The following is a 115343-nucleotide window of genomic DNA, read 5'->3' on the forward strand; positions in this document are numbered from 1 at the left end:
CGAGTCCCGAGTCCCGAGTCCCGAGTCCCGAGTCCCGAGTCCCGAGTCCCGAGTCCCGAGTCCCGAGTCCCGAGTCCCGAGTCCCGAGTCCCGAGTCCCGAGTCCCGAAAGGACGATACAACGCACCATCCTCTGGTCTGAGGGGTAGATGTTGCTCACCTTCTTGAGCTACAGACCCTAATACGGACACAAGTACTACAAGAGGCACCTGGAATTATCTTGCCGCCATGTTTCACGTGAAACAAAAGATCGACTGAACGACATGGACTCAACGTGACGGCAATCGCCGGCCTAAGACACTCGGATCTGTCTACTTCTACATGACTCTCGGTACAGCCGTCTGGGTCCGCCAACAATCCCAAAGCAATTTCTCTCACCGCAAACCATCGACCATCAGCTCAACATCTCTCTTATGTGGCCGCTGGAGATGCCGGAAACCCCAGCCGGCCAGACATAAGAGTGAAGGTGGCCGAGCATGTGTTTCACGTGAAACCTATGTGAAGACACACGCTACTCGCGGAGCAAAGGAGGGAAAATACCTTAATCCCACTTCAAGTACGCGTAAGAGCCCAAGACACCATCACCCGCCCGCGGCCGGCAGTGCTGAATCATAAAATAGGGGCCGGCGTTCCAGATGGAACACCAGCCCCTATTAGCCCCTGATATGAGTACCCGGGCCGGGTCTTACTACATCAGGACGCAGGAGGCGCAAGCACTCCCATGATCCGATTCAAGTCATCCACGCTTGCAAACTCGATGCTGACTTTTCCCTTACGGGCACCCAAGGTGATCTTGACGTTCGTATCCAGACGATCGGACAAAGACGTAGCCAAGTAATCCAGGCGCTCATGCCTGGCCCCAACCTTGGGCTTTGCCTCCTTAGCCGGACGCCTCAGCCCGTCGCTCAGTGAAACAATTTCCTCCGTTGCTCGGACAGAAAGACCTTCAGCAACGATCCGCTGAGCAAGCTTTTCCATTTCGGCCGCGTCAGCGAGGCCGAGCAGTGCACGTGAGTGGCCAGCCGAAAGGATGCCTGCAGCAAGCCGCCGCTGGACCAGGGGAGGAAGCTTCATCAATCGCAGGGTATTGGATATCTGCGGACGTGACCGGCCAATGCGTGCGGCGAGCTCATCATGGGAGCACTCGAAATCATCCAGAAGCTGCTGATATGCCGCAGCTTCTTCCAACGGGTTCAACTGGCTGCGGTGGAGGTTCTCCAGCAGCGCGTCACGCAGGAGGTCGACATCCTGGGTGGAGCGGATGATGGCAGGAACGGCAGCAAGACCTGCTTCGCGGCTTGCGCGCCAACGCCGTTCACCCATGACAAGTTCATACGGATGGTCAGGATCGTTCTCGAGCGACGGACGCACAACAATCGGCTGAAGCACGCCGATCTCCCGAATAGAATGAACCAATTCCGCCATGTCGTCTTCATCGAAGACTGAACGGGGCTGCTTCCTGTTCGGATGGATCGAGTCAACGGGAATCTCAGCAAAGGTAGCACCGGGCACCTCGACTAACGTTTCACGTGAAACAGAGGACTCCCGCGGTGCCGCAGAAGCGCTCGAAGAAGCATCGGCTCCCTCAGGGGTCTTTCCTGTCTCCAAAGGCCCCACAGGCCCATCTACAGGCTTAGCAGAGGTACTGGCGACGGAACTCTCGGCCGATGCTTCAGTAGGCGTCAAACCTGCCACTGCCCCCGACCCCTTCGGGCCCTGCGCATCGCTTGCCGCAGTGGACTCGTCCAAAGCCGGTGACAGTTGTTCGCGGCCCTGGCGCTTGCGGGATCCCGCCACGGACTCAGCAGGACGCCTTAGAGCGTCCTTATTAATTCCCGCCCCCCGTCGAGTGCCCGATGACGGGCGGGACGCAGCATCGCTCTCGCCGGCGGAGGGAAAGAAGAGGTCTACAGGCCGGCCACCCCGGCCGGGTGCAGGAGATGCCTGCGGAGCTGACTCACTCTCTGCACTGCTGGGGATGAGTGCCCCAAGGCCTCTTCCCAAACCACGACGCTTTTCGGTCATGGGTATGTCCTTCCCTTATGCACACAGCAAGCGGCATGGATTGTTTGTGACTGTAGTCTACGATTTGTTGCTTCAAGAACGAGGCAGTGCCTTGAGGGTGTCTAGCCTCGCTGGGCAATTTCCGATGCAGCTTCGAGGTAGGAGAGCGCGCCGCTGGAGGACGGATCGTACGTCATAACGGTTTGCTGGTAGCTCGGTGCCTCGGAGATACGAACGGAACGGGGAACCACTGCCCCCAGTACCTGCTCAGGGAAGTGCTCCCGAACTTCGGCTGCCACCTGAGCTGCAAGGTTGGTTCGCCCGTCGTACATCGTCAGCAGGATCGTTGAAACAACCAAGTCCGCGTTCAAATGCTTTTGGATCATCTCAATGTTCTTGAGCAATTGGCTGAGGCCCTCAAGGGCGTAGTACTCACACTGGATGGGAATGAGTACTTCGCGGGCAGCCACAAATGCGTTCACGGTCAGGAGGCCCAAACTCGGCGGGCAGTCGATGAAGATGTAGTCGAGACGTTCCTGGCCGCTGCGTTCACGCTCGGCCGCGTAGGCAACTATGGCCTTGTTCAGCCGCTGCTCACGCGCGACCAGGGAAACGAGTTCGATCTCGGCGCCGGCCAGGTGAATGGTTGCCGGAGCACAGATCAAATTGCTGATGTCGGGACACTGAGCCACAACGTTTGCAAGCGGGACGTCGTCGATCAGGACGTCGTAGATGCTCTCCACTTCGGCATGATGGTCAATGCCAAGAGCTGTGGATGCGTTGCCCTGCGGATCAATGTCGATAACCAGGACGTTGAGGCCGGCGGTGGCCAGCGCAGCAGCCAGATTTACGGTGGTGGTGGTCTTACCCACGCCACCTTTCTGATTGCTTACCGTCATGATTCGCGTCTGTGACGGTCGAGGCAGGACGCGGCCGCGGAGCTTGTCCCGGCGACGGGTTTCCTGTGCCAGTTCCCGGGCGAGGGGCGTACTTTCGTCCATTAGATCCATAACGTCCACCGACGACGGCCGAACGGCCGCATCGGTTACACCACCTTCGATAGCCTCAGGGGCCACGGCTGATTCGGCCGGGGTTTGCAGGGGTACGACATCGGCCGTCGTTTCACGTGAAACCGTCTCCGCCACGTCGGCGGGCACGGCAACCGCAGTGTTTTTGAAAACCGACTCTTGATCAGGAACCTCGACGGCACGTTCTACGGGGGCAGATGCTGCAGTTTCGGATGAAACGGCATCCCTGGCAGGAACTGACACCGGCTCTCCCTCTTCTGCAAACAACTGTGGTTGCGTTCGAGAGAACTGGGCGGAGAGGGCAGAACCCAATGCTGCAAAGGGTGGAATCCGTTTTGCTCCGGAATCGCGGCGCGCACTCACCTGGACATGCTCACTTTCCAAACATAGGCATTAGTCCATCCAGCCTATCCGGTGCCCGGCCAATATCCCGGATCGGACCCGGTGTGTGCACAAGAAAGTGCAGTGTCCTTTAGCCTACGAGAATGCGGACCACGGTGGTGTGTTCCTCGAGAAGACCATCACCGGCGGTCACAATGGAGGTTTCCCGGCCGCCAAGCTTCCGGATCACCTTTGCAGCCTTTTGGATTTCCTCCTCGGCGCTGCGGCCCTTGATGGCCAACACCTCTCCCTTTCCCTTCAGGAGGGGAATGGTGAGGCCTGCCAGCGTGGACAGAGCGGATACGGCGCGGGCCGTCACGACGTCTGCGTCCACTTCCTTGACAACCTGCTCCGCCCTGCCGCGGAGCACTGTCACATTCTCCAGACCGAGGTCCTCAACCACCTCGTTGAGCCAGATGACCCGGCGTTCCAGCGGTTCAATCAGAGTCAGCGAAAGGTCCGGGCGGGCAATCGCCAGGCAGAGGCCGGGGAGGCCGGCTCCGCTTCCCACGTCGGCCACCCGGGTATTGGCAGCAATCAGGTCGGCGACGACGGCGCAGTTCAAAACGTGCCGGCTCCACAACCGGGGCACTTCACGCGGCCCCAGCAGGCCCCGTTCCATGCCCGAGGTGGCCAGGTGTTCGACGTAGCGTTCAGCCAGGTCCAGCCGGGAGCCGAAGATTTTATCCGCCGCTGTGCGTTCTGCGGGCGTTGTTTCAACCACGTGGTAATTCCTTGTCTGCGGTGCAGTGTTCCAGCGTTAGATGGGCCTAGGAGGCGGGCAGGGACACCACGATGTGGCGTGCGGCCCCCTCGCCCTCGGACTCACTGGCAAGTCCGAGGTCAGCCACGGCGTCGTGCACTATTTTTCGTTCGTAGGCGCTCATCGGGTCCAGGGCGATCTCCTGGCCGCTTTCCCGCGCCTCGGCAACGGCCTTCTCTGCAATTGCCTGGAGTTCAGCGTTGCGCCCCCGGCGGTATCCGGTAATGTCCAGCACCAGGCGGGAGCGGCTGTCAGTGGCCGTCAGTACGGAGAGCCGGGTCAGTTCCTGCAGGGCCTCAAGGACCTCGCCGTCCCTGCCCACGAGATTCTGCAGGCCCGTGGCGTCACCCTCTTCGGCCACCACCGAAATATAGGTGCGGCCGCTGCGGACCTCTATGTCGATATCGCCGTCGATATCGGCAATGTCCAGCAGCTCCTCGAGGTAGTCCGCAGCGACGTCGCCCTCTTCTTCCAGGCGCCCGGGGCGTGGGGATCCAGCGTTTTCAACAGCCGAAGAATCCCCTTCCGCGGAATCGGGAACGGTCTCCGGGAACTCCGCCACGGGCTCTGTGGTCATCGCTTCTTCCTGTTCTTCCTTTGGGGCTGCTGACGCTGGACCTTGGTTGCCACCGGAGCGGGCTCAACGGCGTCTGACTTCTTTTCACCGAGCAGGGGCACCATCGGCAGACCCTTCTTGGCGCGGCGTTCGGCCATGGCCTTGGCGGCGGGGGAGCCCGGGGTGGGCATCCGGCGGATCACGAAGAACTGCTGGCCCATGGTCCACAGGTTAGTGGTGGTCCAGTAGATAAGCACACCGATCGGGAAGTTGATGCCACCGATGCCGAAGACAAGCGGCAGAACGTAAAGCATCATCTTCTGCTGCTTCATGAAGGGGCTCGCGAGGGCCTCTTCAGACATGTTCTTGGACATGATCTGCTTCTGTGTAATGAACTGAGAAGCAGTCATGGCAACGATCATGATGATCGACAGGATAACGACGGCGGTCTGGCCGCCGCCGCTGCCGCCGTGCAGCAGCGAGGAGGACAGCGGGGCGCCAAGGATGGTGGCGGCGTCGAACTGCTGGATGGCATCGGCAGAAAGGGCACCAATTTCCTTGCCGTCGTCGCTGGCCTTGGAAACGCCGCTGAGGACCTGGAACAGGGCGAAGAAGAACGGCATCTGAATCAGCATCGGCAGGCAGGCCGCAAACGGGTTGGTGCCGTGCTTCTTGTACAGGGCCATCTGCTCCTGCGTCATTGCCTGACGGGAGAGCTGGTCAGTCTTGCCCTTGTACTTCTGCTGGAGCTTCTTCAGGTCCGGCTGCAGTGACTGCATGCCGCGCTGGGCCTTGATCTGCTTGACGAAAACAGGAATCAGTGCGGCACGGATAACAATCACGAGGCCGATGATGGACAGCGTCCAAGTCCAGCCCGATGCGGCATCCATCCCGAGGAACACAAAGCCCTCGTGGAAGATCCACATGATCCAGGACACTACCCACTTGAACGGGAACAGTATCGTTCCGAAGAAACCCATTTACTCTCCTAAGCCGCTTCGCGGCTGTCTTCGTCGGCTGGAATCACGGGGTGATTCAGCACAATAATCCTCGGAACCTGATTGTGGTCCCAAATCCTGTCTCCATGGGGGACGTGGTCCACCCCGCCGTCGTTCCACGGGTGGCAGCGAATCAGCCGACGGGCAGCGAGCCAGGTGCCGCGCACGGCACCGTGCACGGTGACGGCTTCAAGCGCATAGGCGGAACAGGAAGGGAAGAACCTGCACACCGGCCCGTACAAAGGCGAAATGGTTTTTCGATAGGCGATCAGCAGCCCGATCAGCACGTAGCGGGGAAGATTCCACACCCATTTGGCAATCGTCTGAACAGCGCGTGCCGGTTTGTTCCCGGAGCGGCTCATCAGCAGATCACCCCTTCTGGCTAAGCGTTCAATTACGGTCGAGCTTGCCCGCACAAGTACGGAGAGCGCTCATGTAGTCGGTACGGAGATCCTCCCACGACGCCGTTGCCGCCGGCGGCAGTGCGCGGACAACAATATCGAAGCCGGTGGGATACTCACGCAGGCTTTGAGCAGCTGCTTCCCTCAGTCTTCTCTTAACGAGGTTGCGTGTCACTGCGTTCCCGACGCTTTTCGCGACGATGAAGCCTACGCGGGTAGGTTGCTGTCCCGATTTCACCGCATATAGAACTACGTTCCGGCGCCCACTTCGGGCACCGGAACGTACAGTATGAGAAAAATCCGTCGACGTCCGCACCCGGTTCCCTACGGCCAACATTCAGACCACCTGGAATCGGAAGCGGAGCTGCGGGTAGGCAGCATCGACAAACTTGAGGCTATTTATGCCGACAGTTCGGTACGGCCCTTGGCGCGGCGTGCGGAAAGGATTCCACGGCCTGCACGGGTACGCATGCGAAGGCGGAAGCCGTGCTTCTTGGCACGACGGCGGTTATTCGGCTGAAAAGTCCGCTTGCTCACGGTAGTTACTCCAAGACAATCTGAGTTGCGCTGGCTTGCTACGACAAGGGGGAAGAACAAGCGGCGCTTTTTTCATGTGACTGACTGCTCTCAACCCGGACCTGGACCCTGATTCCCAGAACCCTGATGGGCATGAATGAGTGCAGATAGCAGACACAAAGGACTACTCCACGTTAGGGGCAGGATCGGCCTCAGTCAAACCGGAACACCGGCTTGTGGGCCCAGCCCTGTTCATACAGTTCTATCCACACCTGTGGACAACTCGTCCCAGCATACCCTCCCAAAAGGTGGTGTGAGCCCTGTCCCAGAGGCTGTCCACAGCCGGAATCCAGCTACCACGGGCGTAAATCATCCCTTAGGCTAGGCCTCGGGTGTTTTATCCACCAACTGTGTATAAGTCTGTGGATGAACCGCCGGAAACCCGCTCGGGCTTCCAAGTTATCTGAGACCGCTGAGGGCGATCACGAGAGGTTTTTGTGGGCACGGACGAAATCAACGACGTTGGAAGTTCCTGGCGCAAGGTCATTCGGACCCTCGAGACGGACGACCGCGTCTCTCCCAGGCAGCGCGGATTCGTGGTTTTGGCCCAGGCTCAGGGCCTGATCGGAACCACGCTGCTGGTGGCTGTTCCCAACGAGCTCACCCGTGAAGTCCTGCAGACCCAGCTCAAGCACATCTTGGACGAGGTCCTGCGCGGAGTTTTCCAGGCCGACATCCAGTGCGCCTTCGTTATTGACGCCGACATGTTGCCGGCGGTGAAGGCCGATCCTGAGCCCGAGCCCGAGCAGCCCGCCCCCAGCCCCGTCCCCAGTGGCGAGAGCGGCGCGCCTTCTCCGACTCCGCCAAGCACCTCGCAGGAGTTCGGCCGGCTGAACCCCAAGTATGTCTTCGAGACCTTCGTTATCGGCTCCTCCAACCGCTTTGCCCACGCGGCTGCCGTGGCCGTTGCCGAAGCGCCGGCCAAGGCCTACAACCCCCTCTTCATCTACGGCGACTCCGGACTGGGCAAGACCCACCTCCTGCACGCCATCGGGCACTATGCGCGCCACCTGTACACCGGTATCCGGGTCCGGTACGTAAATTCCGAAGAATTCACCAACGACTTCATCAACTCCATCCGGTACGACGAAGGCGCCAGCTTCAAGCAGCTCTACCGCAACGTGGACATCCTGCTCATTGATGACATCCAGTTCCTGGCCAACAAGGACGCCACCCAGGAAGAGTTCTTCCATACCTTCAACGCACTCCATAACCACAACAAACAGGTGGTGATCACCTCCGACCTGCCGCCCAAGCAGCTGTCCGGATTTGAGGAGCGCATGCGTTCGCGGTTCGAGTGGGGCCTGCTGACGGACGTCCAGCCGCCGGAACTGGAAACACGCATCGCGATTCTGCGCAAGAAAGCCATCGGTGACAGCCTGAGCGCTCCCGATGACGTGCTGGAGTACATTGCCTCCAAAATCTCCACGAACATCCGCGAACTCGAAGGCGCCCTGATCAGGGTTACCGCTTTCGCGAGCCTGAACCGCCAGCAGGTGGATGTGGGACTGGCCGAAATTGTCCTTAAGGACCTCATCACCGACGACGGCGCCCAGGAAATCACCGCGGCATCCATCCTGGGACAGACGGCTGCCTACTTCCAGATCAGCCTCGAGGAGCTGTGTTCCAAGTCCCGCACCAGGACCCTGGTAACCGCACGGCAGATCGCCATGTACCTGTGCCGTGAGCTCACGGACATGTCCCTGCCCAAGATCGGTCAGGAGCTGGGCGGACGCGATCACACCACGGTGATCCACGCGGACCGCAAGATCCGGGAACTGATGGCTGAACGGCGGGCCATCTACAACCAGGTGACCGAGCTGACCAACCGAATCAAGCAGCAGCAGCGGGAAGCATAATCCCCGCCGTTGCGGGGATTCAGAGCCCCGCAGGGGCTCGAAATTAACATTTGTGGACAAGGGTGTGGATAACCCGGTGGATAACTTCCAATTAGCGGTGCTTCCCTGTGGATACGCGGAACTCCAAAAAAGTTCCCCACAACCCATACCGGACGCTGCAGCGCGAACCCACAGGTTATCCACAGGCAAAACAAGCCATGACGCCGCGATCGGCTAGGTTATCCACAGTATCCACAGGAGTTATTAACACTACGAACCTTAAGAAATTCGGTTCCACCAAATAACATCTGACCTTTCCGGACCAACCACGCCAAGACCTTGGGAAGAACATCCGACGTCTTTTGGGGGGTGGGCAGGGACCTTCCGGGGGATACCTGCTGCGCCGTGCATCCACGGCGGGTCGGGCGCTAAGCTGGCACAGAGTATTGTTGTCCTTCGCGACCTGTCCCTGGACGGTGTCCGAATGCGGCGCAGCTGCGGCGCCGCAGCGCCGGCGATGCTCCCTCACTTGTCATGAAGATTCAGTTGTACTGAAAAGTACGTTGTGAAAGGCGGCACCCTGCTGTGAAGTTCAGAGTTGAGCGGGATGTCCTGGCCGAAGCGGTTACATGGACAGCGCGTTCCCTCTCGCCCCGTCCTCCGGTTCCGGTTCTGTCGGGCCTGCTAATCAAGGCGGAGAGCGGATCACTGAGCATCGCCAGCTTCGATTACGAGATCTCGGCGCGGCTCCAGATCGCAGCCGACATTGCCGAAGAAGGCACTATTTTGGTTTCGGGCCGTCTGCTGGCCGAAATCTGCCGCAGCCTGCCTTCCGCACCGGTTGAAGTTGAAACCGACGGTTCCAAGGTCACCCTGACCTGCCGCAACAGCCGCTTCAACCTGGCCACCATGCCCGTGGCCGAATATCCGGAACTTCCGGCACTGCCCGAGGTGAGCGGCGTCGTCGACGGTGATGCCTTTGCCCAGGCGGTCTCCCAGGTCATCATTGCCGCCAGCCGGGATGACACCCTGCCCATCCTTACCGGGGTCCGGATGGAGATCGAAGACGATCTCATCACTTTCCTGGCCACCGACCGCTACCGCCTGGCCCTGCGCGAGCTCTCCTGGAAGCCGTCTACGCCGGGAATCTCCACCAGCGCGCTGGTGAAGGCCAAAACCCTCAACGAAGTGGCCAAGACCCTCGGCGGTGCCGGGGACCTGAACATTGCCTTCTCGGATGACAGCGAGCTGATTGGCTTTGAGAGCGGCGGCCGCCGCACCACCTCGCTGCTGGTGGACGGGGACTACCCCAAGATCCGCTCCCTCTTCCCGGACAGCACTCCCATTCACGCAACGGTGGAAACCAGTGCGCTGGTGGAAGCCGTGCGCCGCGTTTCCCTGGTGGCGGAGCGAAACACTCCGGTCCGCCTTGCCTTCACTGACGGGCAGGTCACCCTGGACGCCGGTACCGGTGAGGACGCACAGGCGTCCGAGGCGCTGGAAGCATCCCTGATCGGTGATGACATCACCGTGGCCTTCAACCCGCACTACCTCAGCGAAGGCCTGAGTGCTTTCCCGAGCAAATACGTGCGTTTTTCGTTCACGACGCCGCCCAAGCCCGCTGTACTTTCCGCCCAGGAAGAGCTCACCGGCGATGACCGTGAAGACTACCGCTACCTGCTGATGCCGGTCCGGTTGCCCAACCAGTAGGGCGCGGCGCGGAAGCCCGGCCGCGGAGAACAGAAAGAGGAACCTGCCATGCACATAGGCCTCATTGGACTCGGCAAAATGGGTTTTCACATGCGCGAACGCCTGCGCCGCAACGGCATTGACGTCACCGGCTTCGACCGGAATCCGGTCACCAGCGACGTCGGGTCGCTGACGGAGCTGGTGGCGGACCTGCCCTCGCCTCGGGTGGTGTGGGTCATGGTTCCTGCCGGCGACGTCACCGACGCGGTGATCAGCGAACTGACCGAAGTGCTGTCGCGGGGCGATCTGGTGATCGACGGCGGCAACTCCCGGTACGACGCCGATATCCGCAACGCGGAAAAACTCGCCCTGAAAGGGATCCGCTTCATGGACTGCGGGGTTTCCGGCGGAGTCTGGGGCCAGGAGAACGGCTACGGACTGATGGCAGGCGGCGCCGACGAGGACATTGCCCTGGCGATGCCGGTCCTGGACGCGCTGCGTCCGGAAGGGGACCGGGAGCGCAGCTTTGTCCACGCCGGCGGGGTGGGCGCCGGCCACTACGCCAAGATGATCCACAATGGAATTGAATACGGCCTCATGCAGGCCTACGCCGAGGGGTACGAGCTGCTCAGCGGCAAGGACATCATCACCAATGTGCCCGGAATCATGCGGGCCTGGCAGGACGGCACCGTCATTCGGTCCTGGCTGTTGGACCTGATGGTCAATGCCCTCAACGAGGATCCGGAACTGAGCCGCATTGCCGGATACGCGGAGGATTCAGGCGAGGGCCGGTGGACGGTGCAGGAAGCTGTGGCGAGCGGAATCCCCGCCCCGGTCATTACCGCGGCGCTCTACGCCAGGTTCGTTTCCCGGCAGGACGATTCCCCGGCCATGAAGATGGTGGCCGCGCTGCGGAACCAGTTTGGCGGGCATGATGTTCGGCCCGCGGGCAGCGGGGTTCCGCCGGTGCAGGACACCCCCGCTCCGCCGGCGGCCGTGGACGGAACCGGCAGCCCGGAGTAGTTCGCAGCAGTAGGGTGGAAGCACAGGAAAGCGCACAGCGCACGAGGCACTCGAAGGGCAGGACAAAGGTGGACAGGCTTGTACATTGATTACCTTTCCCTGACCGGATTTCGCAGCTATCCCCAGCTGGACCTGGAGCTGAAGCCGGGGGTGACCGTGTTTGTAGGCCCCAACGGAACCGGCAAAACCAACATTGTCGAGGCGATCGGCTATCTGGCGTCCCTGTCCTCCCACCGGGTCAGCACCGACGCACCCCTGGTCTCCTTTGACGCAGAACAGGCCCTGGTCCGGGCCCGGCTGGTCCGCGGAACCCAGCGCACCAGCATCGAACTGGAGCTTAACCCCGGCCGGTCCAACCGCGCCCGGATCAACCGGGCAAACCCCGTGCGCGCCCGCGACATTCTGGGCATGTGCCGCACCGTTCTGTTTGCTCCGGAGGACCTTGCCCTGGTCAAAGGGGATCCCTCAAGCCGGCGCCGGTTCATTGACGACCTGATTGTTTCTCTGGTTCCCCGGCATGCCGCTACCCGCAGCGACTACGAGCGTGTCCTGAAACAGCGCAATGCGCTCCTGAAATCAGCCCGGGCTGCCGGACGGTTCACCTCCTCCCATGAAGCCACGCTTGAAGTCTGGGACCAGCACATGGCTGCGGCCGGCGCCCGCCTCCTTGCAGCCCGGCTTGAGGCCCTGCAGCGGCTGCAGCCCCACATGCAAAGCGCCTATCAGGACCTGACGGACGGCAGCAAGGCAGCCCGGGCCGTCTACCGCTCAACGCTCCAAGGCGCAGTGAACGACGACGGCGCCGTCGTCGGCGATGCGGACCCCGAGGAGCTGTACGGGCTCTCCGAACCGGAACTGGCGGAGCGGTTTATGGCTGCCTTTGCCGCCAACCGCCGCCGTGAAATTGAACGCGGCGTCTCCTTGGTGGGGCCGCACAGGGATGATCTGGAGCTGGTTTTGGGCCAGGCTCCGGCCAAGGGATACGCCTCCCACGGCGAAACCTGGTCCTTTGCCCTGGCGCTGCGCCTGGGTACGTACTATTTGCTCCTCAGCGATGACGACAGCCCGGGCGCCGGGCCCATCCTGATCCTGGACGACGTGTTTGCCGAGCTCGACGTCCAGCGCCGCAAGCGCCTCGCCGGAATTGTTTCCGGGGCAGAGCAGGTGCTGGTCACCGCGGCGGTGGCCGGAGATATTCCGGAAGCCCTGGCCGGGGAACTGATCACCGTGGTTCCCGGAGGCATCAGTGTTCCCGCCCTCTGACAAACGCGAATTCGACGGACTGCCGGCCGATGATGTCCCGGCCAGTGCCCGGGAAACCGGCGAACCCGAAGAAATCCGCCAGGATGCCGCCCAGGCGCAGTTGAACCGGATGCGCCAGGCCGCTCAGGCGCGGGGAAACTCACGGATTTCCCCGAGCCGGCGCAAGGCCGGGCAGCGAAAAGCGGCTTTGCCGTTCGTCCCCGGGGAATACACCGGCCGTGACCCGCAGGGCGTGGGCAAGGTCTTCAACAGGTTCGTCAGTGAACGCGGCTGGAATTCGCCCGTGGCGGTCGGCTCTGTCATTTCCCGCTGGGAAGAACTGGTGGGTCCCGAAGTCAGCGCGCACTGCAAACCCGAGTCCTTCTCGGACACCACTGTCCAGGTGCGCTGCGATTCCACGGCGTGGGCCACGCAGCTGCGGCTGCTGCGCAGTTCCCTCATCAGCCGGTTTGACGCTGAACTTGGCTCCGGCGTCGTCACGAAGATCGAGGTTATCGGGCCGGCTGCGCCCAACTGGCGCAAAGGTCTGCGCAGTGTCAAGGGGCGCGGCCCGCGCGACACCTACGGGTAGGAAACCACTGATCCGCGGCGGAATCCGGTGCATGGGGCCGCACTGGCCCAGCGCCGTTCAGCGGCTCTGGGACCCCTCCGGTCATATCCGGACTTAGACACGGGGCTGGCGCAGGCTCAAAACCTGCTTTAGTGGCCGCTTAGGGGGTGTTTTGGGCCGGATTGACCCCGCAACACGGTAGAATTGGAAGTTGAGACGCCTGTTCTGGGGAGCGGCGCCAAAACTGACCAACACACTGAGGAGTCGACAGCACCTGTGGCTAACGACAATGAGATGGACAACGCTGAGGTAACGCCGATGAACCAGGGCGACACTGAAAAGCCCACTCCGCACGAGTACGGCGCCAACGAAATTACCGTGCTGGAAGGTTTGGAAGCGGTTCGGAAGCGTCCGGGCATGTACATCGGGTCCACCGGGCCCCGCGGGCTGCACCACCTGGTGTACGAAGTTGTGGACAACTCCGTGGATGAAGCGCTGGCGGGCTACTGCGACCGCATCGACATTACGCTTCAGGCCGACGGCGGCGTCAGGGTCAGCGACAACGGCCGGGGCATTCCGGTTGACATGCACCCCACCGAAAACATGCCAACGGTCCAGGTGGTCATGACCATCCTGCACGCCGGCGGAAAGTTCGGCGGCGGCGGGTACGCGGTGTCCGGCGGTTTGCACGGTGTGGGTATCTCCGTCGTGAACGCCCTTTCCGCCCGGGTGGAAACCGAGATTCGGCGGCAGGGTTTCGTCTGGAACCAGAGCTTCGCCGACGGCGGACATCCGGTGGGAGGACTGCGCAAGGGCGAGCCCACAGACGAGACCGGCACCACGCAGACGTTCTATCCCGACCCCTCGATCTTCGAGACCACGGAATTCGATTTTGAAACGCTGCGGGCGCGCTTCCAGCAGATGGCCTTCCTGAACAAGGGCCTGCGCATCATCCTGACCGATGAGCGGACCGTTGAAGAAGAAGCCGAGGAAATCGCGGAGTCCCCGTCCGAAGAGGGAACCGAAACCGGCCCCAAGCACCGCGTCGTGGACTACATGTACAAGGACGGGCTGCTGGACTACGTCAAGTACCTGAACTCCTCCAAGAAGTACGAAGCCATCCACGACGACGTCATTGCCTTTGAAACCGAAGACAATGACAAGAAAATGGCCGTGGAAATGGCACTGCAGTGGACCACTGCGTACTCGGAAAGCGTGCACACCTACGCGAACACCATCAACACCCATGAGGGCGGTACCCACGAAGAGGGTTTCCGTGCCGCCATGACGTCGCTGATCAACCGGTATGCCCGCGAGAAGAACATCATCAAGGAAAAGGATGACAACCTCACCGGCGATGACATCCGCGAAGGCCTGACCGCCGTCATTTCCGTGAAGCTGGCCGAACCCCAGTTTGAGGGCCAGACCAAGACCAAGCTCGGCAACTCCGAGGTCAAGGGTTTTGTCCAGCGCGTGGTCACCGACCAGCTGGGCGATTGGCTGGAGCGCAACCCCGGCCCCGCACGCGACGTAATCCGCAAGTCCATTCAGGCTTCCCAGGCCCGCCTCGCGGCCCGCAAGGCCCGCGAATCCACCCGCCGCAAGGGCCTGCTGGAATCCGGCGGAATGCCCGGCAAGCTCAAGGACTGCTCCTCCAAGGACCCGTCCAAGTCCGAAATCTACATTGTGGAGGGTGACTCCGCAGGCGGCTCCGCCGTCCGCGGCCGCAACCCGGAGACCCAGGCCATTCTGCCGCTGCGCGGCAAGATCCTGAACGTGGAACGTGCCCGCCTTGACCGTGCGCTCGGCAACGCCGAAGTCCAGTCCATGATCACCGCCTTCGGAGCCGGCATCGGCGAAGACTTCGATGTGGAGAAGGCCCGCTATCACAAGATCGTGCTGATGGCCGATGCAGACGTGGACGGCCAGCACATCACCACGCTGCTGCTGACGCTGCTCTTCCGCTACATGCGCCCGCTCATCGAAAGCGGCTATGTCTACTTGGCCATGCCGCCGCTGTACCGGATCAAGTGGTCCAACCACGCCCACGACTACGTCTACAGCGACCGCGAACGCGACGAGGTTGTGGCCCGCGGCCTGGCCAACAACCAGCGCCTGCCCAAGGACAACGGAATCCAGCGCTACAAGGGTCTGGGCGAGATGGACTACACCGAGCTCTGGGACACCACCATGGACCCCGCCCACCGCACACTGCAGCAGGTCACCATGGATGACGCCGCCTCCGTGGACCAGATTTTCTCCGTCTTGATGGGCGAGGACGTTGAATCCCGCCGCAACTTCATCCAGCAGAACGCCAAGGATGTGCGCTTCCTGGACATCTAGGACCACGCCACCCCTGCGCCCGCGGATTCACAAAGCTTTTGAAGAACGGAACAACCAATGAGTGAAGAAACCCTCTCAGACCGGGTTGAACAGATCGATCTGCAGACAGAAATGCAGCGGTCCTACTTGGACTACGCCATGGCGGTCATCGTCGGGCGTGCCCTCCCGGACGTGCGCGACGGCCTGAAACCCGTCCACCGCCGCGTCCTGTACGCCATGTTCGACGGCGGCTACCGCCCGGAGCGCTCCTTCAACAAGTGCGCCCGCGTGGTCGGCGAAGTCATGGGCCAGTACCACCCGCACGGTGACTCGGCCATCTACGACGCCCTCGTCCGCCTGATCCAGGACTGGACCATGCGCTACCCGCTGGCCCTGGGCCAGGGCAACTTCGGCTCCCCCGGCAACGACGGCGCAGCCGCACCGCGGTACACCGAAACCAAGATGGCCCCGCTGGCCATGGAAATGGTCCGCGACATCGACGAGGAAACCGTCGATTTCATGGACAACTACGACGGCCGCAACCAGGAACCCACCATCCTGCCCGCGCGCTTCCCGAACCTCCTGGTCAACGGTTCCTCCGGCATCGCCGTGGGTATGGCCACCAACATTCCCCCGCACAACCTGCGCGAGGTGGCCGACGGTGTCCAGTGGTACCTGGAGAACCCCGAGGCACCCAACGACGTCCTGCTTGAGGAACTGATCCGCCGCATCAAGGGCCCGGACTTCCCCACGGGCGCCACCATCCTGGGGCACAAGGGCATCGAAGACGCCTACCGCACCGGCCGCGGTTCCATCACCATGCGCGCCGTTGTCAACGTGGAGGAACTTCAGGGCCGCACCTGCCTGGTGGTCACCGAGCTGCCCTACCAGGCCAACCCGGACAACCTCGCGATCAAGATCGCCGAGCTGGTCAAGGACGGCAAGGTCTCCGGCATCGCCGACATGCGCGACGAGACCTCCGGCCGCACCGGCCAGCGCCTGGTGATCGTGCTCAAGCGCGACGCCGTGGCCAAGGTGGTGCTGAACAACCTTTACAAGCACACCCAGCTGCAGGAAAACTTCGGCGCCAACATGCTGGCGATCGTTGACGGCGTGCCCCGCACCCTGAGCCTGGACGCGTTCATCCGCCACTGGGTCACCCACCAGTTGGAAGTTATCGTCCGCCGCACCCGGTACCGGCTGCGCAAGGCCGAAGAAGTGGCGCACATCCTCATCGGCCTGCTCAAGGCCCTGGATGCCCTGGATGACGTCATTGCGCTGATCCGCCGCTCCACCACGGTCGAGGAGGCCCGCAACGGCCTCATGGGCCTGCTGGACATCGATGAACTGCAGGCCCAGGCCATCCTGGACATGCAGCTGCGCCGCCTGGCCGCCCTGGAACGCCAGAAAATCCAGGACCAGCACGCCAAGCTGCAGCTCGAAATCGCCGAATACAACTCCATCCTGGCTTCGGAAGCCCGCCAGCGGCAGATCGTCAGCGAAGAGCTGCGCGAAATCGCGGAGAAGTACGGCGACGACCGCCGCACCCACATCGTGATGGGCTACGACGGCGACATGAGCATGGAAGACCTGATTCCCGAAGAGGAAATGGTCGTCACCATCACCCGCGGCGGCTACGTCAAGCGCACCCGCAGCGACAACTACCGCCAGCAGGCCCGCGGCGGCAAGGGAATCAAGGGGGCGCAGCTGCGCGGCGACGACGTCGTCGAGCACTTCTTTGTCACCACCACCCACCACTGGCTGCTGTTCTTCACCAACCTGGGCCGGGTTTACCGCGCCAAGGCCTACGAACTGGCCGAAGCAGGCCGGGACGCCAAGGGCCAGCACGTGGCCAACCTGCTGGCCTTCCAGCCGGATGAGCACATTGCCCAGGTCCTGGACCTGCCCGGCTACGACGCCGCTCCCTACCTGGTGCTCGCCACCAAGCGCGGACTGGTGAAAAAGACCCGCCTGGAGGATTACGACACCAACCGGTCCGCCGGCGTCATCGCCATCAACCTGCGCGACGGCGACGAGCTGGTTTCAGCCCAGCTGGTCTCCGAAACCGATGACCTGATGCTGGTCTCCCGCAAGGGCCAGTCGCTGCGCTTCACCGCCACCGATGATGCGCTGCGCCCCATGGGCCGCGCCACCTCCGGTGTGACCGGCATGAAGTTCCGCGAAGACGATGAACTGCTGGCCGCCGACGTGGTCACTGAGGACTCCTACGTGTTCATTGTCACCGAGGGCGGCTACGCCAAGCGCACCGCGGTGGACGAATACCGTGTCCAGGGCCGCGGCGGACTGGGCATCAAGGTGGCCAAGTACGCAGAGGACCGGGGCCACCTGGTGGGGGCCATGATTGTCCAGGAAGAAGACGAAGTCCTGGTGGTCATGCAGGGCGGCAAGGTTGTCCGCTCCTCCGTGGCCGGGGTTCCGGCCAAGGGACGCGACACCATGGGTGTTATCTTCGCCAAGCCTGATAAGAACGACCGGATCATCGCGGTTGCCCGCAACTCCGAGCGTGACCTGGGCATCGATGAGACCGACGACGACGACGCTGCCGGGACGCCTGTTCCCGATGCCGGCGACGGCGGCCAGCCCGCGGACGGAGCGTCTGTAGGCACCGGTGCCGATGAAGTACCGTTGGCTACAGACACAACGGCTGAGCATGATGCACAGCCGACAGACGATGGAGGTAACGAGTGAGCTCGACCAACTCAAATCCCAGGTCGGCGTCGAGCACAGGACCCCGGGTGAAGACACCCGCACGCCCTGCCCAGCGCCCCGGAAGTGGTCAGAGCGCTCCTGCGAACCGGCCGCCGCTCGTGAAGCCCGCTCCCAAGGCCAAGGCCCGCAAGGCCCGCCTCCTGGTCAGCAAGATAGACCCGTGGTCGGTGCTCAAAATGTCCTTCCTCCTGTCCGTGGCACTGGGCGTGGTAACCGTGGTTGCCGCGATCGTGCTCTGGACTGTGCTGGACCTGACCGGCATCTTTGACCGCGTGAACACCATCCTCGGTGAGATTGCCGGCAGCGAATCCGGCGGCTTTGACCTGCGGGAGTTCGCGTCCCTGGGACAGGTGGTTTCCTTCGCGACCATCATCGCCGTGGTCAACGTCCTGCTCCTGACGGCCCTGTCCATGCTCGCCTCCGTGCTGTACAACATTGCCTCCACTCTGGTTGGCGGCATCGGCGTGACGCTGACGGACGACTAAAAAGCGGATTATTTACCGATTTCTGTCCGGCCGCTGCCCTCAAAAAGAGCCGGCCGGACAGAAATTTGGATTCCGATTTGGGATCCCGGCAGAGGTGGGGTAAAGTTTTATCTCGGCCCGAGAAGGTATCGGGGCGCATAGCTCAGGCGGTTAGAGCGCTTCGCTGATAACGAAGAGGTCCCAGGTTCAAGTCCTGGTGCGCCCACGGAACATCACTGAAAGGTGATGCGCCACCAAGCAAGGAGGCACTGTGAAAAAGTTGCTGGCAGTAGCTGTAGCGGCAGTTGCAGGAATCTTTGCGGTAAAAAAATGGCAGGAAACTGCCGCGGAGAAATCCGTTTGGAAGTCTTCAACCGACAAGGTTGACTGATTTCCTTTTGAATTAGTCTGGTTCCACCGCAGGTCAGGGTGGGTTATACTGGATGAGTTCACATTTCGGGGGCATGGCGCAATTGGTAGCGCACCTGCTTTGCAAGCAGGGGGTTCGGGGTTCGAGTCCCCGTGCCTCCACCGAAAGAAAGTCCCAGCCGATTGGCTGGGACTTTCTGCGTTAACCGGACCGCGTCAATGCCCGGAACCGCCCTCCGCACCGACCCCCGGAGCAGTGGCCGCCGGTGCCCCGCAGGTCCTCTATTGTTGCTCTGGTGACCGTTTTCCTCGCCGTGATCGGCGTTCTTGGTGTTTCAGCATCCGGCCCCATCATGGCAGCAACCGCCGCCCCGGCCCTGGCCATTGCGTTCTGGCGCAACGCACTGGGAGCGGTGGTGATGGGCGCTCCCGCTGTGCTGCGCAATCCCCGTGGATTCTCCCGGCTGAACCGGGCCGAGAGAAAATGGATCCTGATCGCCTCGATTGCCCTTGCCCTGCACTTCGCCTGCTTCATCACGGCCCTGAAGCTCACCTCGGTGGCCGCCGCAACGGCCCTGGTGTGCCTGCAGGCGGGCTGGATAGCCCTCTTCAACCTGTTCCGCGGCATCCCGGTGGCTCCGCGCGTCCTGGCCGGGCTGGGAGCCGCGCTGGTCGGCGTCGTTGTCATTACGGGATTCGACCTTGCCCTCTCCCGCGAAGCCCTGCTCGGGGATCTGCTTGCAGTGGCCGGCGGCGCACTGGCCGGGCTCTACACGATCGCCGGAGGCAAGGCCCGGGCCACCCTGAGCACCGGAACCTACACCTCCCTCTGCTACGGACTCTGTTCAGTGCTCCTGCTACTTCTCTGCGCAGTTTTCCGCCAGCCGGTGGTGTCCTTCGAGCCTGCCGCCTGGCTGGGAATTCTGGGCGTCACCGTGGTGGCGCAGCTGCTGGGCCACAGCGTCTTCAACCATTTGCTGGCCGTCATTTCACCGCTGGTGGTTTCCATGATCATTCTGCTGGAAATCCCCGGTGCGGCGATCCTGGCGGCCGTTTTTCTGCAGGAGCAGCTGCCCGCCGGCACGTACGGGGGACTGGCCCTGATCCTGGCGGGCCTCGCCGTCGTCGTCACCGGGCAGGGACGCCGTGCCGCCAAGACCGAGGCATTGCCGCCGGCACCTCCCGCCCTGGGCGGGGACATCGAAGCGTAGCCTTCCGTTCCATGCACAAAGGAGGGCCCCCGCAAAAGCGGGGGCCCTCCTTTGGTGTTGCTTTGGTGCTGGCTGGTTACTCGGCGGTCTTTTCCGTCGGCTTTTCAGCGTGTGCGCCGGACTTCTTGGCGGTGCCTGACGTCTTGGCAGCATCGGAGGCCTTGGAAGCGGCTTCCTTGCTGTGCTTGGCGGCTTCGGCAGCCTTCTCGCCGGAACGTGCTGCTGCGCGCTCAGCGGCTTCCTTGATGCTCGCCACGGTGTCCTTGGATTCCTGAACGGATTCCTTGCCGTTGGAGGCAGCCTTGGCGGCCGGAGTCTCAGGCTTGGGCGCTGTGGGAGCGGTTGCTGCGGCTGCCTTGGGTGCAGCAGGGGCAGCAGGCGCAGATGCAGCCGGCTGGGCCGAAGCGGGCTTCGGCTCCGGAACCTTGATGGTTTCGGGCTTCGCCGGCGCCGGGGTCTTCCAGGGGTCCTCAACCGGACGCGAAGCGCGCCACGCGGCAACACCTGCAGCCACGGCTGCTGCAAGGATGCCGAAGATCAGCCAGCCCTTGCCGCCGCCCTTCTGGTTCTTGCGGGCTTCCTTGGCGGCCTGAGCGGCTGCCTTCTGTGCCTTCTTCAGAGCCTTCTTGTTCCCGGTAACCTTGGCAACAGCCGTCTGCACCGGAACGGAAGCGGTGCCGAGCGTACGCGTCACCGTGGTGGAGGCATCGCCAATACGGGTGGAGAGGGTGGGAATGTAGTCGTCCACAACCTTGTCCCGGGCGCCGGTGATCACCGGAGTGGCGCGGTCCAGCGTGTGCTGGATACGGGGAGTGGCTTCATCCACCGCCTGGCTGATCTTCGGGCCAACCTTCTGCAGACCCTCCTGGATGCGGGGAGTAACCGTGGCTACTCCGGCAGCGACGCCGTCGCCGGCTCGCTTGATGCCTTCCTGGATCTTGGGCGAAGCGGTTTCAATGCCCTTTTCGATGCGGGGCACTGCCCAGTCACGCGCGGCCTCCACCTTCGGTGCTGCCCAGTCACGTGCCGTTTCTACGCCTGCAGTGACATTGGCTTCAAAGTCACGCGACATGCGGTCCTTCTTCTTCAAAACTACCTCCCGGGATAGTGACGGTTCATCCTTACACTACGTTGACTTGGCTGCTGCGGGCTATTGACGGGCTGGGCGGGGCGGACTTTTCACTGTGCGCTGAACCTGCCGAATTCCGCCCGCCAGCCGCGCCGCCATGGAAGAATGAAGCGTATGACTGCTATTCCTACCGCAATTGCGACCATCCACACGTCCATGGGCGACATCAAGGTCAACCTCTTCGGCAACCACGCGCCCAAGACGGTAAAGAACTTTGTTGGCCTGGCCACCGGCGAAATCGAGTGGACCGACCCGGCAACGGGAGAGAAGACCAGCCGGCCGCTGTACGACGGCACCATCTTCCACCGCATCATCAAGGACTTCATGATCCAGGGCGGCGATCCCCTGGGCCGCGGCACCGGCGGACCGGGCTACCAGTTCGACGACGAGATCAACCCGGACCTGGACTTCTCCACCCCGTACAAGCTGGCCATGGCCAACGCCGGTGTGCAGATGGGCCGCGGAACCAACGGATCCCAGTTCTTCATCACCTCCGTCCCCACCACCTGGCTGCAGGGCAAGCACACCATCTTCGGCGAGGTTGCCGATGAAGAGTCCCGTGCCCTGGTGGACCAGCTGAACGCCGTCGCCACCGACATGCGTGACAAGCCGGCCGAGGACGTCGTCATCAACAGCATCACCGTCGAACAGCTCTAAACCCCTTGACGATGCCCCGGCCGGATGACCCGGCCGGGGCCTTTCGTCCATCTGGCCTCATTTTCTTGGGAGTACCGCAATGTCATATGGAGTGCCTGCTGAAACTCCGGCCTCACAGGTCCCCGTCTGTCCGCGCCACCCCGACCGGGTCAGCTATATCCGCTGCCAGCGCTGCGGACGGCCCGCCTGCCCGGAATGCCAGCATGCAGCGGCCGTGGGAATCCAGTGCGTGGACTGTTTCCGGGAGACCCAGCGGAAGTCTCCGGCCTACCGGACGCCCTACGGCGGAAAGGTGGCCACGGGAAAGCCCGTAGTCACCATCACCCTGATGGTGATCTGCGCTGTGTTCTTCGTGGTCCAGTTCCTCTATCCGCCGTTCACCTACGCGCTCTGGTACGCCCCGGTGTACACCGGCATTGAGCCATGGCGCATGCTGACCTCAGCTTTCCTCCATTCCCCCGGCGGAATACTTCACATTGCCTTCAATCTGTATGCCCTGTGGTTCCTGGGCCAAGGGCTGGAACCACAGCTGGGCCGGCTCCGCTTTGCTCTGCTGTATCTGATTTCCGCACTGGGCGGATCGGTGGGTGTCCTGCTGCTTAATCCCATCGTCCAGCCCGTGGTTGGGGCCTCAGGGGCGATCTTCGGACTCTTCGGCGCCCTGCTGGTGGTGCTGCTCCAGCGGCGGGCCAGCGTCCGGTCGGTGCTGATCCTGCTGGCCATCAACTTTGCGCTGGGCTTTTTTGTCCCCAACATCGCCTGGCAGGCCCATCTGGGCGGACTGCTCACCGGTGTTGCCTGTGCGGCCGTGCTGGTCTTCGCGCCCAGAGGCAGGAACCGTTCGCTGGTGCAGTTCGCCGGTTTGGCGGCAATCGTGGTGTTCCTGTGTGTCTTTTCCGCAGTGCTGGCTGCGGCTAAGGGCCTGGTGTGAGGCTCTTCTGCCCCTCGCCGGGGGCCGTAAGCGGTGCCCTGAAACCCTGAGGTGTTATCCACAGGGATACCCACAGTGTTAATAACTTAGCGGGCCGGGATGCTGATGCTCCCGGCCCGCTTCGCTTGTCCGGGACGAAACCGGCGCCGCTTAAGGGGTTCCGGCCCGCCGGTGAAACATGCGGACGCCCGTCAGGGGAGTTCGCCCAATGTCCAGGCGAGCTGTCTCTCTGTCCTCCGCCGGAAGTTATCCACAGGATGGTACGCGCGCTGTGAACAGGTTATCCAGAGGCTAAACCAAGTTACACACATGTAATTCCACAGCTGTGGATAACTGTTGCTCCCGTGTTTCCGGTGTTTTTGCAAAGCGAGCCTGCAAAGTTACACACACCTGTGGATAACTCTGTGCACAGTGTGTGCACAACCTTGGCGTTGAGAGGAGGCCCCTCACATCACAGAGATGAGCCTGGGCGGGGGTACTAACGGAGAACTGTTCCGTCAGCGCCAGCGGGTGGTCATGAGGAAGCCAACGATAGCCACGCCGAAGCCGACGAGGATGTTGCCGGCGCCGAGCGCCGGAACCGGGTACTCACCCTGGGAAATGTAGAAGACGATGATCCACAGCAGACCGATGATCATCAGGCTGAACATGACCGGCTTGTACCAAACCGGATTGGGCTTTGGTGCCGAGGAAGCCTTGGGCGCGGGAGAGGCGGCGGCGGGCTTCTTGCGGGATTTCGATTCAGGCACGGATCCTCCTAGGAACCGGCTCTCGAGACGCCGGCATGTACGGTCATGGCGGGGCCACGGTGCAGTGGTGCCTTTCCGGACCCTGGCCCGGCTGTATCCTGACTGGGGGCTGCCACCGCACCTGGCTGTTTCCCTTGTACTCATCGTAGCGAATGGCGGGAGTCCTGCGTGTCGCCTGAGCAACAGCCGCAGACATAGGCTGCATAAAGAAAGGGGCCTCTTGGCTACCTCCCGAACGGCACCCCCTGCGCCCGCAGACCCCAAGGGCCGACGGCGCCGGCCCGCGCGCAGCCGCGGCCAGCTGGTCGTCCAGATCCTCGGTGAGCTGCTCATTACGCTCGGACTGCTTCTGGTGCTGTACGTGGCATGGGAACTCTGGTGGACCAATATCGACGCCAACCGCAAGCAGGACCAAGCCGTGGGACAGCTCTTCGAGCAGTTCGATGCGCCCGTGGCTCCTGCCCCCGAGGCCCCGGCAGGCCCTCCCGATTACGGAGACCCCGTTGTCCTGCCGGCCATCGAAACTGAAGGCCAGACCTTCGCCGTGGTCTACGTCCCCCGCTTCGGAGAGACCTATTCACGCCCCGTCACGAGCGGCGTGGGAACGTCCGTGCTGGATACCCTGGGGCTGGGACACTATCCCTCCACGGCCATGCCCGGAGAGGTGGGCAACTTCGCGCTGGCCGGACACCGGCAAACCCACGGGCAGGTCCTGGACGCCATTCATACCCTCGTCCCCGGGGATAAGATTTATGTGCAGACCAAGGACGGCTATTACACCTACGTCTACCGAAACAACCAGATAGTCCTGCCGGACCGTGTGGATGTTATTGCACCGGTGCCAACCGAACCGGCAGCTGTGCCGACGGAACGCTTCCTCACCCTCACCAGCTGCAATCCAAGGTTCGGTGCCCAGGAACGGATTATCGCCTACTCGGTGATGGAGTCATGGCAGCCGCTGTCTGCCGGGCCGCCGGCTGAAATCGCAGCTCAGGTTGCCCACAACGCGGAAGGTGCAGGCTAAAAATGTACGGATGGATTTTTAGAACTCTGCCGGGACCGCTCTGGGTCCGCATCCTCATTGCCCTGGCGCTGATCATCGGCGTGGTGCTCCTGCTGATGAATTACGTCTTCCCCTGGTTTTCCGAATTCAGCTTCCTCAGTCCCCTCACAGATTCCACGATTGGCGGTACCTAGAACCCATGAGCAGTATCCGAATCCTGGTGGTCGACAACTACGACAGCTTTGTCTACACACTGGTGGGCTACCTTCAGCAGCTTGGCGCTGAAACCACCGTGGTGCGCAACGACGACGTCACCTTGGCCGAGGCGATCGACCTGGCCGCCGCCCGTGACGGCGTACTGGTGTCTCCCGGCCCCGGGGCACCGGCTGAGGCAGGTGTCTGCATCGATCTGATCCGCTGGTGCGGAGAGAATAACAAGCCGATGCTGGGAATCTGCCTGGGGCACCAAGCCCTCGCCGAAGCTTACGGCGGAACCGTGACCCACGCACCGGAACTGATGCACGGCAAGACCTCCTGCGTGCACCACGGCGGAACGGACGTGTTCCAGGGATTGAAAAGCCCGGTCACGGCAACCCGCTACCACTCACTCGCAGCGGTGGCCGACACCATTCCCGCGGAACTCGAGGTCACTGCGCGGACCGAGAGCGGAATTATCATGGGCCTCCGGCATTCCGCAGCTCCCCTGTCCGGTGTCCAGTTTCACCCTGAGTCAGTGCTGACCGAAGGCGGATATCAGATGCTGGGGAACTGGCTGGAGGGGCTGGGCCTGGCCGGAGCCGCAGCGCATGCAGCAACCCTGAGCCCCTTGATGTCCACGGAGACGCAGTCCCTTCCGCGCTAGGAGCGGGCTAGTCGTCGTCCTTTTTCTTCTTTGCCGGTGACGTTGAGGGCGACGGGGCGGGCGTCGGCTCGGGGGAAGCACTGGTGCTCGGCGAAGGTGTTTCCGTAGGAACGGCAGGAGGGGCAGGAGCCTTGGCAACCGTCAGGGAGATGGTGCTGCCCTGCTCGGCATTCATTCCGCCGCCAATGCTTTGGTCCATCACGATGCCGGGCTCCACCAGGGCGCTTTCCACCTCATTCACCGTGGCGGTCAGCAGGTACTCAGGAGCTCCCAGCACGGCTTTCGCCGTGTCCACGGGCAGGCCCACAACATCCGGGACGGTGACGTTGCCGGTGGACAGCACCAAATCGACTGTGGTGCCTACCGGGACGGACTCTCCGGCGGCGGGGATGCTGTACAGAACCCGTCCGAGGGCAACCGTGGGGCTGTTGGCTACGTCAGTGCTTCCGCCCTCGAGCTTCAGGCGGCGCAGGGCATCGCGTGCTTCAGGTTCCGTCATGCCGGCGAGATTATCCGGAACGGTCACGGTGGCCGGTCCCTGCGAAACGTAGAGGATAACCTTCCGGTCCAGCGGGGTGTCCGTGCCGCCTTCGGGCTCCGTACCAATCGCCAGGCCCGGTTTCACCGTTTCACTGTATTGCGGCTCAACGGTTGGCGGACCGAACCCGGCGTTCAGGATGATGTTCAGTGCCTCGGTCTGCGTTTTTGACTGGACACTGGGCATGATGGCCGTGACGGGGGCAGTTTCCTTGGGGTTCATCAAGTTGTAGGCAAAGACAGCACCGGCACCGAACAGGAGAACCAGCACAATGACCAGGGTGGTGATCCAGGCGCGGCGGCGCGCCTTCTGATCCGGGTCCCGCTCTCCGGTGTTGCCGATGGCAAGAGCCACCGGAACGTCGTCGTCGTCCTCGTCGTGGTCCCGGCCCTCCGGGGACGGATGGGGCTGAGCATGTTCGGGCAGGATCCGCGCCATGGCACGGGTCCTGGGATCGTCCTCAATCCGGCTGACCTCGACGGCGGCGCGTTTGGGGGGCGACACCGTCAGCGCCTCCGTGGCTTCCGTGGGAGGGAACGGATCGGCGGCGGCTCCGCTTCGGGCACGCAGCAGCGCCTCCCGGAAGGCATGGGCATCCTGATAACGGTCGCCGCGGTCCTTGGCCAGTCCGCGTTCCAGAACGGCGTCAAGAGAGGCCGGGATCTCCGGATTGAAGCTGCTGGCCTTCGGCGGAGTTTCACGGACATGCTGGTACGCCACCGACACCGGGCTGTCACCGATGAACGGAGGCCGTCCCGCGAGCATTTCGAACAACAGGCACGCTGCTGAATAGAGGTCGCTGCGGGCATCCACGGTTTCGCCGCGTGCCTGTTCCGGAGAGAGATACTGCGCAGTGCCGATCACGGCCTGGGTCTGGGTCATGGTGGCCGCGGAATCAGCCATGGCACGGGCAATCCCAAAGTCCATGACCTTCACGCCGCCCTCGTCAGTGACCATGACGTTGGCGGGCTTGATGTCCCGGTGGACAATGCCTGAGCGGTGGCTGTATTCGAGCGCCGAAAGGACGCCCAGGGAGTAATCAACCGCCTTTTCGACGGTAATTTCCTTGGCTTTGACCAAGTCCCGCAGGGTGCGGCCGTGGACATACTCCATCACGATGAAAGGCAGGCGAACGTCCTCGGTGGAAGACCCGGGCGACTCCTGGTTGCCCGTGTCGTAAACGCTGACCACCGAGGGATGGTTCAACCCCGCAACAGCCTGGGCCTCACGCCGAAACCGCGACTGGAAAAGAGGGTCGCGGGCGAGATCGGGGCGCAGAACCTTGATGGCGACGGTACGGCCGAGCCTGAGGTCGCGGCCGAGATAGACGTCAGCCATCCCGCCGCGTCCAATCAGCTCGCCGATCTCATACCGGTCGTTGAGCACCCGTTCAGTATTCAGTGGAGGGTGTCCTTTGAGGAATTCTGCGCTCATAACCGCTTAACCGGCCGAAGGCACAATGTTGTTGGGCTGCTCCGGGACGGTGGCAGCGGTGGGTTCTGACTGTGCTGTGGGTACCTGTGTTGGTGTGGGGGCGGGCTCAGCCGGGGCGGTCTGCTGTGGTCCTGCAGAGGTGAAGTAGGTGACGGTGGAGCCCTGGGGCACAGGCGCGCCCTCGGACGGATTGACAGCCACCACGGTTCCCGCAGGCAGGTCGGAAGGTCGGGTTCCGCCGTTGACCGGCACCAGCCCGGCGGCGCTGATCTGCTGGTCCGCTGCGCTGCTGGCCTGCCCGGTGAGACCGCCGGGGACGTTGGTCGTGGACGGGGCGGAGGAGGTGGACGGCTCCGGCGAGGGAGACGCGGGCGCGGTGTAGTAGCTGACCGTGACGCGGTCCCCGCGGGAGAGCACGCCTACGGGATCAACGTCAAAAACCTGTCCCTCGGGATCGTCCGCGGATTCCACCGGGTTTCCGGTGACGGACAACCCCAGAGTGCTCAGCAGGGACTGGGCCTGGGCGAAAGGAAGACCGATGAAATCGGCAGGGTCGACGGTGATTTCGTCGGCATCCTCAGAAGGAGTCGGACTGGGGCTCGCGCTCCGTGAAGGCGTTGCACTGGGGCTTGCCTGAGTGGTGGAGGCGGTCGGGGCAGGAGCGGGGTCCTTCTTGTCATCACCGCTCAGCAGGAAGGCCGCAAGTCCGGCACCGATCAACAGTACAAGCAGGGCAATGAGGGGAAGGGTCCACGGGCTGCGGCGCTTGGCCGTTGCCGTGGCATCGCCGTCGTCGACGGTGCCGTCGCTGCCGGCACCGTCCACGTCGTCGACTTCTTCGTCCGTCCATTCCCGGGACGCTGCCAGTTCGCCGGTGGCAGCGCTGTCCGCACCCACAGCTGCTCCGGCAACGGTGGGAAGCGCCGAGGTGGAGGGGGACGTGTTCACCACGCGGGTCGCAGAGGTGCCTGCCGTGGGGACAGGCTGGGTCACGGCGTCGGTGACGGCTGTGGCGCCGCCGCCTCCGAACAGCAGCATTCCGGGAACCGCAGCCTCTGCAGCGGTAATGTCTCCGCGGCGGATGGCGGCAACCGCCCGGGCCAGTGCCTCGGCGTCCGCCGGGCGGTCCGCCGGATCCTTGGCCAGCATGGACATGACCAGGGCGCGGACCGGCAGCGGAATGGTCTCAGGCAGCGGCGGAGGGGTGTCATTGACCTGGGCCAGGGCAATGGCGATCTGGGATTCGCCGGAGAAGGGTCGGGTTCCCGCCAACAGCTCGTAACCGATGACACCAAGCGCGTAGATGTCACTGGAACCGGTGGCCTGCTGGCCGGTGGCCTGCTCGGGAGCCAGATACTGGGCCGTACCCATGACCTGGCCGGTGGCCGTCAGCGGCACCTGGTCGGCGAGCCGGGCAATGCCGAAGTCAGTGATTTTGACCCTGCCGTCCGGCAGGATGAGCAGGTTTCCGGGCTTGACGTCCCGGTGGACCAGTCCCTGCTTATGGGCAGCGGCCAGCGCAGTGGCAGTCTGCCCGATGATGGAGAGCGTGCGGTCCGGCGTAAGGCTCTTGTCCCGTTCGATGATGGAGGACAGCGGAAGTCCGGGGACCAGTTCCATGACCAGGTAGGCAGACCCCTCCTCTTCGCCGTAATCGAAGACATTGGCGATGCCTTCGTGGTTCAGCAGTGCCGTATGGCGAGCCTCGGCCCGGAACCTGTTGAGGAATCCGGGGTCGCCGGTGTACTCCTCCTTGAGGATCTTAATGGCAACAATTCGGCCCAGGACAAGGTCCCGTGCCTTCCAGACTTCGCCCATACCGCCGATGGCAATACGGTCGGTGAGCTGGAATCTGCCGCCTAAGGTGATACCCGATGAAGGCCTCACTTATTCAACACCGCCTCTAGGAGTTTCTGCGCGCTTGGAGTGGTCAATTGGGCACCGGTAGTCAGGTCCACGTCTTCCATGACGACGGAGATCACCACTTCGGGGTCATCAGCCGGAGCGAAGCCCGTGAACCAGGCATTGTCGCCCCGGTCCTGAACCTCGGCGGTTCCGGTTTTCCCGGCCACCTTCACGCCGGGAATCTGCGCCGCGGAGGCGGTGCCGTTGTCCACGACACCCACCATCCAATCGGTGAGCTGGCGTGCCGTGTCCGGGCTGATGGAGGTATTCAGGACGTCGGGTTCCGGTTCGTCGATAATCGACAGGTCGGCTGCCCGGACGTTCCGAATCAGGTTGGGGGTCATCTGGACGCCGTTGTTGGCAATGGCCGACGTCATCATGGCGATTTCCAGCGGAGTGGCCGTGACGCTGTACTGGCCGATAGCGGCCTGCGCCAGCTGGGCCTGGTCCATCTCGGTGGGGAAGCCGCTGGCCACCACCCGGTCGATGCCGCGTTCCGGAAGATGAAGGGGAGTGTTCCAGCCGAACTTTTCCGCCTGGGTGACAATCGCCTTCTCCCCGAGCTTCCAGGCAATCTGGGCAAACACGGTGTTGCAGGACTGCTCCAGGGCGAAGCCGATGGTGGCCTGGGAGCGGACGCCGCAGTTTCCGTTGGTGTAGTTCGGCAGGGAGATGTTGGTTCCCGGCAGGGGAAGCTCATTGGGATTGTCAATCTGGGAATCCGCGTCGTATTCCCCGGATTCCAGGGCGGCCGCGGCATCGACCAGCTTGAATACGGAGCCCGGGGCCAGCAGCGACTGCGTGGCGGCATTCGTATACGGGGAGAGCCCGTCCACCGTCAGCAGTTCCTGCATGTTCTGCTCCACCACGGCCGTGTCATGCCCGGCCAGGAGGTTGGTGTCATAACTGGGCTTGGAAACCATAGCCAGGATGTTGCCGGTCTTGGGTTCCATCATGACAATGGAACCCTTCTGGCCGTCCGGGATGAAGTCATATGCCATTTGCTGCAGGTCAGGGTCGATGGTCAGCTCAACCGATGCCCCCTGGGGCTGGTTGCCGGACACAAGCTGGACCAGGCGGTCGAGGAACTGCTGGTCGCTGGTACCGGTGAGCTCATCATTCATGACGCTTTCCAGCTGGGTCACTCCGCTGACGAGCGAGAAATACCCGGTGAGCTGGGAGTAGAGCTCCGGCTGGTGGTAGACCCGCTGGAAGTTGAACTGGTCTCCCGAGGGCACGGATTCGGCGATGGGCACTCCGTCCACAAGGATGGAGCCCCGGTTCCGGCCGAAGTCCTGGTAAATGGTGCGGTTATTGTTCGGGTTGGTGCTCAGGTCCTCCGCCGCAAAGAACTGGACGTAGGTCAGCGAACCGAGAATGAGGATGAACATGGACAAGGCCACAATCCAGCTGTTTCGAATGGCTTGATTCATGAGCCTCGTACCTCCTCTTCCCTAAGTGTGCGTTTGGGGGCCGTCCCCGCTGTGGATTCCGGCAGCGCCGGAACCATGGGACCCGTCATCGGGCCCATGGCTGCCGGACGCCGGGCGGCTTCGGAGATCAGCAGCAGCAGCGCAACAATGATCCAGTTGGCCAGCAGCGATGACCCGCCGGCGGACATAAACGGCGTGGTCAGCCCCGTCAGCGGGATCAGGCGGGTCACCCCGCCGATCACCACGAAACACTGCAGCGCAATGGTGAAGGACAATCCGCAGGCCAGCAGCTTTCCGAACCCGTCACGGGTGCCCAGAGCCGCGCGGAAACCGCGGGAAACCAGCAGGACGTACATCAGCACGATCGCGAAGATTCCGATGAGTCCGAGTTCTTCACCCAGGGCAGCAATGATCATGTCGGAGTTGGCATAGGTGACGAGGTCCGGCCTGCCCTGCCCGAGGCCAGTGCCTGCCAGGCCGCCGCTGGCGAGCCCGAACAGCCCCTGGACCACCTGCCAGCTGCCGCCCTGACGATCGATGACCTCCGGGTCGAACGCATTGAGCCAGCCGTCGATCCGCAGCGCAACATGGCTGAACAGCTGCATGGCCGCCAAGCCGCCGGCGGCCAGCAGAGCAACCCCGATCAGGACCCAGCTGACCCGGCTCGTGGCCACGTAGATCATGGCCATGAACAGGCCGAAGAACAGGATTGAGGAGCCGAGGTCCCGTTGGAAGACCAGCACGCCGATGCTGACGATCCAGGCGGCCATCATGGGCCCAAGGTCCTTGAGCCGGGGAAGCTGCAGGGGGCCCACTTTGCGCCCGGCCAACAGGATGAGGTCGCGGTTGGTGGAGAGATACCCCGCAAAGAATATAGCCAGGGTGATCTTGGCGATTTCGCCGGGCTGGAACGTTCCGATGCCCGGCACCTCGATCCAGATCCGTGCACCGTTGAGTTCCAAGCCGAGCGGTGTCAGGGGCAGCAGCAGCAGGATGCCACTGACGATGAGTGAAATATAGGTGTAACGGCGCAGGATCCGGTGATCCTTGATGAGGAAGAGGACGGCGATGGCTGCTGCTACCGCAACGGCGCTCCACAGCAGCTGCCGGTCGGCCGCGTCTGTGCCCTCGGCGATGTCCAGACGGTGGATCATGGCCAGGCCAATGCCGTTGAGAGCGGTCACGATAGGAAGTATTACCGGATCGGCATATTTCGCGCGGAAACGGAGAATGATGTGGAAGACCAGGACCAGCCCCACCAGTGTTGCACCCTGGGTCCAGAAGTCCGAGTCGAACGCCCGGTCCTGGTCCAGGCCAACCACCATATTGGCGCCGATGCCCACAAGCAGGGCAAGCAGGAGCAGCGCAGCCTCAACGTTGCGGCGGGATTTGGGCGGGGTCAGTACATCGGACATTACTTCTGTCCTCCACAGTTTTCCGGATCAGCGGCGGGTAGGGCGGCGGCTGACGGAGTGGCAGAGGCCGAGGGCTGGGGTGCGGCACTGCCGGAAGGCGCGGGGACCGGACTGGGCGTGGCCTGAACCGGCGTCGCCGGTGCGGCAGGAACGCAGCTGCTGCTGCTCGTGCGCGCTGTTCCCCTGAGGTCTTCGACGATTTGCTCGGCGTGCAGCAGGTCCTTGGCCGGAATGGTGCCTTCTACCCGGTTGCGCTGGTACTCCGGGAGGCTGTCGACGGGAATATCGGTGGTTTCGGTGACAGAAGAAAGCCGAATGGGCCCAAGTGACTGGGACACCCCGTTGTAGATGGCGACGTTATTGTCACTTGAGCCGACGTAGTAGCGGGTCTGGGTCCAGGTGTAGCCCACCCATAGGACTGCGGCCAGCAGAACCGTCATCAGCGCCAGGAAGGCGGGAACCAGCCAGCGGCGACGCTGCGCAGGCTCCGTCTGCGCAGGCGCCTCGATCTCGGGTGTGGCCTTATGCGTGAGCAGGCGCGCTGAACGGCGTTCCGCAGAGCGCTTGGTAACGATGGGAATCTGCCCGGTTTCGGTGGCCAGGGAGGCTGCACCGACCAGCACATGCGGACGCTGGGAAAGGTCCTGGCGGATCAGTTCGGCCCGGGCCGGTTCGTCGTCGCCGCCGGTATCAGGGTCCGCAGGCTGGGAAGAGCTGAGCGGAGCAGCAGTTTCACTGACGCGGGAGGGGGCAGCGGCACTGCCGATGATGGGAACGCGTGCGGTGTCAGCCTCCGCGGGGAGCACTGAGTCATCCTGCGCCTCGGCGATCTCCAGGACGACTACCGTCACGTTGTCAGGCGATCCGCCGGAAAGAGTCAGTTCAACCAGGATGTCCACGCAGCGCTGAATGTCCCTGGTGCTCCTGAGCACGCTTTCGATGTCCGAGTCCCGGAGCACTGCGGTAAGACCGTCCGAACAGAGCAGCCACCTCTCGCCCGGTTCTACCTGAAAAGTTGCCAGATCCAGTTCGGGGCTCGCGTCGACATCTCCGAGGACCCGCATGAGGACGTTCTTGTGCGGATGGACTTCGGCTTCTTCGGGGCGCAGCCGGCCCTCATCGATCAGGCGCTGCACGAACGTGTGGTCAATGCTGATTTGCTCAAAGACCCCGTTCTTCAGCCGGTAGGCGCGGGAATCGCCGATATGGGCCAAAGCAAAAGTGGAATCATGCAGCAGCAGGGCCGTGACGGTGGTTCCCATGCCGGACAGCTGGGGGCTGGTAGTGACCAACTCGGAAAGCAGCGAATTCGCTGCCTGGATCTCATCCGCGAGAACGGTGAGCGCTTCGCCGTCGTGATCTTCACGGTCCAGGTGAACCAGATCCAGCACAGTGGAGGCGGAGGCGACGTTGCCGCCGGCATGACCTCCCATGCCGTCGGCAACCACGGCCAGGTAGCGGCCGACATAGGCCGAGTCGTCATTCTTCAGACGAACCATGCCTACGTCGGACCGTGCAGCGTAGTTGAGAACCAGAGCCACGGCTAAGGCCTCAACTCAAGGACCGTCTTGCCGATGCGGATGGGAACACCGGGCTCCACCGGCAGGGCGCGCGTCAGCTGGCTGCCGCCGAGGAAGGTGCCGTTGGTGGAACCAAGGTCCTCGATGAACCAGCGGCTGCCTTGGGGGAACAGGCGGGCGTGGCGTCCGGAGGCATAATCGTCTTCCAGCACGAGGGTTGCTTCCTGGGCGCGGCCGAGCAGGATGGGGCTGGAAGCCAGCTCCAAGGTGGTGCCGCGCAGGGGGCCTTCGGTGACGACAACCTGGCGGGCAGCAACTCGGGCGGGCGCCGGAGCCTGCTTTTCCAGTTCGGGGTTCTTTCGGATCTGCCGGGCGGTGGGAGTTCCGGTGCGGTTGCGGCTGCCAACCACCAGGTCACGGCGGATAGCGCCGACAACGCTGATAACCATCAGCCAGAGCAGAAGCAGGAACCCGTACCGGAGCAGGGTCACAATCAATTCACCTTCCATTAGCGCCCCCCGGAACGTGCGGGAAGGAGCCGGAAGGTGATGCGGGTGCGACCCATGGCAATAGTTGAGCCATCCGTAAGATCTGCTTCCCCTTGTACTCTCTGGCCGTTGACGAAGCTTCCGTTCGTGGAACCGAGGTCGATGGCGCGGCTGACACCGTTTTCGGTGCGGATTTCAAGATGCCGGCGGGACACGCCGGTGTCATCTACGAGGATATCGGCCTCGGAGGACCGTCCCAGCACAACGGCAGGAGCATTCAGTGAATACCGCTGCCCGTCAATGTCCAGGACAGGCTGCATGCGTGCCGGTCCCTGTCGGGGCGTGGGAGGTGCTGCCTGACGCGCCGAAGGTGCCGGAGCTCCGGCCTTTTCCGTGGCCGAGTCCACTTCAAGCACCCCGGCTTTCAGCGCGGAGTCGCGGGTAAAGGAGACCCGCACGGGCCCCTGCAGGGTGTAGGACTGGCTTCGCGCATGCTTGATAACGACGTCGCACAGTTCTTCCGCCAGCGGGGCACCCCATTCCTGGGCACGTTTAAAGTCAGAGTCGGACAGTCGGGCCGTGAAGACGTTGGGGGCAAGAGTGCGGCCCTGTCCCACAGTGAAACAGCGCTCGTCCAGTTCCCGCCGCAGTGCGATGGCAAGTTCAAGGGGTTCAACCCGCCCGGAGGAGCCCGTAGAGAAGGCACCCCGCACAACTTTTTCGATTCCGCGTTCAACGTTATCGAGTAAGCCCATGATCGCCTCCCTCCCTAGGATTCTGTCCGGATTCTCCGGCGGCAGCGTGTGGCCCTGTGTGCCGCGCACCAGGGCAGGCCAAAGATATACAGGTCCACTTCGATAGTACTGTCCCCTCCCGATAAAGTGCCTAACGGCCGCACGGCGTTGCCCACTGGCGGATCTCTCCCGCGCCGGCCTCTCCCGGGGGTCCCAACATCGGGCAGGGATCCCCCGGATGGGGAGAAAATCCTTGTCAGGACGCGGATTTTGGGGCTCCTGTTGCCCCGTTTAGGTGTTTGGGCAAAATGTGGGTATGCTTGATTCTGCTGTTCCCGAGGAATCGAGACGCAAACGGTCGTGAGACTGAACGCACACTTTTCCGCGGGAAACCATTTAGCGCGAGTGGCGGAACGGCAGACGCGCTGGCTTCAGGTGCCAGTGTCCGAAAGGGCGTGGGGGTTCAAATCCCCCCTCGCGCACAAAAAGAATCACCCCGGTTGAATAAACCGGGGTGATTTTTTTATGTCCTGACTACTATCCGGGCGGCGTTGGGGAATCCGGGCGTTCCGGGAAAACCCGGACGCTGCGGACGGACCGGGTTTTCCCAAAGCAACCGGAAAAGCCCTCAGCGGCCGGAAACCGGAACGACGGGGGACTCCGCCTTAACTGCAGCAGGCCCGCCGGTGACCGGCGGGCCTGCTGCAGTTGGGAGAAGTGCGGTTAAGCCTGCTTGTTGGCCTGCTGCTCCGCCTGTGCCGCCTTCCGCGCCTTCTTGGCGTCGGCTTCCTTCACGCGCTTGGCTTCCTCGCGGACAGCGGCAAAGCTGGCCCGCTCTTCAACGAGCCAGGCCGGCGGTGCGGCCAGCAGTTCGGTGATCTGCGCGGTGGTCAGGGCGTCCGTAATTCCTGAACGGGTCAGGCCGCTGATGGAGATGTTGAGCTTCTGGGCCACCACGGGGCGCGGGTGGGGACCGTTGCGGCGCAGTTCAACAAGCCATTCGGGAGGGTTGGCCTGAAGTTCGTCGAACTGGGCGCGGGAAATGGGCCCGTCCTGGAACTCCTGCGGCGCTGCGGGCAGATAAATGCCCAGTTTCTTGGCTGCCGTGGCAGGTTTCATGGATTGGGATTTCTCGGAAGTCATCTTCCAAGGATATCCGGCACGGGCAACCGAGCGGGCGTCGTGTGATGTGGGGGAGGGTCCGAATGCGAATTGGTGAGGAGTGCGCTGGGCTAATCTGAAAAGGTGCCAACAGACTTCTCCCCCCGCCAGACCCGTGCAGCTCGTCCGCTGACCCTGGGTTATGTTCCCGGAGTGACGCCCGGAAAGTGGATCGGCCGGTGGACGGAGCGGAAGGACCGCGAGGTCCACGCCTATCAGTGCGGTGAAGACGCCGTCTGGGATGACCTGCGCGCCGGCCGGGCGGACCTGGTGTTTGTGCGCCTTCCGGAGGAAGGGTTCATCCGGCCCGGGGACCTGAGCGTTATTCCCCTCTATGAGGAACGCCCCGTGGTGGCCGCGGCCAAGGATTCCGCCGTTGCGGCCTTTGATGAGCTGGATGTGTCGGATCTCGCCGGCGAGAACCTGCTGGAGTTAAAGGACATGGGGGGCACCGACGTCGGAATGGAAGTGGTGGCCTCGGGTGCGGGCCTGCTGATCCTCCCGATGTCCGTGGCCAAGCTGTATTCACGGCGCGACGTCGTTTCCCGCCCGCTGACCGGGGTCCCGGCTACCCGCATTGCGGTGGCTTGGCTGGAAGGGTCCGAAGACGAGGGCATTGAGGAGTTTGTGGGCATTGTGCGTGGACGCACTGCCAACAGTTCCCGGCAGCCCTCGGTGCAGGCCGAGCAAAAAACCACGGCCCGGCAGCGGACCAAGGAACGCCAGAGCAGGAGCGGAGAAAAGCCCGGTGCTGCGGGCAGGTCCGGCGGACGCGGCGGCGCCAAGGGCGGTTCCGGCGCCAAGGGGACCTCGGGCACTAAAGGCGCCTCAGGAAAGGCAGGCCCGGGCAGCAAGGGAACCGGCAAGAGCGGTAAGCCCCGCCGGAGCCGTTAAAGTTCGGATCGGCGGACGCATCGGGCGGACAACGCGGTAGCCTTTCGCGCATGCGCGTAAAAATGAGCAGCATCCATGTGACGAATCCGGCGGCGGCCTTTGACTTTTACACCGGCACGCTGGGCTTTGAACCACTGATGGTGATGCGCGAGTACAACCTGTTTGTTGTCCAGGCGCCCGGGATTCCGGACGGACCCGGATTGCTGCTGGAGCCCAGCGACAATCCCGTGGCCGAGGCCTACCGCAGCGGAGTCTATGACCTCGGCCTGCCCGCCGTCGTACTGGGAGTGGACGACGTTGAAGCTGAAATGGAGCGGCTCAGCGCCCTCGGCGTCCGTTTTACCGGTCCGCCGGAAACCGACGCGATGGGCACCCGTGCGGTGTTCGACGACGGCTGCGGCAACTACATCCAGCTGCACCAGGACTGAGATCCGGTCCGGGGCCAAGCGCCGGACCGATTGAACCGCCGTTACCGTTCGCCCAGGCGCGGCCGCAGCCGGGTTTCCTCCACGTCCAGCAGGCGCTGGGCATCGGCGAGGGTGCGGGAGGGGAAACGTCCCTCCCGGCGGGCCAGCAGCAGCGCTTCCCGCTCGGCGTCGACGACGGCGCGCCGCAGCTCGCGGTACTGCAGCTGGGGAGTGGCCGAGGTGCCGATACCGAGCGCCTTGACCCGCTCCCAGGCCAGTTCGCTGCGCAGGAAGGTGCTTTGGCGCACGCGTTCCACTACGTCCGGGTCCACATCCACATCCGAGTTCAGGCAGACGGCGGGATTTTCCAGAACCATCAGGCCCGCATCGCTGATCTGGTCCAGCAGGGTGGCCAAATCCCGCTGGTCCTCAGCGGCGTTGCGTCCGCGGACACCCAGCATCTTGATGAGCCAGGGCAGGGTTCCGCCCTGCAGGAGAAGAGTCACCACTGCCACCGTGAAAGCGATCAGGACGAGCTGTTCCCGGTAGGGGGTTGATTCCGGCAGGGACTGCGCCGCAGCCAGCGTCACCACACCGCGCATGCCCGACCAGCCAATGACAACGCCCCCGCGCCAGTCCAGGCCCTCGCTGCGGAGCTGGGCGATGTCCGCCCGCCTCCGCCGGTAGATTTCCTCCCCGCGGTGGTGCCGGCGCCGGGTGCGCTCGTCGGACAGTCCCTGCGCCTTCAGGCTGTCCAGCGCCGCCCGGAACCGGGTGGTCCGCCGTTCCTGATGTTCCACCTTCGCCCGCAGGAGCATGATCAGCGGGCCCATCCATACGAAGCGGATCGCAATCAGCAGGGCAGTGACGCCCAGTCCGATCATCACGGATTCGCGCACCGTCAGCAGTTCGGGGTCAATGTTCTCCACCAAGTAGCGGATTTCCAGCCCCATGAGCAGGAACACGCCGTTTTCCAGCAGGAACTGGATAGTGCGCCAGTTGACGCTGTCATTAATCCGCGCCTGCGCGCTGAAGGCGGAGCCTGCGCGGTGACCTGTGTAGAGGCCGGCAACCACCACGGCCAGGACGCCGGAGGCGCCCAGCTCTTCTGCCGGGATGAAGGCCACGAACGGCACCACAAGAGAAATAGCAGTGTCCAAAACGGGGTCATGGAGTTTGGAGCGAAGGTAGACCGTGGCGAACCCGACCAGCAGGCCGACGGCGACGGCGCACACCACGGCGAAGCCGAAGTCCGCCACGCCGTCCCAGATGCTTGCCAGTCCGCCGGCACTGGCGGCGATGGCGGAGCGCAGCAGCACCAGGGCCGTGGCGTCGTTGACCAGGCCCTCGCCTTCCAGCACCGTCACCAGGCGCGGCGGCAAGCCCAGTTTTTTACCGATGGAGGTGGCGGCAACGGCGTCGGGCGGGCTCACCACGGCGCCCAGGGCGATGGCGGCGGCGAGGTTCAGGTCCGGCAGCAGGATGTAAAGCAGCAGGCCGGTGGCGAATGCTGAGGCCAGAACCAGGAACACGGAAAGACTGGAAATGGCTCCGAGGTTGCGGCGGAAGTCCACAACGGGCACGTTCACCGCAGCTGCGTAGAGGAGCGGTGGCAGCACACCCATGAGGATCACTTCATGCGGAACGGTGAACGTCGGCAAGCCGGGGACGTAGGACAGGCCGAGCCCCACCACCACCAGAATCAGGGGCGCGGCAATGCCGAGCCTCTTGGAAAAGGCGGCGACGGTGACGATAACAGCCACGCCGATGACAGCAAACAGGGCTAGTTCCACAGACACCATTATCGTTCACAGCGGTGAACGGTTCGAAACTCGCCGCGGCGGGTCAGCTCTAAGCGGACGCCCACTGGCTCAGTGTCATAAAGGCGTCGTAGACCACTCCGTAGATGGCGTATACCGTGACCGGCACCATCAGCGCCCATTCCCGCCAGGAACCGGCAGCGCCGATCAGCGGAAGGGACATGCTGCCGCTGCTGCGCCAGAGCTTGTTCACCACGGGCATGCCCGCCAGAGACCGGGGACGCTTGATCCGCAGCGGCCACAGGATCATGACCCCCTGATGGGTCAGCAGGTCCCCCAGGATGTGTACGGCCACGCCAAGACCGACGGCGACGGGCAGCCAGTCGTTGTTTTCCGGCGCGTAGACGGCAATGAAAGCGGACAGGGCCAGGGCCAGCAGCCAGCTGCGGCCGGGTCCGCCCGCGATCTTCAGCGCCTTCAAGGCGAATCCCATGAGCAGCACTGACAGCACACCGGCCCCGACGGCGACGGACCCGAAGACGGGGACCACCGTGGTGACCTTTCCCAGGGCGGTGGACAGTGCCACAAAGACCGCCAGGCCCAGCAGCGAGTGGGTTCCGCGGCGGTGCCCTCCGCTGATTTGCTCCGTTATCCGGGCCAGGATCTTGGTGATGGGAGGCAGTGAATGGGCGATGGTTCCGCTGTGGTGGTCCAGATCCGGCAGCAGCGCAGCTCCGGCGGTCAGCAGCGCGCCGGTGACCACGCCCAGCGGGGTTACCGGATACCAGCCAAGGGCGTGCGGTGCGGTTGAAGCAACAGCTATCCAGGCTGCGGCGCCTGATGCTGCGTGATGACCACCCATCATGGTGCGTGGGGTCCTTCCCTAGGGCGGTGGAGCACACCGAAAAATTTCGTAACTTCTCATGTTTTCATGTGCCTCTGACACTGCGGACACGACGACGGCGGGGCACCCGCGAAGGTGCCCCGCCGTCGTCGTGTGCTGGTTAGGCCAGCTAGGCCAGCGAAGCCAAACCGAAGGCCGCTGCCGCCAGGGCGAAGCCCATGACACCGATCAGCGTTTCCAGCACGGTCCACGTTTTCAGGGTGGTTTTGACGTCCATGCCCATGAAACGGCCCACCAGCCAGAAACCGGAGTCATTCACGTGGCTGACCACCACTGAACCGGCGGCGACAGCCACCACCATGGCGGCAATCTGCACCGTGTTGTACCCCGACTCCAGTACCCCGGGAGCGATCAGGGCCGCCGCCGTGGTCAGTGCAACGGTTGCCGACCCCTGGGCGATGCGCAGGATGGCGGCGATCAGGAAGCCGGCCAGGATTAGGGGAACGCCCAGATCGCTGAGCACGTCGCCGAGGGCGTCGCCGATTCCCGAGGTGCGCAGGACGCCGCCGAACATGCCGCCGGCGCCGGTGATCAGGATGACCGAACATACCGGGCCCAGGGCGGACTCCAGGACTTTCTCGATGGCAGTCTTGGACTCTCCGCGCCGGGTGCCCAGAACCACCGCAGCCACGAGCAGGGAGATCAGCAGCGCCACCGGTGTTTCACCCAGGGTGCGCAGCAGGGCATACCAGGGTTGTGCGGCGGCCTGCTCGGAAACGACGCCGGCCGAAGAGAGCGTGTTCAGTCCGGTGTTCAGGAAGATGAGGACCAGGGGCAGCAGCAGGACGCAAACGACGGTGCCGAACTTCGGCGGGTTCTTTACGTCGTCTTCATTCATTTCGCCCAGGATGGCCGGAACCGGCAGCACAAAGCGTTTTCCGGTCCAGAGGCCAAACAGGTAGGACGTGACGTACCAGGTGGGCAGGGCAATGATGAGGCCCAGGATCAGGACCACGCCGATGTTGGCTTCAAAGAACCCGGAAGCGGTGACCGGGCCCGGATGCGGCGGAACAAAGACGTGCATGACCGAGAAGGCACCCGCGGCGGGAAGGCCGTAACGAAGCACGCCCCCGCCGAGCCTCCGGGCCACGGAGAAGACCACCGGAAGCATGACCACGAGGCCGGCGTCAAAGAAGATGGGGAAGCCGAAGATCAGGGAGGCCACGCCGAGGGCGAAGGGAGCACGTTTTTCACCGAAGACCCGGATGAGGGTTTCAGCCAGCACCTTGGCGCCGCCGCTGGTTTCCACCAGGCGGCCGAGCATGGCGCCCAGACCCACGAGCAGGGCGACCGTTGCCAGCGTGTTGCCGAAGCTGGTGGTCAGCACGGTCACCACGCTGGCGGTGGGAATGCCTGTGGCGAAAGCGGTCAGCAGGCTGACCAGGATCAGCGAGACAAACGCGTGCAGGCGCAGTTTCAGGATCAGGAACAGCAGCAGCGCAATGGCTCCTGCCGCGATCAGGAGGAGGGGACCCGCACCAAGGGTTTGGGACCAGCCTTCAATTGTCATGGGTTTAGCTCCGTTACTAAATGAGTGACTGAGATGTCTGGCTGCGGCACGGGGTGCCGGAAGAGGGGCTAGTTGGCGGGCAGATGAAGCCGGTTCAGGATTTCATCGGCGAGTTCCGCGGGGGAGTGGAGGATGTCGACGACGATGCCCGGTTCGTCGTCTGCCAGCGGTTCCAGGGTGTTGATCTGGGAGGGCAGCAGCGACGGCGGCATGAAATGGCCGCTTCGGGTCTTCATGCGTTCACGAAGCACATCTGCGCTGCCGTTGAGATGGACAAAGTGCACCTGGCCGGCAGCCGTGGCCAGAACATCCCGGTACGTCCGCTTCAGCGCGGAACACGTGACGATGGTTGACCGCCCGTTTTCGGCCTGCGTGTCCATCCAGTTCCGGATCGAGTCCAGCCACGGCCACCGGTCATCATCCGTCAGCGGTGTGCCGGAGGACATTTTGGCAATGTTGGCTGCCGGATGGAACTCATCGGCTTCGGCGGCTATCCAGCCCAAGTGCTTGGAGAGCAGTGTGGAGATGGTGGTTTTGCCGGAACCGGACACACCCATGATGACGAGGTGCTGGGGGACGGGGCTCATGTTTCTCCTTGGGACGCCGTTGTCGCCGGAAGCGGTCGAGCCTCCTCCGAAGTGATCTTGCTGCACAAAGGTATCACCATACAGGTGATTGATAACACCATTGCCGCGTTAGGCTTGTCGATTGTAGATTTCGGGCATCACCGATGCGGAAGACGTCTTAATCAGCCGGGTGCGGACTGCACGTTTGGGAAAGTCAGAGGAACAGCGTGGACAGCAACGGGGTCAGACCGGCAGCAACCGTCATGAACGGGGCCATCATTGATGCCATCGGGGCCGAAATCGTGGCCGGTGAGCTGCTTCCCGGGGACCGGCTGACGCTGGAGGGCCTGCAGGAGGAATTCGGTGTGTCCCGGACCGTGGTCCGGGACTGCATGCGCATCCTGGAATCCATGAACCTGGTCTACTCCAAACGGCGCGTTGGAATAGTGGTGCAGGACCCTTCGCTGTGGAGTGTTTTCGATTCCCGCATTATTCGCTGGCGGCTGGACGGTCCGGGCCGTGACAGCCAGTTCAGGACGCTGACCGAGCTGCGGGTGGCGGTGGAGCCCATGGCGGCGGCCGGAGCTGCCCGCTACGCCGGGGCCCAGGACCGCAAAGCACTGGTGGAACTGGCCGGACGGATGCGGATACTGGGTGAACAGGGCAGCCTCGATGACTTCCTCGCCGCAGACATTGCCTTCCACAAGCTTCTGCTGCGTTCCAGCGGCAATGAAATGTTTGCTTCCCTCGACGAGGTGGTGGCGGCAGTGCTCACGGGACGCACCAGGCAGGGCAGGATGCCCGAGCATCCGCGCGAAGTGGCGCTGCAGGGCCACGAGCGCGTTGCGCAGGCCGTGGCCGAGGGCAACGGCGAAGCGGCCATGGAAGAGATGGCCGTCCTGATGGAAGAGGTCCGGGCGGCCATGGTTTAGCGACCGGACACGTTTAATTCGTCCGGACACAGCTGCGGCCGGCTCCTCCTCAAGGAGGGGCCGGCCGCGGAGCCGCGATGCTAGACCGTTGCCCCGGTGTTGGCGTCCTCCGGGGTGACCACAACTGCCGTGGCCTTGACGTTCTCGGCATCCACCATCCAGGCGTACTGCTCCAGCTTGCTGATGAAGCCGTGCAGGATATCCGCGGTGGTGGGGTCTTCTTCATCCACCTGATCGTGAACCTTGCGCATGGTGCCCACCGCTGCGTTCAGCATGGCCACTGTCAGGGTCACGGTGTCCTTGGTGTCCACCAGTCCGGCAGGGAACGGCGCCAGAGAGGTGCCCTCGGCCACTGCAATGCTGCGGCCGTCGGGGACGGCCTGCAGGGCGCGCATGCGCTCGGCCAGCTCATCGGCGAACGCGCGGGCGTCCTCGATGATTTCATCCAGCTGCAGGTGAAGGTCGCGGAAGTTCTTGCCCACAACGTTCCAATGTGCCTGCTTGCCCTGCAGATGCAGCTCAATGAGGTCCACCAGGACGGCCTGAAGATTGGTGGTCAGTTCTTTAGATGCCTTCACGTTTCCTCCAATAGTGACGAAATATGTTGACGCAAGACGCCTGCATTTTGCGGATTTCCGTTTCCGGAGCCGCCGCAGCCGCCAACCTAAGCAACCTTACCTTCTGGTTGAAGTCCGCAGGTCCGTTGGGTAGCGTGAGGGGCCCGGAGGCAGAGCAAGGGCTTCCGCCAGGCACGATGCGACTACCGGAGGGACCTTCATGACCACCGTAGAAGAATCCATAAATGTTGCAGTTCCCGTGTCCACCGCTTACAACCAGTGGACGCAGTTTGAATCATTTCCCCAGTTTATGGGCGGAGTTGTCTCCATCACACAGGCTTCGGAAACTCAGAACCACTGGGTCACCAATATTGGCGGAGTCCAGCGCGTTTTCGACACGGAAATCACCGAACAGCATCCGGACGAGCGGGTTGCCTGGAAGAGCACCGACGGAACTTCGCACGCCGGAGTGGTGACCTTCCACCGGCTTGGCGACGCTGAAACCCGCGTGAGCGTGCAGCTGGACTGGGACCCGGAAACGTTTATTGAAAAAGTGGGTTCGATGGTGGGGGCGGATGACCGTCAGGTCAAGTCCGATCTCAAACGGTTCAAGGAATTCATTGAGGGCAAGGGGAGCGCCACGGGCTCCTGGCGGGGCAATGTCGATGCACCGCCGACGGCGGCGGACGCGGCGCCTGCGCCCACCACCTCCACTTCCACCTCGGGGCTGGCAGCGGCGCCGGAAGCGGATCCGGCAATGGATGACCCCGAATCGGGCGGACCGCGGGCGGGGTTCTAGCCCTCACCGCGCCGGAGAGACTTCATCTGTCACGCCTCCAACCAGTCGGTGGAGACAATGTGGGAACCGCCCTGCGGCCCCATCTGCAGCATCCCGCCGTCCACGGGCCAGGAGGCACCGGTCACGTAACTGGCCGCCGGGGAAGCAAGGAACGCAACAACCGCCGCAATTTCCCGGGCGTCCCCCGGCCGGCCCAGGGGGATGCCCGGGCGGCGCGCCTGATGCGGATCCTCGTCAGCCTGGTCCGTCATGGGGGTCGCAATCTCCCCGGGTGCCACGGAGTTCACCGTAATGCCGTAGCGGCCCAATTCCAGGGCCATGACTTTCATCAGGCCGCCCAGGCCGTGCTTAGAGGTGGTGTAGGCCGCTGAACCAACCCGAGGCTGGGTTTCATGAACGCTGGTTACGGCAATGAGCCGGCCTTCCCTGCCGGCGTCGACCATGATTTTGGCAGCGTGCTGGAGGCACACGAATGCTCCGTTGAGATTGGTGTCCAGAGTCTGCTTCCAAGTGCTGAAGTCCAGGTCCAGGAAAGGTTTTCCGTCTCCGGTTCCAGAGTTGTTGACGAAGACATCCAATCCACCCAGCTCTGCCGCCAGCCGGTCGATGACCTCTCCGCAGCCGGGAAGGTCGGTAGTGTCCAGGTGAGCGGTAAAACTCTTGCGGCCCTGCGCCCGGACCTCCGCCGCAGTGTCCCTAGCCCCTGCTTCATCGGTGTGCCAGGTGATGCCCACGTCCATTCCGGCTGCAGCCAGGGCAACTGCCGCGGCCTTGCCGATGCCGGAGTCAGAGCCGGTAACTATTGCCGTGCGGGGAGTAAAAACCATGGCTGTATTCCCTTTCGGAGTCCGGTCAAACGATGATGCTAAGCATGCTTCCCATGTTCAGGGGGTTGTGCAAGAGTTGAAGAACCATTCGCCGCGGGGAATATGTCGTGAGTATCAGCGGCCGCAGCCGGTCAGGCAAAGGAGTTTCCAATGTCCTATCCCATCAGCGGCAGGTCTCTTCGCCGCACCAACGCCCAGAAAGCTTCCTGGTATTTCGGCTTCGTCTTTCTCCTGATCGGGGTCCTGGGTTTTGTCCCGGGAATCACGGGGAACTACGAAGCCCTGTATTTTTCCGGTCATACGTCCGAGGCAGTCCTGCTCGGCGTCTTCCAGGTTTCCATCCTGCACAACATCGTTCATCTGCTGTTCGGCTTCCTGGGGCTTCTCATGGCCCGGACCCACAGCGCGGCCAGGATCTACCTCATCGGCGGCGGCATCGTTTATCTGCTGCTGTTCATCTTTGGCCTTGTTGTTCCCCATGACTCAGCAGGGAACTTCGTCCCCCTCAATACTGCGGACAACTGGCTGCACCTGATCCTGGGCGTCGTCATGGTGGGGCTCGGCCTGCTGTTCGGCACACGTTCAGCGACGACGGGGCGCACCTCTCCCGCCTGACCGGGCGGCAGCACGGCGCCGGCCGCCGGCACCGGGCTGTCCGGGTGTCGAGCTGGAAGGTAAAGGACCGGGATCTTCCGGTCCTTTACCTTTGTCCCCGGCGGCAGGGCCGCTCTGCCGGAGCGGGGTGTCCACGCGCTGCGAATAGGAATCCGGGCCGCGGTGCTGGCAAACTGGGGGCAAAGATTCCCAACACGGCACCACGGGCGGGCAGCACCGATCCTGGAGTGAGGACAGGACACGGTGGACAGCACAACTATTTCCTCCGCGGATCGGCGGTTCGGCGCGCGGGGCGTGCCGGGACTGCCCGACGTGCACCGGAAAGCGGCGGCGGCAGCGGGCAGCGCCGCGGACTCGCTGGCACTCGCGCAGGAACTCTCGCAGGAAGCTCCGTTCCCCGGACAGGGGCGGACCGGGCAGCTGTGGTCCATTCTGGCCACTGTTGCTGCCGCTGATCTGACTGCCGCCCGGGCCGTTGAACCGCATCTGGACGCCCTTGCCATCCTCAACCAGGCCGGAATCGCCGCGTCACCCGGAACCTGGGGGGTCTTCGCCGCGGAGGGTCCCGGCATGGCCCTGAACGCCGTCCAGTCGGCCGGCGGCTGGGAGCTCACCGGACGGAAGCCCTGGTGTTCGCTGGCGGCCGGCCTCGACCATGCAGTGGTGACCGCGCACACCGGCGACGGCCGCCGTCGTGCCTTTGCTGTAAACCTGCGCCAGCCTGCAGTGGAACCGCTGCCGGGACACTGGGTCAGCCGCGGGCTGGCCAACGTGGACAGCGGACCGGTGGATTTCCACGGCGCTGCGGCCCGCCCGGTCGGAGCGGACAACTGGTATCTGGATCGCCCCGGTTTTGCCTGGGGAGGAATGGGGGTTGCCGCCTGCTGGTACGGCGGGGCAGCAGGGGTGGCACGCCGCCTCTACGCTTCCGCAGCGGATCGGGAACCGGACCAGATTGCCCTGATGCTGCTGGGCAAGGCGGACACCAGGCTCCAGGGTGCCCGCGCAGTGCTGGAATTTGCTGCCGGGGAGGTCGACGCCGGGCGGGCGGAAGGCGTTGACGGAGCCGTATTGGCCCACCGTGTGCGCAGTGTTGTGGCAGATGCGGCCGAAGACATTCTTGCCCTCACGGATCACGGACTCGGTCCGGGCCCGCTGGCGCTTGAAGAGGACCACGCCCGACGCACGGCGGACCTGCGGATTTATCTGCGCCAGCATCATGCTGAGCGTGACTCTGCGGCCCTGGGCCGGGCCGTGCTGCAGGGCGGGGATGCCCCGTGGTGACCTTCAGCCACCTGGACCAGTCCGTGCCGGAAGAAGAGTGGATCCGGGTTCTGGGCAGCTGCAGTTCCCTGGACCTGGACCGGTTGTTTCCGGGGGCATCCTCCCGGCTGGTGGTCCTGGCCGCGCATCCCGATGACGAGACGCTTGGTGCCGGCGGACTCATCGCGACCCTCGCGTCCCGCGGCGCTGCCGTCGACGTTGTGGTGGCGACGGCGGGCGAGGCGTCCCATCCTGATTCGCCCACCAACACGCCTCAGGAACTGGCCCGTGTACGCCAGGGAGAGCTGACCGCTGCCGTGGCGGAACTGGCGCCCGGAGCGGCCGTTCATTTCCTGAATCTGCCCGACGGCGCGCTTGCGGAGCACCGGAGCGAACTCGACGCGGCCCTGGCCGCCGTCGTGGGCACCGACACCGAACACACTGTGCTGGTTGCCCCCTGGCGGACCGACGGGCATACCGACCATGATGCGGCCGGCCGGGCTGCCGCAGGACTCGCCCGGACCCTGGGGCTGCCGCTCCTGGAATATCCGATTTGGCTGTGGCACTGGGGAAAGCCCGCGGATGTCCCGGCGGATCTGATGCTGCTTTCCCTCGGCGATGCCGCGCCCGCCAAGGCCCGCGCCATGGCGGCGCATGTCAGCCAGGTGAAGCCGCTGTCGTCGGCGCCGGGCGATGAAGCACTGCTGAGCCCGGGTGTGCTGGCGCATTTTGAGCGAAACTTTGAGTCCTTTGTGCTGACCCGCCCGCGTCCGCCCCGCCAGGTGTTCGAGGACCTCTACCGGAGTTCGCCGGATCCCTGGGACTTTGAGGACAGCTTCTACGAGCACCGCAAGCGTGCCCTGAGCCTGGCCATGCTTCCGCGCCCGCGGTTCGCGTCCGTGTTTGAGCCCGGCTGTTCCATTGGCGTGTTCACCCGGGAGTTGGCCGGCCGGGCCGATGCCCTGACCGCAACGGACATCAGCGAGCGGGCGCTGGAGCTGGCCCGGACCCGGCTGTCGGGGCTGGACCAGGTGCGCCTGGTGCAGGGTGCCGTGCCCCGGGACTGGCCCGCGGGCCGCTTCGACCTGGTGGTGGTGTCGGAGATCGGCTATTTCCTCCAGCACAGTGAGCTGGAGGAACTTGTCCGGCGGACCGAAGCGTCGCTGACGGAGGACGGCGTGGTGCTGCTGTGCCACTGGCGTCATCCCAACGAGGGCTGGGAGCTGACCGGGGACCAGGTCCATGAAGCCTTCCGGGCACAAAGCGGACTGCGCGTGGTTGCTGAACACTGCGAGGAAGATTTCCGGATTGATGTCCTGGCCCGGACGGCAGCACCGTGACTCATGCCTGCGCCTGAATATCTGGCCGTGGTCATTCCGGCCCGCAACGAAGAACAGCTGCTGCCCGCTGCTCTGTCCTCGGTTGCCGCTGCCGTCAGGTTCCTCGCTGAAGCCTGCGGTGTCCGCGCTGGGATAACCGTGGTGCTGGATTCCTGCACCGACGGAACCGCAGAGGCGGTGGCCGACCTGCAGGCCCGCTGGGCGCCCGAGCTGCAGCTGCAGGCAGTGGACGGGGCCTTCGGCACAGTGGGCGCGGCGCGCGCCGCGGGAATCGCCTCCCTGCCGCTGCGTCCCGGGCTTTGGATTTCCACCACGGACGCGGACACAGTGGTCCCCCGGGACTGGCTCCTGGGCCAGTACCGTCTTGCCGCCGCAGGCTACGGCCTGGTTTTGGGCACTGCAGTTCCGGATCCGGAAGATCTGACCGCGGAGGAACTCTCGCGGTGGCAGAGCCTCCATGCCCTGGAGGAGGGCCACGCCCATGTGCACGGTGCGAATCTGGGTTTCACCGCGGAAGCGTACAACCGGGCCGGAGGCTTTGCGCCGCTGTCTGCCCATGAGGACGTGGACCTGGTCGCCCGGCTGAAGGCGTGCGGGACGCCGTGGATCGCCACGGACAGCATCCGGGTGACCACGTCCGGACGCCGGGACGGACGGGCACCTGATGGTTTTTCCCTCTTCCTGCGCCAGTTGCTCGGCACATGATCCGGGGCTTCCCGCAACGCAACTTCCTGCTGCGGGTTCTGGTCACCGGTGAGAGGGATGGTTAGCGTAGGGGAATGGACGCTACCGAAATTCAGCACCGCATCTCAGAACTCGTGGAGAAGGAACAGGCTCTCCGTGACTCCTCAGCCACGGACCACCCCGAAGACCGGCTGGAGCAGCTGAAACGGGTGGAAGAACAGTTGGACCAGTGCTGGGACCTGCTGCGGCAGCGCCGGGCCCGGATCGATGCCGGTGAAAATCCCGACGACGTGAGCGTCCGGCCGGTGGGTGAAGTCGAAGGCTACCGCCAGTAGGCACAGCCGCCCTAGCTGCGGGGGAGGACCTCGCGGGCAAGCGTGGACATGCCCAGGACGCGCCGGAAGGGACTGTTTCCCCGTACCGCTTCCAGCAGTGCCCACACCAGCAGGGAACCCTTGCTCAGGGTGCCCATGACCTCCCGGTATTTCGGCGTCAGCGCCATCATGGAGGCAGCGCCGAACCCGGCCCAGGCGAGGATGGGCAGGTTGGGGACTTCGGCGATGCGGATGCGTCCGTTGCGGTCCCGGAAAAAATTGGTCAACGCCATGGTCTAGGCACCCTTCCTGGTTTTGGTTGCGGTCTTGCGCGCCGCGGGCTTCTTTTCCGCAGGCTTGTCCTCTTCGCTCTTGGTGCCCGACGACGACCGTGTTCCGGAACCGGAGGACTTTGAGCCGCCCGATTTCTTGTCGCGGTTCTTTTCCACGCTGCGGCGGAGGGCTTCCATGAGGTCCAGGACCTTCCCGCCCTCCTCTTCATCTTCGGCACCGAAAGTCTCGTCGGTATCCACGGCTTCGCCCTTTTCCAGCTTTGCCTCGATCAGCGTTTTCAACTGCTCCTGATAGTCGTCGGTGAACTCTGCCGGGTTGAAGTCGGAGCTGAAGGATTCCACGAGAGTCGAGGACATTTCCAGTTCCTTGGCGCTGATGCGCACCTTTTCGTCCAGCGACGGGAAGGCCGCTTCCCGGACTTCGTCCTCCCACAACAGGGTTTGAAGGGTCAGAACATCGCCGCGGACCCGCAGGGCACCCAGCCTGCTCTTCTGCCGCAGCGAAAACTGCACAATGGCCGTGCGGTCGGTGTCCTCCAGGGTACGGCGAAGCAGCACATAGGATTTGGTCGATTTTGAGTCCGGTTCCAGGTAATAGGTCCGGTCAAACAGGATGGGATCCACCTGATCGCTGGGGACGAATTCAACGACGTCGATTTCGCGGCTTTTCTCCACCGGCAGGGATGCCAGATCCTCGTCCGTGAGGACAACGGTCTGCTCGCCGTCGTCGTACGCCTTGGCTATGTCCTTGTACTCCACCACCTCGCCGCAGATTTCACAGCGGCGCTGGTAGCGGATGCGCCCGCCGTCCTTCTCATGGACCTGGTGCAGGCTGACGTCGTGGTCCTCTGTGGCGGCATAGACCTTGACCGGCACATTGACCAGCCCAAATGCTATGGCTCCCTTCCAGATCGCTCTCATGTAGTCCAGTGAACACTAAACCCGGGCGCCCCGGCCAGAGTGCCGCTAACCGCTCAGTGCCGCCAGTTCATCGCGAATTGCGCCGTAAACCTCCGGGTTGGAAAAATAAGCGCTGTGCGAGGCTGGAAAAGGTTCCCCCGACACCACTTCCCGGTCTGCAATCCGGGCGCCGCGCCCGGCGAACACCTGCTCTGCGCAAAAGGACAAAAGATCCCGTTCATCCCAGAAATTCAGCCAGGGCACCGGAACGATTCCCTGCCCGCCCGGCCCCAAATACGTGAGCCCGCCGAGCAGACAGAGCCAGGGACTTTGGGAGCCGGCCGTGACCAGCAGGTCCACCCGGGGCCCCTCGGCCTGCCATTCGGGGCTGCTCACAAGATCGACGGCGGCTACAGAACCCAGGCTGTGGCCGAAGAGAATCACCGGGGCATTTTGGTCCACCGTGCTCATTGCCTGAGTGACGGCGGCTCGGGCCGCGGCTCCGCGGCGCAGGTAGAAAACGATGCTGCGGGAGAAATCCGAGGCTGCCGCCATGAGCGGGACCCGGCGGCGCACCGCGACGTCGGTGACCAGGTTCAAGGTCAGGCGCTCCAGGGTGCTGCCCAGCAGAGTCTCCATGGCATCCGGGGACGGAATGTTCTCCGCGGGAGCAGTGTCTCCGGGCGGCGGGTTGGCGGGGCTTTCCGGCGCGGGGGCGGGCCCGGTTTCAGCCGCGGCGGCGGGCACGGCGGGGAGATACAGGGGCGGAGCGGAGTGCACCTCCAGTCCCGCCAGCGCCAGCGCCCGCCCGGTGTCCGATGCCGGCGGTGCTGCAGCTGTTTCCTGCCGGTACCGGGGAGGCAGCGCCGGAACCACGCTGACGTCCGGGGCGCCGCCGGCTTCCCAGGCCACATTCAGGACCGTGTAGCGCGAGAGCACCGGATCCTGAGCCAGCATGGAACGGATGGTTTCCGCCGGCACGGGGTCCGGATCGCCGGTGCCCTGCAGGAAAACCAGGGTTCCGGTGCCGTCGGGATTTGCGGGGGACATGAGGGCCTTCCTGGTGCAGTCGAGTGCCGGGCTTTGGGGCTGTCCGCCTTGACCGTCGAGACAAGGCCACTCTGCCCGCCGAATTCGGGCGTGAGCTCGACACTCGGCGGGACTCTCGGTCATGATCCCGACACTCGGGCGGAGTTGAAGCATGATCAGGGCGCTACTCTCACATCTTTGGCCCCGGACCGCCAGAGCCGAACGGCGGAACAGTCAGCCGACTCATGCCGAGCTTCGGGTCAACTTCCAGGGGCCGCCGGCCGGGTCCGGAGGCAGGTGGTGAGCGGCGGACCCGGCAGGCGGATAATGGAACCGGTGACGAAGGACAGGACTGTGGACAGGGCAGATTCAACCCGCGGGGACCTTCCGGGCGGTCCCGAACTGACAGTGGGCCAGGTGGCCGAGCGCAGCGGCGTGAGTGTTTCCGCCCTGCACTTCTACGAGCGGCAGGGGCTGATTTCAAGCGGGCGCACTGCCGGAAACCAGCGGCGGTTTGACCGCTCGGTGCTCCGCCGCGTGGCCGTGATCCGGGCGGCCCAGCATGCGGGGATTCCGCTGGCCACCATTGCCCAGGCCTTTGAGGAACTGCCCAGGGACGGGGTGCCGGACCAGGCTGACTGGCAGCGGCTCTCGGGGGCCTGGCGCCAGGATCTGGACCGCAGGATCCACCAGCTCACGGCTCTGCGGGACCGGCTGGGAGGCTGCATCGGCTGTGGCTGCCTCTCTCTGGCCGACTGCCGCTTCGTGAACCCTGATGACGCGTCGGCAGCCGGCGGCACCGGCGCCAAGGTCCTCGAACCCTGACGGATTTGACCTCAACCAATGTTGAGGTTTTACCGTGGAATGGATTCACCCCGGATCTGACAGAGGCGGCAGACGCCGCAGCACAGGAAGCAGTGCCTTGACCATGACTTTCCCTGCCACAAACGACGTTGTGGAACAGTTCAAGAACGTCTTCCGCGCGCACCCAGCCGGAGTGGCCATCATCACTGCCGCTGACGGCGACGGCGACGGCGCGCCCGCGGGCCTCACGGCGTCGTCGGTCTCCTCAGTCTCCGCGCAGCCGCCCATCCTGGCCTTTTCCCTGGCGTCCGAGAACGGATCCGCGGGCGTGGTGGCGAACGCCGAGACCCTGGTGGTCCATCTGCTGGACGCCGAACACACGGATCTGGCGTCGCGGTTTGCCCGTCCGGGCCAGGAGCGCTTCACGGAGGATCTGCAGTGGAGCCGTCTGCGCACCGGCGAGCCGCTGCTTGCCGGCATTCCCCGGGCCCTGCGGTGCCGCATCCTCTCCCGCACCCCGGTGGGCAGCTCAGTGCTGATTGCCGCTTCCGTGCTGGAGATCGTAGGGGACAGCAGCGCGTCCGAGCCGCTGGTTTATCACAACCGCACCTATCACCGCCTCAACGGAGACTCGGCCATTTCATAACACGGCCAGCGCAGGACCTGCTGGCTAGGCTTGGGGCACCATCCTCCCGCCCGCTCGAAGGATCGCCGTGGCCTCAGTTGTCCAGTTCCGCGTCCACCCCGTTAAAGTTCCGCTCCTGCGCCCGTTTACGACGGCGGTGCGCAGCGCGGACACGCTGGAAACGGTCCTGCTGGAGCTGGTTGACGACGGCGGACACACCGGCTGGGGCGAGGCGCCGATCAGCCGGGTTACCGGAGTCAGCACCGCGCAGGTGCTGGCCGCGGCGGAAGAGACTCTCGCGCCCCTGGTGCTGGGAACAAAAACCCGCGACTTTCGGGAGACCGCCCGGGACATAGCCGCAAGTGCTGCCCCGGCCGCGGTCCGCATGGCCGCGGACTGTGCGCTGCACGACCTGGCCGCGGCCGCGGCGGAACTGCCCCTGGCACAATTCCTGCTGGACTTTTATCCGGGGCTCTCCGGCGGAACCGAGCAGCAAGTCATCTCCGGACGCCTGCTCACTGACATGACACTTTCCGTTGACGAGGCACCCGCGCTGGCTGCGGCAGCACGCGGCTACGTGGACGATGGTTTCCGGTGCCTCAAGGTGAAACTCAACGCAGACGGTGATCCCGTCGACCGGCTGCTGGCCGTGCGCAACGCCGTCGGCCCCGGCATTGCGCTTCGGGTGGATGCCAACCAGGCCTACACGGCGGCGGAAGCCATTGCGGCGATCCGGGGGATGGAGGCCGCCGGGGTGGGGCTGGAACTGGTGGAGCAGCCCGTACCTGCCGGTGATCTGGCCGCATTGGCCGAGGTTCGCTCCCGCGTAAAGACGCCGATTATGGCCGATGAAGCCGTATGGGACCGCTCCGATCTGGAAGCCCTGCTGGCCTGCGGCAGTGCAGACCTGGTCAACGTGAAACTGGCCAAGGCCGGCGGGATCTACCCGGCCGTTGAGCTGGTGCTGCGGGCCAGGGCAGCCGGACTGGGAGTGCTGGTGGGCTGCATGCTGGAGAGCACCGTGGGCATCGGTTCCGCGGCGGCTCTGGCAGCGGCCGCAGGTTTGCACGGCACCTTTCCGGGCAGCAGCGGACAGGATCTTGACGGCGGCCTGTGGCTGCGGGAGCCGGCGGTTACCGGGGGTCCGGCCTACGCCGGCGCGGAAATACTCCTGCCCGACCTCCCCGGACTGGGAATCCGGGGACTTGCCGCCCGGGTCGCCAGCCAGAGCTGAGGCCGCGGTCCTAAACGCGCTCGCCGGCGGTCAGCGTCCACGCGAGGGTGGAGACGGCGGCAATCACCTCGGCCGCCGCGTCCGGTTCATAACCGCGGGTGCACACTGCCAGGAGGATCCCGCTGCGCAGCGGAGCACAAACCGCTGTGCCGGAAGGCGCCAGAAAAGCGGCGTCATGGGTGATGCCGGTGACCCACCCCGACTTGCTGCCCCACACCGGGCGAAAGCCGGCGGCTTCGAGTGCGGGGCCGATCCTGCCGAATTCCTGGGCCTGCAGAAAATCCAGCATGAGCGCGGTTGATTCGGGGCCGGCAGCTTTCCCCGTTACCACCGCGTGGAGCACCCGGACCAGGTCAGCGGCAGTGATTTCCTGGGTCAGGCCCGCCTCCAAGGCAGCCAGGTCGCCGATCATACGTTCCATTTTGGAGGAGCCGGCGCCCAGATCGGCGAGCACCGCGTTGACGGCGTCGAACCCCACCAGCTCCACCGCCAGATTGGTGGCTTCGTTCGAGCTGACAACGATCATCCGTTCCAGGACGCGGCGCAGCGTTGTTGCCTCCCCCGGGGCGGGCATGCCGGGATCCACTTCGTCGGGCTCGAAACCGAATTCGCCGGCGCCGGGAACGGAACTGGTAAAGGTCGTTCGGCTGGTCAGTGTCATGTCCAGGGAAAGGTCCCCGGAGTCCACCGCGCGCAGAACCGCAATCAGGACCGGAAGTTTGATGGTGCTGGCCGAGTAATACCGCACGTCTTCGCGGTATCCCGCAAGCTGGTTCCCCTCCATGCTGCTGAGGGCATATGAGACGGAGGGAACCCCGTCACTGTAATCCGAGACAACAGGCATCAGTGTTCCTTTCCAGGCTTCGGGCTTCAGGTTTCAAAGTCGGGTGCTTCAGGCATCGCAGGGAAGGGCCGCGTAAACGGTTTCGTTGACCAACGGGCGCAGGCGGCTGATGTCCGAGGACGTCCGGCTTGGGTGCACCCGGTTCGTCAGGAGAACCACTGTGACCCGCCGGCCCCGGTCCGTGAGCAGACTCGTGCCGGTAAACCCGTTGTGGCCCCGAGCCTGGGCGGCGGGCAGGCCCATCCATCCGGTCTGCCCTATCCGCAGACCCAGCCCCTGTCCGTAGCCGCTGGCCTCCTGAGCAGCACCGGCAGCTGCCGGGCCCATAAGCGCCGGCAGCTGGTTGGTCCACATCTCCTGCGCGGCCGCCTCAGGCAGCAGCTCCGGGAATCCCGCACGCAGCCGTTCTCCAAAGGCCAGCAGTGCGGACGCCGTGCCGAACAGGCCGGCGTTTCCGGCGGCGCCGCCCACAACAAAGGCACTTTCATCATGGACCTGGCCGCGGACGGTGCCGCGTCCCAGCTCCGGGCAGAATTCGGTAGCGGCGCAGCGGTCCGGATCGGGGGCGAAGGTCAGGTCCGGAATTCCCAGCGGATCCAGCACCCTGGAAGTGAGAAGGTCCGGCCAGGGCGTGCCGGCAGCGGTTTCAGCCACCGCCATGGCGGTGTTGTATCCCACGCAGGAATACGCAAAGGACCGGCCCGGGCGGTGGAGAAGCCCGGTGTTCAGCAGATCATCGAGGAGCTCGCGGCGCTGGGGACTGCGGACGCCGGGCGGAGCCTGGGGGAAGGGCCGTCCGCGCCATCCGGACCAGGTGGGCGGCAGGCCGGACGTGTGGGTGAGCAGGTGCCTGAGTGTGAGTGCCTCCCGGTCCGGGTCCCCCCGGTATGCCTCCAGCGTGCGGGAAACCGGGGCATCAAGGTCCAGCAGACCCTCCTGAACCAGCACCAGGCAGGTCAGAGCGGTGAAAATCTTGGTAATGGACGCGAGGTCGTACACGGTTTCCGCCGCCGCGGCGACGCGCGCTGGCGGAGCCAGCAGGCCGCCGTCGTTCCCGTACCGCACGCTGTCTCCCGCCGCCACCGGTTCCAGGGCCTTGCCGTCGACGGCGACGGCGCAGACAGCGGAGGGGGTGTCACCGTTTGCCGCGGCAGACTCCAGCAGCTGCCGGAGCCGGTGAAGCAGGCCGCTCTCCTGCGCCGGTGAAAGGGGCATGTCAGTTCAGGACCAGCCGCGGGGCAGGTCCCGCCTCCAGGGTGGCGGTGACGCCCAGCGGCAGGCTGGCTGCGGCGTCTCCGTGCCCAAAACCCAGTTCCTCCACCAGGGGGATATTCAGCGGAGCGAGGACTTCAAGGCAGAGATCGCGGATGGGGGCATAGTCGCCGCAGTCCTTCCAGGAGCCCAGGGCAATCCCGGCCATACCCTCAAACCAGCCGGCCCGCAGGAGGGTCTGCAGCATGCCGTCAATCCTGAAGACCTCTTCGGTGACGTCCTCCAGCAGGCCGATGCAGCCGGCATTGGATGGCTTGGCCTGCCCCCGGGCGCCCATGGTCATGGCCAGCAGGGAGAGGTTTCCGCCCACCAGGCGTCCGGTGGCGGTGCCCTGCACCAGCGCTGCCGCCGACGGCGACGTGTAAACGCGGCCGGAGAAGGGCGTGAAGAGTGCCTCGTGCACTCCGGTGCGGGCAGGTTCATCCCGAAGGAAGGCATTGGTGGCAATCATGGGAGTAAACCAGGTGGCAAGTCCCAGCTGCTCGGCCCAGTATTCGTGCAGCGCCGTCACATCGGAGGAACCAATCAGGGCTTTGGGCCGGGCGGCCGCCAGCGCCGCCGGGTCGAGCAGGTCCAGGACGCGCACGGCGCCGTAGCCGCCGCGGACCACGAAGACGGCGGCCAGCGAGTCATCACACCACGCGTCCTGCAGATCGGCGGCGCGGCTGGCATCCGTTCCGGCCAGGTACTCAGCCCGGGGATGCCGGTCCCGCAGATGCTTGCCGGGAACCGGGACCAGCCCCCAACCCTGCAGGACGGTGATTGCCTCAGCCAGGGAGTCCGGCAGGGGAGGCCCGGAGACAGCCACCAGGCCCACGCGGTCCCCGGGCTTCAGCGGGGTGAGTTCGGGGAAGTCCGCTGCGCTGTTCATGCGGTGCTGCCGATCGGTGCCTCCGGCTCTGCGGCATCAGCCGGCACGTTGTTGGTGGGGACCACGCTGAGCAGCCGGCGGGTGTATTCGTGCCGCGGGTGGAGCAGCACCTGTTCCACGGGGCCCTCCTCCACGATTTTGCCCTGGTACATGACGACCACGCGGTCGGCAATGTTCCAGGCCAGGCCCAGATCGTGGGTGATGACCAGGGCGCCGAGCCCGAGTTCACAGCGCAGGCGCAGGAGCAGGGCCAGGATTTCCGCCCGGACAGAGGCGTCCAGGCTGGCCACGGGCTCATCGGCTACCAGGAACTCCGGATCCAGGGCCAAAGCTCCGGCGATGACGACGCGCTGGCGCTGGCCGCCGGAGAGTTCCTGCGGGATGGCCGAGAGGTAGCGATCAGGCGGGGACAGTTCGGCCCGCCGCAGGGCTTCCACCACGAGTTCACGCTCGTCGCCGGGCATCTTGTGCAGGCGGGGTCCTTCGGCGACCGCTTCGTAGACGCTGTGCTTGGGGTTCAGTGCGGCGGTGGGATCCTGCAGGACGAATTGGACGCACCGCCGGTAGGCCTTGAGTGCCTTGCGGTTGTGGGCCAGCGGTTTGCTTTCGAACAGTACCTCGCCGGACGTGGGTTTCTGCAGGCCCAGCAGGGTCCGGGCCAGAGTGGTTTTGCCGGAACCGGACTGGCCCACCAGGGCCACGATCTCGCCCCGCCCGCAGCGCAGGTTCACGCTGTCCACGGCCCTGACCGCGCCGGCGCCGCGGCCGGCAAAGCTGACGGACAGATTGCGGGCCTCCAGCACCACGTCCTCCGGGTCCCGCACCGCTCCGCCGGCCGCCCGCTGCTCCTGCGTGGCCGAGGGAGCATCCGGAGCGGTGTACTTGGGCAGCCGCAGCCGCGAGGACAGATCGCCAATCAGGGGAAACGCTGCCGCCAGGGCCCGGGTGTGGGGGTGCCGGGGATTGCGCATCACCTCCGCGGAAGGACCGTCTTCCACGATCTTTCCGCGCTGCATCACCACAATGCGCTCGCAGGTGGCGGCCAGGACGGACAGATCGTGGCTGATCATCACCAGGGAGAGCCCGCGGGAGCGGACCAGTCCGGTCAGCACGTTCAGGACCTGCGCCTGCACCACCACGTCCAGCGCGGTGGTGGGCTCATCGGCAATAATCAGTTCGGGTTCGCAGGCCAGGGCCATCGCGATCATGACCCGCTGCTTTTGTCCGCCGGAAAGTTCATGCGGGTAGGAGGCACCTTTTGCCGCAGGCAGGTCCACCAGTTCAAGCAGTTCGGCAACCCGGGCCAGCCGCTGTTTCTCCGTGCCGTAGGAACCCTTCAGCTCCTTGGCATGGATCATCAGTGCCTCCGCAATCTGGTCCTGAACCCGGCGGACCGGGTTCAGGGAATGCATGGCGCCCTGGAAAACAATGGAGGCCTCCGTCCAGCGGACCGCGCGCAGGCGTCCCCAGCTGAGGTCGGCAACGCTCTGGCCGCCGAGCAGGACCTTGCCCTCCACTTTCGCGTTGGAGGGCAGCAGGCGCAGGACGGACATGGCCAGGGTGGACTTGCCGCAGCCTGATTCTCCGGCCAGGCCCACCGTTGAACCGGGTTCCACCGTGAGATTCACGCCGTCGACGGCGACCATGGGCTTGGGTCCTTCGTCCGTCTGCGTGGTGTAGGTGACCCGTACATCGGAGAATTCGAGCCTGGGCATTAGCGTCCTCGCAGGGTGGGATTGATGACTGATTCGACGGCGCGTCCCACCAGGGTGAAGGACAGTACCACCACCACAATGGCCAGCCCCGGGGGCAGCACGTACCACCAGAAACCGCCCGTGGCGGCGCCGGTGTCCAGGGCAGTCTTGAGCATGGAACCCCAGGAGATGCTGCTGGGATCGCCCAGGCCCAGGAAGGACAGGGTGGACTCGGCGATGATGGCGGATCCGACGGTCAGCGTGGTATTCGCCAGCACCAGCGGCATCACGGCCGGCAAGACATGCTTGCTGATGATGTGCGCGTCCGACGCGCCCAGGGCCCACGACCGTTCAATGTAGGGACGGGATTCCACGGTCAGGGTCTGCGCCCGCACCACGCGGGCCGTGCTGGCCCAGGAAGTAATCCCGATGGCCACCACAATGGTGGCGACGCCGGCGCCGATGATGCTGGACAGGACAATCGCCAGGACGAGCCCGGGAACCACCAGGAAGAAGTCGATGGCGCGCATCAGGACAGCCTGCGTAGCTCCGGTGAAGTGGCCGGCAGCCATGCCCATCAGGGTACCGATCACCATGGACACCGCCGTGGCGGAGAAACCGACGAGCAGGGACACCCGCGCCCCCCAGATCAGCAGGGCCAGGACGCTTCGTCCGGAGGGATCGGTGCCCAGCGGATTGGCGGCGGAAGGCGGATCGTTCTGCGGCGAGGTCAGCTGCGTGACGTCCAGCGTGGACGCCGGAGCCAGGACGGGCGCCAGCAGGGCCAGGGCAATCACGGCCAGCAGGATCACAAGGCCCGTGACGCCGGCCTTGTTGCGGCTGAATTCCTTCCAGGTCTCCCTGGCCTGGGCCGCCCGCCTGGCGGCGGCCACGTTCCGCCGGCCGCCCCGCGGCGGTCCGGCAGCGGGGACCGGGGAATCCGGAGCGGGAACGGTTTGTGGATCCTTGACACTCATGAGGCACGCAACCTGGGATCGATGATGCGGTACACGATGTCCGCAAAGAAGTTCATGATGATCACGATCGAGGAGAAGACCACGAAGGTGCCCTGCAGCAGCGGGAAGTCCGGGGCGGACAGTGCCTGGAAGGTGAGGTAGCCCAGCCCCGGCCAGGAAAACACGGTTTCGACCGTGACCGCTCCGCCCACCAGCCCGCCCAGCGTCAGGAAGATCAGGGTCACGGTGGGCAGCATGGCGTTGGGGACCGCATGCCGGCGCCGCACGTCGTCTTCCCGCAGGCCCTTGGCCCTGGCGGTGACGAGGTAGTCAGCGGACATTTCCTCGAGCAGCGACGCCCGCATCACCATCAGGTACTGGGCGTAGACCACGGCAACCATGGTCAGCACGGGAAGCACCATGTGCCGGCCCACATCCACGATCATTGCCAGGCCGGTATCCGTGCTGCCGGCCGTGACCATGCCGCCGGTGGGGAACCAGCGCAGTCCGCCGGCGAACACCAGCAGCATCAGCAGCCCCAGCCAGAAGGTGGGCACGGACCAGAAAAACAGGGCCAGCCCGGTTTGGGTCTTGTCGAAGGCCGAGCCCCGCCGCCATGCCGCCCGCTGGCCCAGCCACAGGCCCAGGACAACGGACAGCAGGGCGGCGGTGCCGGTCAGGAGCAGGGTGGGGCCGATGCGGTCCCCGATGAGCTCCATGACCGGCCGGTTGTACGTGTAGGAATCACCCAGCTTCCCCTGGAACAGGTCGGTCAGGTACCGCCAAAACTGTCCCAGCAACGGCTGGTCCAGCCCGTACTGGCGGCGCAGGATGTCCATCTGTTCGGCGGTCACCTGGCGTCCGTCAGCCAGGGAACGCACCGGATCCCCGGGCAGGATCCGGAAGGCGAAGAACCCCAGGACAATGACCATGATCAGGGAAACGGCGGACCCGCCCGCCTTCATACCGATGTAGTAGAGCCAGGAGGAGCCCCGGCGCGGTTCATCGATATCCAGGCGGGCGGGAACGACGTCGCTCTCGCTGAGCGCTTCAGCCATGGCTAGGCGCGGTCTTCCGCGCTGCTGCCGCGGCGGCGGATAAAGACGATCACGGCGATTCCCAGGATGACGACGACGGCGATCGAGACGATGAGGGCGGTGTTGGTTCCGCTCTCCTCGCTGGTGCCGGCTTCGGCAACATCGGCACCTATGGGAGTGGCGCTGTAGTAGCCCCACGGCCCGTTCTGGGAGGTGATCACGCCGCCCTCCGACGGCTGCGTGGTGAACGGTTCCCACTTGTCCGAGCGGTAGGCCTCAAGGCTGTTGGCGTAGAAGAGCACCTTGTTGACGGCGGAGTTGTAGATGATTTCCTGGGCCTGCTGGACCAGTTCGCTGCGCTTGTCCTGGTCCAGTTCGGCGTGCTGGGCGAGGTAGAGCTTGTCGAATTCCGGATCGCAGAGACTGTTCTCCGAGGTGGCGCCGGTGCCGTCCGCGTTGGGACGGGAGCTGCACTGGTTGATGGACAGCTGATAGTCCGGATCCGGGCCAATGCCCCAGCCGGTGAAGTACATGTCGAAGTTGCCGAAGGTCGAATCATCATTGACCTGGGCCGGAGCCTTCATTTCGGTGTTGATCTCAATGCCGATGGCCTTCATCCACGGACCGATGTAATCAGCCATCTGCTGGTGCGTGGGATCAGAGTTGCGCCCCATCAGGCGGAGCTTGAGGGGCTTGCCCTCCTTGTCCAGGCGGATGCCGTCGGGGCCCATGGCGTAACCGGCCTCGTCCAGGACCTTATTGGCTTCCTCGGGGTTGTAGGCCAGGGGCAGCTCGTCCGTGTCCCAGTGATAGAGCGGGTAGGTCATGGGAATCTCGCCCGTGGCCTCCTGGCCCAGGCCCTGCAGGACCTTTTCCAGCAGGGTGTTGCTGTCAATGCCCATGGCAATGGCCCGGCGCAGTTCCGGATCCTGCAGCGCCGGATTACCGTCCCCGAGCACTTCGTTGTCCACCGTGGTGGTGCCGGGGTTGATGGCGATGGCCTGGTAGCGGCGGCCGGTTCCGGCGTTGGTGGTGATGCCCGGCTGGTTCTCCAGCGCCTTGTACTGGACCGGGGTCAGTCCGCTGACAACGTCGATTTCCCCGGTCTTCAGGGCCTGCACGGCGGCGTCGCTGTTCTTGTAAGGGACCCAGGTGATGCCGTCCACTTTGGCCTTGCCCTGCCAGTAGTTGGGGTTGGCCTTCATGGTGACCCCTGCGGCTTTGTCATAACTGACCACTGTGAACGGGCCGGAGCCAACGGCATCCTTGTCATTCTCGAAGGCAGCCGGATCGCCCACCTCGGACCAGATGTGCTCAGGCATGATCGGCAGCTGGGTGCCGGGGTTGGAGGCCTGCGGCGCGCTGAGGGTGATGACCAGGGTTTCGTCATCCTCGGCCACCACCTGGGACACGCTGGTCAGGAGGGCGCCGTTGGCCTGCTTGAGCTCATCGTTGTTCTGGATGGCGCTGAAGGTCCAGGCGGCGTCATTGGCGGTGATGGGTTCGCCGTCGGACCATTTGCGGTCCGCGGGGATCTTGAACGTCCAGACGGTGCCGTCTTCGGAGGTCTCCCAGCTTTCGGCCATGCCCGGAATCTCTTCGTTCTGGTCCGGGCCGTAAGCCACCAGGTTCTGGTACTGCAGGGCCAGGATGTTGGAACTGGTCGCGAGGATGGCGAGGAACGGGTTGAGCGTGTCGATGTCGCCGGTCAGGGCCAGTTTCAGCGTGGAGCCGCTGGATTCATCCGCCGCATAGGCTGCCGGCGCGGCGGCCGGACCCGTGGTGAGGGCAAATGAACCGGTCACGGCGGCGCAGAGGATTCCGGCAGCTGCCGCGCGGCGCAGCAGAGGGCCGGATCCCCGGGGGCGCCCCCCGGCGGCAGGGTTTTTCTGTCTGAACTGCATAGCGTCCCCTTCATCCAGCTGTGGAGTGACAGGTACCCAAAGCGCTTCCCGCTGCCCTGTACCGATAGCGGGATCCGGCGGCAAAAACTGCGGACGAAACGGCCTGCGCCCTGTGAGCAGCACCACATTGGTGCACCCTGTGGGGACAGTGTAAGTAACTAACAGGGATATACCAACTGTTGCAAAACACTTTCGGAAAGAGCTGCGTCACCGTTATCGTTTCTCCAAAACTTAAGGAGCGTCCGTGCCCGTTGACCCCGCCCGGCTCTGTGCAGAACTGATTCGTTTCGACACCTCAAACTTCGGCGAGGGCAAGAGCAACGGGGAGCGGGGCGCGGCGGAATACGTCCTGAACCTGCTGACCACGGCGGGTTACGACGCCGCGCTGCTGGGGCCAGAACCGGACCGCAGCTCGGTGGTGGTGCGGGTTCCGGGCACGGACTCTTCCCTCCCCGGGCTGCTGGTCCACGCTCATCTGGACGTGGTGCCGGCCGAGCCCGAGCAGTGGAGCATGGACCCTTTTGCCGGCACTATCCGGGACGGTTACATATACGGCCGAGGCGCCGCAGACATGAAGGACATGGTGGCCATGACCCTGGCCACGCTGCTGAACTGGGCAGAGGAGGGGGTCCGTCCGAGGCGGGACATCGTGGTGGCTTTTGTGGCGGATGAGGAAGACAAGGGCGACTACGGCGCTCTCTGGCTGGCCGCGGAGCATCCGGAACTCTTCGCGGGCGTGGAAGCCGCAATCGGGGAATCCGGAGGCCATGCCACCCTTCTGGAGGCAGCGGACGGTTCTGAGGTCCGGCTCTATCCCATTGCCGCCGGCGAGCGGGGTACCCTCCACATCAGGGTCCGGGCGGAGGGCATTTCGGGCCACGGATCCCGCCCCGTTCCGGTCAACGCCGTACAGAACCTCATCAACGCCCTCCACCGCGTGGGCAGCTATTCCTGGCCGCTGGTCCTCACCCCGGTGGTCCGCCGGTACATCGAGGAGACGACGGCGGCACTGGGATTCTCCGCCGACCTGCGCTCGGATGCCGGCGTGGAAGCTGCCATCGCCGCCATGGGCGAAGCCGGAACGGTGGCCGGCGTGACGGTCCGCTGCTCCTCCACCCCCACGGTGCTGCGGGCCGGCTACAAGGTGAACGTGATCCCCGGGGTGGCGGAAGCCGACGTCGACATCCGCTGCCTTCCCGGCACCGAGGAGGAAACCCTGGCCACCGTTCGGGAGCTGCTGGGGGACGCAGTTACCACCACTTTCCTCTCGCACCAGCCGCCGGTGCAGTCGCCGGTCGACTCCCCGTGGTTCGAGGCAATGCGCGGGGCACTGCTCCGCCATGATCCGCAGGCCGTTGTGGTGCCCATGTGCATGGGCGGCGGAACGGATGCCAAGGCCTTTGCTCCGCTGGGAATCGACTGCTACGGGTTTGCGCCCCTGGCCACGGATCCGGAAGGGCGCAGCATCCAGGGCGTCCACGGAGTGGATGAACGGGTTCCGGTTGCCGCCGTGCAGGGAGGCCAGCAGATCCTTCAGGACTTCCTGACCGGCGTCTGAGCCGCTGCACGCCGGACCCGGCCGGCCCTCCGGCACGCGGAGCGCAGCGGGGTGTGCTTCCACCGACCGGCTGGCATAGAGTCTTCTGCAGTGACACGGGGTGCCGACAGGCTGAGATGAAACCCGTTGAACCTGATCTAGTTCGAACTAGCGAAGGGATGTCGCGGATGACTATTCGCCTGACACCGTTAACCGTTTCAACGCTCCTGGCGCGCCTGCGCGCCGAACCGCCGCTGGTGCAGTGCCTGACCAACGCCGTGGTAACAAACTTCACCGCCAACGTTTTGCTGGCCCTGGGCGCCGCGCCGGCCATGACTGACATTCCGGGAGAGGCCGGACCGTTCGCCCGGGTGGCCTCCGGCGTGCTGATCAACCTGGGCACTCCGCACGAGGAACAGCGCCGGGCGATGCTGGAAGCCGCCGCGGCGGCGAATGACGCCGGCACGCCTTGGGTGCTGGACCCGGTGGCGGTGGGCAGCCTTCCGGTGCGCACCGCTTTGGCGGCGGAACTGCTGGCCCTGCGGCCAACGGCTATCCGCGGCAACGCCTCCGAGATCATTGCGCTGGCGGGACTGGGCTCCGGCGGCCGCGGCGTCGACGCCACCGACGATCCCGAGAGCGCCCTGCCCGCAGCCGTTCTCCTGGCGGAAAAACACGGTTCCGTGGTCGCCGTATCGGGGCCCACGGACCTGGTCACGGACGGCACCGGCACGCTGCGGATCAGCAACGGAGATGCCCTGCTGACCCGGGTGACCGGCGGAGGCTGCGCGCTGGGGGCGGTCACGGCCGCCTTCCTCGCCGTGGCTGACGACGGCGGAGCGCTGGCGGCGGTTGCCGCCGCCACCGCCGCATACACAGTGGCTGCGGAACCCGCAGCCGAGGCCTCGGCCGGACCCGGAAGCTTCGCCGTCGGATTCCTTGATGCCCTGGCCGCCCTTAACGAGCAGGACCTGATGCAGCGGCTGGTTAGCGCATGAACGCCGGCGCGGCTGACATGTCCCGGTCCCGGGAGCGCATCCGCACCAGCGGCATTTACCTGGTGACGGACACCGCCCTGTGCGGGCCGCGCGGCGTCATCGACACCGTCCGGGCCGCGGTGGCCGGCGGGGTGGAGACGGTCCAGGTACGGGAAAAGGACGCCCCGGCCGCGGACTTCTACGCTTTGGTCCTCGCCGTCGCCGAAGCCGCAGGAGACCGCGCCACCGTGCTGGTGGATGACCGGGTGGACATCTACCTGGCGGCCCGGGCCGCCGGCGCACGCGTGCACGGAGTCCACGTGGGCCAAACGGACCTCCCCGCCGAGGTGGTGCGCACGCTCGTGGGCCCGGACGCCGTCGTCGGGCTGACCGCCAACACTCCCGGCCATCTGGACGCCCTCCGGGCGCTGCCGCCGGGAACCGTGGACTACCTTGGGGCCGGCGTCATCCGCCCCACCCGCACCAAACCGGACCACCCCGAGCCGCTGGGGGTTGCCGGATTTGCCGACTTTGCCGCCCGGACCCCGCTGCCGGTCGTGGCCATCGGCGGGATCGTCCGCGAAGACCTCGGCCCGCTGCGGGCCGCCGGTGCCACGGGCGCAGCAGTGGTTTCGGCGATCTGCGGGGCAGCCGATCCGCGGCAGGCGGCAGCGGAACTCGTCCGTGCCTGGCGTGCGGGGGCCCCGGCATGAGGGCCCGGATTCCGCGGATCCTGAGCATCGCCGGAACAGATCCCACCGGCGGCGCAGGTATCCAGGCGGATCTGAAATCCATTGCGGCCACCGGTGGATACGGCATGGCGGCAGTGACCGCCCTGGTTGCCCAGAACACCCGGGGCGTGCGGTCCGTGCACACCCCGCCCGCTGCCTTCCTGCGCGAACAGCTGGAGGCCGTGAGCGACGACGTCGGCATCGACGCCGTAAAGATCGGCATGCTCGGCAGCGCGGACGTGATTCAGACGGTGGACGATTGGCTGGCAGCACTGGAGGTTCCTGCGGTGGTGCTGGATCCGGTCATGATTGCCACCAGCGGTGACCGGCTGCTGGATCCCGGAGCCGAGGCCGCACTGCGGCAGCTGTTGCACCGGGTGGACCTGGTGACGCCGAACCTTCCCGAACTGGCGGTGCTCGTGCAGGAGCCCGTTGCTGAGTCATGGGAGCGGGCACTGGCACAGGGAGAGCAGCTTTCCGCCGCCTACGCAGTCAAAGTCCTGGTTAAGGGCGGTCACCTGGCGGGGGACAACTGTCCCGATGCCCTGGTGGATGCCGCGGCGGCACATCCCCTGGTGCTGGAGGTGCGGGCACCCCGGGTGGACACAGTCAACACGCACGGCACCGGCTGTTCGATGTCGGCGGCCATGGCCACGTATTACGCCCGGACGGGCCGGTGGGACCTGGCGTTGACGGCGACCAAGGACTGGCTGCAGGAAGCCCTGGCGTATGCGGATGAGCTCGACGTCGGCGCCGGCCACGGCCCGGTGCACCACTTCCACGGGATGTGGGCGCGGGGACTGGAGCCCGCCGGGCCGCAGGAATCCGTACAGGAACCGGTGCAGGCACCGGTGCCGGGGGTGGAACCGGCCGGGCCGCACACGGCCGCGCTGTGGGAGCAGACCGCTGCCGCACGGGCGGAAATCGACGGGCTGGATTTCGTGCGGGACCTGGGAAGCGGGGATCTGGACCGCAGTCTTTTCGATTCCTACCTCACCCAAGACGCGCTGTACCTCCGCGGCTACGCCCGGGCGCTCGCGCGGGCCAGTGAACTGGCCCCCAACCTCGCGGAACAGATTTTCTGGGCCAAGGCGGCCCACGATGCGCTGGCAGCGGAAATGGACCTGCACACCTGGTGGCTTCCCGAAACGGGAACGGCGGGGCAGGTCATCCCGCCGGGTCCCGTGACGAGCGGATATGTGGAGCACCTGCTCGGGCGCCTGAGCGGTGCCGGTCCGGACAGCAGCCGCGGGAACCTTGAATACGAACGGCTGGTCGGCGCCGTCCTCCCGTGTTTTTGGATCTATGCGGACGTGGGCACCCGGCTTGCGGAGGCCGGTCATTCCGGCCACCCGTACGCCGGTCATTCCGGCCACCCGTACGCCCGGTGGCTGGCCGCCTACAGCGCCCAAGCCTTTAGGGAGTCCACGGTTTCCGCCGTGCGGATCCTGGAAACCCTGCTTGAACGCAGCGCGGCCGACGCCCGGACGGTCATCTGCGAGGCGTTCAGGGAATCAACCCGCCGGGAGTATGAGTTTTTCGCCGCCGGCACGGCAGAATCGTAACCACGGCATCGGAGCGGGTGAAGGCGGACGTCTCCGCCGGGTACCCGCAAAAAACCGTTAGCCCGGCACCCCAAAGCGGCACCACAACAGAAACGAGAGCACCATGGCGAAGAAAATCACTGACCTCACCGCGCAGCAGAAGAAGATGGTGGGTGTTTCCGCGACCGTGCAGTTTGCACTCGCCGGCCTGGCCCTGGCCGATATCTGGCGCCGTCCCGCGTCTGAGGTCCGCGGCTCCCGCGCACTCTGGTCCGCTGCCTGCGCCGTGAACTTCATTGGCCCGCTGTCCTACTTCATCTTCGGTCGGCGCAAGTAGGCGTGGCAGCAGCACCCCGCCGCAAGGCCGGAACCGGTAAGACCAGCACCGGAAAGACCCGGGCCCCCGCACTGGACCCGGTCCGCCTGGACGGGCTGGAAGAGGCGCAGGCACCGGACAGCCCCGGCACCTTTGAAGGGCTGCACTTTGACGGGGTCTCCTTTGACGGCACCGACCTGCAGGGCAGCACTTTCCTGGAATGTGAGTTCAGCGCGGTCTCCATGACGGACACCGGACTGCGCGGCGCCCGGTTCCTGGAGTGCAGGTCCGCCGGCCTCTACGCACCGGTGTTCCGCGCGCCGCGGGCGACGTTCCGTGACGTGGTCCTGGAAGGCAGCCGGCTCGGCTCCGCAGAGCTGTATGACAACGGCTGGAACTCGGTCCATGTGGACGGCGGGAAGCTGGACTACGTGAACCTGCGCAGCTCCCGGCTGACGGACGTCCTCTTCACCGGCTGCACCATCGAGGAACTGGATCTGGACGGCGTCCATGCCGTCCGCGTTGCATTCCGCGACTGCCGCATCGGCGCCCTGAACCTCTCCGGCGCAGTGCTGCAGGACGTTGACCTGCGCAGCACCGAGTTCCGGTCCGTCACGCACCTGCCGGGCCTGAGCGGAGCCACCGTGGATGACGGGCAGCTGATGATGCTGGCGCCGCTGCTGGCGGCCAACCTCGGCCTGCGCGTGGAGGGCTGAGTCAGTTCTCCTCGGCCAGTTTCGCGGCGTTCTTGATGATGTTCTTGGCCATGGACGGGAAGATCAGGCCGTGGAACGGGGCAATCAGCCACCAGTACAGCTTCCCGCCCAGGCCCTTGGGGAAGTAGATGGCGCGCTGCCGGTACAGGCTGCCGTCGCCGTCGGGATCCACCCGCAGCTCCAGCCAGGCCTTGCCCGGCACCCGCATTTCCGCCCGCAGCCGCAGCAGGCTGCCGCGCTCCAGCACTTCCACCCGCCACCAGTCCACCACGTCACCGGTGAACAGGGTGGTGGGGTTGCGGCGGCCGCGGGTCAGTCCGGCTCCGCCCACGGTCTTGTCCAGCACGCCGCGGATGGCCCAAGCCATCGGCAGCGAATACCAGCCGTTCTTTCCGCCGATCCCCTCGATCACCTTCCAGACATATTCGGGAGCAACGGAGGAACGGCGCTGGCGGGAATCCACGTATACAGTCTGACCGGCCCAGTCCGGGTCACTGGGCAGCGGCGACGAGGCCTCGTCCGCCGACGGCGACGCGCTTGCCCAGGTGGTTTCCACTTCGCCGCGCTTTTCCTTGCCCAGCGCGCGCTTGACGGCCGCGTGGTAACCGGTGAGGCCGCCGTCGGGCTCCGGCAGATACTGGTCAATGTCGTGTTCCTTGGACACGGCGTCATGCTGCAGCGATTCCACCAGCGGCAGCGACATGGACCGCGGAATCGGAGTCACCAGCGCTACCCACATGCCCGCCAGCCGGGGCGCGGGCAGCGGCAGCGCGTAGATCCGCCGCCGCGGCAGCCCGGCCTCCTCGGCATAGCCGTTCATGATCTCCGCGTAGGTCAAAACCTCGCGCGAGCCAATGTCGAAGGTGCGGTTCACGTCCGCGGGGAGGTCGACGGCGCGGACCAGATAGTGCAGGACGTCCCGGATGGCGATGGGTTCGATCCGGCGGCGCACCCAGCTTGGCGCCGGCATGACCGGCAGGGTTTCGGTCAGGTGGCGGATCATCTCGAACGACGCCGATCCGGATCCGATCACCACGCCAGCCTGATAAACGACGGCGGGAACCTTGCCCTCAAGGAGGATCCGCCCCACCTCCGTGCGCGAACGCATATGGGGGGACAGTTCACCCTCCGGATGCAGGCCGCCCAGATACACGATCCGCTGCACGCCGGACTCCGCTGCGGCGTCCGCCACCAGATGGGCGATCTGCTGCTCCTGGTCCGCAAATCCCTTGCCCGAGGCCATGGAATGCACCAGGAAGTACACGGTGTCCATGCCTTGCATGGCCCCGGCTACAGAATCCTTGTCCGTCAGGTCGCCCTGCACGATCTCGACGTCGTCGTGCCACGGCACATCGTGCAGTTTCTCCGGGGAGCGCACCAGGACGCGGACCTTGTGGCCGTCCTGCAGCAGCAGCGGAACCAGCCGCCCGCCAATGTAACCCGTGGCGCCCGTTACCAAAACCCGCTGTGACTCAGTCATTTTTCCAACTTACACAGTTCTTCGGCCGCTGAGCAGGGGCGCCGGAACGCCCTTGGCGTAATCTGCACACCGGGCCGAAAAATACTGGAATTAGACTGCCGCTCCCGGTAAGACTAGGGACCATGGCGAGCAGCGGAGCGGGTCTGAAACAGCAGGAAACCGTGAACGTGGACGGCCACCGCCTGCGCCTGACCAATCTGGACAAGGTCCTGTATCCGGAAACCGGTACCACCAAGGCCGACGTCCTGTCCTACTACGCCGCCGTCGCCGAGGCTTTGCTGCCGCACTCCCGCGACCGTCCGGCCACCCGCAAACGCTGGGTCCACGGCGTCGGGGTCCCCGGGGATCCCGGGCAGGTGTTTTTCCAGAAGAACATCGAGACTTCGGCTCCCACCTGGGTGAAGCGGTTTCCCATTGAGCACAAGAGCGGCACCAACATTTATCCGCTGGTCAACGACCTGGCGACCCTGACCTGGCTGGCGCAGAGCGCGGCCCTGGAAATCCATGTGCCGCAGTGGCGCTTTGGCCCGCGCGGCAAGATCAACAACCCGGACCGGCTGGTCCTGGATCTGGATCCGGGGGAGGGCGTGGACCTGGCGCAGTGCGCCGAGGTGGCCCGTCTGGCCCGGGACATCCTGGCGGACATGGGCCTGGACGCGCGCCCGGTCACCAGCGGATCCAAAGGCATCCACCTGTACGCAGCCCTGGACGGGAAACAGACCTCGGACGAGGTCAGCGCCGTCGCGCACGAACTGGCCCGGGCGCTGGAAGCCGACCACCGGGACCTGATCGTGTCCGACATGAAGAAATCCCTGCGCACCGGCAAGGTCCTGTTGGACTGGAGCCAGAACAACGGCAATAAAACCACCATCTGCCCCTACTCGCTGCGCGGCAGGTTCACGCCCACGGTGGCGGCCCCGCGCACCTGGGAGGAACTGGAGGATCCGGATCTCGCGCAGCTGGACTATGAACAGGTGATGCAGCGGCTGGTCGAGGACGGGGATCCGCTGGCCGGGCTGGAGGCGGGCGGCGGGGAGCTGGCCGCCGAGGCGCTCGAGGAAGCCGCGGACAGCGCCGGAACCGCTGGCGGGACAGCGGACCGGCTCAGCAAATACCGCAGCATGCGCGACGCCGCCAAAACGCCGGAGCCCGTTCCGGCGGAGCCGGCAGTGCCGTCCGAGGGCAACAGTTTTGTGATCCAGGAACACCATGCCCGGCGGCTGCACTGGGACTTTCGGCTGGAGCACGACGGCGTCCTGGTCTCCTGGGCGCTGCCCAAAGGGCCTCCGGATTCCCCCAACCAAAACCATCTGGCGGTGCAGACCGAGGATCATCCGCTGGATTACGGCACCTTTGCGGGGACCATCCCCAAAGGCGAATACGGCGCCGGCGAGGTGCGGATCTGGGACCACGGAACCTACGAGCGGGAAAAATGGCGCGACGGCAAGGAGGTCATTGCCGTGCTGCACGGCCAGCCCGACGGCGGCCTTGCCTCCGAGGGCAGCGCGGACCGCCGCTTTGCCCTGATCCACACCGGCGGCAAGGGAGGCAAAGGCGGAGACAACAACTGGCTGATCCATTTGATGAAGCACCAGCCCGCGCCCGCGGACAAAGTCGACAAGACGGACACGACAGGCAAGGGATCGGGCACCGCTGAGGCCAAGGCTGACCAATCGGCGAAGAAGACCGACGTGGCGGAGGAGGCACAGTCGCCTGCTGACACTGTGGCAGCCGCGGCCGCAGCACCTGCTCCCGCAGCCAAGGCACTGCCGGACACCGCCGGCATTGCCCAAGCCGTGGCTGCGGATGCCGGGGAACACGGCATGCCCGCGGTGGAACCGATGCTTGCCACGCCCGGCACCCGGGCTGACGTGAACGATGACGATGAATGGGCCTTCGAGATGAAATGGGACGGCGTCCGCGCGATAGCGGACGTGACGCCGGAGGGAACCCGGCTGATCAGCCGCAACGGCAACGACATGACAGCCGCCTATCCCGAACTGCAGGAACTGGGGCGGCACCTCAACGGTGAACGTGCCGTCCTGGACGGGGAAATCGTGGCGATCAACAAGGCCGGCCGGCCGGACTTTGGGCTGCTCCAGCCGCGCATGCACCTGACGAAGAGGCGGGACATTGAAGCCGCCGCGGCCCGCACGCCGGTGCATCTGATGATTTTTGACCTGCTCTGGCTGGATGGAAACTCGCTGATGGACCTGCCCTACACGCAGCGGCGGGAGATCCTGGAATCCGCAGTCGAGCCCGGCGGGGACGACGGCCACGTCCAGGTGCCGCCGGCGCTGGAGATGTCCATGGAGCAGGCAGTGGAAGCGAGCAAGGAACTCGGCCTGGAAGGAGTGATGGCCAAACGCCGAACCGGCACCTACTCGCCCGGACGGCGCTCGCGGAGCTGGATCAAGCTGAAGAACTCTTTCACCCAGGAAGTGGTCATTGTGGGCTGGCGCCCCGGCAAGGGAAACCGGGCTTCCAAAATCGGCTCTCTGCTGGTGGCTGTTCCGGACGGGCATGACCTGTCCTACATTGGCCGGGTGGGCTCCGGGCTGAGCGAAAAAGACCTGGCCCTGGTGGGCGGAAGACTCAAGAAACTGGCCCGCAAGACCCCTCCGCTGGAGGGGGTTCCGGCGGCCGACGCCTCCGATGCGCAGTGGGTTCGGCCCGTTCTGGTGGGCGAAGTGACCTACTCGGAGCGGACAGCCACCGGCAAGCTGCGCCACCCGGCCTGGCGCGGACTGCGCCCGGACAAGAAGCCCTCCGACGTCGTCGTCGAAACCCCCTGACCCGCAACCCTGACCACCCTCAGTCGTTCCCAAGCCCAGGAGGCACTGCATGACTGCTGTACCCGTTGCACCGGACCAACCGCTCAGCGACACCCTGCGGGACGTGGACACCTGGTGGCGAGCCGCCAATTATCTTTCCGCCGGGCAGATCTACCTGCGGGACAATCCGCTGCTGCGCCGCCCGCTGGAGAATAAGGACGTCAAGGCGCGGCTGCTGGGCCATTGGGGCACCACCCCCGGATTGAACTTCATCTACGCGCACCTGAACCGGTTCATCAAGGAACAGCAGCGCGAGGTCATCTTCATTACCGGACCCGGCCACGGCGGTCCCGCCAATGTTGCCAACGCCTGGCTGGAAGGAACCTATTCGGAGATTTACAGCCACGTTGGCCGGGACGGCGACGGCCTGGCGGCCCTGTTCAAGCAGTTCTCCTACCCCGGCGGCATTCCCAGCCATGCGGCGCCCGAGACTCCCGGTTCCATCCACGAGGGCGGCGAGCTGGGGTATTCGCTGGCCCACGCCTACGGTGCCGTGTTCGACAACCCGAACCTGATTGCGGCCACGGTGATCGGCGACGGCGAGGCCGAAACCGGGCCGCTGGCCGCCAGCTGGCACTCCAACAGCTTCCTGGATCCGGCCGTGGACGGTGCGGTGCTGCCGATCCTGCACCTGAACGGTTACAAAATCGCCAACCCCACCATCCTCTCGCGCATGCCCGAGGAGCAGCTGGTGAAGCTGATGGAAGGCTACGGCTACCACCCCCACCTGGTGAGCGTGGAGGATTCGGCGTCGACGGCGCAGGCACACGCCGATTTTGCCGAAGCGCTGGCCGCCTGCCTGGCCGAAATCGACGAGATCCAGGCCCCGTACCGAAACGGTGAACGGGTGGCCGTGCCTGCCGACGCCCCGGATGCCGCCGCCTCCCGTGAAACGCGGAACGAACACGCTCCGCGCTGGCCCATGATCATCTTGCGCTCGCCCAAGGGCTGGACCGGACCCGCCGTGGTGGACGGACTGCAGGTGGAGGGCACCTGGCGCGCCCATCAGGTCCCGCTGTCCGGCATCCATGAAAACCCCGAGCACCTGGCGCAGCTGGAAGAGTGGATGCGCTCCTACCGCCCGGAAGAACTGTTCGACGACGCCGGCCGGCTGCGGCCCGAAATTGCCGCACTGGCCCCGGAAGGCAACGCCCGGATGAGTGCCACTCCGTACGCCAACGGCGGCCGGCTGCTGCAGGACCTCAAACTTCCGGCCTACACAGAGCACGCCGTGGACGTGGAAAACCCCGGAACCAAGCGGATCTCACCCATGATCACCGCCGGTGAATACCTGCGCGACGTCATTTCACTGAACCCGTCCAACTTCCGCATTTTCGGCCCGGATGAGACAGCATCCAACCGGCTGCAGGCCGTCTACGAGGTCACGGACAAAGCCTGGCAGCAGCGCATCGAGGAGATTGACGAGCATCTGGCCCGCAGCGGCCGGGTGGCCGAAGTCCTCTCCGAGCACCTGTGCGAAGGCTGGCTGGAGGGCTACCTGCTCACCGGCCGGCACGGCGTCTTTAACTGCTACGAAGCCTTTGTCCACATTGTGGATTCCATGTTCAACCAGCACGCCAAATGGCTTAAAGTCAGCCGCAACCTGTCCTGGCGGCAGCCCGTCGCCTCGCTGAATTACCTGCTCTCCAGCCACGTCTGGCAGCAGGACCACAACGGCTTCTCGCACCAGGATCCCGGTTTCATTGACCACGTGGTGAACAAGAAGGCCGAAGTCATCCGCGTGTACCTGCCGCCGGACGTCAACACCATGCTGGCCGTCACCGAACACATTTTGGGCACCCGGGACCGGGTGAACGTGGTGGTGTCCGGCAAACAGCCCACCCCGGCCTGGTTGAATCCGCAGGACGCCCGGCTGCATGTGGAGCGGGGTGTCGGCATCTGGGACTTCGCCGGCAGCGAAACCGGGGGACCGGGCGAAAAGTCCGATCCCGACGTCGTACTGGCCTGCGCCGGCGACGTGCCCACCCTGGAAACCGTGGCCGCGGCCGGACTGCTGAAGAAGCAGCTGCCGGACCTGAAAATCCGGGTGGTGAACGTGGTGGACCTGATGCGGCTCCAGGACCCCGGAGAGCACCCGCACGGGCTCTCTGACAGGGATTTTGACACCCTGTTCACCAAAGACCGCCCCGTGATTTTCGCCTATCACGGCTATCCGTGGCTGATTCACCGGCTCACCTACCGGCGGAACAACCACGCCAACCTGCACGTGCGCGGATACAAGGAAGAGGGCACCACCACCACGCCGTTTGACATGGCGATGCTCAACCAGATCGACCGTTTCCAGTTGGCCATGGACGTGCTGGACCGGGTAGCGTCACTGGGATCAACGCAGGCCGGTTTCCGGCAGTGGCTCCAGGACGAACGGGCCCGCTGCCGGCAATACACTCGGGACGAAGGGCAGGATCCGCCGTATATTACGGGCTGGGAACTGCAGGAAGCTTCCGAACACACCGCGGACTGAGCCTGCGGGTACGTACGATCCATCTATCGAAGGAGAGTTCATTGACCACTGATCAGACGAGCATTGTTGTCTCGCGAATCATCGACGCTTCAGCCGCAGACATCTTCAACCTGCTGTCCAACCCCCAGCGCCACCACGAGCTGGACGGCTCGGGCATGGTGGTTTCGGACGAGAAGACCGACCGCATCACCGCATCCGGCCAGGTTTTCACCATGAACATGAACAATGAAAAAATGGGTGACTACCAGACGGAAAACCACGTCACCGGGTATGACCACAACAAGCTCCTTGCCTGGCAGACGGCTCCGGCCGGCACCGAGCCCAAGGGGTGGCAGTGGGTTTGGGAACTCGAGCCGCAGGGCGCGGATTCCACCGAGGTCACGCTGACCTACGACTGGTCCCACGTCACCGACAAGGAGACCCTCAAGCAGGTGTCCTTCCCGATGGTGTCCAAGGACGAGCTGGAGCAGTCCCTGAACATGCTGGCTGCCGGAGTTTCCGGAGCCTAGTTCGTTTCACCGCAGAACGACGGCGGCCGGTTCCCTTCACGGAGAAGGGAACCGGCCGCCGTCGTTTTGTGCTGCGAGCTGCTTAGACCGCCGACCAGCCGCCGTCGGAGGGCAGGATGGCACCGTTGATGTTCACGCCGTCGTCGCTGAGCAGGAACGTGATGGACGCTGCGAGGTCCTCCGCCGAGGCCAGGCCCGGGATGTTCACGCGCGCAGGGGAAAGCCGCGCCTCGCCGTACTCGCTGGTCTTGCCGCCCATCGGGATGCCGGTGGCCACACCGCCCGGAGCCACAGCGTTTACTCGTATGCCTTCACGGGCATACATGAACGCGGTGCTGCGGGTAATGCCCACAACGGCGTGCTTGGAGGCGGTGTAGGCAACGCCGGACGCTGAGCCGCGCAGGCCCGCCTCGGAAGTGACGTTCACAATGGAGCCCTTGCCGGCGGCCAGCATGCCCGGCAGCACGGCGCGGGTCAGGCGCACCAGGCCGTCCACGTTGACCGCGAAGATCTTCTGCCACATGGCGTCGGTGACCTCATGCAGCGGGGAGAAGTCATCGTTGATGCCGGCCACGTTGGCCAGGCCGTGGACACTCTCGCCCGCGGCGGCCACAATGCGGTCCACGGCGGAGAGATCGGTGAGGTCGGCTGCCACGGGAACCACTGACTCGCCAAGTTCTTCGGCGAGGTTGGTGATCCGGTCCTCGGCGATGTCGACGGCGATGACCCGTCCGCCTTCACGGACGATCCGGCCGGCGGTGGCACGCCCAATGCCCGAACCCGCGCCCGTGACAATAACGGTGCGGCCTTCAAAGCGGCCCGGAACGGTGGGGAGCACGGCGGCTTCGGTTTCCGGCATTACCCCGCCGTTGGCGGCCTTCACGAGTTCGTCCACCGCGGCCTGCGGGAACTGTCCCTGGCTCAGGTCCACGAGCTGCTGCAGCTTCAGGGTCAGCGCCGGGCCCAAGGTGGACTCGTCGCTGCCGGCGGCCGCGAGCATGCCGCGGATGGCGGGTCCGCCTGCCGGGTGGTCAAGCCACTGCTGGACGGTGTTCTGGGCGGTGATGGGCTGGTTGGCCACGAGCCGGTCCTTTCGGTCGGAAAGCGGCCGTGGATCTGCGGCCGCTGGTTCACCGGCAGCTATCCCGTGGAGGTTACACGTGTAAGTTGCCTGTATCGTCAGAATACCGGAGAAATCCGGAAGACATAAGCCCCGCACATTCCGGGGCGGATTACCCGGGAATTGCGCCGGGGAAGACGGTGAAAGGTGCGCAGCGGGTGGATCGCAGGGTTACGTCGAGCGACGTCGCGCAGGCAGCGGGAGTTTCCCGCGCCACTGTCAGCTATGTGCTGAACGGCAACACGGGACAGAGCATTTCCGCTGCCACCCGGGGCCGGGTCCTGGCTGCGGCCCGGGCTCTGGGCTACACGCCGTCGACCGCCGCCCGCACCCTGCGCCGGGGCCGCAGCGACCTGGTGCTGATGCTGCTGCCGCCCGAGCCGCTGGGCCGGGCGCTGGCCATGATCATTGACGCCGCCTCCGAGCAGCTGGAACGCCACGGGCTGCGGCTGATCGCACACCGGCTGCCCCCGCAGGGCGGAGCCGTGTCCCTGGTGCATTCACTCACCCCCGCCGGCCTGATCCTCACTACCCCGCTGGAGGAGACTGAACTGGCTGCCCTGCGCTCCAGCGGCCTGCCTGTCGCATCGCTGCAGGAAACGCTGGCTAATCCGCTCGATCCGGACCTCGGCATCGGTGCGCTGCAGGTGCAGCATTTGGCCGCGGCGGGGCATCAGCGCATAGGTGTGGCAGTCCCGCCGGAGGCGGGCTACGCGTGGCGTGTGCAGATCCGGCTGGCGGCCATCACGGATGCGTGTGCCCGGCTTCGGCTGCCGCCGCCGGTGATTGAGTACCTGCGGCTGGACGCTGAGGAGGCTGCCGCCGTCGTCGGCCGCTGGCTGGACGGACCCGCCCCGGTTACCGCGGCCTGCGCCTTTGATGATGACCATGCCTTTGCGCTGCTGGCCGGGCTGGCGGCGCACGGCCGCCATGCGCCGCGGGACCTCGCCGTTATTGGCGCCGAAGACGTTCCGCTGGCCTCACTCGCTGTACCCCCGCTGACCACCGTTCGGGTGGACTCGGCCACACTCGGGGAGCGCTTCGCCCGGATGGTGCTGGTGCAAACGGTCGACGGCAGCGGGACCCGCAATGGCGCCGCGAACAGTGCCGCCCCGGCTGACGGGCCGGCGGAATCCGATACACTCCCGCCGGTCAGCCTGATCCGGCGTGCCTCGGCCTAAAGCCCGGGCTGCGTCAGCGGAAAGGCCAATCGGCGACCGCCTGCTCAATGGCACGCCGGGTTGCTGCGGGCACACGTTCCACCAGCTCGATCACCGGTTCCGTGCGGGTGCCGGAAGTCCGGGAAAGCCGCCAGCTTCCCACCACCACGCCGTCCACCAGCACCGCGGGGCGGAAGACGCCGTTCCGGCCGGGCACCAGCGCCTCGAGCATCGTGTCACTGGCCACCAGGGACCGGTCCGCATAGCCGAGGATCCACTCATCGAAGCCCGGAACGAGCACCACACCGGTTCCTTGCCCGTCGTGCGCCTCCGGCGGTTCACCGATAATCCAGGCGGGCCGGCCCTCCACCTCCACATCCATGAGGTCCTCCACTGCGGAGGCTGCAGGCCGCAGCACTGCCAGGGGGAGCTTGGTCCACCAAGCCAGGTCCGCCTCGGTCACGGGCCCCCGGGTTCTGACAAAGCTCCGCACGATCTCCGTCAGGGCAGCCTCGGGATCCGCGGGCGGCAGCAGCGGGGAGAGGGTGAGGAGCTGTTCGGTGCCCTCCGGTGCGAACGAACCCCAGTGGGCGTCTCCGGCCACCGAGAAATGCATGAGCAGGTGGTACCCCGGCCCGCCCGCGGTGGGGATGCCGGCTGCGTCCCACAGGGCAAGAGCCTCGGACCTGCGCAGCGGACGTTCCTCCAGGGCGGCCAGCAGCACGTCCCGGGCACGGGCGATCGTGCGGTCATCCAGTCCGAGTCCTTCCCGGCGCCGGGCCGTCGCCCGATGGATGCGCGCCGCGGTGAAGTACAGAAGCGAGGCCAGATACTCCGGCGTCGTGGCAAACAGGGTGCCCCGCATCGGCCACCCCCGCACCAGGGCGCCGTCGTCGAACGCAGCGCGGACGTCCCGAACCGTGGTTCCCGGAGCCGATCGAATCGCGACGGCCCGCAGGACCGCCGGCAGATCCTGCCCCTGCAGGGCGACGGCGCGGTCCACGACGTCGGCCGGCGGCAGATCGGAGCCGCCCAGCAGCTGGGAGTGCCACCGCATCCGCCGTGCTTCCTCGGCGCTGAGTTGGAGAACCATTCCGTCACCGTAAGCGGGACCGCGCGCCACGGCAAGGAGCGCGGGAAACCCTCCGTTTTGGGATTTTCCGGGCGTTTTGGGAAATTCCGGCCGGTCCGCCCCGTCCGGGATTTCCCGAAACGACCGGGATTCCCCCAAACCAGCTTTAGGCGTTCTCTTCCCGTGCCCGGAAGAGCTGCATCTGCCGGTAGCGCCGGCCCAGGGATTCCCGCCGGGGTTTGACCGGGGCATCCTCGGGCTCCGCCGTCAGATCGATGTGTTTCTTGCCGAAGCGCCACAGCAGCAGGTCATCGAGCAGCCGGTCAGGTCCGGGGGAGTACCGGTGGTCCAGGGCCTTGCGGACCTTGGTGACGACGTCGGCCTGCAGCAGTCCGGCCAGGTCCATGGTGGTCTTCATGCCGTGCGCGGCCAAGAGCTCGCTGGCCCAGCCCCAGTCATCCCCGGTCTTCCGGTTCACATGGGGCAGCAGGGTCATCCACACGTCCCGGATCCGGTTCGGTGTCAGCGGAGCGCTGCCCTCCCCGTCCTCGTCCCAGAATCCGGTGACGGTTTCATAGCGCTCATGCAGTTCGGCAAACGCGGTCTCCACGGTTTCCAGCATGGCCGCCGTGGCAGTGAACTGGCGGTCAAAGTACGGGCTCCAGGCCCGCGGATCTCCGGCCTTGAAGCGGATGTCATGCTCAATTTCCGACCAGGCATGAGCGAGGACCGTGCGGATCTGCACTTCAAACTGGTAGCTTCCGTTGGGACGCTGATCCGGGTCCAGCAGCTTGTGGTACTCCCGAACGGTCTCATTCTGGATGGTGCGCAGGACCAGATGCCGGCTCGAATAACCGTAAGTGCCGGATTCAATGGAGCCGATGTCCTTCTCCCGGTCTCCGCGGCAGTCAAACTCTGCCCGCTGGCGCTTGATCAGGTTGGCAGCTTCATCCACCTCGTGCGGCAGCGTCACGATCACGCGCAGGCCCACCAGGTCGATGAGGTTGCGCAGCGGATCGGGGAACAGCAGCGTGGGCAGATCCTCGGGGTTTTCGGAGGGCAGGGTGCGGGAGGCCTTGTCCCGGAAGGACTCCACGGTTTTAGTCCGCGAGGCCACAAACAGCGGACGCACGGGACTGTCCGTGAAGATGTGCCGCAGGCTCTCCTCCATCTCCCGGGTGAGCTGTTCCAAGGCAGGGCGGACCCGTGCAAATTCATCCGTGCTCGCCTGGACCACCGGACGCAGCCGGTCATCAAGGCTGTCCCACGCGCCCATACAAAAAACCCCATTCCCCAACGTTTGGATGTGCCGCGCCCGCGTCCGGTGCGCCGGACGCTAGGCTCACTACCACATTAGGCCAGATCAAGGAGAGCAACCGATGCCGTGTAATACGCTTCGCATTCCGTACGGCCCGGACCCGGAACAGTACGCCGAACTCACACTGCCGCAGGAGCACGGGCACGACGGCGTGGTGGTCATCATCCACGGCGGCTACTGGCGCGCCCGCTACACCGCGGAGCTGGGCCGGCCCGAAGCAGAGGACCTCGCAGCCCGCGGCTTCGCCTGCTGGAACCTGGAATACCGGCGGGCCGGCAACGGCGGCGGATGGCCGGAGACCTTCGAGGACATCAGCGCCGGTATCGATGCGCTGGGACCCGCAGCCCGGGAGCACGGGCTGGACCTCTCCCGCGTCACCGTGCTCGGGCATTCCGCCGGCGGGCATCTGGCCGTCTGGGCCGCGGGCCGCAGCGGCGCCGCGGTCCCCGTCACCGCCGTCGTCAGCCAGGCCGGCGTGCTGAACCTGGCCGAAGCACGGGATCTGTTCCTCAGCGACGGCGCGGTGCGGAACTTCCTCGGGTCCTCCCCGGAAGAAGACCCGCACCGGTACCGCAGCGCGGATCCGATGTTCCGGCTTCCGCTGCCGGTGCCCGTTATCGCCCTGCACGGCGACGCCGACGCCCACGTTCCGCTGAGCCAGTCCGCCGGGTTCGTGCAGGCCGCGAAGGACAGCGGTTCGCCGGCCGAGCTGCGGATGGTTTCCGGCGACCACTTCGCCCTGATCACGCCGGGCACCCCGGCCTGGGCCGCCGTCGTCGAAGCGGTGACTGAGGCGGCTGAAGTGCCGCTGTTTTAAGGAAACCCGGCGGCTGCTCTGTTAGGTTGAGCCTGTGCTCACAGTAATTGGCGAAGCCCTCGTGGACGAGGTTCTCAGCGATACCACCCCCAAACGATCCCATCCCGGCGGCAGCCCGCTTAACGTGGCAGTAGGCGTTGCCCGGCTGGGCCGTCCGGTCCAGTTTGTGGGCCGCTACGGCACCGACGAGTACGGACTGCTGATCCAGGAACACCTGCGCGCCAACTCCGTGCTGACTCCGCTGCCGCAGGATGATCTGCCCACCAGCGTGGCCACCGCCGTCCTGGATCCTGCCGGGGGTGCCCGCTACACCTTTGACCTTCAGTGGCAGCTGCCCTCCCTGGCCGAAGCGCTCCCGCAGCTGCTGGACGGCACCACTCTGCTGCACACCGGCTCCATTGCCGCCATGCTCAGCCCCGGCGCGGACGCCGTGCTGCACGCTGTGGAACGGGCGCGGCCCACGGCCACCATTACCTACGACCCCAACTGCCGGCCCTCGATCATCACCGATGTGGCCTATGCCAGGGAACAGGCGGAGAAATTTGTGGCCCTGGCGGACGTCGTCAAAGCCTCCGACGAGGACCTCGCCTGGCTGTATCCCCAGGACAGCCCGCAGGACGCCGCGCGGCGCTGGCTGGCCATGGGCCCGGCAATTGTTGCCGTCACCAGCGGCTCCAAGGGGGCCTGGGCTGTGACCGCCGCCGGAGAAGCCTCCGCGTCCGTCCCGCCGGTTACCGTCGTGGATACCGTGGGAGCCGGGGATTCGTTTATGTCCGCCATGCTCGTTTCGCTGATGGATCTGGAACTCGACGGCGGTGCCCGCCGTCCCGAGCTGGCCCGGATTGGTGCCGCAGATCTGGACGCCGTGCTGAATTTCGCTGTCCGGGCCTCCGCCGTCACGGTTTCCCGGGCCGGGGCCAACCCTCCGTCACGCGCCGAACTTTCCTGATTCCGGGCGCCCTTCCACTTCAAAGGAGATCATCATGCAGGATTACGATCCGTACGAAGCACTTCCTTCCGTGCCGGCCTTCACGGTAACCAGTGAGGACTTTGGGAACATGGAACCGTTTGCCGCGGCGCAGTACAGCGGAAAAATGGGCATTCCCGGTGGACAAGACGCCTCTCCGCAGCTGAGCTGGTCCGGCGCTCCGGAGGGGACCAAGAGCTTCGCCGTGACCATGTTTGATCCGGACGCGCCCACGGCCAGCGGTTTCTGGCACTGGGCCGCCTTCAACATTCCGGCTTCCACCACGTCGCTGCCCGGCAATGCCGCCAACGCGGATGAACTGCCCCGGGGCACTGTGCAGCTGCGGAACGACGCCGGGTTTGCCGGTTTTGTGGGCGCGGCACCGCCCCCCGGCCACGGCCCGCACCGTTACATGGTGGTGGTGCACGCCGTCGACGTGGAGACCCTGGATGTTCCCGCCGACGCCGCCCCCGCCTACCTGGGCTTCAACCTGTTCACCCACACCCTGGCGCGGGCCCGCATTGTGGGCCTGGCCGAGGTGGCCGCGGCCTGAGCCGGTGCCGCAGCCGGTCTTCCGGTGCGGATAGGCTGGAAGCCTGCGCAACTGCGCGAAACCACAGCGAATGAACGAGGTGCCGGGTGCGTCTGGTGGCAAGTGACCTGGACGGGACCATCGTGGGTCCGGACAACAGGATCAGTGACCGGACCGTGCGTGCCTTCCGGGACTGCGCGGACGCGGGAATCGACATCGTTTTTGTCACCGGACGGCCGCCGCGCTGGTTGAAACCGCTCTCGGAGGCCCTGGGCCACGCGGGCACCGTCATCTGCTCCAACGGGGCTATCACCTATGACCTGGGCGCCGAGCGGCTGATCAAAGCTCAGGCCATGTCCCTGCCGGACCTCTTTTCCGCGGCTGAGATCATCCGGGAACTGTATCCGGCGGTCCGGTTCGCGGCCGAGACCGTGGACGGCTTCCATCTGGGCCCGGGATTCGTGGAAGCCGGTTCCGAAGAGCTGCCGGGAGCTGCCACCCCCGCTCCGCTGGAATCCAGCCTCACCGAAGCGGACACCGTGGTGAAATTCCTGGCCCGGGTGGACGGCACTTCACCGGATGATTTCCTGCAGCGGGTCCGGCCCGCGGTGGCGCACCTGGTGTCCACCACACACTCCGCCCCCGCCGTCGCACTGCTGGAAATGTCCCTGCACGGCCTGAATAAGGCGGTCACGCTGGCCGACTACGCTGCGTCCCGGGACATTGATTCCGCAGATGTGGTGGCCTTCGGCGACATGCCCAATGACGTGCAGATGCTGCAGTGGGCCGGCTGCGGATACGCGATGGCCTCCGGCCACCCCGAGGCGCGGGCCGCAGCGGACAGGGTGGCTCCGGCATTTGCGGACGACGGCGTCGCGCAGGTCCTGGAAGCGCTCCTGCGCGGGCAGTGACCGGCTCAGGGTTCCTGCTGCCGGTGACGTGACTGCAGCAGCCGGTGGGCGGTAATAACCACGGCCAGCCAAGCCAGCCCCAGCGTCCAGGCCACCAGGACGTCGGTGAACCAGTGGTGACCCAGATAAACCCGGCTCAGGCCCACCGCGAAGGCGAACGCCGCCGCGATGGCCACGGTGAGGATCTTTTTGCCCCTGCTGTGCAGGTGCAGAACGACCAGATAGGCGACCACCCCTGCAATCACCACGGCGTTGAGCGAGTGGCCGCTCGGAAAGGAGGGTGAGTGCTCGTACGGCGGCACCGCATCTGCCAGGTCAGGCCGGAGCCTTCCGACCAGGTCCTTGCCGGCCACGGTCATCAGCAGTGATCCGGCGGCTGCCGGGACCATCAGCAGCACCGGCGTCCAGGAACGCCAGCGCAGCACCATGATCATGAGGGCCGCTGCGGCCAGGAGGGGCATGCCCACGGTTCCCGCCAGATGGGTGAACGCCGTGACCGCGCCGTCCAGGCCCGGGGAGCGCAGGGCGAGTGCCACGTCCAGCAGCGGCTGGTCCAGATTTGCCACGCCGTCGGATTCGGCGACTGACTCATACACCTCTGCTGATCCCAGAGTGAGGAGGATGGCCGGGACCAAGCCAAGCACGAGAGTCATCAGCACTGCGGCGTAAGGGGACGTCCAGCGGGCCACCCGGCGGAAGGCCCCGGCCAGCCATCCGGGGAGGTGGGCAGGGGAGGTGTTGCCGGGCGGTGGGGGAGCTGAGTTGTTCCGGGTCATTGAGCCAGTAGTCCCAACCGCCGGCAGAGCCAGTCCAAATTGTTTTCCAGCCCGGCTTTCCAGACTTCCCAGGAATGGCCTCCGGGCAACCTCTGGAAGGTGACGTCCATTCCCGCCTTCTTTGCCGCTTCGAACACTGTTTGTCCCTGCGGGGCGTATACGGAATCGTCCGCCCCCACCACCATTATTCCGGCCGAATCCGGGAAGGACTTCCCGGCCAGTACATCCACGGCGTTCTGGTCCGTGAAAGCGGAGGCGTTCCCGTTGAAATAGGTCTGGATCAGGGCGTCACGCCCGTCGGGGATGCTGGGCTCGCTTTCGCCCGAAATATCGATGAACGTGGGATACGTTTCCGGATAGTTCACGGCCAGCTGCAGCGAGCAGGTTCCCCCGTAGGAATACCCTGCTACGGCCCACTGGGTTCCGCCGTTCAGGCCCGAGGCCAGATTCTGCCGCACCCACGCCGGTACATCCACCGCCAGATAGGTCGCCGAATCACTCACCTGCGAATCCAGGCACAGCGGCCAGTTCTCGTTGTTTGCGTTGGATGCGTCGGGCATGACAACCACGGGCGCCAGTCCCCCGTGCTGTGCGGCAAAGGCGTCCATCATCTGGACCAGCTCCCCGCCCACCAGCCAGTCCTCGGGGGTGCCGGGCTGACCGTGTATCAGTACCAAAACCGGGAGATTCACCGCTGCCGGAGTCGCCAGATAGGCCGGCGGCAGGTACACCAGCGCCGGATTGGAGGCGTATCCCGAGACGGTGCCCGGTATCTGCACCGGATAGACGCTGCCGCCGGAGGGCATGCCCGGCGGGGCGGTCCAGTTGGCAGAAGTGGAGGCAGGCCTGCCGGCAGCTGTCTCCGGGCTGCGCGTCGGCAGGACGCCGGACTGCGGTTCGGGAGGATCAAGCAGGGACTGCAGGGTCGGATATTGACTGTAAGCGGCATTCACGGAACCTGCCACGGCAATGACCGCCAGCGCCGTCGCCGCCACGGTCAGGAGCCGTCCCCACGTGGAGGATGCCCGCAGCATGCGCGGCACAGCAAGGATTAGCGCCCATATGCCCAGCCAGGCATATACATACAGGTAGCGCGGAAAAGAGGCGTCCCACCAGTCCAGAACAACCTCGGCCAGGACAAAGAGCAGCAGTGTCAGGACACCGGCTGCGGCGGCTGCCGCCGGGGCCACGACCCGCAGATGGCGCTTGCGGCCCCAGACGAGCCAGATCAGGGACAGCGCACCCAGCGCCAGAAGTATTACCGGCAGGGCTCCGTCCGTCAGGGAAACCTCGTTCAACGGGCGCCGTCCACAATACGCCTCACCAGCGCCAGCCCCTGGGTGAGGGACATGTGCGGCAGGTAGGCCCGGGCAACTGCGTTGCCGATGGCCGGAAGGGCTGCCGGATCCGGATACGCCATGTACAGGGGAACATAGCTGGGCTGGAACTTCGCCTTGAACGCCAGCAGCGAACGAAAGCCGTACACCGGTTCCAAGGTGGCTCCCAGCACGTCAAGAACGGAATCGAGGAGGCTGGAATCTCCGGATGCAGACTCCGCTGGTGTCCCCGTTCCGCTGTTTCCGTTTCCCGTGCCGTTCCCGGTGCCGTGCGCGCTGCCGAGCCGGGAGGCGCGGGCCAGGGGAGCGCCGGACAGACTCAGGATTTCGTAACCCTCGTCCTGCAGCAGGACAGCGGCTGAGGCAATGAGGAAATCCATTCCGGGACGGAATCCCGCACCGCGCCGGCGCATGAAGTCCAGTGTCCAGCCAACCACCCGGCCGTCCCGGTAGATTGGCAGCCAGGACGTCACAGCATGGACCGTGCCGTCGTGGTCAACGGCCACCAGGCAGCGCACCTCCGGGTCATTGACCTCCTCCAGGCTTCCGAGGGTAAACCCCATCTCCGGCATGTTCTTATCCGCAACCCATTCTTCGGAGATGGCATGCAGCTGGTCCAGCAACGCCAGCGGAGCTGACGCATAGTCGATCCAGTGCGCTTCGATGCCGGCTTTGCGTGCGTGGTTCAGTGCGGTGCGGACGTCCTGGAACTTTTTGCCCTTGAACTCCAGTGACCCCAGCGGAAGAACTGTCTCCTCAGCGACCTGGAGCCGGGCGAAGCCCATCTGATTCGTTATGGTTTCCACCTCGCTGTTCACCGAGTAGAAGCAGGGCGTGAGGCCGCTGGCAGTGCAGAACGCGTAAAATCCTTCAACCGTTTGCGCCAGTTCTTCCTGCGGCCCCACCGGCTGGCCCACGGTCAGTGCCACACCGAAATCCGGGCGGAAGGCTACGAAAGAGTTGCCGCTGGGCGCAAACCAGTAGGTGTTTCCGGGCCAGAGCGTCATCCACGCCATGGTCCCCCCGCCATGCGCCTTGAGCAGCTCCCGTGCCCGGTCCTCGTCTGTGACGGAGCGGCCGTGCGGCGGCTGCACAAAAGAACGCAGCAGTACCAGGCAGGTGAAAACCCAGAAGAGAACCCCCACGCCCTCGTACAGCAGGCCCGCAGTCATTGTCACCGGGAGCAGCCGGGGCGTCGAGGCGCCAATCTCCAGCACCGGGAGGAAACGTTCGGGCAGGTCGGCCAAAAGAGAGCCGGCGGAAGCCCGCGGAGTGAATCCGCCCGGATCCAGCATCCCGCCGACCACATACAGAGCGCTGAGCAGGACGCCGGCTACCGCCACCCAGACTGCCGCCTGCCGGTAAGTTCCCGGGGGAGCTGCGACCGTGAACAGGCCGCGGGTGGCGGCCAGCATCACCAGCACGGCCAGAGGGACCAGGATGGGCAGGGTCACCGACAGGGCATCCTGGGCCGCACCGAGGTCATAGCGGGCATCCCGGCTGGTATCCGAGAGGTACCGCAGCGCCCGGACGGCAGCCAGGACCGTCATCACGGCCTGCAGCAACAGGGCGCCGGCCCAGGCGAAGCGGCGGCCCCGCCGTAATCCGTCTGCAAAGACCACCAGCAGCACCTGCGGCAGGGTGGCCAGGAAGAATCCGGCAGGTCCGGCCCGCAGCTCCAACCGGGCGGCCCCGCACTCGACGGCACGCGCCGGATCGGCACACATCTCCGCAAGGGACTGGGGATCGGTGGCCTGAACCGAGGTGCTCAGGAAGCGCAGCACGGCCAGGGGGCCCACCGCCTGCGAACTCAACGCGGAAAGAACCGGGCCCAGTGCGGAGGCTGCTACCACCAGGCCCACCAGGACGCGGGCTTCGCGGCGGCTGGTGACGAGCCGCCCGGGCCATGCCGGCCGCCGCCCAAAAAGGAAGGGACCGGTGAAAACGCCCACGGTTGCCGCGGCCAGGGCAGTCACGCTGTGGAAGGAACCCCCGTACAGCGCCAGCAGGACCAGCAGGGTGAACATTCCCACCCGAACCCGGCGCCGCCAGAGGGTGGACAATCGGGCACTCGTGGCAGCGGCAGCACCGCACACCAGGGCCACCGGCCCGACAAAGGATTCCGATTCCAGCGCCCGCGACCAGTCACCGGTCACGGCGTTGGCGGCGTGGGCAAACCCAATGGCCAGCAGGGCGCCCAGAACCTGGGAGAACAGGGCCGCTGCAGTGAACCGGCCGGAGCCGATCAGCCGTTCGCAGGGCAGGCCAACCAGCAGGATCAGGAGGGTTCCGGAAAGATAACCGGGCAGACCGGAGGCCCAGACGCCGGAGAGGACAAGCGCCGGCCAATGAGCGGGAAGGGAATTGGCTGACAATACCACCCAGTTGGCCAGCGGCCCTGCAGGGCCGGTGCCCAGACTGCCGGTAAGCGCCCCTGCAAGCCAGAAGACTGCAGTAAAAGCCACGGTCACCGGCGCCCGCTGCACACTGCCGCGCAGCCATTCGGCCGGCCAGCGCAGGCTTCTGCCCAACCTGGACCGTTTCGATGTCGTGGACAAAGTCGCCAAACCCGGTTACCTCCGCACCACTTCGGCTGTCCCGCCGCGGCAATTTTGCGCAGCCTGGGTGGTGCCAGTCTAGGGCGCGGTACGCACGAAGAGGATGCACCGGGCCGGGCATGACACTGGTGTGGATAAAGTACGCAGATGCGATATCCCTACTTTGAGACGCCGGGCCCGCTGGGATTTGCCCACCGCGGCTTTTCCCTCGACGGTTTCGAGAACACCATGAAAGCTTTCCGTGCCGCCGCAGCGCTGGGATTCGGATATCTGGAAACGGACGTGCGCACCACCCGCGACGGCGTGCTCCTGGCCATTCATGACGCGTCGCTGGACCGGGTTGCCGGTTCCGGAGGCCCGGTGGGCAGCCGCAGCAGCCGGCAGATCCGAGAAGCCCGGGTTGGCGGCAGCGAACCGGTTCCCACCTTCGAGGAACTGCTGACACAGCTTCCCGGGGCGCGACTGAACGTGGACGTCAAGGACGCGGCTGGATCCGCGGAACTCGCCCGGCTGCTGGAGAAGCATCAGGCGCATGACCGCGTGCTGGTGACCTCCTTTTCCGACCGGAGGAGGCTCGCCGCCCTGCGGCGGCTCTCCCGGCCCGTCGCGAGTTCAGCCGGCGCCGTGTTCACCGCCCTGACGGTACTGCTGGCGCCGTTGGGCCTGGCCGGAGTGCTGGCACGGCTGGGACGCTACCAGTGCCTGCAGGTTCCCGAACGGCAGGGGCCGCTGACGGTGGTCACGCCGTCGTTCCTGCGCCGCTGCCACCGTGCCGGACTTCAGGTGCATGTCTGGACCGTGAATGAGCCCGCTGACATGGTGCGGCTGCTGGACATGGGCGTGGACGGGCTGGTCTCGGACCGGGCCGACCTGCTCGCCGGGATCCTGGAGCGGCGGGGTGTATGGCCGCAGCAGGACCCGCAGGCAACGGATGGCTGAGTTGTCCCGAACCGGACCGGAGGGCAATCCCCGCCTGTCAGGGACTCCCCAACCATGCGTCCGGAGGGATGGCAGTATGGGGACATGCGCGTTCTCATAGCTCCGGACAAGTTCAAAGGCTCACTTTCCGCAGGGGAAGCCGCCGCCGCCATGGCAGAAGGCGTGCTCGCCGTCTATCCGGAGGCTGACGTGACGCTTGTTCCCGTGGCCGACGGCGGCGAGGGCACCCTGGAAGCGGCGCTGGCCGCCGGTGCGCGGGAGCGGACCGCCAGTGTGCGCGGACCGCTGGGCGGAAACGTCACCGCACTGTGGGCCCTGAACGGCAGCACGGCCGTGATCGAAACCGCCCGCGCCTCCGGGCTGATGCTGGTGGAACCCTCGGTACAGTCCTCCCTGGCGGCAACCAGCTACGGCAGCGGTGAGCTGATCCGGGAAGCTCTGGACGCGGGAGCCACGGAAATTGTGCTCGGCATCGGCGGCTCCGCAATGACCGACGGCGGTTCCGGTGCCCTGGCGGCGCTGGGGCTGCGGATCCTCGACGCCGCCGGGAACCCGGTGCCTCCCGGAGGAGCCGGTTTGTCGCTCGCCGCTGCCATTGACGTATCCAGCCTGGACCCCCGGCTCGCCGGCGTGCGTGTCCGTATTGCCGCGGACGTCACCAACCCGCTCACCGGACGGGAGGGAGCAGCGCATGTGTTCGGCGAGCAGAAGGGCGCGGATTCAACTGCGCGGCTGCTGCTGGACGAGGCCCTGGTGCGGTGGGCGGCGCTGCTGCGCGAAACCACCGGCGTCGACGTCGATATCGCAGGCGCCGGTGCGGCCGGCGGCTTTCCGTCCGCGTTCCTGGCCTTCACCGACGCTTCACTGGAGGGTGGCTTTGAAGTGATCTCCCGGCTCACCGGACTGGACGAGGCCCTGGCCGCGGCGGACCTGGTCCTGACCGGCGAAGGTTCCCTCGATGAACAGTCCCGCTACGGCAAGGCGCCGCTGGCAGTGGCGGAACGTGCCCGCAGCGCCGGCATTCCGGTGGTGGCCCTTGCCGGCCGCATTACCCTGCCGCCGCACATCCTGGCCGAGTACGGAATCGTATCGGCTGTCAGCATCCTGGACCTGGTGCAGGATCCGGCGGACGCGATGGCCCGGGCCAGGCGTTGGCTGACCCGGGCCACCGTTCAGGCGCTTGAAGGAGCCTAGCCCGGCCTAGGGGTTGGAGCCGGGGGCGGAAACCGGATTCGCTTCCGCCGCCGTGCCATCGGGGTCGGTACCGCGCCACCGGGCGATTGCACTCATGCCGTGGAAGGCAATGAGCGTGACGCCGGTGCCCAGGGCAATGCCGCCGAACTCCAGCCCGGCAACAACCCAGGTGAAGTTGGCGATGGCGATGATCAGTCCCAGGCCCGCAGTGGAAAGGTTGATCGGATTGGAGAAGTTCACCCGGTTGTCCACCCAGATCCGGACGCCCAGAATGCCGATCATGCCGTACAGGATGACCCCGGCGCCGCCCAGGACGCCGCCGGGAACGGTGGCGATCATGGCGCCGAACTTGGGGAACAGGCTCAGCAGGACCGCCACGATGCCGGCCACCCAGTATGCGGCGGTGGAGTAGACGCGCGATGCCGCCATGACCCCGATGTTCTCGGCGTACGTTGTGGTGGCGGAACCGCCGCCGGAACCGGCCAGGATCGTTGCCAGGCCGTCGGCCATCAGGGCGCGGCCCGCGTAGGGGTCCAGATCCCGTCCGGTCATGGCGGCCACGGACTTCACATGGCCGACGTTCTCGGCCACGAGCACCAGGACCACGGGCACAAAGAGTCCGATGACGGAGAAGTGGAAGGTCGGGGAGTGGAATTCGGGCAGCCCGAACCAGGCTGCGTCCCGGATGGCCTGGAAGTCCACCTCGTTCTGGAGAACTGCGGCAATGTAGCCCGCAACCACGCCGATCAGGATGGACAGGCGGCCCAGGAAGCCCTTGAAGAGGACTGTGGCCAGCAGGATGACCACCACCGTGACGGTGGCGGTGAGCGGGCCTTTCTCAAAGTTGTCCCGGGCGGAGCCGGCCAGGTTCAGTCCGATGAGTGCCACGATGGTGCCGGTGACTACGGGCGGCATCAGGATTTGAATCCACTTGGTGCCGGCGAGCTGGGCAGCCAGCCCGATCAGGAACAGGGCGGCGCCCGCCATGATGATGCCGCCAAGCGCGCCGCCGGGGCCGTGCTGGCTGGTGGCGGCCATAATGGGGGCAATGAACGCGAAGCTGGATCCGAGGTAGCTCGGAACGCGGCCTGCGGTGATAATCAGGAACAGAATCGTTCCGAGGCCGGAGAACAGCAGGGTGGTGGCCGGCGGGAAGCCGGTCAGCAGGGGAACCAGAAAGGTTGCGCCGAACATGGCCACCACGTGCTGGGAGCCAATCCCAATGGTTCGCGGCCAGCTCAGCCGCTCATCCGGGGCGACATATTCTCCGGGTTTGATGGTCTTGCCGTCGCCGTGAATCGTCCAGGCGGTACCAAATTTGCTCATGGGTGTGCCTTTCGAGGACCCGGGGATGGTTCGTGCAGAATAGTACCGGGCAGAAGCGTGCCGGACGTTATGATGCACCGCAGAAATTTTACCGTAGACAAATCGGGCGGACACAGCCGTTCCCCGGTTCCACCGCGAACGGACGGAACAGCATGGGCATATCAGCAGCAGGGCGCACGGTCCTTATCACCGGCGCTGCCATGGGCATGGGCCGGCTCTACGCCGAACGTGCCGTGCGGGAAGGCGCCGCCCACGTAATCCTGTGGGACCGCAACGCTGAAGCCCTGGAGGCAACGGCTGCGGACCTGCGGACCCTGGGCAGCAGCGCAGTCCATCCCCATGCCCTGGACGTCAGCTCCCTGGCGGAGGTGACAGCGGCAGCCGAGCGTGTCCGGGCGGAAGCAGGAATCCCCGACGTGCTGATCAACAATGCCGGAATTGTGCGCGGAAAGTACTTTTGGGAGCACACACCTGCGGACATCGACGCCGTCATGGACGTGAACACACTGGCGCCGATGCAGATCACCCGTGCCTTCCTGCCGGACATGATCGCCCGCCGGACGCCGGCGCGGATCCTGAACGTCGCGTCCGCCTCCGGCACCCTTTCCGTGCCCAAGATGAGCGTGTACACCGCCTCCAAATGGGCGGTCATCGGGTGGAGCGACTCGCTGCGCCTGGAGCTGAATGAAGCCGGCAACGGACACGTGCAGGTGACCACCCTGATTCCGAGCTACATCAAGACCGGCATGTTTGCCGGGGCCCGCGGGCCCCTGATGACGCCGCTGATGGAACCGCAATATGTGGTGGACCGTGCCTGGTCCGCCCTGATGGACGGCAAAGCGCGGATCCAGCTGCCCTGGACCGTCCCTTTGGGCAGCGCACTGCGCGGACTCCTGCCGCAGCCGCTGTGGGACGTGGTGGCCGGACGCGTGTTCAAGGTCTACCAGTCCATGGACCACTTCACCGGCCGTCCCGCCGCTTCTGCCGCGGACACCCCCGAAACTGGTGCGCCGGTCCGGGAAGGCACCCGATGAGCGCCGCAGCCGTGGAGCAGACCCCGGGACCCTTCCCCGGCTCCTCCGTTGCCGCAGTGGTGGCAGCGGTGCGGCGGACGTACGACTCCGCCCGGACCCGCCCCCTGGAGTGGCGCCGGAACCAACTGCGCGGCCTGATCCGCCTGCTGACCGAACGAGAGGCCGAGCTCAACGCCGCCCTGGCGCAGGATTTGGGCAAGAACCCGCTGGAGGGTTACCTGACCGAGCTGTCGATCACCCGGGCAGAGGCGGAGTATGCGCTCAAGCACCTGGCACAGTGGACCCGCAGCGCCCGTGTTCCGGTGCCGCTGGGGCTGATGCCTGCGTCCGCCAGGACCGAGCCGCAGCCGCTGGGCGTGGTGTTGATCATTGCGCCGTGGAACTATCCGGTGCAGCTGCTGCTGGCTCCGCTCATCGGGGCGCTCGCCGCAGGCAACGCAGCGGTGCTCAAGCCTTCAGAGCTGGCTCCGGCCACGTCCCGGGCCATGGCCGAGCTGCTGCCGCAGTATCTGGACCCGGACGCCGTCGTCGTCGTGGAAGGCGGGCAGGAGGCCAGCACGGCGCTGCTGGCCCAGCGCTTCGACTCCATTTTCTTTACCGGCGGAGAGCGGGTGGGCCGGATTGTCCTGGAGGCGGCCGCAAAGCACCTGACGCCGGTCACGCTTGAACTGGGCGGGAAATCGCCGGCCGTTGTCCTGGACGGCAATTTCCGGGCCGTTGCCCGCCGCCTGGTGTACGGCAAGCTGCTCAATGCCGGCCAAACCTGCGTGGCGCCGGACTACGTCCTGGTCACCGAGGAAGCGGCACCGAAGCTGCGCAAGCACCTGGTGCGGGCCGTGGCTGAGTTGTTCGGCAAGGACCCCGCGAAAAGCGCGGACCTGGGCCGGATCATCAATGCACAGCACTGGGACCGCCTGCACGGCCTGCTGGACAGCGGAACCGTGCTGGCCGGCGGCCGCGGGGACCGGAACTCGCTCTATCTGGAGCCGACCATCCTGACCGATGTATCGCCGGATTCACCCGTGATGCAGGAGGAAATCTTCGGGCCGATCCTGCCGGTGCTGACCGTGAAGGACCTGGACGAGGCTATTTCCTTCATCAACGCCCGCCCGGTGCCGCTGGCGTCCTACCTCTACACTCAGTCCGCTGCTGCCCGGAAGACCTTTGAGCGCAGCGTCCGGGCCGGCAGCGTAAATCACAATGTGAGCACCGTGCAGCTGGCCGTTCCGGGCCTTCCGTTCGGCGGGGCCGGAGCCAGCGGGACCGGCGCCTATCACGGCAAGTACACGTTCGACACGTTCAGCCAGCTGCGGCCGGTGTTCACCAAGAGCACCGCCCTGGACACCCTGAAGGTGGCCTACCCGCCGTACAACGGTCTCAAGCGCCGGCTGCTGCGCCGCCTGCTCTGACCCCCCCCGGACTGACTGAACGAAATAGCAGAAGCGGCACTTCCCGGCCCTGGGAACTGCCGCTTCTGCTGTTTCGAGGGGGCGTGGAGGCTAGGAAATGACGCCGTCCACAATGGCCTTGGCCTCGGCCTGTACCTGCTTCAGGTGCTCCAGTCCCTTGAAGGACTCCGCGTAGATCTTGTACACGTCCTCGGTGCCGGAAGGCCGGGCGGCAAACCAGGCGTTCTCCGTGGTCACCTTCAACCCGCCGATGGGTGCACCGTTGCCCGGAGCTTCAGTCAGCCGGGCCGTGATGTCCTCGCCGGCCAGGGTGGTGGCAGTGACGTCCGACGGCGAGAGCTTGGCCAGCGCCGCCTTCTGCTCCCGGCTGGCGGGGGCGTCCACGCGGGCGTATTCCGGATCGCCGAACTGGGAGGTCAGTTCGCGGTAGCGCTGCGACGGAGTCTTGCCCGTCACGGCGGTGATTTCCGTTGCCAGCAGGGCCAGCAGGATGCCGTCCTTGTCCGTGGTCCAGGGCTTGCCGTCCAGGCGCAGGAAGGACGCACCGGCGGATTCTTCTCCGCCAAAAGCCGCGTCGCCGGAGAGCAGTCCCGGAACAAACCACTTGAAGCCCACCGGGACCTCCATCAGGGTGCGGCCCAGTTCCCCGGTGACCCGGTCGATCATGGAAGAGGAGACCAGGGTCTTGCCCACCATGGCATCCTTCGGCCAGCCCGACCGGTTCCGGTACAGGTAATCGATGGCAACGGCGAGGTAGTGGTTCGGGTTCATCAGGCCGGCGTCGGGCGTGACAATCCCGTGACGGTCGGCGTCGGCATCGTTGCCGGTGGCAATGTCGTACTCGTTGGCGCGCGCGATCAGCGAGGCCATGGCGTACGGGGAGGAGCAGTCCATGCGGATCTTCTCATCCCAGTCCAGCGTCATGAAGGCCCACTGCGGATCAACGTTGGGGTTGACCACGGTCAGGTTCAGCTGGTGCCGCTCGGCGATGGCGCCCCAGTAATCCACCGAGGCTCCGCCCAGCGGGTCGGCGCCGATGTGCAGCCCGGATTCGCGGATGGCATCCAGGTTAAGGACCGAGGGAAGGTCCTCCACATAGTTCTGCAGGAAGTCGTAGGTTCCCACGGAGTCGGCCAGCCGGGCCTCGCCGAGCGGAATGCGCTTTACGCCCCGCAGGCCGTTTTCCAGCAGTTCATTGGCACGGTTGGCAATCCAGTTGGTCGCCTCGGAACCGGCGGGTCCGCCGGTGGGCGGGTTGTACTTGAAGCCGCCGTCGGCCGGGGGATTGTGCGAGGGCGTGATGATGATGCCGTCGGCCTCCTCGGTGCGGCCGGAGTTGTACTTCAGGATGGCGTGGCTCAGGGCCGGGGTGGGGGTAAAGCCGTTGCGTGCGTCGATGAGCACGTTGACCCCGTTGCCGGCGAGCACTTCAAGAGCGGTGTTCTGTGCGGGCTCGGACAGTGCGTGGGTGTCCTTGCCCATGAACAGCGGTCCGGTGATGCCCTGGCCGTTCCGGTATTCCACGATCGCCTGGGTGATTGCGGCGATGTGGGGCTCGTTGAAGGCGCCGTTGAGCGAGGAGCCGCGGTGCCCCGATGTCCCGAAAACCACGCGCTGGGCAGGGTTGTTCATGTCCGGCGAGATGTCGTAATAGGCATCCAGGAGGGCGGTCAGATCAACAAGGTCGGAGGGTTCGGCAACTGTGCCGGCACGGTTAGACATACCCCTAAGCATGCCAAATAAATGCGTTCGGCGGCAGAAGGGGCGGCGGAAGGCCCCGAATTCAGGTGCCGCAGCGGCCTTAAACGACAACGACGACGGCGGGAAACCCGCCGTCGTCGTCGTATCCCCGTAAGGGGGAGAGGGTGCTTAGCGCACGCCGCCCATGAGCTTCTTGATGGCCGGGGTGCCCGCGGCCAGGGCAACGCCGATGACAATCGCGGTGATGCCGCTGAACAGGAAGTAGCTGACCTCGGTTTCGGGGTCGTAGAACTGTGCCAGCCAGCCGGCCAGGGTGGTGCCCAGCGAGACCGACAGGAAGAACAGTGCCACCATCTGGGTCCGGAAGATCTCCGGAGCCAGTTTGGTCGCCACGGACAGGCCGATCGGGGAGATGAACAGTTCGGCAAAGGTGAACAGCAGCAGGATGACAACCAGGGCCAGCAGCGGGGTGCTGCTGGGTCCGCCGCCGGAGAACGGAATGAAGGCCAGGAATGCCAGGCCCATTACGGCCAGTCCCATGGCGAACTTCAGCGGAGAGGAAGGCTGGCGGTCGCCCAGCTTGGTCCAGACGGTGGCGAATACAGCCGCGAAGATGATGATGAAGATCGGGTTGATCGACTGTACCCAGCTCGGCGGCATTTCCCAGCCGAAGATGTGGCGGTCCAGGGACGTGTCAGCGTAAAGGGCAACCACCGTGAACTGCTGCTGGAAGAGGGCCCAGAAAGCGGCACTGGCGATGAACAGCGGCATGAAGGAGTACACGCGGCGGCGCTCGACGCGGTCCACCTTCGGGCTGCGCAGGATGATCACGAAGTAGGCGATGGAAGCAAGGATGGCGACAACTGCCATAACCACTGCAAGGTTCTCCGCCTTGAGCAGGCCAAAGACCACGGCCAGGGCAATGATGACGATTGCGCCAACGGCAATGCCGGCCATGGTGCCGAACTTGCTGCGCGGCAGCGGGTTGGTCACCTGGTGTGCAGACTCGGGCAGGTACTTGCGGGTCAGGCCGTACTGGACCAGGCCGATGGCCATGCCCAGGGCAGCCAGGCCGAAGCCGTAGTGGAAGCCGAGCTTCACCTGGGCCAGGCCGGTAAGCAGCGGGCCCACCAGGGCGCCCAGGTTGATGCCCATGTAGAAGATGGAGAAGCCGGCGTCGCGGCGTTCGTCCTTCTGGTCATACAGGGTTCCCACCAGGGAGGTGGCATTGGCCTTGACGCCGCCGGAGCCGAGGGCAATCAGGATGAGGCCGGCGGCCAGTCCCGCGGCGCCCGGGAGGACGGCCAGGGAAATGTGGCCGAGCATAACGAGGGCTGCCGAGTAGAAGAGCACCCGCTCGGATCCGAGGACGCGGTCCGCGAGCCATGCACCAATGATTGTGGACAGGTACACGCCACCGCCGTACGCACCAACCAGCGACGTAGCAACGGCAATATCGATGCCGAGGCCGCCGTCGGTGACCGAGTAGTACATGTAGTACAGCAGGATGCCCTGCATGCCGTAGAAGGAGAACCGTTCCCACAGCTCGACGCTGAAGAGGTTCGCGAGCATGCGCGGATGGCCAAAGAAGGACTTGCGGGCCGGCGTGGCGGCTGAGGTGCTGGGATTAGAACTCACAATTGCATGTTCCCACCGGAATATGTGTGGGTTGAAGTGGCAGCAGGTTAGTTTTCGCGCAATTTGGCGGAACGCACTGGAGGAACCGTGTGAAATGTCACTCTCGTTGCGCGCCTTGCCGCTCTGTTACGGACCTGGGCGGGAAACATCGGGAAAAGGTGCGCTATAGTGTCCTGTTTACTTTCCCAGCTGGGCGGCTACGGCGAGCAGTTCTGCTTCCGCCCCGGGGCGCCCGATCAGCTGGATTCCCATGGACAGTCCGCCTTCGGTGCGGGCAGTGGGAAAGGTGATGGCGGGAAGCCCGCACACATTCACCATGGAAGTGAAGGGCGAGTACCGGCACTGCCGTTCATAATCTTCGATCCCGCGGGCATCTTCATCCAGGCTCTCATCCCAGTACCACCCGATGGGGCGGGGCGTCATGCCCAGCGCCGGCGTCAGGATCATGTCATAGGCGCTGTAGGCGAGGATGGTGTCTTCCTCGAATCGGCGGAGAATCTCCATCGCCGTGACCAGGTCGGATGCCGTGCGCTGCTGCGCACGCCTGCGGACAGCGGCCGTAAGGGGCAGAAGGCGCTGTTCGCCGCCGTCCGGCAGTTCCAGTGTGGACAGGCCGGCAGTCCAGACGGCCTGGAAGGCTTCGGGATAACGCTCGTCGTAACTCAAGCGGGCCGGCACGACGTCGTGGCCGGCGCCGAGGAGGGCTTCCACTCCGGCATCCAGCGCCTGGACAGCCTCGGGTGCCAGGGTGATTTCGAGCCGGGACGAAAACGGCGAGAGTGTGCTGACGCCAATCCGGAAGCGGCCGTCGGCGCGTTCTGCGGCGGACAGGAAGGTTTTGTCCGCCGGTGCTGCGGAGGTTGCGTGCCAGTTGGGCTCGGCCACCATGGCGTCCAGCAGCAGGGCCGCGTCCGCAGCTGTGCGGGCCAGGGGGCCGGCCACCACAAACTGGCCCAGATCGGTTTGCCCGGATCCGGAAGGCACCCGGCCCCGGTTGGGCTTGAGACCGACAAGGCCGGTGGCTGCCGCCGGGATGCGTACTGATCCGCCGCCGTCGGTGCCCGGCGCAAAGGGGAGCATTCCTGCCGCCACCGCGGCGGCACTGCCCCCGCTTGAGCCGCCCGGACTGAGGTCCGGGTTCAGCGGATTCCGGGCGGGCGGTCCCACCAGATTTTCGCTGTAGCTGCTGAGCCCGAACTCCGGGACCTGGGTCTTGCCCAGGCTGATGGCACCGGCCCGGCGCAGGACGGAGGGAAGGGGGCTGTCCGCCTCCGGCGTATACGGCGGCAGCGCGGCGGTTCCCAACGTGGTAGGTATGCCGGCGACGTCGGTCAGGTCCTTGTGCGCCAGCGGCATTCCGTGGAGCAGTCCCAGGGGTTCGCCGCGGGCAAAGCGCTCATCGGCCGCTGCGGCTTCGGCCAGCGCGGTTTCCGGTGTGACAAGCAGGAACGCACCCAGGGCGGGATTCAGCTCCTCGATGCGCCGGAGGAAATGCCCGGTGACTTCCCGTGCGCTGATCTCTCCGGAGGCGAGCCGGTTCCGCAGCTGCAGTGCCGTGTTTTCCTGCAGGTCCAGAGGTGCGGCAGGCTGGGGCTGGGTGGACATGTGACCTCCGGGACGGGCGTTTATTTTCCGGGCAGGGCTCCCACTATAGGCTGGGAGAAAGTTCACCACGGGGCGTACTCTCGGATGCCCCGAACGAAAGGACAGGAACCGGAAATGGAAAGCGTATCGGTAGACGCCATCAGCAAGGATGCCAAGATCCTGGATGTGCGTGAAGACTACGAATGGGAAGCCGGCCATATTGACGGCGCCCTCCACATTCCGCTGGGCACCCTTCCCGACCGCCTGGATGACCTGGATCCCGATCAGGATCTGGCCGTTATCTGCCGCAGCGGTGGACGCAGCGCGAAGGCAACTGCCTGGCTGGAATCCCACGGCTACACAGCTGTCAACGTGAACGGCGGCATGGGAGTCTGGCTGGAAGCCGGGAAGCCCATGGTCTCCGACAACGGCCAGGATCCCACCGTCGTATGAGTTCATCGCTGCGCTCACCGGCGGATCCAACAGCCTCAGAGATGACCTACACCTATCTGGGGCCGGAAGGCACCTTCACGGAGGCCGCGCTTCTGCAGGTCCCCGGTGCTGAGGCGTCCGTACGGGTTCCGGCTACGAGTGTGACCGCCGCGTTGGAGATGGTGCGCACCGGACGCGCGGATGCCGCCGTCGTGCCCATTGAGAACTCGGTGGAGGGTGGCGTCAGTGCCACCCTGGACGCTGTCTCCGCCGGTGAGCCGCTGCGGATCCTGCGGGAAATCCTGGTTCCGATCACCTTTGTCCTGGCGGCCCGGCCGGGCAGCGGCCTGGCTGATATCGGTACCGTCTCCACCCATTCACACGCCTGGGCGCAGTGCCGGGAGTGGGCAAATAAGAATATTCCGCAGGCAGAATATATTCCCGCACCCTCCACTGCCGCCGCGGCCGTGGGCCTGAAAGCCGTGGATCAGGCCTTTGATGCTGCCATCTGCTCACCCCTGGTGGCGCAGCGGCTCGGCCTGAACGTCGTGGCCACGGATATCGGCGATATTGCCGACGCCGTAACCCGCTTTGTGCTCGTGAGCCTGCCGACTTCGCTGCCGGCACCCACCGGTGCGGACAAGACCACGCTGGTGGTTCCTCTGCCGGAGGACCACCCGGGTGCCCTGATGGAGATCCTGGACCAGTTTTCCGCGCGCGGGGTAAACCTCAGCCGGATTGAATCCCGGCCTACCGGATTGTTCCTCGGGGATTACTTCTTCAGCATCGACGCCGAGGGGCATATCGCCGATGCCCGGATCGCGGACGCGCTCAAGGGGCTGCACCGGATCAGTCCGAAGCTGCGGTTCCTTGGCTCCTACCCCCGGGCTGACCGCCGCGAACCGGAAATCCCCAAGCACAACACCGATGAAGCGTTCCGGTCCGCGGACCGCTGGCTGGCGGGGCTCCTCAAGGACTAATCTCTCCGCAGGAAGAATCATGCAAAGGGGCATCCCCGGAAAGAGAGGTTCACGGTGCGGCTGCGGCGGACTAACTGTGAGCACCCGGGGTACTCCCGGCGCAGATGGGGCCGCGGATTCAGTTACCGCGGGCTGCACGGGGACATCCTGACGGACCGGCAGGCACTGGAGCGGATCCGTTCGCTCGCCATTCCTCCGGCGTGGACCAATGTGTGGATCAGCCCCTACGCCAACGGCCATATCCAGGCCACGGGAACGGACGGGGCCGGCAGGCGGCAGTACATCTACCATCCGCACTGGCGGGAGTTGAAGGACCGGGAGAAGTTTGACCGTTCCCTCGCCTTCGCCCAGTCGCTGCCGGCGGCCAGGCGGCTGATCACAAAGCACCTGCGCTCGGACGGCTCCGGCCCGCAGCGCGCCTACGCGGCCGCCCTGCGCATTGTGGACGCCGGTGCGCTGAGGATCGGGGGAGAGCGCTATGCGGAAGCCAACGGCTCCTACGGCACCACCACCCTGCGCGTTGAGCACGTCACGGTGCAGGACGACGAAGTGCGGTTCGACTTCCCCGGCAAGAGCGGGCAGGAATGGCACACCCTGATAAGGGACCCCGACCTGGTGGCGGCGCTGGCGCCGATGCTTGCCCGCTCCAACCCCGACACTGCGCTGGCATATGAGGGAACGGACGGACAGTGGCACAGTATTTCCGCGTCCGCCCTGAACGCCTTCCTGCGGGAAGTGACCGGCGGGGAGTTTTCAGCCAAGGATTTCCGGACCTGGCAGGCCACAGTGGTGGCAGCCATGCATCTGGCCCGGGCCTTTCCCCTGGCGTCCACGAAGCGGGAGAAGGTGAAAGCCGCGTCGGCAACCGCCCGCAAGGTCGCCGACCATTTGGGAAACACGCCGGCGATTGCCCGCAAATCCTATATTGACCCCCGGGTGGTGGATCGGTTTTTTGACGGGGAAGTCATTGATGTGGCGGGATTTTCAGCCTCGGAGACCGCTGTCCGGCTCATGCTCACGGAATGAGCTGCGCCCGGGCTTGGCTTTTTCTCCGCCCGGCGACGCTTTTCCCGTTCCCGCGTTCATCAGTATGCTGATGGAAGAGGTGCGGCGATTCTCCGTACACCAGGTGCAGGACTGAAAGCTGGTCCTGTCTCAACGTTCAGGAAGGCTAAGCGAATGTCTGAATACCCTAATGAGGAAGAACAGCTGACCGACCCGAAGCCCAGCGGCCAGTCCACCGGCGATGACAACCTGCGCGGCGATGCCGGCGACCAGGGCAACGACATCCGGTTTGCCGAAGAAGAGGCTTTGATCCGCGAACAGGCTTCCCCCGCCTCGCTGGAGCACAACAATGACGGCGAGTACACGGACCGTGATGACGCCGAAAGTGCTCAGGCTTCCCAGCCTGAGGGCGAATACACGGACCGTGATGACGCCGACCGCGCGAAGTCCTCCCAGCCTGAAGGCGAGTACACGGACCGCGACGACACCGGCGGCGCCAAGCCCTCCCAGAGCGAGGGCGGCTACACGGACGCCGAGGGCACCCAGGACTAGCTTCGTCCGCCTGCCCGGCCCGGGGAACGCGCACCGCTGTGCGCAAACTGCGGCCGGGCTGGCTGCTGGTCCGGTGAAGGTGCCCGGACCAGCAGCGCCAGGGGATCCACCTGCACCCGAACAGTGGTGGCGGCTCCGGTCAGGTCTCCGTCCAGCTGTGTCTGCGTAGGCTGCGCCACGCGGATCTCCACCGTCTTCGCCCGGCGGTAATCGATCACCGGGATCTTCCGGGGGTTCTTTGTGACCACCTTGCCCGCAACCCAGAGCCATCCGGCCAGGCTGCGCGGTGACATGACCACGACGTCCAGCAGTCCGTCGTCCATCCTGGCTTCCGGAATGAAATCGATCCCGGCGGGCAGCCGGCCAAGATTCGCGAAGAGGACGCTGCGGACCTTGCGGGCCACCGGCGGTTCGCCGTCCACCGAAATACTCATGCGGGTCCGGCGCCCGGGCAGCAGCCGCACGCCCGCTTCACTGTAGGCCAGCCAGCCCACCCGCTTCTTCAGGTCATCCCGGGTGGCCGCAATAACCTCGGCATCAAGGCCGATTCCGCCCATCACCAGGAACGCGCTGCTGCTGTGGTCGCCGTTGTCCGAGTTTTCAAAGCTGATGGTGCCCATGTCGATGCGCCGCTGATCTCCGTGCAGCGCCGTGCGGATTGACGCCGGAAGATCAGCCACCGGCAGCCCCAGGTTGCGCGCCAGGAGGTTTCCCGTTCCCAGCGGCAGCAGTCCCAGCGCCGCCTCAGTGTTGGCCAGGGCGCGTGCCACCTCGCGGACGGTTCCGTCGCCGCCGCCGGCAAGTACGACGTCGGCTCCCTGCTCCACTGCCAGCCGCGCCTGTTCGTACCCGGGGGACTGGCGGGTGGTCTCCAGGATCAGGGGCGGGTCCCACCCCGCCAGTTCACACGCCTGGGCGAGCAGTGCGCGCGCCGCCGGCGCCTGCACCTTTACGGGATTGAGCACCATGGCCACCCGCTGGTGGCCGGGGGCAAGTGTCTTGACGATGACCCGCCCGGCGGCAAGACGCCGGCGCCGCTGCAGCCCGGCCCAAACTGACAGGGCAACCAGGGCAGCGGCCAGCAGTGCCAGAAGGACGATCAGGGGCGTAGACATAGTGGTTCCCAGCCTAACCCCGGCCGGTGCCTGCCCCTGTCCGGCTTTTGGGTACTCTTGAATCGTGATCGATGTAAATGAGCTCCGCGAAAACCCGAATAAATTCCGAGCCTCCCAGCGCGCCCGCCAGGCGGACGAGTCCCTGGTGGATGCGATCATCGCTGCCGACGCCGCGCGCCGTGATGCGCGCACCAGGTTTGAAAACCTGCGCGCCGAGCAGAACGCCTTCGGCAAGCGTGTCGCCAAAGCCAAGGGTGAGGAAAAGCAGGCACTCCTGGCCGAGGTCAAGGAACTCGCCGGTGCCGTGAAGGCAGCCGGTGCAGAGGCCGATGCCGCCCAGGCCGAATCCGACGCGCTGCTGCGCCGGATCCCCAACCTGATTTCCGACGGTGTTCCCGCCGGCGGGGAGGATGACTTCGAGGTCGTCAAGACAGTCGGCACGCCGCGGAACTTCGAGGCCGAAGGCTTCACGCCCCGCGACCACCTGGAAATCGGTGAGCTCCTCGGTGCCATCGACATGGAACGCGGCGCCAAGGTTTCCGGCTCACGGTTCTACTTCCTGCGCGGCGTGGGTGCCCGCCTGGAGCTGGCCCTGCTGAACATGGCGATGGATCAGGCCGTCCAGGCCGGTTTTGTGCCCATGATTACTCCCACCCTGGTCCGCCCCGAAACCATGCAGGGCACCGGCTTTGACGTGGCGCACGACGCCGAGATCTACCGTCTCGCCGAAGACGACCTGTATCTGGTGGGCACCTCCGAGGTGCCGCTGGCCGGCTACCATGCCGATGAAATCCTGGACCTGAACGGCGGGCCGGTCCGCTACGCCGGCTGGTCATCCTGCTACCGCCGTGAAGCCGGATCACACGGTAAGGACACCCGCGGAATCATCCGCGTCCACCAGTTCAACAAAGTGGAAATGTTCATCTACACCAAGCCCGAAGACGCCGCTGCCGAGCACCAGCGCCTGCTGGCCTGGGAAGAGGAGATGCTGGCCAAGGTGGAGCTGCCCTACCGGGTGATTGACACCGCTGCCGGAGATCTTGGAATGTCCGCCGCCCGCAAGTTTGACTGCGAAGCCTGGGTTCCCACCCAGAACGCCTACCGCGAGCTCACTTCCACCTCCAACTGCACCACGTTCCAGGCCCGGCGCCTGAACATCCGTGAACGCCAGGAGGGTGAGGGCAAGGGCACCCGTGCCGTCGCCACCCTCAACGGCACCCTGGCCACCACCCGGTGGATCGTGGCCATCCTTGAGCACCACCAGAACCCGGACGGCTCCGTCAATGTTCCGGCTGCGCTGCGGCCCTACCTGGGCGGTCTGGAAGTTCTTCCCGTCCTGTAGGCCGCCGGTGCTGAGCAGGCCCCGTTTCGCTAAAGCCGGAGCAGGGCCTGCTTTGTACCTCACCTGCACACACATTTGTGAGCCGCGTCCTTTCCGGATCTGCGGTCATCTGTTTAAATGAGGCGATGACTATTTTGACGAGCACCGGCATCGAAGACCGGCAGAATCCTGACCGTTTTGTTCACCTCGTGGCACTGGATGTGGACGGCACCCTGGTGGACCACGACGGACATATGTCCCCGGGTGTCCGCGAATCCGCAGAGGCGGCAATTGCCGCCGGCCACCAGCTGGTGATTGCCACCGGCCGGTCCTACGGCGCGGCACTTCCCGTCCTGGAGCGCCTGGGTATCACCAAGGGGTACTGCGTCGCCTCCAACGGCGGCGTCACCCTGCGTGTGGACACCTCCCTGCCGGACGGTTACGAAGTGATCGACCGCGTGGTTTTTGATCCCAAACCGGCACTGGACGCACTGCGGATCACGCTGCCCACCGCCAAGTTCGCGCTCGAAGATTCCTCCGGAAACTTCCTTTCCACCGAGCGCTTCCAGGACGCCAGCTTCGGTGTGGAGGCTCAGGCAGTGGACTTTGAACGGCTGCGCAGCGCCGAAGCTGTGCGCGTGGTGGTCTTCAGCGTCGACTCCACGGCCGAAGAATTCGGCGAGGCCGTCCGGGCCATCGGCCTGCACGGCGTGACCTACTCCGTAGGATGGACGGCCTGGCTGGACATCGCCGCCGAGGGCGTCACCAAGGCCAGCGCCCTGGAAAAGGTGCGCAGCAGCCTCGGCATTGACCGCAAGTACACGGTTGCCATGGGTGACGGCCGCAATGACATTGAAATGCTCGGCTGGGCCGCCCGCGGCGTAGCCATGGGGCAGGCTCCGCAGGAAGTGCTGGAAGCGGCCACCGAAGTGACGGGAACCGTCTACGAAGACGGTGCCGCCACGGTGCTGCGCAGCCTCGCCGCCGGATAGCCCTCAGGCATCCTGCAGGGCCGGTTCGGCGGCCTGAACAGATGCGCCTACCGGGACAGCGGGCGCAAGTGCCGCGGGGCCGGCACACAGGGACAGCAGGCGTGCCGCGGCCGGCCGGGTGGCCCATTCCTCCTGCCAGTGGGATCGCACCACCGCCTTGCTGACGGCCTGGGACGTGATGCCCAGAATCTCCGCAACGTACTTCTGCTGCCCGCGGGCGCCCGGCGTCATCAGGTCCAGGACCTTCCATTCGGCGTCGGTGCGGCTGGCCACGATTTGTCCCAGCAGCCGCAGTACGGCCTGCGCTTCCGCAGCAATGCCCGGGTCCGGGCCGTCCACGGCCAGCGGAATGCGTTCACCGGCTTTCCGTGCCCGCTCCACGGCGCGGCGGGCATACACCAGTCCGTAACCGTCATTGTCCAGGACGCCCTGCCGCAGCGGCAGGCGCAGTTCGCCGACGCCGATCCCCACATTCCAGCGCCGCTGCCGGACGGCGGCCAGCGCGGCGTCCACTGCGGCGGACGCGTCGGCCAGCACGCCCTGCGCTTCATCACCCACCGAGCGCTGAAAGGGAACGGCGGCGGGCAGATGGCGGAGCGAACGGATGAGCTCCGGAACCAGGTCCCCCGATTCGCGGGAATCCCGCTGGTTGATGGTCAGCACAAAATGCATGGCATCAGCATGCCAGACCGGCGCACCAAAACAACCAATTCCGGTTGCGGCGCGCTGAGCAAACGACGACGGCGGCTGTCCCCTCCCAGGGGACAGCCGCCGCCGCGCGCTGCACAAGCAGGACCCGCAGGGAGTCCGCGGATGCTGCTAGTTGTTCTTGGGGTCGGCGTCCACGTCGCGGCCCTGGGGCTCGTCGTCCTCGTGGCCTTCGCCGTGTGCCTTGAAGCGCTCCAGGGAGGCTTCAACCTCGGTCTCGGCTGCTTCACGGCCGGCCCAGTCTGCAGCTTCAACCCACTTGCCCGGCTCCAGGTCCTTGTACTTGGTGAAGAAGTGCTTGATTTCATCCAGCAGGAAGTCGGAAACGTCCGAGATGTCCTGAATGTGGTCAAAGCGCGGATCGACCGGCACGCAGAGGACCTTGGCGTCTCCGCCGCCGTCGTCCACCATGTTGAAGACGCCGATGGGACGGGACTCAACCAGCACGCCCGGCATCAGGTCGAAGTCCTGCAGCATCACCAGGGCGTCCAGGGGATCGCCGTCTTCACCCAGGGTGTTCTCGAAGTAACCGTAGTGGGTGGGGTAGGCCATGGACGTGAAAAGAATGCGGTCCAGGCGCAGGCGATGGGTTTCGTGGTCAATTTCGTACTTGACCCGGGATCCCTTGGGGATCTCGATGGTGACGTCGAGCTTCATGGATACTCCTCTGGGGTGTGGTGCAGGGCACCACAAAACGGAACAGGCCGCGGCGGTGTCTTCAAAAACGGTGCCGCAAACCTAGGCTGATAAAGCGCCAACAGCCGCATCTTTGTCCGCGTCAGTGCGGGCAGCGGCGCCGGTCTAGTCTTAAACATATATGTCTTGGTCCGTAATCACTGTTTTGCCGCAGTGAAAAGCGGTTAGTGGAAAGCATTGGTGAGGCCATGGGTCGGACATTCTTCGGCCTCCTGCTGACCCTGGTACTGGCGGTTCTGGTGGTCCCCCTGTGCTTTTATGCGGGACCTCCGGTGCTGGCGGCTCTGGGGAACGAGCAGCCCCGCCGGCAGGTGGTGGTTCCCGCGCATCAGCAGGCCCCGGCCCGCCTCACCTCGGACGGCACCGAGTTTCCCGTCCCGGCCGGCCCGGGCACGGTTCCGCCGGATCCGGCCAAGCTGGCAGAGCTGCTGGACGCCGAACTGGTGCTTTCCGGCAGCGGAACCTTCTCCGGCGTCGTTCTGGACGGGCTGACCGGCGAGGTCCTCTATGACCTCGACGGCGGTGCCCGCGTGACCCCCGCGTCCAGCCTGAAAATTCTCACTGCCGCGGCGGCGCTCTCGGTCCTCGGCTCGGAGGCCCGGTTCCAAACCGCCGTGTATGCAGGCGCCGAACCGGGCACCGTTGTGCTGGCCGGCGGCGGAGATGTCCTCCTGGGCTCGGGGGCGTCGGATCCGGATTCCACGGTGGGGCGTGCGGGGCTGCAGACGCTGGCCGAAGAAACCGCCGCAGCCCTGGCTCCAAACAGCCGCGGCACCACGGTCAGTGTCCGCGTCGATGACACGCTGTTCACCGGCCCTTCCCTCTCCCCGTCCTGGAATTCCGAGGATGTGGCAGCAGGAGAAGCCGCACCCCTGTATCCGCTGGCCCTTAATTCGGCGTGGGCCGTTGAGGGGCAGCAGTCCGGTCCTCGGGTTGGTGACGCGGCGCTTGCCGCCGGGGAAGCGTTCGCCCGGCATCTGGCAGCCGCCTCGGTGAAATACGGCTTTGACGTGGATCCCGGAGTGCGGCGCGCAACGGCCGACGACGCCGCCGCCCTCCTGGTGTCCGCGTCCTCAGCCACAGTGTCGGAACAGGTGCGGCAGATGCTGCTGACCTCGGACAACTATCTGGCCGAAGCACTGGGCCGGATGACCGCCCTCGCCCGCGGCGGCGAGGCCTCCTTTGACGGTGCGGCAGACGCCGTCGTTTCTTCCGTCTCCGAACTGGGAGTGGACAGCGCGGGCCTGGACCTGGCCGATGTGTCCGGGCTGGGCGCCGGAACAGCCATCAGCGCCCGGCAGCTGGCCGGAACCGTGCAGGCTGCACTGACCTCTTCTGACCAAAGCGTCCGGGACCTGCCATATTCGCTGCCTGTCGCCGGGCTCAGCGGAACCCTCGCGTCCCGGTTCACCGGCGCCGGGTCCGCGGCCGGAACCGGAACCGAAACCGAAGGCCAGGCACCGCCCGCGGGGCTGATCCGCGCGAAAACCGGAACCCTGTTTGCCGCCACTTCCCTGAGCGGCTTCGTGACCGACGTGGACGGCAGGCTCCTGGCCTTCGCCTTTGTGGCCAACGGACTGGAGGCCAACACCGGTGAAGCACGTGCCGCAGTGGATGCAGCTGCGGCGGCCCTGGCCGGATGCGGGTGCAGCTAAACGCGTTCGGCGTACAGCGAACCCTCCTGAAAATGGGGGACCTGTGTGGTCTGATGGACCAATGGAGAGCTATGAGCAGCACCGTCCCCCGGCCGCCGCCGACTTGGTGAATTGGGATCTGGCCGCCGGGACGGCTGCAACCCTGGTGTCGCCGGGACCCAAGATGCCGGCCCGCGAAATCCGCGCAGCAGTGGCTGACCTGCGGGCCCGCGCTGACGAAGCCGTCACCCACGTGCATCGGATCACCGGCCTGGAAGCAGCCCGGGACCTGCGTGACTCCGAGGTGCTTGTGGTGGACCGTGCGTCGTGGGCCAAAGCCAATTCGCGCAGCTTCGCCGCGCTGATGAACCCGGCCCTGGAAACCCTCGCCCGCACGCACCCGGACGAGCTGAAAGGCGCCAACGCCGCCATCAGCGGCACCCTGACCGGTGCCCAGCTCGGTGCGGTCCTGGCCTTCCTCTCCTCCAAGGTGCTGGGACAGTATGATCCCTTCGCGGCCCAAACCCCCGGCGGGCCCTCCGGCGGCCGGCTGCTGCTGGTGGCACCGAACATCATCACCCTGGAACGTGAGCTGAATGTGGATCCGGCTGATTTCCGGCTCTGGGTATGCCTGCACGAGCAGACCCACCGGGTGCAGTTCGCTGCCGCTCCCTGGCTGCGCGGACACATGGTGGAGCAGATGGGCCAGCTGACGAACGGTCTGATGGACAAGGCCCAAACGCTGTCAGAGCGTCTGAGCTCGGCCGCCAAAACCCTTGCCTCCCCTCAGGGGCGCGAGGCCCTGACCGGCCGGAATAACGACGACGGCGTGCCGCGGCGCCCGCTGGACCTCATGTCCCTGCTGCAGGACCCCGAAGACAAGGCCCGGATGTCCCACCTGACAGCGGTGATGTCGCTGCTGGAAGGACACGCCAACGTGGTGATGGATGCCGTGGACGCCAGTATTGTTCCCAGCGTCAAGACCATCCGCCAGCGGTTCAATGCCCGGGGCAAGAGCCACGGCTGGCTGGACCGCTTCTTCCGGCAGATCCTGGGCCTGGACGCAAAGATGCGCCAGTACAAGGACGGTTCGAAATTTGTCCGCTCCGTAGTTGACCGGGCCGGAATGGAAGGGTTCAACCGGGTCTGGGAGGGTCCGGACAACCTGCCCACTGAAGCTGAAATTCACAATCCATCCCTGTGGATGACCCGGATGGGACTCTAACCGCACGTGCCTCAGCAAACTGATTCGAATATGTCTGTTCCACACTCCGGGCCCGCTCCGGCAGGCCGGCTGCGTAAACGCCTGAACCCGACTCTGGGCAAGGCCCGCAACATGCTGCGCGACGCCCTCCGGGATGCCGGCCTGGAACCCCGCGGCACTGCGTCTTCACCGCCGCCCCTGCTGCTGGTGGCCTGCAGCGGCGGACCCGATTCCCTGGCGCTGGCCGAAGCGGCGTCCTTCTTCGCCCGCCGCGGAGACTACCGGGTGGGCGCCGTCGTCGTGGACCATGGCCTGCAGGCCGGCTCTGCCGAAGTTGCCGCCGAAGCGGCGGCCAAACTCATCCGCATGGGACTGGAACCGGTCCAGGTCCGCACCGTGTCGGTGCCGGCCTCCGGAATGGGGCCCGAGGCAGCAGCACGGACCGTGCGTTATGCGGCGCTGGACGCTGCCGTGGCGGAGACCGGAGCCGACGCCGTCCTGCTGGGCCACACCCTCGACGACCAGGCTGAACAGGTGCTCCTCGGGCTCGCCCGGGGATCCGGAACCCGGTCCCTGGCCGGCATGCGGCCGGTTCGCGGAGCGTACCTGCGTCCACTGCTGGGACTGCGCCGGAGCGAGACCGAGGAAATCTGCGAGAGCCTCGGCCTGGACCCGTGGCACGACCCCAGCAACACGGATCCGGCCTTTGCCCGGTCACGGGTCCGAGCCGAGGTCCTGCCTTTCCTGGAGGAAAAACTGGGCCCGGGCATTGCCGAGGCGTTGTTCCGTTCCTCACGTATCCTCGCCAACGACGCCGATTATCTGGACACCGTCAGCGCGGAGACCTTTGCCCGGCTGCGCACCGCTCCGGCATCCGCAGAGAACGCATCCGCTGCGGAAGCGGACACAATTTTGCTGCCGGAAGCGCCGCTGCGTGAGCTGGCTCCCGCCGTGCGCCAGCGCGTTCTGGCACTCGCCGCCGTAGAACTCGGCGGAGCCCAGCCCAGCTATGAACGGCTTCGTTCAGTGGAAGCCCTGCTGCGCCGCACCGGCTCGGCCGGGCCGGTGGAACTGGTCGGAAAAGTCAGCGTGTACCGGCAGGTGCGCGGCTATCCCGTTCCCCAAGGTCCCTCCGGCTATGGCAATCTTGTGTTTAGGAAAAAGAGCAGCACCTAAAATCCAGCTGCAACATCTCGCACCCGGGAGCCATTCGTGGATTCACACGACGTCCAGTCAGACCTCAAGCACGTTCTCTACACCAAAGAGCAGATCCAAACACGGGTTGCCGAACTCGCAGCCGAGATTGACCGCGACTACGCAGGGCGTGATGTCCTGCTGGTAGGCGTACTCAAGGGTGCTGTGATGGTGATGGCCGATCTTTCCCGCGCCCTGCACAGCCACGTCACCATGGACTGGATGGCTGTTTCCTCCTACGGCTCCGGCACGCAGTCCTCCGGCGTGGTGCGCATCCTGAAGGACCTCGAAACCGATCTCCTGGGCAAGCACGTGCTGATCGTCGAAGACATCATCGACTCGGGCCTGACCCTGTCCTGGCTGCGCACCAACCTGCAGTCCCGCGGACCGGCAAGCGTCGAGATCTGCACCCTGCTGCGCAAGCCCACCGCGGCGAAGGTTGAAATCGACGTCAAGTACGTCGGCTACGAGATCCCCAACGAGTTTGTCGTCGGCTACGGCCTGGACTTCGCCGAGAAGTACCGCAACCTGGACTTCATCGGAACCCTGGCGCCGCACGTCTACGAGTAGGCACCACCGCACCATGCGGCACCGGACGGCGGCCAGCGGGCTGCCGTCCGGTGCCGCATCTGCGATCAGCATCACGCCGGCGGCTACGCCCTGAGGGAACTTTCCCGGTATTCCGGACGTGTTCCTTCGGAGGACGGTGTATAGCTTGTTCGAGTATATTTCCGCGCATTATCAGCGTTGTTGATCAGGAGGGACGGGGCGTCAGCCCTGACGACGAATGAAATCTAAGAACTTCTTCAAGGGCCCGGGCATTTGGATAATCCTGGCACTGGCCCTTCTTGTGCTCATTCTTCCCACCCTTTCCCCCAGTGGGGCAACAAAGGTGGACACGAGCGAAGGCCTGAACCTGCTCAAATCCGGCCAGGTCGAACAGGCCAAGATTTACGACGGTGAACAGCGTGTTGACCTGACGCTGCGCGGCGATGACCCGCAGCCGGCCAAGAATGTCGAGTTCTACTTCGGCGCTGCCCGCGGCGAGGACATTGTTGACGCCGTTAACGATTCAGGCGCAAACGGATTCACCGATCAGCCGGTGCAGACCAACTGGTTCACCAGCTTCCTCGGACTGTTCCTGCCCTTCATCATTCTTGGCGTGATCTTCTGGTTCCTGCTCTCCCGCATGCAGGGCGGCGGATCCCAGGTCATGAAGTTCGGCAAGTCCAAGGCCAAGCTGACCAACAAGGACATGCCGCAGGTAACCTTCGCCGACGTAGCCGGAGCTGACGAAGCGGTGGAGGAACTCCACGAAATCAAGGAGTTCCTGCAGGACCCGGCCAAGTTCCAGGCCGTTGGGGCCAAAATCCCCAAGGGCGTGCTGCTGTACGGCCCTCCCGGCACCGGTAAGACCCTGCTGGCCCGTGCTGTTGCGGGCGAGGCCGGAGTGCCGTTCTACTCCATCTCCGGTTCCGACTTCGTGGAAATGTTCGTTGGCGTGGGCGCCTCCCGCGTCCGTGACCTGTTCGAGCAGGCGAAGGCCAACTCCCCGGCCATCATCTTCGTGGACGAGATCGACGCCGTCGGACGCCACCGCGGTGCCGGTGTCGGCGGCGGAAACGACGAACGCGAGCAGACGCTGAACCAGCTGCTGGTGGAGATGGACGGCTTTGACGGCAACACCAATGTCATCCTGATCGCCGCCACCAACCGCCCCGACGTACTGGACCCCGCACTGCTGCGCCCGGGCCGCTTCGACCGCCAGATCGGCGTTGAGGCTCCGGACATGCAGGGACGCCTGCAGATCCTGAAGGTTCATGCCAAGGGCAAGCCAATGGCCGAAGGCGTCGACCTCGAAACCGTGGCCCGCAAGACCCCGGGCTTCACCGGTGCGGATCTGGCCAACGTCCTGAACGAGGCAGCTCTGCTGACCGCGCGCTCCAATGCCCAGCTCATTGACGACCGGGCCCTGGACGAAGCCATCGACCGCGTCATCGCCGGTCCGCAGAAGCGCAGCCGCGTCATGAAGGAACTCGAGCGCAAGATCACCGCGTACCACGAGGGCGGCCACGCCCTGGTGGCGGCTGCACTGCGCAATACCGATCCGGTGACCAAGGTGACCATCCTGCCGCGCGGCCGTGCCCTGGGTTACACCATGGTGCTGCCGCAGGATGACAAGTACTCCATCACGCGCAATGAGCTGCTGGACCAGCTGGCCTACGCCATGGGCGGACGCGTGGCTGAGGAAATCGTGTTCCACGATCCCTCAACCGGCGCCTCCAATGACATCGAAAAGGCCACCTCCACGGCCCGGAAGATGGTCACCCAGTACGGCATGAGCGAGCGGATTGGTTCGGTGAAGCTCGGCTCCGGCGGCGGCGAGCCGTTCCTCGGCCGGGACATGAGCCAGGAACGGAACTACTCCGACCAGGTTGCCTACGTGGTGGATGAGGAAGTCAGGCGCCTGCTGGACAACGCCCATGACGAGGCCTACCAGATCCTGACCGAAAACCGGGACGTCCTGGACCGGCTGGCCCTGGAACTGCTCGAACGCGAGACGCTTAACCAGGCCGAAATCGCCGAGGTGTTTGCTGACGTCCGCAAGCGCGATGTCCGCGAAGTGTGGCTCTCCAAGCCCACCCGCCCGGTGCACAGCCTGCCGCCCGTGGTTTCCGCCAAGGAACGCCGGGAAGCAGTGGCCAGCGGCCAGCCTGATCCGGACACTGTGTCCCCGCAGGACCAGATTGCGGACGCGGACCTGCCGCAGGACTTCGATGTGTCCAGCAACGGGCTCCCGCAGGCAGAAGGCAGCGGGCCGTCGCACCCCGGTTCCGGCGGAACCGCCAACCGGGCCGGCGGCACGGAGAACCCGGAACAAAACAACCTGTAACCGCAAACGGCGGCCCGGCACGAAAGTGCCGGGCCGCCGTCGTTGGGGCCAGCCACGGTAGGATCAACCAGTGACGGATTTCGACGATGAATTGACCGCGGAGGATCTCTCCGCATCCCTGGCTCCCGTGGACCAGCCCCGAATCGAAAAGGCGGTCCGCGAGATCCTCCTGGCCATCGGGGAGGACCCGGAGAGGGAAGGGCTGCAGGACACGCCCAAACGGGTGGCGAAGTCCTATGCCGAGATTTTTGCCGGCCTCCACCAGAACCCGGCGGACCTGCTGGCCACCACCTTTGCCATTGAGCATGAAGAAATGGTGCTGGTGAAGGACATTGCGTTCTTCTCCACCTGTGAACACCACCTGGTGCCGTTCCACGGCACCGCCCACATTGGCTACATTCCCTCCAAGGACGGCAAGGTCACCGGCCTGAGCAAGCTGGCCCGGCTGGTGGAGGTCTACGCCCGGCGCCCCCAGGTCCAGGAGCGGCTGACAACCCAGATTGTTGAAGCGCTCATGGAGAACCTGGATCCGCGCGGTGCCATAGTTGTTCTTGAGTGCGAACACCTGTGCATGTCCATGCGCGGCGTGCGCAAGCCCGGAGCCAAAACAGTCACCTCGGCGGTCCGCGGACAGCTCCGTGAGACGGCCACCCGCGCGGAAGCAATGAGCCTGATACTCGGACGTTAGGAAGCCTGACCACCATGGATTCACTCGCTGCCGCTCCCGGAACCGGCCCCGCCACCTCGCCGCTTCGGCTGGTGCGGTCCGTCCGGGCGCCCCGCCGGTTCGAGGAACTCCCGGACGGCCGCACGCTCGTGATGGGAATCCTCAACGTGACACCCGATTCCTTCAGCGACGGCGGCAGCTTCGAGGAATCCGGAGCCGCCGTCGACGCCGGGCTGAAGATGCATTACGAAGGCGCCGACATCATTGATGTGGGCGGCGAATCCACCCGGCCCGACTCCGCCCGGGTGAGCCCCGCAGAGGAACAGGACCGAATCCTGCCCGTGGTCCGGGCGCTGGTGAAGGCCGGCATCCTGGTCAGCGTGGACACCATGAATGCCTCCACGGCGGAAAAAGCCATTGACGCCGGAGCCGTCCTGATCAACGATGTGTCCGGCATGGACGTGGATCCCCA

General features: G+C 65.3%; 106 protein-coding genes, 3 tRNA genes and 1 riboswitch (1 of these 110 only partly in view). Of the genes, 61 read left to right on the plus strand and 48 right to left on the minus strand.

The genetic code is table 11. From position 1 onward, the window contains the following. Positions 1-692 precede the first annotated feature (692 nt). The 8 genes from AC4D2Q_RS05185 to rpmH form a co-directional block, all read right to left on the minus strand. Positions 693-2024: a ParB/RepB/Spo0J family partition protein gene (locus AC4D2Q_RS05185; RefSeq protein ID WP_490945520.1), complete on the minus strand. Its 1332-nt coding sequence runs from the start codon at positions 2022-2024 to the stop codon at positions 693-695. Between the two features lie 101 nt (positions 2025-2125). After that, positions 2126-3079 carry a ParA family protein gene (locus AC4D2Q_RS05190; protein ID WP_490927880.1) on the minus strand — a complete coding sequence of 318 codons (954 nt, stop codon included), beginning with the start codon at positions 3077-3079 and terminating at the stop codon, positions 2126-2128. Between the two features lie 424 nt (positions 3080-3503). Next, complete coding sequence (gene rsmG, locus AC4D2Q_RS05195) at positions 3504-4136, minus strand: 16S rRNA (guanine(527)-N(7))-methyltransferase RsmG (protein ID WP_490945521.1); 633 nt, start codon at positions 4134-4136, stop codon at positions 3504-3506. Positions 4137-4182: 46 nt separating this feature from the next. Next, positions 4183-4752 (minus strand): Jag family protein, encoded by a 570-nt coding sequence (locus AC4D2Q_RS05200; protein ID WP_490945522.1) that lies wholly within the window; start codon positions 4750-4752, stop codon positions 4183-4185. Beyond that, complete coding sequence (gene yidC / locus AC4D2Q_RS05205) at positions 4749-5711, minus strand: membrane protein insertase YidC (protein ID WP_490927792.1); 963 nt, start codon at positions 5709-5711, stop codon at positions 4749-4751. Before yidC ends, AC4D2Q_RS05200 begins: the two co-directional genes overlap by 4 nt. An 8-nt stretch (positions 5712-5719) precedes the next feature. Further along, positions 5720-6091, minus strand: coding sequence for a membrane protein insertion efficiency factor YidD (gene yidD / locus AC4D2Q_RS05210; protein WP_490927791.1), 372 nt, complete (start codon positions 6089-6091; stop codon positions 5720-5722). Positions 6092-6119: 28 nt separating this feature from the next. Then, positions 6120-6467, minus strand: coding sequence for a ribonuclease P protein component (rnpA, locus tag AC4D2Q_RS05215; RefSeq protein WP_490945523.1), 348 nt, complete (start codon positions 6465-6467; stop codon positions 6120-6122). Positions 6468-6529: 62 nt separating this feature from the next. Further along, positions 6530-6667, minus strand: a complete 138-nt coding sequence (gene rpmH / locus AC4D2Q_RS05220) for a 50S ribosomal protein L34 (RefSeq protein WP_056010217.1) — start codon at positions 6665-6667, stop codon at positions 6530-6532. A gap of 476 nt (positions 6668-7143) precedes the next feature. Here rpmH and dnaA point away from each other — a divergent pair, with 476 nt between their 5' ends. From dnaA to AC4D2Q_RS05280, 12 genes are all read left to right on the plus strand, one after another. After that, positions 7144-8565, plus strand: a complete 1422-nt coding sequence (dnaA, locus tag AC4D2Q_RS05225; protein ID WP_490945524.1) for a chromosomal replication initiator protein DnaA — start codon at positions 7144-7146, stop codon at positions 8563-8565. A 564-nt stretch (positions 8566-9129) separates the two neighbouring features. Next, on the plus strand, positions 9130-10254 hold the full coding sequence (gene dnaN / locus AC4D2Q_RS05230) for a DNA polymerase III subunit beta (protein ID WP_490945525.1): 1125 nt from the start codon (positions 9130-9132) through the stop codon (positions 10252-10254). A gap of 48 nt (positions 10255-10302) precedes the next feature. After that, positions 10303-11256 carry a phosphogluconate dehydrogenase (NAD(+)-dependent, decarboxylating) gene (gene gnd / locus AC4D2Q_RS05235; RefSeq protein ID WP_490945526.1) on the plus strand — a complete coding sequence of 318 codons (954 nt, stop codon included), beginning with the start codon at positions 10303-10305 and terminating at the stop codon, positions 11254-11256. A gap of 78 nt (positions 11257-11334) precedes the next feature. Continuing rightward, positions 11335-12519, plus strand: coding sequence for a DNA replication/repair protein RecF (gene recF, locus AC4D2Q_RS05240; RefSeq protein ID WP_490945527.1), 1185 nt, complete (start codon positions 11335-11337; stop codon positions 12517-12519). Next, complete coding sequence (locus AC4D2Q_RS05245) at positions 12503-13090, plus strand: DciA family protein (protein ID WP_490945528.1); 588 nt, start codon at positions 12503-12505, stop codon at positions 13088-13090. The genes recF and AC4D2Q_RS05245 overlap by 17 nt, the downstream gene beginning before the upstream one ends. A 255-nt stretch (positions 13091-13345) precedes the next feature. After that, on the plus strand, positions 13346-15412 hold the full coding sequence (gyrB, locus tag AC4D2Q_RS05250; RefSeq protein WP_490945529.1) for a DNA topoisomerase (ATP-hydrolyzing) subunit B: 2067 nt from the start codon (positions 13346-13348) through the stop codon (positions 15410-15412). 57 nt (positions 15413-15469) lie between these two features. Then, positions 15470-18100, plus strand: a complete 2631-nt coding sequence (gene gyrA, locus AC4D2Q_RS05255; RefSeq protein WP_490945530.1) for a DNA gyrase subunit A — start codon at positions 15470-15472, stop codon at positions 18098-18100. Then, positions 18097-18606 (plus strand): DUF3566 domain-containing protein, encoded by a 510-nt coding sequence (locus AC4D2Q_RS05260; RefSeq protein WP_490945531.1) that lies wholly within the window; start codon positions 18097-18099, stop codon positions 18604-18606. Before gyrA ends, AC4D2Q_RS05260 begins: the two co-directional genes overlap by 4 nt. A 131-nt stretch (positions 18607-18737) precedes the next feature. Then, a tRNA-Ile gene (locus AC4D2Q_RS05265) sits at positions 18738-18811 on the plus strand. A gap of 45 nt (positions 18812-18856) precedes the next feature. Beyond that, a complete protein-coding gene (locus AC4D2Q_RS05270; protein WP_490945532.1) occupies positions 18857-18976 on the plus strand; it encodes a DLW-39 family protein in 120 nt (39 codons plus the stop codon). Positions 18977-19043: 67 nt separating this feature from the next. Next, positions 19044-19116 (plus strand) — tRNA-Ala (locus tag AC4D2Q_RS05275). Positions 19117-19250: 134 nt separating this feature from the next. Continuing rightward, positions 19251-20165: a DMT family transporter gene (locus AC4D2Q_RS05280; RefSeq protein WP_490945533.1), complete on the plus strand. Its 915-nt coding sequence runs from the start codon at positions 19251-19253 to the stop codon at positions 20163-20165. 76 nt (positions 20166-20241) lie between these two features. On the opposite strand, the gene AC4D2Q_RS05285 is transcribed toward AC4D2Q_RS05280, so the two are convergent. Further along, on the minus strand, positions 20242-21237 hold the full coding sequence (locus AC4D2Q_RS05285) for a hypothetical protein (protein WP_490945534.1): 996 nt from the start codon (positions 21235-21237) through the stop codon (positions 20242-20244). Between the two features lie 171 nt (positions 21238-21408). Here AC4D2Q_RS05285 and AC4D2Q_RS05290 point away from each other — a divergent pair, with 171 nt between their 5' ends. Beyond that, a complete protein-coding gene (locus AC4D2Q_RS05290) occupies positions 21409-21951 on the plus strand; it encodes a peptidylprolyl isomerase (RefSeq protein ID WP_400930145.1) in 543 nt (180 codons plus the stop codon). Positions 21952-22030: 79 nt separating this feature from the next. Further along, positions 22031-22882, plus strand: a complete 852-nt coding sequence (locus AC4D2Q_RS05295) for a rhomboid family intramembrane serine protease (RefSeq protein WP_490945535.1) — start codon at positions 22031-22033, stop codon at positions 22880-22882. Positions 22883-23379: 497 nt separating this feature from the next. Here AC4D2Q_RS05295 and AC4D2Q_RS05300 read toward each other — a convergent pair whose 3' ends face one another. Beyond that, complete coding sequence (locus AC4D2Q_RS05300) at positions 23380-23631, minus strand: cell division protein CrgA (RefSeq protein ID WP_400930139.1); 252 nt, start codon at positions 23629-23631, stop codon at positions 23380-23382. 220 nt (positions 23632-23851) lie between these two features. Between AC4D2Q_RS05300 and AC4D2Q_RS05305 the strand changes: the two genes are divergently transcribed. The 3 genes from AC4D2Q_RS05305 to AC4D2Q_RS05315 are packed head-to-tail and all read left to right on the plus strand — an operon-like array spanning position 23852 to position 25496. Then, positions 23852-24655: a class E sortase gene (locus AC4D2Q_RS05305; RefSeq protein ID WP_490945536.1), complete on the plus strand. Its 804-nt coding sequence runs from the start codon at positions 23852-23854 to the stop codon at positions 24653-24655. Between the two features lie 2 nt (positions 24656-24657). Further along, positions 24658-24828 carry a hypothetical protein gene (locus AC4D2Q_RS05310; protein ID WP_490927777.1) on the plus strand — a complete coding sequence of 57 codons (171 nt, stop codon included), beginning with the start codon at positions 24658-24660 and terminating at the stop codon, positions 24826-24828. A 5-nt stretch (positions 24829-24833) separates the two neighbouring features. Further along, positions 24834-25496, plus strand: coding sequence for an aminodeoxychorismate/anthranilate synthase component II (locus AC4D2Q_RS05315; RefSeq protein WP_490945537.1), 663 nt, complete (start codon positions 24834-24836; stop codon positions 25494-25496). Between the two features lie 7 nt (positions 25497-25503). On the opposite strand, the gene pknB is transcribed toward AC4D2Q_RS05315, so the two are convergent. The 7 genes from pknB to AC4D2Q_RS05350 are packed head-to-tail and all read right to left on the minus strand — an operon-like array spanning position 25504 to position 34984. Further along, a complete protein-coding gene (gene pknB / locus AC4D2Q_RS05320; protein WP_490945538.1) occupies positions 25504-27468 on the minus strand; it encodes a Stk1 family PASTA domain-containing Ser/Thr kinase in 1965 nt (654 codons plus the stop codon). Positions 27469-27474: 6 nt separating this feature from the next. Further along, positions 27475-29355 (minus strand): protein kinase domain-containing protein, encoded by a 1881-nt coding sequence (locus tag AC4D2Q_RS05325; protein WP_490945539.1) that lies wholly within the window; start codon positions 29353-29355, stop codon positions 27475-27477. Beyond that, positions 29352-30806 (minus strand): peptidoglycan D,D-transpeptidase FtsI family protein, encoded by a 1455-nt coding sequence (locus AC4D2Q_RS05330; RefSeq protein WP_490945540.1) that lies wholly within the window; start codon positions 30804-30806, stop codon positions 29352-29354. Before AC4D2Q_RS05330 ends, AC4D2Q_RS05325 begins: the two co-directional genes overlap by 4 nt. After that, positions 30803-32221 (minus strand): FtsW/RodA/SpoVE family cell cycle protein, encoded by a 1419-nt coding sequence (locus AC4D2Q_RS05335; RefSeq protein ID WP_490945541.1) that lies wholly within the window; start codon positions 32219-32221, stop codon positions 30803-30805. Before AC4D2Q_RS05335 ends, AC4D2Q_RS05330 begins: the two co-directional genes overlap by 4 nt. Beyond that, positions 32221-33720, minus strand: coding sequence for a PP2C family protein-serine/threonine phosphatase (locus tag AC4D2Q_RS05340; protein WP_490945712.1), 1500 nt, complete (start codon positions 33718-33720; stop codon positions 32221-32223). Before AC4D2Q_RS05340 ends, AC4D2Q_RS05335 begins: the two co-directional genes overlap by 1 nt. A 44-nt stretch (positions 33721-33764) precedes the next feature. Further along, a complete protein-coding gene (locus AC4D2Q_RS05345; RefSeq protein ID WP_400930112.1) occupies positions 33765-34250 on the minus strand; it encodes an FHA domain-containing protein FhaB/FipA in 486 nt (161 codons plus the stop codon). Continuing rightward, positions 34250-34984 carry an FHA domain-containing protein gene (locus AC4D2Q_RS05350; protein WP_490927771.1) on the minus strand — a complete coding sequence of 245 codons (735 nt, stop codon included), beginning with the start codon at positions 34982-34984 and terminating at the stop codon, positions 34250-34252. Before AC4D2Q_RS05350 ends, AC4D2Q_RS05345 begins: the two co-directional genes overlap by 1 nt. Before the next feature lie 378 nt (positions 34985-35362). Here AC4D2Q_RS05350 and AC4D2Q_RS05355 point away from each other — a divergent pair. Next, positions 35363-35445 (plus strand) — tRNA-Leu (locus AC4D2Q_RS05355). A 241-nt stretch (positions 35446-35686) separates the two neighbouring features. On the opposite strand, the gene AC4D2Q_RS05360 is transcribed toward AC4D2Q_RS05355, so the two are convergent. Next, positions 35687-36106 (minus strand): DUF5997 family protein, encoded by a 420-nt coding sequence (locus AC4D2Q_RS05360; RefSeq protein WP_400930106.1) that lies wholly within the window; start codon positions 36104-36106, stop codon positions 35687-35689. 102 nt (positions 36107-36208) lie between these two features. On the opposite strand from AC4D2Q_RS05360, the gene AC4D2Q_RS05365 reads away from it, so the two are divergent. Both AC4D2Q_RS05365 and AC4D2Q_RS05370 read left to right on the plus strand, forming a co-directional pair. Beyond that, entirely contained in the window at positions 36209-37018 is an 810-nt protein-coding gene (locus AC4D2Q_RS05365) for a LysR family transcriptional regulator substrate-binding protein (protein WP_490945542.1), read from the plus strand. 50 nt (positions 37019-37068) lie between these two features. Then, complete coding sequence (locus AC4D2Q_RS05370) at positions 37069-37446, plus strand: VOC family protein (protein ID WP_490927768.1); 378 nt, start codon at positions 37069-37071, stop codon at positions 37444-37446. Between the two features lie 41 nt (positions 37447-37487). Here AC4D2Q_RS05370 and AC4D2Q_RS05375 read toward each other — a convergent pair whose 3' ends face one another. The 4 genes from AC4D2Q_RS05375 to AC4D2Q_RS05390 form a co-directional block, all read right to left on the minus strand. Then, complete coding sequence (locus tag AC4D2Q_RS05375; protein WP_490945543.1) at positions 37488-39227, minus strand: cation:proton antiporter; 1740 nt, start codon at positions 39225-39227, stop codon at positions 37488-37490. A 49-nt stretch (positions 39228-39276) separates the two neighbouring features. After that, the gene (locus AC4D2Q_RS05380) at positions 39277-40050 is read right to left on the minus strand and encodes a metal-dependent hydrolase (protein ID WP_490945544.1); all 774 of its coding nucleotides are present in this window, start codon (positions 40048-40050) and stop codon (positions 39277-39279) included. Between the two features lie 148 nt (positions 40051-40198). Next, positions 40199-41599 (minus strand): GntP family permease, encoded by a 1401-nt coding sequence (locus tag AC4D2Q_RS05385; RefSeq protein ID WP_490945545.1) that lies wholly within the window; start codon positions 41597-41599, stop codon positions 40199-40201. A gap of 68 nt (positions 41600-41667) precedes the next feature. Further along, positions 41668-42186: a gluconokinase gene (locus tag AC4D2Q_RS05390; RefSeq protein WP_490945546.1), complete on the minus strand. Its 519-nt coding sequence runs from the start codon at positions 42184-42186 to the stop codon at positions 41668-41670. Between the two features lie 206 nt (positions 42187-42392). On the opposite strand from AC4D2Q_RS05390, the gene AC4D2Q_RS05395 reads away from it, so the two are divergent. Continuing rightward, entirely contained in the window at positions 42393-43097 is a 705-nt protein-coding gene (locus AC4D2Q_RS05395) for a FadR/GntR family transcriptional regulator (RefSeq protein ID WP_490945547.1), read from the plus strand. 80 nt (positions 43098-43177) lie between these two features. Here the strand turns inward: AC4D2Q_RS05395 and AC4D2Q_RS05400 are convergent, their stop codons facing one another. Beyond that, positions 43178-43675 carry a Dps family protein gene (locus AC4D2Q_RS05400; RefSeq protein WP_490927456.1) on the minus strand — a complete coding sequence of 166 codons (498 nt, stop codon included), beginning with the start codon at positions 43673-43675 and terminating at the stop codon, positions 43178-43180. A 199-nt stretch (positions 43676-43874) separates the two neighbouring features. On the opposite strand from AC4D2Q_RS05400, the gene AC4D2Q_RS05405 reads away from it, so the two are divergent. Next, a complete protein-coding gene (locus AC4D2Q_RS05405) occupies positions 43875-44453 on the plus strand; it encodes an SRPBCC family protein (protein WP_490945548.1) in 579 nt (192 codons plus the stop codon). A gap of 29 nt (positions 44454-44482) precedes the next feature. On the opposite strand, the gene AC4D2Q_RS05410 is transcribed toward AC4D2Q_RS05405, so the two are convergent. Then, on the minus strand, positions 44483-45280 hold the full coding sequence (locus AC4D2Q_RS05410) for an SDR family oxidoreductase (protein ID WP_490945549.1): 798 nt from the start codon (positions 45278-45280) through the stop codon (positions 44483-44485). Between the two features lie 150 nt (positions 45281-45430). Between AC4D2Q_RS05410 and AC4D2Q_RS05415 the strand changes: the two genes are divergently transcribed. From AC4D2Q_RS05415 to AC4D2Q_RS05435, 5 genes are all read left to right on the plus strand, one after another. Beyond that, positions 45431-45895 carry a DUF4383 domain-containing protein gene (locus tag AC4D2Q_RS05415; protein WP_490927459.1) on the plus strand — a complete coding sequence of 155 codons (465 nt, stop codon included), beginning with the start codon at positions 45431-45433 and terminating at the stop codon, positions 45893-45895. A 243-nt stretch (positions 45896-46138) separates the two neighbouring features. Next, entirely contained in the window at positions 46139-47179 is a 1041-nt protein-coding gene (locus AC4D2Q_RS05420; protein WP_490945550.1) for an acyl-CoA dehydrogenase family protein, read from the plus strand. Next, positions 47176-48498, plus strand: a complete 1323-nt coding sequence (locus AC4D2Q_RS05425) for a PIG-L family deacetylase (protein WP_490945551.1) — start codon at positions 47176-47178, stop codon at positions 48496-48498. The genes AC4D2Q_RS05420 and AC4D2Q_RS05425 overlap by 4 nt, the downstream gene beginning before the upstream one ends. A 3-nt stretch (positions 48499-48501) precedes the next feature. Then, positions 48502-49203: a glycosyltransferase family 2 protein gene (locus tag AC4D2Q_RS05430; protein ID WP_490945552.1), complete on the plus strand. Its 702-nt coding sequence runs from the start codon at positions 48502-48504 to the stop codon at positions 49201-49203. A gap of 74 nt (positions 49204-49277) precedes the next feature. Then, on the plus strand, positions 49278-49517 hold the full coding sequence (locus AC4D2Q_RS05435; protein ID WP_490945553.1) for a DUF2630 family protein: 240 nt from the start codon (positions 49278-49280) through the stop codon (positions 49515-49517). Between the two features lie 11 nt (positions 49518-49528). On the opposite strand, the gene AC4D2Q_RS05440 is transcribed toward AC4D2Q_RS05435, so the two are convergent. Genes AC4D2Q_RS05440 through AC4D2Q_RS05450 form a run of 3 tightly spaced genes read right to left on the minus strand, consistent with a single transcriptional unit; the run spans position 49529 to position 51739 of the window. After that, positions 49529-49789, minus strand: a complete 261-nt coding sequence (locus AC4D2Q_RS05440) for a hypothetical protein (RefSeq protein ID WP_490945554.1) — start codon at positions 49787-49789, stop codon at positions 49529-49531. 3 nt (positions 49790-49792) lie between these two features. Continuing rightward, positions 49793-50710 (minus strand): non-homologous end joining protein Ku, encoded by a 918-nt coding sequence (ku, locus tag AC4D2Q_RS05445; protein ID WP_490927465.1) that lies wholly within the window; start codon positions 50708-50710, stop codon positions 49793-49795. Between the two features lie 45 nt (positions 50711-50755). Beyond that, positions 50756-51739 (minus strand): hypothetical protein, encoded by a 984-nt coding sequence (locus AC4D2Q_RS05450; protein WP_490945555.1) that lies wholly within the window; start codon positions 51737-51739, stop codon positions 50756-50758. 333 nt (positions 51740-52072) lie between these two features. On the opposite strand from AC4D2Q_RS05450, the gene soxR reads away from it, so the two are divergent. The 3 genes from soxR (at position 52073) to AC4D2Q_RS05465 (ending at position 54381) form a co-directional block, all read left to right on the plus strand. Continuing rightward, positions 52073-52543 (plus strand): redox-sensitive transcriptional activator SoxR, encoded by a 471-nt coding sequence (soxR, locus tag AC4D2Q_RS05455; RefSeq protein WP_490945556.1) that lies wholly within the window; start codon positions 52073-52075, stop codon positions 52541-52543. Positions 52544-52646: 103 nt separating this feature from the next. Then, entirely contained in the window at positions 52647-53168 is a 522-nt protein-coding gene (locus AC4D2Q_RS05460; RefSeq protein ID WP_490945557.1) for a flavin reductase family protein, read from the plus strand. A 67-nt stretch (positions 53169-53235) separates the two neighbouring features. After that, the gene (locus AC4D2Q_RS05465) at positions 53236-54381 is read left to right on the plus strand and encodes a mandelate racemase/muconate lactonizing enzyme family protein (protein WP_490945558.1); all 1146 of its coding nucleotides are present in this window, start codon (positions 53236-53238) and stop codon (positions 54379-54381) included. A 10-nt stretch (positions 54382-54391) separates the two neighbouring features. On the opposite strand, the gene AC4D2Q_RS05470 is transcribed toward AC4D2Q_RS05465, so the two are convergent. The 7 genes from AC4D2Q_RS05470 to AC4D2Q_RS05500 are packed head-to-tail and all read right to left on the minus strand — an operon-like array spanning position 54392 to position 62959. After that, positions 54392-55225, minus strand: a complete 834-nt coding sequence (locus AC4D2Q_RS05470; RefSeq protein WP_490945559.1) for a serine hydrolase — start codon at positions 55223-55225, stop codon at positions 54392-54394. 48 nt (positions 55226-55273) lie between these two features. Further along, a complete protein-coding gene (locus AC4D2Q_RS05475) occupies positions 55274-56440 on the minus strand; it encodes a serine hydrolase domain-containing protein (RefSeq protein ID WP_490945560.1) in 1167 nt (388 codons plus the stop codon). Position 56441: 1 nt separating this feature from the next. After that, positions 56442-57368, minus strand: a complete 927-nt coding sequence (locus AC4D2Q_RS05480) for a S66 peptidase family protein (protein ID WP_490945561.1) — start codon at positions 57366-57368, stop codon at positions 56442-56444. Continuing rightward, positions 57365-59083 (minus strand): dipeptide ABC transporter ATP-binding protein, encoded by a 1719-nt coding sequence (locus AC4D2Q_RS05485; RefSeq protein WP_490945562.1) that lies wholly within the window; start codon positions 59081-59083, stop codon positions 57365-57367. Before AC4D2Q_RS05485 ends, AC4D2Q_RS05480 begins: the two co-directional genes overlap by 4 nt. Then, positions 59083-60039 carry an ABC transporter permease gene (locus AC4D2Q_RS05490; RefSeq protein WP_490945563.1) on the minus strand — a complete coding sequence of 319 codons (957 nt, stop codon included), beginning with the start codon at positions 60037-60039 and terminating at the stop codon, positions 59083-59085. The genes AC4D2Q_RS05485 and AC4D2Q_RS05490 overlap by 1 nt, the downstream gene beginning before the upstream one ends. Beyond that, positions 60036-61076, minus strand: coding sequence for an ABC transporter permease (locus AC4D2Q_RS05495; protein ID WP_490927475.1), 1041 nt, complete (start codon positions 61074-61076; stop codon positions 60036-60038). Before AC4D2Q_RS05495 ends, AC4D2Q_RS05490 begins: the two co-directional genes overlap by 4 nt. Positions 61077-61078: 2 nt before the next feature. Then, positions 61079-62959, minus strand: coding sequence for an ABC transporter substrate-binding protein (locus AC4D2Q_RS05500; RefSeq protein WP_490945564.1), 1881 nt, complete (start codon positions 62957-62959; stop codon positions 61079-61081). A gap of 244 nt (positions 62960-63203) precedes the next feature. On the opposite strand from AC4D2Q_RS05500, the gene AC4D2Q_RS05505 reads away from it, so the two are divergent. From AC4D2Q_RS05505 to AC4D2Q_RS05530, 6 genes are all read left to right on the plus strand, one after another. Then, on the plus strand, positions 63204-64517 hold the full coding sequence (locus AC4D2Q_RS05505; protein ID WP_490945565.1) for a M20/M25/M40 family metallo-hydrolase: 1314 nt from the start codon (positions 63204-63206) through the stop codon (positions 64515-64517). An 86-nt stretch (positions 64518-64603) separates the two neighbouring features. After that, positions 64604-64693, plus strand: a riboswitch (TPP riboswitch). Next, complete coding sequence (thiM, locus tag AC4D2Q_RS05510; RefSeq protein ID WP_490945566.1) at positions 64676-65494, plus strand: hydroxyethylthiazole kinase; 819 nt, start codon at positions 64676-64678, stop codon at positions 65492-65494. (Overlaps the previous riboswitch by 18 nt.) Then, positions 65491-66186, plus strand: coding sequence for a thiamine phosphate synthase (gene thiE / locus AC4D2Q_RS05515; protein WP_490945567.1), 696 nt, complete (start codon positions 65491-65493; stop codon positions 66184-66186). Before thiM ends, thiE begins: the two co-directional genes overlap by 4 nt. Continuing rightward, positions 66183-67769 carry a bifunctional hydroxymethylpyrimidine kinase/phosphomethylpyrimidine kinase gene (locus AC4D2Q_RS05520; RefSeq protein ID WP_490945568.1) on the plus strand — a complete coding sequence of 529 codons (1587 nt, stop codon included), beginning with the start codon at positions 66183-66185 and terminating at the stop codon, positions 67767-67769. Before thiE ends, AC4D2Q_RS05520 begins: the two co-directional genes overlap by 4 nt. A gap of 103 nt (positions 67770-67872) precedes the next feature. Further along, complete coding sequence (locus AC4D2Q_RS05525) at positions 67873-68085, plus strand: PLD nuclease N-terminal domain-containing protein (RefSeq protein ID WP_490927481.1); 213 nt, start codon at positions 67873-67875, stop codon at positions 68083-68085. A gap of 2 nt (positions 68086-68087) precedes the next feature. Beyond that, on the plus strand, positions 68088-68780 hold the full coding sequence (locus AC4D2Q_RS05530; protein WP_490927482.1) for a pentapeptide repeat-containing protein: 693 nt from the start codon (positions 68088-68090) through the stop codon (positions 68778-68780). Between the two features lies 1 nt (position 68781). Here the strand turns inward: AC4D2Q_RS05530 and AC4D2Q_RS05535 are convergent, their stop codons facing one another. Further along, complete coding sequence (locus AC4D2Q_RS05535; RefSeq protein ID WP_490927483.1) at positions 68782-70260, minus strand: SDR family oxidoreductase; 1479 nt, start codon at positions 70258-70260, stop codon at positions 68782-68784. Between the two features lie 122 nt (positions 70261-70382). Here AC4D2Q_RS05535 and AC4D2Q_RS05540 point away from each other — a divergent pair, with 122 nt between their 5' ends. Genes AC4D2Q_RS05540 through AC4D2Q_RS05550 form a run of 3 tightly spaced genes read left to right on the plus strand, consistent with a single transcriptional unit; the run spans position 70383 to position 76085 of the window. Continuing rightward, complete coding sequence (locus tag AC4D2Q_RS05540; protein WP_490945569.1) at positions 70383-73055, plus strand: ATP-dependent DNA ligase; 2673 nt, start codon at positions 70383-70385, stop codon at positions 73053-73055. Positions 73056-73104: 49 nt separating this feature from the next. Beyond that, a complete protein-coding gene (locus tag AC4D2Q_RS05545; protein ID WP_490945570.1) occupies positions 73105-75576 on the plus strand; it encodes a phosphoketolase family protein in 2472 nt (823 codons plus the stop codon). A gap of 41 nt (positions 75577-75617) precedes the next feature. Further along, a complete protein-coding gene (locus AC4D2Q_RS05550; protein ID WP_490927486.1) occupies positions 75618-76085 on the plus strand; it encodes an SRPBCC family protein in 468 nt (155 codons plus the stop codon). Positions 76086-76167: 82 nt separating this feature from the next. Here AC4D2Q_RS05550 and AC4D2Q_RS05555 read toward each other — a convergent pair whose 3' ends face one another. Continuing rightward, entirely contained in the window at positions 76168-77166 is a 999-nt protein-coding gene (locus AC4D2Q_RS05555) for an SDR family NAD(P)-dependent oxidoreductase (RefSeq protein WP_490945571.1), read from the minus strand. A 197-nt stretch (positions 77167-77363) separates the two neighbouring features. Here AC4D2Q_RS05555 and AC4D2Q_RS05560 point away from each other — a divergent pair, with 197 nt between their 5' ends. Further along, entirely contained in the window at positions 77364-78386 is a 1023-nt protein-coding gene (locus AC4D2Q_RS05560; RefSeq protein ID WP_490945572.1) for a LacI family DNA-binding transcriptional regulator, read from the plus strand. Between the two features lie 13 nt (positions 78387-78399). On the opposite strand, the gene AC4D2Q_RS05565 is transcribed toward AC4D2Q_RS05560, so the two are convergent. Both AC4D2Q_RS05565 and AC4D2Q_RS05570 read right to left on the minus strand, forming a co-directional pair. Then, entirely contained in the window at positions 78400-79458 is a 1059-nt protein-coding gene (locus AC4D2Q_RS05565; RefSeq protein WP_490945573.1) for a winged helix DNA-binding domain-containing protein, read from the minus strand. Between the two features lie 145 nt (positions 79459-79603). Beyond that, complete coding sequence (locus AC4D2Q_RS05570) at positions 79604-80713, minus strand: GTP pyrophosphokinase (RefSeq protein WP_490945574.1); 1110 nt, start codon at positions 80711-80713, stop codon at positions 79604-79606. Positions 80714-80816: 103 nt separating this feature from the next. Here AC4D2Q_RS05570 and AC4D2Q_RS05575 point away from each other — a divergent pair, with 103 nt between their 5' ends. From AC4D2Q_RS05575 to AC4D2Q_RS05590, 4 genes are all read left to right on the plus strand, one after another. Then, entirely contained in the window at positions 80817-81572 is a 756-nt protein-coding gene (locus tag AC4D2Q_RS05575) for an alpha/beta hydrolase family protein (RefSeq protein ID WP_490945575.1), read from the plus strand. 34 nt (positions 81573-81606) lie between these two features. Further along, positions 81607-82521, plus strand: coding sequence for a carbohydrate kinase family protein (locus AC4D2Q_RS05580; RefSeq protein WP_490945576.1), 915 nt, complete (start codon positions 81607-81609; stop codon positions 82519-82521). A gap of 34 nt (positions 82522-82555) precedes the next feature. After that, complete coding sequence (locus tag AC4D2Q_RS05585) at positions 82556-83092, plus strand: YbhB/YbcL family Raf kinase inhibitor-like protein (RefSeq protein ID WP_490945577.1); 537 nt, start codon at positions 82556-82558, stop codon at positions 83090-83092. An 86-nt stretch (positions 83093-83178) separates the two neighbouring features. Then, on the plus strand, positions 83179-83982 hold the full coding sequence (locus AC4D2Q_RS05590) for an HAD family hydrolase (protein ID WP_490945578.1): 804 nt from the start codon (positions 83179-83181) through the stop codon (positions 83980-83982). A 5-nt stretch (positions 83983-83987) separates the two neighbouring features. Here the strand turns inward: AC4D2Q_RS05590 and AC4D2Q_RS05595 are convergent, their stop codons facing one another. Genes AC4D2Q_RS05595 through AC4D2Q_RS05605 form a run of 3 tightly spaced genes read right to left on the minus strand, consistent with a single transcriptional unit; the run spans position 83988 to position 88626 of the window. Beyond that, a complete protein-coding gene (locus AC4D2Q_RS05595) occupies positions 83988-84758 on the minus strand; it encodes a phosphatase PAP2 family protein (RefSeq protein ID WP_490945579.1) in 771 nt (256 codons plus the stop codon). Next, complete coding sequence (locus AC4D2Q_RS05600) at positions 84755-86056, minus strand: alpha/beta hydrolase (RefSeq protein ID WP_490945580.1); 1302 nt, start codon at positions 86054-86056, stop codon at positions 84755-84757. The genes AC4D2Q_RS05595 and AC4D2Q_RS05600 overlap by 4 nt, the downstream gene beginning before the upstream one ends. Then, positions 86053-88626, minus strand: coding sequence for a bifunctional lysylphosphatidylglycerol flippase/synthetase MprF (locus tag AC4D2Q_RS05605; RefSeq protein WP_490945581.1), 2574 nt, complete (start codon positions 88624-88626; stop codon positions 86053-86055). The genes AC4D2Q_RS05600 and AC4D2Q_RS05605 overlap by 4 nt, the downstream gene beginning before the upstream one ends. A 174-nt stretch (positions 88627-88800) precedes the next feature. Here AC4D2Q_RS05605 and AC4D2Q_RS05610 point away from each other — a divergent pair, with 174 nt between their 5' ends. Then, a complete protein-coding gene (locus tag AC4D2Q_RS05610) occupies positions 88801-89592 on the plus strand; it encodes a glycerophosphodiester phosphodiesterase family protein (RefSeq protein WP_490945582.1) in 792 nt (263 codons plus the stop codon). An 84-nt stretch (positions 89593-89676) separates the two neighbouring features. Next, the gene (locus AC4D2Q_RS05615) at positions 89677-90786 is read left to right on the plus strand and encodes a glycerate kinase (RefSeq protein ID WP_490945583.1); all 1110 of its coding nucleotides are present in this window, start codon (positions 89677-89679) and stop codon (positions 90784-90786) included. A gap of 6 nt (positions 90787-90792) precedes the next feature. Here the strand turns inward: AC4D2Q_RS05615 and AC4D2Q_RS05620 are convergent, their stop codons facing one another. After that, on the minus strand, positions 90793-92112 hold the full coding sequence (locus AC4D2Q_RS05620) for a uracil-xanthine permease family protein (protein ID WP_490945584.1): 1320 nt from the start codon (positions 92110-92112) through the stop codon (positions 90793-90795). Positions 92113-92264: 152 nt separating this feature from the next. Here AC4D2Q_RS05620 and AC4D2Q_RS05625 point away from each other — a divergent pair, with 152 nt between their 5' ends. Together AC4D2Q_RS05625 and AC4D2Q_RS05630 are read left to right on the plus strand one after the other, a co-directional pair. Further along, complete coding sequence (locus AC4D2Q_RS05625) at positions 92265-93146, plus strand: SDR family NAD(P)-dependent oxidoreductase (RefSeq protein WP_490945585.1); 882 nt, start codon at positions 92265-92267, stop codon at positions 93144-93146. Further along, positions 93143-94555, plus strand: coding sequence for an aldehyde dehydrogenase family protein (locus AC4D2Q_RS05630; RefSeq protein WP_490945586.1), 1413 nt, complete (start codon positions 93143-93145; stop codon positions 94553-94555). Before AC4D2Q_RS05625 ends, AC4D2Q_RS05630 begins: the two co-directional genes overlap by 4 nt. Positions 94556-94645: 90 nt before the next feature. Here the strand turns inward: AC4D2Q_RS05630 and pgm are convergent, their stop codons facing one another. From pgm to AC4D2Q_RS05645, 3 genes are all read right to left on the minus strand, one after another. Next, positions 94646-96277, minus strand: a complete 1632-nt coding sequence (pgm, locus tag AC4D2Q_RS05635) for a phosphoglucomutase (alpha-D-glucose-1,6-bisphosphate-dependent) (protein ID WP_490945587.1) — start codon at positions 96275-96277, stop codon at positions 94646-94648. A gap of 147 nt (positions 96278-96424) precedes the next feature. Continuing rightward, positions 96425-97894 (minus strand): peptide MFS transporter, encoded by a 1470-nt coding sequence (locus tag AC4D2Q_RS05640; RefSeq protein ID WP_490945588.1) that lies wholly within the window; start codon positions 97892-97894, stop codon positions 96425-96427. Positions 97895-98071: 177 nt separating this feature from the next. Next, positions 98072-99499 (minus strand): amidase, encoded by a 1428-nt coding sequence (locus tag AC4D2Q_RS05645; protein ID WP_490945589.1) that lies wholly within the window; start codon positions 99497-99499, stop codon positions 98072-98074. 114 nt (positions 99500-99613) lie between these two features. Here AC4D2Q_RS05645 and AC4D2Q_RS05650 point away from each other — a divergent pair, with 114 nt between their 5' ends. The 4 genes from AC4D2Q_RS05650 (at position 99614) to AC4D2Q_RS05665 (ending at position 102447) form a co-directional block, all read left to right on the plus strand. Continuing rightward, entirely contained in the window at positions 99614-99931 is a 318-nt protein-coding gene (locus AC4D2Q_RS05650) for a rhodanese-like domain-containing protein (RefSeq protein ID WP_490945590.1), read from the plus strand. Next, the gene (gene pheA, locus AC4D2Q_RS05655) at positions 99928-100890 is read left to right on the plus strand and encodes a prephenate dehydratase (protein WP_490945591.1); all 963 of its coding nucleotides are present in this window, start codon (positions 99928-99930) and stop codon (positions 100888-100890) included. Before AC4D2Q_RS05650 ends, pheA begins: the two co-directional genes overlap by 4 nt. A 54-nt stretch (positions 100891-100944) precedes the next feature. Then, a complete protein-coding gene (locus tag AC4D2Q_RS05660; RefSeq protein ID WP_490945592.1) occupies positions 100945-101916 on the plus strand; it encodes a DNA topoisomerase IB in 972 nt (323 codons plus the stop codon). A gap of 153 nt (positions 101917-102069) precedes the next feature. Further along, positions 102070-102447, plus strand: a complete 378-nt coding sequence (locus AC4D2Q_RS05665; protein WP_490945593.1) for a hypothetical protein — start codon at positions 102070-102072, stop codon at positions 102445-102447. Here the strand turns inward: AC4D2Q_RS05665 and AC4D2Q_RS05670 are convergent. Further along, on the minus strand, positions 102444-103562 hold the full coding sequence (locus tag AC4D2Q_RS05670; RefSeq protein ID WP_490945594.1) for a diacylglycerol/lipid kinase family protein: 1119 nt from the start codon (positions 103560-103562) through the stop codon (positions 102444-102446). The genes AC4D2Q_RS05665 and AC4D2Q_RS05670 overlap by 4 nt on opposite strands. Before the next feature lie 64 nt (positions 103563-103626). Here AC4D2Q_RS05670 and serS point away from each other — a divergent pair, with 64 nt between their 5' ends. Together serS and AC4D2Q_RS05680 are read left to right on the plus strand one after the other, a co-directional pair. Further along, entirely contained in the window at positions 103627-104904 is a 1278-nt protein-coding gene (gene serS, locus AC4D2Q_RS05675) for a serine--tRNA ligase (protein WP_400929929.1), read from the plus strand. Between the two features lie 125 nt (positions 104905-105029). Continuing rightward, complete coding sequence (locus AC4D2Q_RS05680) at positions 105030-105875, plus strand: HAD family hydrolase (RefSeq protein ID WP_490945595.1); 846 nt, start codon at positions 105030-105032, stop codon at positions 105873-105875. Between the two features lie 3 nt (positions 105876-105878). On the opposite strand, the gene AC4D2Q_RS05685 is transcribed toward AC4D2Q_RS05680, so the two are convergent. Both AC4D2Q_RS05685 and AC4D2Q_RS05690 read right to left on the minus strand, forming a co-directional pair. Further along, entirely contained in the window at positions 105879-106547 is a 669-nt protein-coding gene (locus tag AC4D2Q_RS05685; protein WP_490945596.1) for a hypothetical protein, read from the minus strand. Positions 106548-106694: 147 nt separating this feature from the next. After that, positions 106695-107240: an inorganic diphosphatase gene (locus tag AC4D2Q_RS05690; RefSeq protein ID WP_490927511.1), complete on the minus strand. Its 546-nt coding sequence runs from the start codon at positions 107238-107240 to the stop codon at positions 106695-106697. A 206-nt stretch (positions 107241-107446) separates the two neighbouring features. Here AC4D2Q_RS05690 and dacB point away from each other — a divergent pair, with 206 nt between their 5' ends. The 7 genes from dacB to folP form a co-directional block, all read left to right on the plus strand. After that, complete coding sequence (gene dacB / locus AC4D2Q_RS05695; RefSeq protein WP_490945597.1) at positions 107447-108934, plus strand: D-alanyl-D-alanine carboxypeptidase/D-alanyl-D-alanine endopeptidase; 1488 nt, start codon at positions 107447-107449, stop codon at positions 108932-108934. A 61-nt stretch (positions 108935-108995) separates the two neighbouring features. Further along, positions 108996-110138: a zinc-dependent metalloprotease gene (locus AC4D2Q_RS05700; RefSeq protein ID WP_490945598.1), complete on the plus strand. Its 1143-nt coding sequence runs from the start codon at positions 108996-108998 to the stop codon at positions 110136-110138. A gap of 30 nt (positions 110139-110168) precedes the next feature. Next, positions 110169-111293 (plus strand): tRNA lysidine(34) synthetase TilS, encoded by a 1125-nt coding sequence (gene tilS / locus AC4D2Q_RS05705; protein ID WP_490945599.1) that lies wholly within the window; start codon positions 110169-110171, stop codon positions 111291-111293. Positions 111294-111329: 36 nt separating this feature from the next. Next, positions 111330-111881 carry a hypoxanthine phosphoribosyltransferase gene (gene hpt, locus AC4D2Q_RS05710; RefSeq protein ID WP_490927514.1) on the plus strand — a complete coding sequence of 184 codons (552 nt, stop codon included), beginning with the start codon at positions 111330-111332 and terminating at the stop codon, positions 111879-111881. Positions 111882-112098: 217 nt separating this feature from the next. Beyond that, positions 112099-114204: an ATP-dependent zinc metalloprotease FtsH gene (gene ftsH, locus AC4D2Q_RS05715; RefSeq protein ID WP_490927515.1), complete on the plus strand. Its 2106-nt coding sequence runs from the start codon at positions 112099-112101 to the stop codon at positions 114202-114204. 70 nt (positions 114205-114274) lie between these two features. Next, on the plus strand, positions 114275-114892 hold the full coding sequence (gene folE / locus AC4D2Q_RS05720; protein WP_490945600.1) for a GTP cyclohydrolase I FolE: 618 nt from the start codon (positions 114275-114277) through the stop codon (positions 114890-114892). A 14-nt stretch (positions 114893-114906) separates the two neighbouring features. Further along, a protein-coding gene (gene folP, locus AC4D2Q_RS05725) for a dihydropteroate synthase (RefSeq protein ID WP_490945601.1) crosses the window boundary here: on the plus strand, positions 114907-115343 show its 5' portion. Its footprint extends 469 nt past the window's final position; only the first 437 of its 906 coding nucleotides appear in the window; its start codon is at positions 114907-114909; its stop codon lies beyond the right edge, outside the window.

This window comes from Arthrobacter sp. TJ-178 (assembly GCF_058269275.1).

Bases quoted from the DNA above. Each gene is read 5' to 3' on its own strand.
- pgm (WP_490945587.1), bottom strand. From the start codon at position 96,277: ATGTCTAACCGTGCCGGCACAGTTGCCGAACCCTCCGACCTTGTTGAT.
- AC4D2Q_RS05450 (WP_490945555.1), bottom strand. From the start codon at position 51,739: ATGTCCCCCGCAAATCCCGACGGCACCGGAACCCTGGTTTTCCTGCAG.
- AC4D2Q_RS05665 (WP_490945593.1), top strand. From the start codon at position 102,070: ATGTCTGAATACCCTAATGAGGAAGAACAGCTGACCGACCCGAAGCCC.
- AC4D2Q_RS05500 (WP_490945564.1), bottom strand. From the start codon at position 62,959: ATGCAGTTCAGACAGAAAAACCCTGCCGCCGGGGGGCGCCCCCGGGGA.
- AC4D2Q_RS05370 (WP_490927768.1), top strand. From the start codon at position 37,069: ATGCGCGTAAAAATGAGCAGCATCCATGTGACGAATCCGGCGGCGGCC.
- AC4D2Q_RS05415 (WP_490927459.1), top strand. From the start codon at position 45,431: ATGTCCTATCCCATCAGCGGCAGGTCTCTTCGCCGCACCAACGCCCAG.
- AC4D2Q_RS05585 (WP_490945577.1), top strand. From the start codon at position 82,556: ATGCAGGATTACGATCCGTACGAAGCACTTCCTTCCGTGCCGGCCTTC.
- AC4D2Q_RS05680 (WP_490945595.1), top strand. From the start codon at position 105,030: ATGACTATTTTGACGAGCACCGGCATCGAAGACCGGCAGAATCCTGAC.
- AC4D2Q_RS05685 (WP_490945596.1), bottom strand. From the start codon at position 106,547: ATGCATTTTGTGCTGACCATCAACCAGCGGGATTCCCGCGAATCGGGG.
- AC4D2Q_RS05185 (WP_490945520.1), bottom strand. From the start codon at position 2,024: ATGACCGAAAAGCGTCGTGGTTTGGGAAGAGGCCTTGGGGCACTCATC.
- AC4D2Q_RS05545 (WP_490945570.1), top strand. From the start codon at position 73,105: ATGACTGCTGTACCCGTTGCACCGGACCAACCGCTCAGCGACACCCTG.
- AC4D2Q_RS05490 (WP_490945563.1), bottom strand. From the start codon at position 60,039: ATGAGTGTCAAGGATCCACAAACCGTTCCCGCTCCGGATTCCCCGGTC.
- AC4D2Q_RS05485 (WP_490945562.1), bottom strand. From the start codon at position 59,083: ATGCCCAGGCTCGAATTCTCCGATGTACGGGTCACCTACACCACGCAG.
- gnd (WP_490945526.1), top strand. From the start codon at position 10,303: ATGCACATAGGCCTCATTGGACTCGGCAAAATGGGTTTTCACATGCGC.
- AC4D2Q_RS05670 (WP_490945594.1), bottom strand. From the start codon at position 103,562: ATGTCTACGCCCCTGATCGTCCTTCTGGCACTGCTGGCCGCTGCCCTG.
- thiM (WP_490945566.1), top strand. From the start codon at position 64,676: ATGTCGCGGATGACTATTCGCCTGACACCGTTAACCGTTTCAACGCTC.
- AC4D2Q_RS05440 (WP_490945554.1), bottom strand. From the start codon at position 49,789: ATGGCGTTGACCAATTTTTTCCGGGACCGCAACGGACGCATCCGCATC.
- yidC (WP_490927792.1), bottom strand. From the start codon at position 5,711: ATGGGTTTCTTCGGAACGATACTGTTCCCGTTCAAGTGGGTAGTGTCC.
- AC4D2Q_RS05535 (WP_490927483.1), bottom strand. From the start codon at position 70,260: ATGACTGAGTCACAGCGGGTTTTGGTAACGGGCGCCACGGGTTACATT.
- AC4D2Q_RS05285 (WP_490945534.1), bottom strand. From the start codon at position 21,237: ATGTCGCGTGACTTTGAAGCCAATGTCACTGCAGGCGTAGAAACGGCA.
- AC4D2Q_RS05430 (WP_490945552.1), top strand. From the start codon at position 48,502: ATGCCTGCGCCTGAATATCTGGCCGTGGTCATTCCGGCCCGCAACGAA.
- AC4D2Q_RS05700 (WP_490945598.1), top strand. From the start codon at position 108,996: ATGGAGAGCTATGAGCAGCACCGTCCCCCGGCCGCCGCCGACTTGGTG.
- AC4D2Q_RS05645 (WP_490945589.1), bottom strand. From the start codon at position 99,499: ATGTCCACCCAGCCCCAGCCTGCCGCACCTCTGGACCTGCAGGAAAAC.
- ftsH (WP_490927515.1), top strand. From the start codon at position 112,099: ATGAAATCTAAGAACTTCTTCAAGGGCCCGGGCATTTGGATAATCCTG.
- AC4D2Q_RS05345 (WP_400930112.1), bottom strand. From the start codon at position 34,250: ATGGAAGGTGAATTGATTGTGACCCTGCTCCGGTACGGGTTCCTGCTT.
- AC4D2Q_RS05570 (WP_490945574.1), bottom strand. From the start codon at position 80,713: ATGGGCGCGTGGGACAGCCTTGATGACCGGCTGCGTCCGGTGGTCCAG.
- AC4D2Q_RS05620 (WP_490945584.1), bottom strand. From the start codon at position 92,112: ATGAGCAAATTTGGTACCGCCTGGACGATTCACGGCGACGGCAAGACC.
- AC4D2Q_RS05405 (WP_490945548.1), top strand. From the start codon at position 43,875: ATGACCACCGTAGAAGAATCCATAAATGTTGCAGTTCCCGTGTCCACC.
- AC4D2Q_RS05520 (WP_490945568.1), top strand. From the start codon at position 66,183: ATGAGGGCCCGGATTCCGCGGATCCTGAGCATCGCCGGAACAGATCCC.
- AC4D2Q_RS05540 (WP_490945569.1), top strand. From the start codon at position 70,383: ATGGCGAGCAGCGGAGCGGGTCTGAAACAGCAGGAAACCGTGAACGTG.
- AC4D2Q_RS05610 (WP_490945582.1), top strand. From the start codon at position 88,801: ATGCGATATCCCTACTTTGAGACGCCGGGCCCGCTGGGATTTGCCCAC.
- AC4D2Q_RS05625 (WP_490945585.1), top strand. From the start codon at position 92,265: ATGGGCATATCAGCAGCAGGGCGCACGGTCCTTATCACCGGCGCTGCC.
- yidD (WP_490927791.1), bottom strand. From the start codon at position 6,091: ATGAGCCGCTCCGGGAACAAACCGGCACGCGCTGTTCAGACGATTGCC.
- pheA (WP_490945591.1), top strand. From the start codon at position 99,928: ATGAGTTCATCGCTGCGCTCACCGGCGGATCCAACAGCCTCAGAGATG.
- AC4D2Q_RS05525 (WP_490927481.1), top strand. From the start codon at position 67,873: ATGGCGAAGAAAATCACTGACCTCACCGCGCAGCAGAAGAAGATGGTG.
- AC4D2Q_RS05475 (WP_490945560.1), bottom strand. From the start codon at position 56,440: ATGCCCCTTTCACCGGCGCAGGAGAGCGGCCTGCTTCACCGGCTCCGG.
- AC4D2Q_RS05375 (WP_490945543.1), bottom strand. From the start codon at position 39,227: ATGGTGTCTGTGGAACTAGCCCTGTTTGCTGTCATCGGCGTGGCTGTT.
- AC4D2Q_RS05630 (WP_490945586.1), top strand. From the start codon at position 93,143: ATGAGCGCCGCAGCCGTGGAGCAGACCCCGGGACCCTTCCCCGGCTCC.
- AC4D2Q_RS05380 (WP_490945544.1), bottom strand. From the start codon at position 40,050: ATGATGGGTGGTCATCACGCAGCATCAGGCGCCGCAGCCTGGATAGCT.
- AC4D2Q_RS05690 (WP_490927511.1), bottom strand. From the start codon at position 107,240: ATGAAGCTCGACGTCACCATCGAGATCCCCAAGGGATCCCGGGTCAAG.
- AC4D2Q_RS05200 (WP_490945522.1), bottom strand. From the start codon at position 4,752: ATGACCACAGAGCCCGTGGCGGAGTTCCCGGAGACCGTTCCCGATTCC.
- AC4D2Q_RS05310 (WP_490927777.1), top strand. From the start codon at position 24,658: ATGTACGGATGGATTTTTAGAACTCTGCCGGGACCGCTCTGGGTCCGC.
- AC4D2Q_RS05390 (WP_490945546.1), bottom strand. From the start codon at position 42,186: ATGAGCCCCGTCCCCCAGCACCTCGTCATCATGGGTGTGTCCGGTTCC.
- AC4D2Q_RS05575 (WP_490945575.1), top strand. From the start codon at position 80,817: ATGCCGTGTAATACGCTTCGCATTCCGTACGGCCCGGACCCGGAACAG.
- AC4D2Q_RS05360 (WP_400930106.1), bottom strand. From the start codon at position 36,106: ATGACTTCCGAGAAATCCCAATCCATGAAACCTGCCACGGCAGCCAAG.
- AC4D2Q_RS05385 (WP_490945545.1), bottom strand. From the start codon at position 41,599: ATGACAATTGAAGGCTGGTCCCAAACCCTTGGTGCGGGTCCCCTCCTC.
- tilS (WP_490945599.1), top strand. From the start codon at position 110,169: ATGTCTGTTCCACACTCCGGGCCCGCTCCGGCAGGCCGGCTGCGTAAA.
- AC4D2Q_RS05480 (WP_490945561.1), bottom strand. From the start codon at position 57,368: ATGAACAGCGCAGCGGACTTCCCCGAACTCACCCCGCTGAAGCCCGGG.
- AC4D2Q_RS05460 (WP_490945557.1), top strand. From the start codon at position 52,647: ATGACTTTCCCTGCCACAAACGACGTTGTGGAACAGTTCAAGAACGTC.
- AC4D2Q_RS05350 (WP_490927771.1), bottom strand. From the start codon at position 34,984: ATGGGCTTACTCGATAACGTTGAACGCGGAATCGAAAAAGTTGTGCGG.
- AC4D2Q_RS05650 (WP_490945590.1), top strand. From the start codon at position 99,614: ATGGAAAGCGTATCGGTAGACGCCATCAGCAAGGATGCCAAGATCCTG.
- AC4D2Q_RS05495 (WP_490927475.1), bottom strand. From the start codon at position 61,076: ATGGCTGAAGCGCTCAGCGAGAGCGACGTCGTTCCCGCCCGCCTGGAT.
- rnpA (WP_490945523.1), bottom strand. From the start codon at position 6,467: ATGTTGGCCGTAGGGAACCGGGTGCGGACGTCGACGGATTTTTCTCAT.
- AC4D2Q_RS05295 (WP_490945535.1), top strand. From the start codon at position 22,031: ATGTCATATGGAGTGCCTGCTGAAACTCCGGCCTCACAGGTCCCCGTC.
- gyrA (WP_490945530.1), top strand. From the start codon at position 15,470: ATGAGTGAAGAAACCCTCTCAGACCGGGTTGAACAGATCGATCTGCAG.
- AC4D2Q_RS05340 (WP_490945712.1), bottom strand. From the start codon at position 33,720: ATGGTTCGTCTGAAGAATGACGACTCGGCCTATGTCGGCCGCTACCTG.
- AC4D2Q_RS05595 (WP_490945579.1), bottom strand. From the start codon at position 84,758: ATGACCCGGAACAACTCAGCTCCCCCACCGCCCGGCAACACCTCCCCT.
- AC4D2Q_RS05565 (WP_490945573.1), bottom strand. From the start codon at position 79,458: ATGGTTCTCCAACTCAGCGCCGAGGAAGCACGGCGGATGCGGTGGCAC.
- thiE (WP_490945567.1), top strand. From the start codon at position 65,491: ATGAACGCCGGCGCGGCTGACATGTCCCGGTCCCGGGAGCGCATCCGC.
- AC4D2Q_RS05435 (WP_490945553.1), top strand. From the start codon at position 49,278: ATGGACGCTACCGAAATTCAGCACCGCATCTCAGAACTCGTGGAGAAG.
- pknB (WP_490945538.1), bottom strand. From the start codon at position 27,468: ATGAGCGCAGAATTCCTCAAAGGACACCCTCCACTGAATACTGAACGG.
- AC4D2Q_RS05615 (WP_490945583.1), top strand. From the start codon at position 89,677: ATGCGCGTTCTCATAGCTCCGGACAAGTTCAAAGGCTCACTTTCCGCA.
- AC4D2Q_RS05330 (WP_490945540.1), bottom strand. From the start codon at position 30,806: ATGAATCAAGCCATTCGAAACAGCTGGATTGTGGCCTTGTCCATGTTC.
- AC4D2Q_RS05335 (WP_490945541.1), bottom strand. From the start codon at position 32,221: ATGTCCGATGTACTGACCCCGCCCAAATCCCGCCGCAACGTTGAGGCT.
- AC4D2Q_RS05315 (WP_490945537.1), top strand. From the start codon at position 24,834: ATGAGCAGTATCCGAATCCTGGTGGTCGACAACTACGACAGCTTTGTC.
- ku (WP_490927465.1), bottom strand. From the start codon at position 50,710: ATGAGAGCGATCTGGAAGGGAGCCATAGCATTTGGGCTGGTCAATGTG.
- AC4D2Q_RS05290 (WP_400930145.1), top strand. From the start codon at position 21,409: ATGACTGCTATTCCTACCGCAATTGCGACCATCCACACGTCCATGGGC.
- AC4D2Q_RS05470 (WP_490945559.1), bottom strand. From the start codon at position 55,225: ATGCCTGTTGTCTCGGATTACAGTGACGGGGTTCCCTCCGTCTCATAT.
- AC4D2Q_RS05410 (WP_490945549.1), bottom strand. From the start codon at position 45,280: ATGGTTTTTACTCCCCGCACGGCAATAGTTACCGGCTCTGACTCCGGC.